Source organism: Acinetobacter sp. GG2, assembly GCF_000292385.1.
In the GTDB taxonomy this organism is placed as follows: domain Bacteria; phylum Pseudomonadota; class Gammaproteobacteria; order Pseudomonadales; family Moraxellaceae; genus Acinetobacter; species Acinetobacter seifertii.
The window spans coordinates 57672-142796 of the sequence record NZ_ALOW01000030.1 but is presented as its reverse complement, the minus strand read 5'-3'; the positions used below and the strand labels follow the sequence as shown (position 1 = coordinate 142796).

The 85125-nt window shown below is 38.9% G+C and carries 77 protein-coding genes, 3 tRNA genes and 1 riboswitch (1 of these 81 cut by a window edge); of the genes, 35 read left to right on the top strand and 45 right to left on the bottom strand.

What is annotated here, in order from left to right; genetic code table 11:
- The 5 genes from B554_RS0107420 to B554_RS0107400 all read right to left on the bottom strand — a co-directional run bounded on the left by B554_RS0107420 (position 1) and on the right by B554_RS0107400 (position 1531).
- Positions 1-77: transfer RNA gene (locus B554_RS0107420), tRNA-Asp, on the bottom strand.
- Between the two features lie 47 nt (positions 78-124).
- Positions 125-201 (bottom strand) — tRNA-Asp (locus B554_RS0107415).
- Positions 202-225: 24 nt separating this feature from the next.
- Positions 226-301: transfer RNA gene (locus B554_RS0107410), tRNA-Val, on the bottom strand.
- A 206-nt stretch (positions 302-507) separates the two neighbouring features.
- Positions 508-1011: a cell wall-recycling L,D-carboxypeptidase ElsL gene (gene elsL / locus B554_RS0107405; protein ID WP_019457559.1), complete on the bottom strand. Its 504-nt coding sequence runs from the start codon at positions 1009-1011 to the stop codon at positions 508-510.
- 151 nt (positions 1012-1162) lie between these two features.
- Positions 1163-1531 carry a YbaN family protein gene (locus B554_RS0107400; RefSeq protein WP_019457558.1) on the bottom strand — a complete coding sequence of 123 codons (369 nt, stop codon included), beginning with the start codon at positions 1529-1531 and terminating at the stop codon, positions 1163-1165.
- A gap of 104 nt (positions 1532-1635) precedes the next feature.
- On the opposite strand from B554_RS0107400, the gene B554_RS0107395 reads away from it, so the two are divergent.
- From B554_RS0107395 to dapE, 3 genes are all read left to right on the top strand, one after another.
- A complete protein-coding gene (locus B554_RS0107395; protein WP_019457557.1) occupies positions 1636-2529 on the top strand; it encodes a DUF1853 family protein in 894 nt (297 codons plus the stop codon).
- A gap of 112 nt (positions 2530-2641) precedes the next feature.
- Entirely contained in the window at positions 2642-2785 is a 144-nt protein-coding gene (locus tag B554_RS0107390; protein WP_081400322.1) for an entericidin A/B family lipoprotein, read from the top strand.
- A 125-nt stretch (positions 2786-2910) separates the two neighbouring features.
- Complete coding sequence (gene dapE / locus B554_RS0107385) at positions 2911-4044, top strand: succinyl-diaminopimelate desuccinylase (RefSeq protein ID WP_019457555.1); 1134 nt, start codon at positions 2911-2913, stop codon at positions 4042-4044.
- 128 nt (positions 4045-4172) lie between these two features.
- Here dapE and B554_RS0107380 read toward each other — a convergent pair whose 3' ends face one another.
- The 8 genes from B554_RS0107380 to pilG all read right to left on the bottom strand — a co-directional run bounded on the left by B554_RS0107380 (position 4173) and on the right by pilG (position 15288).
- Positions 4173-5063 (bottom strand): alpha/beta fold hydrolase, encoded by an 891-nt coding sequence (locus B554_RS0107380; protein ID WP_019457554.1) that lies wholly within the window; start codon positions 5061-5063, stop codon positions 4173-4175.
- A gap of 8 nt (positions 5064-5071) precedes the next feature.
- Positions 5072-6463, bottom strand: a complete 1392-nt coding sequence (locus B554_RS0107375; RefSeq protein ID WP_019457553.1) for a coproporphyrinogen-III oxidase family protein — start codon at positions 6461-6463, stop codon at positions 5072-5074.
- A gap of 201 nt (positions 6464-6664) precedes the next feature.
- Positions 6665-7132 carry a hypothetical protein gene (locus tag B554_RS0107370; RefSeq protein WP_004705778.1) on the bottom strand — a complete coding sequence of 156 codons (468 nt, stop codon included), beginning with the start codon at positions 7130-7132 and terminating at the stop codon, positions 6665-6667.
- The gene (locus B554_RS0107365; protein WP_019457552.1) at positions 7129-11649 is read right to left on the bottom strand and encodes a hybrid sensor histidine kinase/response regulator; all 4521 of its coding nucleotides are present in this window, start codon (positions 11647-11649) and stop codon (positions 7129-7131) included. The genes B554_RS0107370 and B554_RS0107365 overlap by 4 nt, the downstream gene beginning before the upstream one ends.
- Before the next feature lie 147 nt (positions 11650-11796).
- Positions 11797-13878, bottom strand: a complete 2082-nt coding sequence (locus B554_RS0107360) for a methyl-accepting chemotaxis protein (RefSeq protein ID WP_004705776.1) — start codon at positions 13876-13878, stop codon at positions 11797-11799.
- Positions 13879-13924: 46 nt separating this feature from the next.
- Positions 13925-14461: a chemotaxis protein CheW gene (locus tag B554_RS0107355; RefSeq protein WP_004705775.1), complete on the bottom strand. Its 537-nt coding sequence runs from the start codon at positions 14459-14461 to the stop codon at positions 13925-13927.
- 57 nt (positions 14462-14518) lie between these two features.
- Positions 14519-14881 carry a response regulator gene (locus B554_RS0107350; protein ID WP_004705774.1) on the bottom strand — a complete coding sequence of 121 codons (363 nt, stop codon included), beginning with the start codon at positions 14879-14881 and terminating at the stop codon, positions 14519-14521.
- Positions 14882-14904: 23 nt separating this feature from the next.
- The gene (pilG, locus tag B554_RS0107345) at positions 14905-15288 is read right to left on the bottom strand and encodes a twitching motility response regulator PilG (RefSeq protein ID WP_000389061.1); all 384 of its coding nucleotides are present in this window, start codon (positions 15286-15288) and stop codon (positions 14905-14907) included.
- Between the two features lie 283 nt (positions 15289-15571).
- Here pilG and B554_RS0107340 point away from each other — a divergent pair, with 283 nt between their 5' ends.
- From B554_RS0107340 to B554_RS0107325, 4 genes are read left to right on the top strand one after another with little or no spacing between them, the layout of a single operon-like run.
- Positions 15572-16210 (top strand): hypothetical protein, encoded by a 639-nt coding sequence (locus tag B554_RS0107340; RefSeq protein WP_019457551.1) that lies wholly within the window; start codon positions 15572-15574, stop codon positions 16208-16210.
- A gap of 59 nt (positions 16211-16269) precedes the next feature.
- Positions 16270-17388 (top strand): efflux RND transporter periplasmic adaptor subunit, encoded by a 1119-nt coding sequence (locus B554_RS0107335; protein WP_019457550.1) that lies wholly within the window; start codon positions 16270-16272, stop codon positions 17386-17388.
- A gap of 15 nt (positions 17389-17403) precedes the next feature.
- On the top strand, positions 17404-20502 hold the full coding sequence (locus B554_RS0107330) for an efflux RND transporter permease subunit (protein ID WP_019457549.1): 3099 nt from the start codon (positions 17404-17406) through the stop codon (positions 20500-20502).
- Between the two features lie 59 nt (positions 20503-20561).
- Positions 20562-22277, top strand: a complete 1716-nt coding sequence (locus tag B554_RS0107325) for a proline--tRNA ligase (RefSeq protein ID WP_019457548.1) — start codon at positions 20562-20564, stop codon at positions 22275-22277.
- Between the two features lie 56 nt (positions 22278-22333).
- On the opposite strand, the gene B554_RS0107320 is transcribed toward B554_RS0107325, so the two are convergent.
- The 4 genes from B554_RS0107320 to B554_RS0107305 form a co-directional block, all read right to left on the bottom strand.
- Positions 22334-22675 (bottom strand): YegP family protein, encoded by a 342-nt coding sequence (locus B554_RS0107320; RefSeq protein WP_019457547.1) that lies wholly within the window; start codon positions 22673-22675, stop codon positions 22334-22336.
- A gap of 211 nt (positions 22676-22886) precedes the next feature.
- A complete protein-coding gene (locus tag B554_RS0107315) occupies positions 22887-23231 on the bottom strand; it encodes a zinc ribbon domain-containing protein YjdM (protein ID WP_019457546.1) in 345 nt (114 codons plus the stop codon).
- Between the two features lie 90 nt (positions 23232-23321).
- On the bottom strand, positions 23322-23678 hold the full coding sequence (locus B554_RS0107310) for a DUF488 domain-containing protein (protein ID WP_019457545.1): 357 nt from the start codon (positions 23676-23678) through the stop codon (positions 23322-23324).
- A 144-nt stretch (positions 23679-23822) separates the two neighbouring features.
- Entirely contained in the window at positions 23823-24275 is a 453-nt protein-coding gene (locus B554_RS0107305) for an SRPBCC family protein (RefSeq protein ID WP_081400321.1), read from the bottom strand.
- A 212-nt stretch (positions 24276-24487) separates the two neighbouring features.
- Here B554_RS0107305 and B554_RS0107300 point away from each other — a divergent pair, with 212 nt between their 5' ends.
- The 3 genes from B554_RS0107300 (at position 24488) to B554_RS0107290 (ending at position 27072) form a co-directional block, all read left to right on the top strand.
- Complete coding sequence (locus tag B554_RS0107300; RefSeq protein ID WP_019457543.1) at positions 24488-25210, top strand: YgfZ/GcvT domain-containing protein; 723 nt, start codon at positions 24488-24490, stop codon at positions 25208-25210.
- A gap of 144 nt (positions 25211-25354) precedes the next feature.
- Positions 25355-26065: a DsbC family protein gene (locus B554_RS0107295; RefSeq protein WP_019457542.1), complete on the top strand. Its 711-nt coding sequence runs from the start codon at positions 25355-25357 to the stop codon at positions 26063-26065.
- A gap of 182 nt (positions 26066-26247) precedes the next feature.
- Positions 26248-27072, top strand: a complete 825-nt coding sequence (locus B554_RS0107290; RefSeq protein WP_019457541.1) for a tetratricopeptide repeat protein — start codon at positions 26248-26250, stop codon at positions 27070-27072.
- A gap of 34 nt (positions 27073-27106) precedes the next feature.
- Here the strand turns inward: B554_RS0107290 and B554_RS0107285 are convergent, their stop codons facing one another.
- The 4 genes from B554_RS0107285 to B554_RS0107270 form a co-directional block, all read right to left on the bottom strand.
- Positions 27107-28030 (bottom strand): AEC family transporter, encoded by a 924-nt coding sequence (locus tag B554_RS0107285; protein ID WP_019457540.1) that lies wholly within the window; start codon positions 28028-28030, stop codon positions 27107-27109.
- A gap of 62 nt (positions 28031-28092) precedes the next feature.
- Complete coding sequence (locus B554_RS0107280) at positions 28093-29202, bottom strand: NADH:flavin oxidoreductase/NADH oxidase (protein WP_019457539.1); 1110 nt, start codon at positions 29200-29202, stop codon at positions 28093-28095.
- A 9-nt stretch (positions 29203-29211) separates the two neighbouring features.
- The gene (locus B554_RS0107275) at positions 29212-31344 is read right to left on the bottom strand and encodes a TonB-dependent receptor family protein (RefSeq protein WP_019457538.1); all 2133 of its coding nucleotides are present in this window, start codon (positions 31342-31344) and stop codon (positions 29212-29214) included.
- Positions 31345-31478: 134 nt separating this feature from the next.
- Positions 31479-32045 (bottom strand): DNA-3-methyladenine glycosylase, encoded by a 567-nt coding sequence (locus tag B554_RS0107270; RefSeq protein ID WP_019457537.1) that lies wholly within the window; start codon positions 32043-32045, stop codon positions 31479-31481.
- 75 nt (positions 32046-32120) lie between these two features.
- On the opposite strand from B554_RS0107270, the gene mutM reads away from it, so the two are divergent.
- Positions 32121-32945, top strand: coding sequence for a bifunctional DNA-formamidopyrimidine glycosylase/DNA-(apurinic or apyrimidinic site) lyase (gene mutM, locus B554_RS0107265; protein WP_019457536.1), 825 nt, complete (start codon positions 32121-32123; stop codon positions 32943-32945).
- Between the two features lie 19 nt (positions 32946-32964).
- Positions 32965-33255: a peptidylprolyl isomerase gene (locus tag B554_RS0107260; RefSeq protein ID WP_002051379.1), complete on the top strand. Its 291-nt coding sequence runs from the start codon at positions 32965-32967 to the stop codon at positions 33253-33255.
- Between the two features lie 10 nt (positions 33256-33265).
- Here the strand turns inward: B554_RS0107260 and B554_RS0107255 are convergent, their stop codons facing one another.
- From B554_RS0107255 to typA, 3 genes are all read right to left on the bottom strand, one after another.
- On the bottom strand, positions 33266-33619 hold the full coding sequence (locus B554_RS0107255) for a gamma-glutamylcyclotransferase family protein (RefSeq protein WP_019457535.1): 354 nt from the start codon (positions 33617-33619) through the stop codon (positions 33266-33268).
- A 145-nt stretch (positions 33620-33764) separates the two neighbouring features.
- Positions 33765-34196 carry a large conductance mechanosensitive channel protein MscL gene (gene mscL / locus B554_RS0107250; protein WP_004705743.1) on the bottom strand — a complete coding sequence of 144 codons (432 nt, stop codon included), beginning with the start codon at positions 34194-34196 and terminating at the stop codon, positions 33765-33767.
- 257 nt (positions 34197-34453) lie between these two features.
- Positions 34454-36289, bottom strand: coding sequence for a translational GTPase TypA (gene typA / locus B554_RS0107245; protein ID WP_004705742.1), 1836 nt, complete (start codon positions 36287-36289; stop codon positions 34454-34456).
- A 178-nt stretch (positions 36290-36467) separates the two neighbouring features.
- Here typA and B554_RS0107240 point away from each other — a divergent pair, with 178 nt between their 5' ends.
- The 5 genes from B554_RS0107240 (at position 36468) to B554_RS18950 (ending at position 42032) form a co-directional block, all read left to right on the top strand.
- Positions 36468-37826, top strand: coding sequence for a uracil-xanthine permease family protein (locus B554_RS0107240; RefSeq protein WP_019457534.1), 1359 nt, complete (start codon positions 36468-36470; stop codon positions 37824-37826).
- Positions 37827-37891: 65 nt separating this feature from the next.
- Positions 37892-38905, top strand: a complete 1014-nt coding sequence (locus B554_RS0107235) for a class I SAM-dependent methyltransferase (RefSeq protein WP_019457533.1) — start codon at positions 37892-37894, stop codon at positions 38903-38905.
- Between the two features lie 21 nt (positions 38906-38926).
- The gene (locus B554_RS0107230; protein WP_019457532.1) at positions 38927-40387 is read left to right on the top strand and encodes an amino acid permease; all 1461 of its coding nucleotides are present in this window, start codon (positions 38927-38929) and stop codon (positions 40385-40387) included.
- Between the two features lie 277 nt (positions 40388-40664).
- A complete protein-coding gene (locus B554_RS0107225; protein ID WP_019457531.1) occupies positions 40665-41870 on the top strand; it encodes an RtcB family protein in 1206 nt (401 codons plus the stop codon).
- A gap of 18 nt (positions 41871-41888) precedes the next feature.
- A complete protein-coding gene (locus B554_RS18950; RefSeq protein WP_166739898.1) occupies positions 41889-42032 on the top strand; it encodes a hypothetical protein in 144 nt (47 codons plus the stop codon).
- 127 nt (positions 42033-42159) lie between these two features.
- Here the strand turns inward: B554_RS18950 and omp38 are convergent, their stop codons facing one another.
- Entirely contained in the window at positions 42160-43212 is a 1053-nt protein-coding gene (gene omp38 / locus B554_RS0107215; RefSeq protein ID WP_019457530.1) for an outer membrane protein Omp38, read from the bottom strand.
- A 379-nt stretch (positions 43213-43591) separates the two neighbouring features.
- On the opposite strand from omp38, the gene B554_RS0107210 reads away from it, so the two are divergent.
- From B554_RS0107210 to B554_RS0107200, 3 genes are all read left to right on the top strand, one after another.
- The gene (locus B554_RS0107210) at positions 43592-44107 is read left to right on the top strand and encodes a GspH/FimT family pseudopilin (protein ID WP_019457529.1); all 516 of its coding nucleotides are present in this window, start codon (positions 43592-43594) and stop codon (positions 44105-44107) included.
- A gap of 108 nt (positions 44108-44215) precedes the next feature.
- Positions 44216-45391 (top strand): thiolase family protein, encoded by a 1176-nt coding sequence (locus B554_RS0107205; protein ID WP_019457528.1) that lies wholly within the window; start codon positions 44216-44218, stop codon positions 45389-45391.
- Positions 45392-45520: 129 nt separating this feature from the next.
- Positions 45521-45964, top strand: coding sequence for a VOC family protein (locus tag B554_RS0107200; protein ID WP_019457527.1), 444 nt, complete (start codon positions 45521-45523; stop codon positions 45962-45964).
- Between the two features lie 52 nt (positions 45965-46016).
- On the opposite strand, the gene B554_RS0107195 is transcribed toward B554_RS0107200, so the two are convergent.
- From B554_RS0107195 to B554_RS0107170, 5 genes are all read right to left on the bottom strand, one after another.
- Positions 46017-46502, bottom strand: a complete 486-nt coding sequence (locus B554_RS0107195; RefSeq protein ID WP_019457526.1) for a DUF934 domain-containing protein — start codon at positions 46500-46502, stop codon at positions 46017-46019.
- Positions 46495-48138 carry a nitrite/sulfite reductase gene (locus B554_RS0107190; protein WP_004789205.1) on the bottom strand — a complete coding sequence of 548 codons (1644 nt, stop codon included), beginning with the start codon at positions 48136-48138 and terminating at the stop codon, positions 46495-46497. The genes B554_RS0107195 and B554_RS0107190 overlap by 8 nt, the downstream gene beginning before the upstream one ends.
- Before the next feature lie 166 nt (positions 48139-48304).
- Entirely contained in the window at positions 48305-50710 is a 2406-nt protein-coding gene (locus tag B554_RS0107185) for a glucose/quinate/shikimate family membrane-bound PQQ-dependent dehydrogenase (RefSeq protein ID WP_019457525.1), read from the bottom strand.
- Positions 50711-50884: 174 nt separating this feature from the next.
- Entirely contained in the window at positions 50885-52117 is a 1233-nt protein-coding gene (locus tag B554_RS0107175; protein ID WP_081400325.1) for a carbohydrate porin, read from the bottom strand.
- 155 nt (positions 52118-52272) lie between these two features.
- A complete protein-coding gene (locus B554_RS0107170; RefSeq protein ID WP_019457522.1) occupies positions 52273-53391 on the bottom strand; it encodes a CaiB/BaiF CoA transferase family protein in 1119 nt (372 codons plus the stop codon).
- 210 nt (positions 53392-53601) lie between these two features.
- Between B554_RS0107170 and B554_RS0107165 the strand changes: the two genes are divergently transcribed.
- The 5 genes from B554_RS0107165 (at position 53602) to B554_RS0107145 (ending at position 59448) form a co-directional block, all read left to right on the top strand.
- Positions 53602-54612, top strand: coding sequence for an AraC family transcriptional regulator (locus B554_RS0107165; RefSeq protein ID WP_002051267.1), 1011 nt, complete (start codon positions 53602-53604; stop codon positions 54610-54612).
- Positions 54613-54783: 171 nt separating this feature from the next.
- Entirely contained in the window at positions 54784-55989 is a 1206-nt protein-coding gene (locus B554_RS0107160; protein WP_019457521.1) for an acetyl-CoA C-acetyltransferase, read from the top strand.
- A 19-nt stretch (positions 55990-56008) separates the two neighbouring features.
- Entirely contained in the window at positions 56009-58144 is a 2136-nt protein-coding gene (locus tag B554_RS0107155) for a 3-hydroxyacyl-CoA dehydrogenase NAD-binding domain-containing protein (protein WP_019457520.1), read from the top strand.
- Positions 58145-58317: 173 nt separating this feature from the next.
- Positions 58318-58572: a hypothetical protein gene (locus B554_RS0107150; RefSeq protein WP_019457519.1), complete on the top strand. Its 255-nt coding sequence runs from the start codon at positions 58318-58320 to the stop codon at positions 58570-58572.
- Positions 58573-58587: 15 nt separating this feature from the next.
- The gene (locus B554_RS0107145; protein WP_004885324.1) at positions 58588-59448 is read left to right on the top strand and encodes a patatin family protein; all 861 of its coding nucleotides are present in this window, start codon (positions 58588-58590) and stop codon (positions 59446-59448) included.
- Positions 59449-59477: 29 nt separating this feature from the next.
- Here B554_RS0107145 and B554_RS0107140 read toward each other — a convergent pair whose 3' ends face one another.
- Positions 59478-59897: a GNAT family N-acetyltransferase gene (locus B554_RS0107140; protein WP_019457518.1), complete on the bottom strand. Its 420-nt coding sequence runs from the start codon at positions 59895-59897 to the stop codon at positions 59478-59480.
- Between the two features lie 12 nt (positions 59898-59909).
- Entirely contained in the window at positions 59910-61121 is a 1212-nt protein-coding gene (locus tag B554_RS0107135; protein ID WP_019457517.1) for a class I SAM-dependent methyltransferase, read from the bottom strand.
- Between the two features lie 127 nt (positions 61122-61248).
- Here B554_RS0107135 and trhA point away from each other — a divergent pair, with 127 nt between their 5' ends.
- Together trhA and B554_RS0107125 are read left to right on the top strand one after the other, a co-directional pair.
- Entirely contained in the window at positions 61249-61890 is a 642-nt protein-coding gene (gene trhA / locus B554_RS0107130; RefSeq protein ID WP_019457516.1) for a PAQR family membrane homeostasis protein TrhA, read from the top strand.
- A 133-nt stretch (positions 61891-62023) separates the two neighbouring features.
- Positions 62024-63334, top strand: a complete 1311-nt coding sequence (locus B554_RS0107125; RefSeq protein WP_019457515.1) for an MFS transporter — start codon at positions 62024-62026, stop codon at positions 63332-63334.
- A 67-nt stretch (positions 63335-63401) separates the two neighbouring features.
- Here B554_RS0107125 and B554_RS0107120 read toward each other — a convergent pair whose 3' ends face one another.
- Together B554_RS0107120 and secA are read right to left on the bottom strand one after the other, a co-directional pair.
- Positions 63402-63845, bottom strand: a complete 444-nt coding sequence (locus B554_RS0107120; protein WP_019457514.1) for a hypothetical protein — start codon at positions 63843-63845, stop codon at positions 63402-63404.
- A gap of 131 nt (positions 63846-63976) precedes the next feature.
- Positions 63977-66700 carry a preprotein translocase subunit SecA gene (secA, locus tag B554_RS0107115; RefSeq protein ID WP_019457513.1) on the bottom strand — a complete coding sequence of 908 codons (2724 nt, stop codon included), beginning with the start codon at positions 66698-66700 and terminating at the stop codon, positions 63977-63979.
- Positions 66701-67107: 407 nt separating this feature from the next.
- On the opposite strand from secA, the gene B554_RS0107110 reads away from it, so the two are divergent.
- From B554_RS0107110 to B554_RS0107100, 3 genes are all read left to right on the top strand, one after another.
- A complete protein-coding gene (locus B554_RS0107110; RefSeq protein ID WP_019457512.1) occupies positions 67108-67746 on the top strand; it encodes a peroxiredoxin in 639 nt (212 codons plus the stop codon).
- A 322-nt stretch (positions 67747-68068) separates the two neighbouring features.
- The gene (locus B554_RS0107105) at positions 68069-68881 is read left to right on the top strand and encodes an MBL fold metallo-hydrolase (protein WP_019457511.1); all 813 of its coding nucleotides are present in this window, start codon (positions 68069-68071) and stop codon (positions 68879-68881) included.
- A complete protein-coding gene (locus B554_RS0107100) occupies positions 68878-69456 on the top strand; it encodes a dual specificity protein phosphatase family protein (RefSeq protein WP_019457510.1) in 579 nt (192 codons plus the stop codon). Before B554_RS0107105 ends, B554_RS0107100 begins: the two co-directional genes overlap by 4 nt.
- A gap of 28 nt (positions 69457-69484) precedes the next feature.
- Here B554_RS0107100 and B554_RS0107095 read toward each other — a convergent pair whose 3' ends face one another.
- The 5 genes from B554_RS0107095 to B554_RS0107075 form a co-directional block, all read right to left on the bottom strand.
- Entirely contained in the window at positions 69485-70543 is a 1059-nt protein-coding gene (locus B554_RS0107095) for an SPOR domain-containing protein (protein WP_031944934.1), read from the bottom strand.
- Positions 70534-71820, bottom strand: a complete 1287-nt coding sequence (folC, locus tag B554_RS0107090; RefSeq protein WP_019457508.1) for a bifunctional tetrahydrofolate synthase/dihydrofolate synthase — start codon at positions 71818-71820, stop codon at positions 70534-70536. Before folC ends, B554_RS0107095 begins: the two co-directional genes overlap by 10 nt.
- A complete protein-coding gene (gene accD / locus B554_RS0107085) occupies positions 71817-72713 on the bottom strand; it encodes an acetyl-CoA carboxylase, carboxyltransferase subunit beta (RefSeq protein WP_004705709.1) in 897 nt (298 codons plus the stop codon). Before accD ends, folC begins: the two co-directional genes overlap by 4 nt.
- Positions 72710-73513 (bottom strand): tryptophan synthase subunit alpha, encoded by an 804-nt coding sequence (gene trpA / locus B554_RS0107080; RefSeq protein ID WP_004705707.1) that lies wholly within the window; start codon positions 73511-73513, stop codon positions 72710-72712. Before trpA ends, accD begins: the two co-directional genes overlap by 4 nt.
- A 248-nt stretch (positions 73514-73761) precedes the next feature.
- On the bottom strand, positions 73762-74808 hold the full coding sequence (locus B554_RS0107075; RefSeq protein ID WP_004705705.1) for an AraC family transcriptional regulator: 1047 nt from the start codon (positions 74806-74808) through the stop codon (positions 73762-73764).
- 121 nt (positions 74809-74929) lie between these two features.
- Between B554_RS0107075 and B554_RS0107070 the strand changes: the two genes are divergently transcribed.
- Positions 74930-75805: a metal-dependent hydrolase gene (locus tag B554_RS0107070; RefSeq protein ID WP_019457506.1), complete on the top strand. Its 876-nt coding sequence runs from the start codon at positions 74930-74932 to the stop codon at positions 75803-75805.
- A gap of 8 nt (positions 75806-75813) precedes the next feature.
- On the opposite strand, the gene B554_RS0107065 is transcribed toward B554_RS0107070, so the two are convergent.
- The 5 genes from B554_RS0107065 to B554_RS0107045 all read right to left on the bottom strand — a co-directional run bounded on the left by B554_RS0107065 (position 75814) and on the right by B554_RS0107045 (position 79834).
- Positions 75814-76809 (bottom strand): DUF2804 domain-containing protein, encoded by a 996-nt coding sequence (locus B554_RS0107065; protein WP_019457505.1) that lies wholly within the window; start codon positions 76807-76809, stop codon positions 75814-75816.
- A gap of 268 nt (positions 76810-77077) precedes the next feature.
- Positions 77078-77290 (bottom strand): hypothetical protein, encoded by a 213-nt coding sequence (locus B554_RS0107060; RefSeq protein ID WP_019457504.1) that lies wholly within the window; start codon positions 77288-77290, stop codon positions 77078-77080.
- A 152-nt stretch (positions 77291-77442) separates the two neighbouring features.
- Entirely contained in the window at positions 77443-77952 is a 510-nt protein-coding gene (locus B554_RS0107055) for a DUF1543 domain-containing protein (protein WP_019457503.1), read from the bottom strand.
- A gap of 9 nt (positions 77953-77961) precedes the next feature.
- Positions 77962-79191 (bottom strand): tryptophan synthase subunit beta, encoded by a 1230-nt coding sequence (gene trpB, locus B554_RS0107050; RefSeq protein WP_004705701.1) that lies wholly within the window; start codon positions 79189-79191, stop codon positions 77962-77964.
- The gene (locus B554_RS0107045; protein ID WP_025465134.1) at positions 79175-79834 is read right to left on the bottom strand and encodes a phosphoribosylanthranilate isomerase; all 660 of its coding nucleotides are present in this window, start codon (positions 79832-79834) and stop codon (positions 79175-79177) included. Before B554_RS0107045 ends, trpB begins: the two co-directional genes overlap by 17 nt.
- Positions 79835-79960: 126 nt before the next feature.
- A riboswitch (cobalamin riboswitch) is annotated at positions 79961-80168 on the top strand.
- Positions 80169-80191: 23 nt separating this feature from the next.
- Here B554_RS0107045 and B554_RS0107040 point away from each other — a divergent pair.
- The 3 genes from B554_RS0107040 (at position 80192) to B554_RS0107030 (ending at position 83502) form a co-directional block, all read left to right on the top strand.
- Positions 80192-82042 (top strand): TonB-dependent receptor plug domain-containing protein, encoded by a 1851-nt coding sequence (locus B554_RS0107040; RefSeq protein WP_019457502.1) that lies wholly within the window; start codon positions 80192-80194, stop codon positions 82040-82042.
- Between the two features lie 94 nt (positions 82043-82136).
- Positions 82137-82715 carry a cob(I)yrinic acid a,c-diamide adenosyltransferase gene (locus B554_RS0107035; protein ID WP_019457501.1) on the top strand — a complete coding sequence of 193 codons (579 nt, stop codon included), beginning with the start codon at positions 82137-82139 and terminating at the stop codon, positions 82713-82715.
- 73 nt (positions 82716-82788) lie between these two features.
- Entirely contained in the window at positions 82789-83502 is a 714-nt protein-coding gene (locus B554_RS0107030; protein ID WP_019457500.1) for a glycerophosphodiester phosphodiesterase, read from the top strand.
- Between the two features lie 28 nt (positions 83503-83530).
- Here the strand turns inward: B554_RS0107030 and B554_RS0107025 are convergent, their stop codons facing one another.
- Positions 83531-84061 carry an META domain-containing protein gene (locus tag B554_RS0107025; protein WP_019457499.1) on the bottom strand — a complete coding sequence of 177 codons (531 nt, stop codon included), beginning with the start codon at positions 84059-84061 and terminating at the stop codon, positions 83531-83533.
- Positions 84062-84269: 208 nt separating this feature from the next.
- Here B554_RS0107025 and B554_RS0107020 point away from each other — a divergent pair, with 208 nt between their 5' ends.
- Positions 84270-85125 carry the 5' portion of an acyl-CoA desaturase gene (locus tag B554_RS0107020; protein ID WP_019457498.1) on the top strand. It continues 317 nt past the right edge of the window, so the window shows 856 of its 1173 coding nt (coding positions 1-856); it begins with the start codon at positions 84270-84272; its stop codon lies beyond the right edge, outside the window.

Here is an 85125-nt window from a genome sequence, read left to right as displayed (position 1 = left end):
TGGCGCAGCGGACGGGGCTCGAACCCGCGACCCCCGGCGTGACAGGCCGGTATTCTAACCAACTGAACTACCGCTGCACTTTCACAATATCGCAATTGTGGGGTAAACGATGTTAAGTCTTAAGTGGCGCAGCGGACGGGGCTCGAACCCGCGACCCCCGGCGTGACAGGCCGGTATTCTAACCAACTGAACTACCGCTGCACTTGAGAGCTTAACGTAAAGGCTTGGTGGGCGCTGACGGGATCGAACCGCCGACATTCTGCTTGTAAGGCAGACGCTCTACCAACTGAGCTAAGCGCCCTTAACGTCTTCATCGTTTGTGAGGTGCATTATAGAGAATCTTTAACAGGTGTCAAACGCTTTTCGACAACTTTTCAAAAAAATGCGAATGAATGATTAAAAATAAGTCATTATTAAGTAAAAAACAATTTTTTGTATTTTATTTAAGCACTTATTTTAATATTTTGATCATTCGACGAATAAAACACGAATATTTAAAATCATAATTTAGATTAAAGATTGTTCAGACAAGTAAACAAGAGCGTCTTCAGGGACTAAATCAAACAATTCAATGATTTCTTCATTACGCATTCGAATACATCCATGCGACATTGGAATGCCCATTGGTTCTTTGTCCGGTGTCCCATGAATATAAATATAACGTTGCATGGTGTCGTGGCCTTCCCCTTTATTAAAGCCTTCTTCTAAACCATCTAACCAAAGAATACGTGACAGTATCCAATCTCGCTCTGGGAATTGTGCGGCAAGTTCACTGCTATAAACTTCACCAGTTGGGTTACGTGCAATAAAAACTGCATTCTTAGGCGCTTGCATACCAATTTTTTTGGCAACCCGATGCCATCCACGTGGAGTTTTCCCAGTATTTTCTTGTTCCCCTATTCCATTCTTACCTGTAGAAACTACATAAAACTTATTATGCTTAGGAAGGTCTAAAGTTTGGTTTGCTAAATCGATAAGAATATCTGCATCTTCAAGTTTAAATTGGGACATGGAATTTCTTCTCTTATGTGAACTCAACTCTATTTTGAGCTTTAATAAAAATTAATGGGAAACTTGTCTTACATCGCAAGTAAAAGATTATTAATCCTCTTTTATCTACGCGCAGTTTCACTGCTTGTCTTGAGCCAAAATTAAAAGATTATCAATCTTTTAATTTTGGCTCAGGGCGTAGCCATAGCCAAATTGCAACAACGAGCATGGTAGTATCGGTGAAAACTTTCACCCAAAATGGCGCAGAGGTAAAAAGCATTAAAATACCGCTTAAGGTCATCATAATGCTTGCGATCCATTTTGCCTTACGTGGTACTGTGCCATTTGCTCGCCAGTCACGTAGAGTTGGCCCATATTTCGGGTGATTTAACAACCATGCATCCATCTGAGGCCAACCTTTTGAGGCAGCCCAAGCAGCCAGAATAAGAAACACTGTTGTCGGCATGCCCGGTAAAATTGCTCCAATAATACCAAGCGTGATAAAAATCACGACCAGAGTTCGCCAAAACAATGTTCGCATATATAAACCTTAAGCTATTGTTGATCGTAGTATAAAGTGTTTTTCTGGTATTGTTTTGTTGATCAACCATGAAATTGGGATGAATTATTTCGAGTACTAAACGTATGAATATTGCCTCAGTTAAAACATCCTATTTTGAACCATGGTTACAGTTTAATCATCCAATGGTAAGACAATTAGCATTTACCATTGCTAGCCCTAATTTACTTTGCCATCTTCCTCAAAGTCTCGCTATTCAGCATAGCTTTCAACTACATTCTGATCCGACTTGGAGACAGCATTTTCAAAACTATCTACCACGTTTGCAACAACTAAATGAGTCTCCTGAACCTTTACTCCTGTTTATGTCTCGCCTTAAAAGCACGCGTTTAGGTTTACGTTTTGAGAACTTACTTTGGTTTTGGTTACAGGAAGACCAATATCATTCCTATCAATTATTAGGCCATAGTATTCAAAAAATTGAGGGGGCTAAGACGTTAGGTGAACTCGATTTTTTGGTTTTAAATAAAGAAACTCAACAAATTGAGCATTGGGAAGTTGCTCTAAAATATTATTTGGGCGAAGGACAATTAAATTTGGAACAATGGATTGGCCTAAATAGAGAAGATACTTTGAGTACAAAGCTTTATCACTTCACTGATAAGCAATTTCAATTTTCAGAAGCTTTAGATTTTAACATTCAACAACGTTTTGCTGTTCTTAAAGGTCAGCTTTATCTACCCCTAAATTTAGCTCAAGAGCAACCTATTCCGGACTGGATCAATTCAAACCGTCGTCTCGGATATTGGGGCACAAATATTCCTGACTCTAAATTTTATCGTCTAGAAAGGCATGAATGGCTTTGCCCTAATAAACAGGTAAGCTCAAATACGGCTTATTGGTGGACTGATGGCTTATATTGCAAAAATAACGAAGACACCCAGTTTTATATGTTCAGACATCCTTCACTATTAAGCCTAGGCCATGTTGGCAACGAAAAAATGCCACTTTACAAGTAGGTATAGACTTCTAGAAACAATTTATAACGTTTTTACTATTAAATAGTCATGTTTCTTTTTACGTTTGTTTTTTAATCTAAATTTACTTCATTATTAAATTTAAACGGAGAAAATGATGAAAAAAGTTTTAGTCGCGTCTGTAATGATTGCATTTGTATTAACTGGCTGTAATACGTTCAAGGGTTTTGGTAAAGATGTCTCTAAAGCTGGTGATGCCGTAACAAATACTGCTGAAAAAACACAAGATAAAATGTAAGTTATGCACAGCTTCGAAAAACCTTATCGCTTCGATAAGGTTTTTTTATTTTTAAATACCCAACCTTCAGAGATTCGCCTATTATATCGGACTATATTTCCCCTACTCAGCATGCAATTTCCGGTATGAACCACTCAGACACTCTCTCGCTTAGCTTAGAACTTTTACAACAGCCTTCTGTTACTCCTATTGACCATACTTGCCAAACCATTATGGCTGATCGCCTAGCGAAAGCTGGCTTTCATATTGAACCAATGCGTTTTGGGGATGTTGATAATTTATGGGCTCGTCGTGGAACTGAAGGTCCTGTGTTTTGTTTTGCTGGACATACCGATGTTGTTCCAACAGGTCGTTTAGAAGCATGGAATTCAGACCCATTTGCACCAGAAATTCGTGACGGCAAATTATATGGTCGTGGTTCAGCTGATATGAAAACTGCGTTAGCAGCAATGGTGGTCGCATCTGAACGCTTTGTAGCAAAGCATCCAAATCATAAAGGTTCAATTGCTTTTTTAATTACTTCAGATGAAGAAGGCCCTGCTGTTAACGGTACAGTTAAAGTTATTGAAACACTTGAAGAGCGTAATGAAAAAATTACATGGTGTTTGGTCGGTGAGCCATCAAGCACAAGTAAATTAGGTGATATTGTTAAGAATGGTCGCCGAGGTTCCTTAAATGGCGTATTGCATGTTCATGGTAAACAAGGTCATGTGGCGTATCCTCACCTAGCACGTAACCCAATTCATCAAGCTTCAGCGCCCTTAGCAGAGTTATGCCAAACTGTTTGGGACAATGGAAATGAATACTTTCCTGCAACTTCATTCCAAATTTCAAATATTCACTCAGGCACTGGTGCAACTAACGTTATTCCGGGTACTTTAGAAGTGACTTTCAATTTCCGTTACTCAACAGAAGTTACAGCTGAACAGCTTAAGCAACGTGTGCATGAAATTTTAGATAAGCATGGTTTGCAATATGAGATTGACTGGAATTTATCTGGCCTGCCATTTTTGACACCAGTAGGTGAATTAGTTAACGCTGCTCAAACTGCTATTTTAAATGTAACTGGTACTGAGACTGAGCTATCTACTAGTGGTGGTACATCTGATGGGCGTTTCATTGCTCCAACAGGCGCACAAGTTTTAGAACTGGGTGTACTTAACGCTACTATTCATCAAATTAATGAACATGTAGATGTACACGATCTTGATCCTTTGACAGATATTTATGAGCAAATTTTAGAAAATTTACTAGCTTAAAATATTAAAAAAGTGATCAATATAAAAAAGCACCTATATTAGGGTGCTTTTTATTATTTGCAGTTTTCATTATTCTGTTTTTAAGAACATGAAATAAGATTTTCATTCGTTAAATTAGATAGATGATTTTAGAATTGTTGTAGGACCTCTTCTGAATGCTTATCTATCCACTGCAATATAGTTGGCCAAACCTCCTTAGCCGCATTTTGACTCAGTGCGATTCGACTATGAGAATAATTTTCCAAGTTATTATTAGCATAGCCAAATTCACAGAATACATTGTTTTCATTTTCAAAGGCTTTTAAATATTTATAACAACCTTTAACAGGGGCAATAAATTTATCACCACTCCCAGAGATAGAGTATATTGGAACTCTAATAGAACTCATAAATTCTTTATAATCAATATTTTTAAATTCACTAATAAAATTTTGCTTTAAATTCCAATTAAACCAAGGCCGCATCGTATAATAGGTTTCATTTAAACGACCTAGCTTAAATTTATTAGCAGGAATCTGACCTAGACCTTTAGTTACTAGTTTTGCAGAAAATAACCTAATAAAATCAAATGAGTTATTTATAGCACCAAATGCTTGGCAAGCAACCAAAGTAATACTTTTAATATTTTTCAAATATTCTGGATAGTTAATCAAGAACATTGTTAAGCATAAACCTCCACCACTATGCGTTACGCAGTGTAAAGAAGTTATATTAAAATGATCATGAATATAGTGAAATGCTGCCTTGTATTCATATAATGCAACAGTTTCAAAATTAAAGGGAAGATCTGTTTTGGGACTAGTGCCATGCCCTCGCCATTCTAAAATAAAACAGATATAGCCTTCTCTTGCCAAATAATCTGCAATACCCATGCAAACAGTTTTATCTGAAAATGCCCCATGAGATAAAAAAATGGCTTGCTTCTTCACCATAGGATTATCTTTTTTATAAACTTCCCATAAGGCAAATTCACAATCATCATCCGTTTTTAAAATATGCAGCTCTTTATGAATTGACATTTATTTTTCTACTGTTGCAATGATTTTATTCTCGGTTGACTTAATAATGACTGAATAAGCGGAGTATAAAACTCTCCCTCATTAATCAGTTTAATATATTCATCACCGTACTCTACCCAGCCTTCTTCAACTAATGCATCCCAAATAAGCTTATAATCAAGTTTAATATCACTGTTAAAAATTTTCTCGTACTTTTTAGTGCTAATTTTCATTTCTTGCAATGCTTGAAATATCCAAATTAACTTTACGTCTTCAGTATCATGAATAAACATACGTTCAATAGGAAGTTTATTCAAAGATATTGTATTGTAGTATTCGGTTAGATTTCGATGGTTCATTGCTGAGACAGACTTAATGCTTGATGAGTTTGGTTGCAATCTCATATTAACGGCTGCATAACCTATTCCACTCATTGTGGTCATTTTGCTTTGGCCGTTTGCATCTAAACAATCTCTGAGATTATCTTCATAAAAGTATTTCTCTGAAATTAGCTGATTATTATCTTCTTTTTCCCAATCATATACAGTCTTTTGTTTATAGCCTCTGCTTATTAAGAACTGTTTAGCAATGTTATACATTTCAATTTTCTTCTCAATAGATGGCGTATTTTGCTTTTGTTTTGTCGCAAAGTCAGAACGGCCAGCGATATTAAGCTCATAATGAGTAATATGTTTTATTCCTGATTGAACAATACTCTCTAAGTCTCCTAACATTGCTTCAACTGTTTGATTTGGCCAGCCATAAATCAAATCGACGTTACAAGATAGAGAATATTTATGAAATAGCTCAATTGCATCAAAAACCTGTTTTCTTGTTTGTTTACGGCCACTTGTAGTAATTAGTTCATCATTAACCTGTTGCACTCCCATACTGACACGATTAAAACCAGCATCCTTAATTGCTCTTATTTTATCTTCATTGAAAAGTTGAGGAATACCTTCTAATGTCATTTCTATAGGTTTAGTTATTCCAACATCTGGAAAAAGAGAAGATACAACATTAGTCAGCTTCATATAATCATTAGGCTGAAGCAAATTAGGTGTACCTCCTCCTACATATAAACTTTCAAGCTTAGCTCCCTGATAAAACTCTTTATATAAATGCGCTTCCTTGCTTAAAAAATCCAGATAATAGTCCATCTCCCTCTTACCTTTATAATCTTGTGTAGGGAAAAGACAAAATCCACAATGGGGAGGATCAGTAGGAATACAATATGGAATACCTAAGTATAAGTTTATGGACTTATATTGAGCATCTGTATGCAGTAGTAAGTGATTATTTTCTTCTTCATTTAAATCTGTTTTCCACATTTTAGGTGAAGGATGAGTATGTAGAACCTTATTTGATAGATGTCGTACTTTATTTTTTTGTATGAAGTTTTTAATTGCAGCAATATCCATAGTCAATATATTTATCATTTTATATTAAAAAATATATTGTATTTAAATATAATATATCATGCAATTGATTTAGCTTATTTTTTACATTCATCACTTACTAGCAAAGTTAGTTAAAGTTTAAAATCTTTAGCTGTATTTTATGAACTTACAAAATAATTGAGTCATCATAAAAAAAGGAACTCATTTGAGTTCCTTTTTACTTTATAAACCTAAAGTTTTTTCAATATATTCTAGGTTCGGTATATGGTAGCGTCGATCTTGCATTCGTACATATTTAAATACTGTTGGATGCTGTTCAGCTTCTTGGTGTTCATCTATTTCATCGACAATTTCAGAAATACGTAAACGAACAGAAAGCGGCATAGTTTTACACATTAATGCAAACCGTTGGCTGATATCTTCCCCTTCAATTACCAAGGCTACAGCATATTGATCGGTTGTGTTATGAACCGAGTAGATAGGTAGCTTTACATCATGCCACTCAATGTGTTTTACGCCATTTCTTACGTCCATAGCCGATAAGACAATATTTTGTGGCAACAGCATAGGTACCTGATCATTACATTCAATGATATAGGCATCAATAAAACCAGTTGAAACCGTAATAAGATGCTGTAGCTCTTGCTGGTCCATATTACCGATCAAAGATGTATTTACACTACCTTTCATGATTTGACCTCGCTTTCAAATGCTACAAGTAAAGCATCGATATTCTCTAGTAACTCTTCCTCTTGGAAAGGTTTACCCATATATTGACTTACACCTAACGAGAATGCTCGTTCTCGATGTTTTTCACCTGTTCTGGATGTAATCATAATAATTGGCATGTATTGATGCATATCATGATGTCGTACAAGATTCAGTACTTCGAAACCATCCATACGTGGCATTTCAATATCAAGTAGCATTAGATCTGGCTTAATATTTTCTAGCTGCTCTATGGCATCCACACCATCTTTAGCCGTAACAACATCGTAGCCTTGGCGTTCAAGTAATCGAGACGTTACCTTACGTACAGTTACCGAGTCATCGACAATCATAACGAGACGGCGCTCGTCAGATTCTCGTTGTCTATATACTGCTTCACTAAGCTGTTTGTGACGCGGAGTAGACTGAATTTGTCGCGCAATATTTTGTCCGTCTAAAATTAAGCAAACTTGTCCATCACCTAAAATAGTCGCACCTGCAATTGCCCCAATGCTAGCGAACTGTTGGCCAATTGGTTTCACTACAATTTGTGCTCGAGAACCAATTAACTGGTCAACAAGTAAAGCCACAGTTTGACCATTGTTGGCTTTAATCATTAAGACAGGTAATGAATACATCATGCCATTTAGACGTGGTATTGGTTGATTACCCACAAATTCTGAAAGATAACGTAATGGATAACGTTTATTTTCATATTCGAATAGTTCTTTAGGGCTTTCAAAATACTGTTCTAAAGAAGCTGGTGAAACTCGAACAATTCGGTCGATTTGAGCAAGTGGAATCGCAAATTGCTGATCTGCCACTTTCACCATTAAGGCATCACTTACAGCTACTGTAGTTGGTACACGAATAGTAAATGTTGTTCCCTTACCATAAACAGAGTCTACGCTAACATGTCCACCTAGAGCCTTAATGTCGCTTTGTACAACATCGAGTCCAACACCACGCCCAGAGATTTGAGTAATCTGATCTGCGGTACTTAAACCCGGATGGAAAATCAGTTGTAAAATATCTTGGTGTTCCAAGTGCTGTTCCGGTTTGATCAGACCCGCAAGCAGTGCTTTTTGACGCACTTTTTCTACATCAATACCTTGTCCATCATCGCTAAAGACAACAACCACATCTGTACCTTGACGTTGAATATTAAGTTCAATACGCCCAGCTTCAGGTTTATTAGCTAGCTGACGTTGTGTTCTGTCTTCTAAGCCATGGTCAATTGCGTTTCTGAGCATATGCTCAAGCGGTGTTACTAAACGCTCTAAAATATTACGGTCTAGTTCACCTTCAGTATTATTTACAAAAAGCTCAGCAGGTCTTTTCAACGCAGTAGAGGTCTGACGAACAATTCGCTGTAAACGTGGTAGTAACCGTGAAAATGGAACTAGTCGTGTTCGCATCAAACCTTCTTGAATTTCTGCCTGAATTCGTGACTGTTGTAAAAGCAGACTTTCTGTATCTCTGATCTTATGAGACAACGTATTTTTAAAGTCGACTAAGTCCGATGCAGATTCAGCAAGAGATTTCGACAACTGATTTAAAGATGAATATTGGTCCATCTCTAAAGGGTCAAAGTCGGTATAACGAGAATGCTCAATACCGTGTTTGGCAATAATTTGTGTTTCTAACTCGCCTTCCATTCGACGTAACTGATCGGCAAGTCGTTGAATAGCCAATTCCATTTCAACCAATGTATGACCAAACTGACTTAAATCCATTTCAATTCGCGAGCGGTTAATCGAATTTTCACCTGACAAATCAATCATCTTCTCGATTAAGTCTGCTGAAACTCGGATCATTTCATTATTTTGATCCAGACGTTCTGTTTGCTCCCATACCCCCATCATTGGTGGTGGTTCGGTACCATCACCTTGTATAAAGGTCATCACAGGTTCTGAGCTAAACAAATCAGCTTTTGTTAACTTCGCTGGAATTTGGATATTGGTTTCAAAGAATTGAATATTTTCTAAACTTTGTTGTAGTCCATCGAAATGCTGGTAGTTGTGCTTGAAAATTGCATCTTTTAGCCATGCAATTGCACTTTCGAGCAGATGGTCATAAATATTCGAGTTGAAGTGATGCAGTGCAAACTGTTCAAAAGTATTTTCCAGTTGATAAGCAATTGCATACACGGCCTCTAAACCGACCATGCGTGCACCACCCTTCAAACTGTGCACGGCTCTTTGTAACTGAAGCAAGATACTACGGTTCGTACGCTGATCAAACCATTGTTTCAATAGCACATCAGCCATTTCTAACAATTCAGCAGCTTCTTCTAGGAATGTCTGCTCAACAACAACGGTAATATCTTCTTCGTCAACTACAGCTTCATTCTCTTGCGAGGATTCAACTGATGTTATTACTTCAACTGGCGTAGCCAATTCAGTAACAACGGTATAAAATACTTGATCGTGATGAGCTTCTAATTCGTCAACAACAACTTCTGTTTCCGCTGGTACCTCATTTATTAATACTTGAGACACCACCTCTTGTTCAGAGAATATCTCACTTTCAGTATCAAATACTTCAACCTCAGGCACAGGTTGGAAGTTAGAGTTTTTACCCGCTTGTTTTAACGCATTAATTGTGTAAGGAGCCGCATAATCTAGCTGTTTTTCACGCATGATTTGTAGACGATCAGCCAAGTCATCTTGAATCAAACGAATAAAATCAATTAGAGGTGAGGTTGCAATTAACTGCTTTTGAATTAAACGTTCATATATGCTTTCTAATTCATGGGTAATCGAACCGATATAAGTCGCCTGAACCATATTTGCTCCCCCTTTCAAGGTATGCAAATAGCGCATTAAGTTGTTCAGAGCTGCAAAGTTTTCTTGCTCACCTACCCATATATTGAGATCAGTATCAATCCCCTCAAGTAGCTCATCAGCTTCTTCAAGGAAAATGTCCAAAAGGTCAGGATCAAAGTTTCGATTTACCTGTACAGATGAAATATACTGACGATCTTGCTGTACACTCTGGCTTAATACGGTCCAATCGGCGGAATCTGATAAATTCTCTACCGTAATAACTTCTGGTTCTAGTTCAGTATTGAATAGTGGCTCATCAAAAGTAAAATTCTGATGAGGTAAATCGTTTTGAATACTCGGCGTATGTAACGTATAAAGTTTTAATTCTTCTAGAATACTTTGATGTTGCTTAACAATACCGACTCGCTGACCAGCAGCTAAAGCATCGAACAATTGAATAAGTTGTTGATGCGCTTTCTGATAAATTTCAAAAATATAGTCTGATTGCAACAAGACAGGTTTATCAAGCAATACATTATAGCTGTCTTTCAATTGGCTCGTATATTCATGCAAACCAAGCATTGCTTGAGAGTGAGTATGCTGTAGCAACAGATCAGCCTGTTCACTTAGACGTTCAAGATAACCAGGAAACTCGTTACGAATTCCTTTCTCAAAATCTAATTCTGCATCTAGTAACTCAGAAACATCTAGCAGCAATAATTGCGACACCAAACCATGTGAAGGCATTAATGGATCAGTTCGATCACCATGTTGCTCCACGTAGGCATCCCATGATTGATTAAACTGCGCCAATCTCGCTTCAAGCTGTTCACTTGAACTATTGCTAGATAGCAGTTCTAAGCTCTCGCCAATAAACTCACGATATTCTTGTAATAATAAAATCTCATCTGAATTAGAAGAAAGCTCCTCTTGCAATAAGATTTTAAATAAGTGCTCAACTTTAGTACTGGCTTCAAAAATTGTTTCGACCTGCGCCATTGCAGAACTGCCACGCAAAGTATGTAGAGCACGTATTAAAGCATTGTAGCTATCATACTGATGTAGTTCTTGATTTAAGAACTGGTTAATTGTCGATAAATGCTCTTCCGCCTCTTCCATAAACAAGGCTAAAGTTTCATTTAGATTTATTTCAATTTCAGTATGTACATCTTCAACAATTGGCTCAGCCAATAAATCTTGCTCAATATAGTCTAGCTCAAGCCCAGTGATTGTTTCGGCAGTAAGCGTATTTGAAAGTTGTAAAAGCTCTTCTAAAGCAGGTTCTAAACTTTGCTGTTGTTGTAGTTGTTGGCCTAATAAAATAAGCGGTCTAAAATCTACTGCATGTGCTCGTTTTTGCTTAAAGTTATCTACTAATTTAAGGAAATAGAACTTAAACACTAACTGAACATAGCCTTGAATAGCTGGAGTCAGCTTAAGGCTTTGATTGATTACTCGATTGAGCGTATCTTCAACTGTCCAAGCAAGCTCGGCCGAAGATTTAGCACCAATCATTCTCCCCGAACCTTTTAAGGTATGAAAATGGCGGCGAATTTCAGTGAGCGTAGCAGTATTTGCAGACTGCATCCATTCATTCAACAATGGCTGCAAATCAACAAAAATTTCATCAATTTCTTCGACAAAAATCTCAAGAAACTCAGCATCTTGTTCAGAATAGCTATCTTCAGGTAGAGTCATTGCTTCAGTTAAAGTTTTTAATATTTCTTTCATAGCAAAGGCTTCTTTTGCTTACCCCCTGAGTGGGGAAAACTACAGAGTCAACACCAGAAAAATAGCTATTTCCCCAATATTTGTCTGGCGCTGCTCATACTTTTAAAAGAATAGCTATTATAAGAATAGCTATTCTCATCCCCCAATTTAGTCAGGTAATTTAAAGTCCGTTACTGACTCACGTAATGACTCCGACATGTTCGCCAATTCAGATACAGAACGAGCAGTATCGAAGGTTGCTGTTGTTGTTTGTGAAGTAATTTCTTGTACGACTGTCATGGTTGCGGCAATATGACTCGCAGATGCTGACTGAAGTTTTGCAGCATCAGAAATGCTCGCAATTAAGTTTGCCAAGTCACCCGATACTTTTTGAATTTCATCAAGTGCAATACCCGCATCTTTCGCCAAGTTAGCACCACGAACAACCTCAGTTGTCGTTTGTTCCATCGAGATTACGGCTTCGTTGGTATCCGTTTGAATCGTTTTAACAAGCGTTTCAATCTGTTTAGTTGCTGAAGCAGAACGTTCTGCAAGACGTTGGACTTCATCGGCAACCACGGCGAAACCACGACCTGCTTCACCAGCCATAGATGCTTGAATTGCTGCATTTAATGCAAGAATGTTTGTTTGGTCTGCAATATCGTTAATAAGCGATACGATGTTACCAATTTCTTGTGAAGACTCACCCAAACGTTTAATACGTTTTGAAGTTTCCTGAATCTGTTCACGAATGGTATCCATACCCTCAATAGAACGGTTTACGACTTGTGCACCATTAGATGCAATAGATACCGAACGTTGTGCTACATTGGCAGATTCAGAAGCGTTGGCAGATACTTGGTCAATAGACAATGCCATTTCGTTCATTGCAGTTGATGCACCCGCAATTTCTTGTGCTTGGTGCTCAGATGCTTCTGCTAACTGGTTAGTAATGCTCTGAGTATCTTGTGTATAACGAGCAACTTCTTGAGAAGTTTCGTGAATTCGAGATACGAGGTCACGTAATTGGTCAATCGCAAAGTTAATCGAATCGGCAATCGCACCAGTAAAGTCTTCAGATACCGTTGCATATGAACGCAAGTCACCATCTGCAAGATCGGCAATTTCATCGAGTAAACGTAAAATCGCATTCTGGTTACGATCATATTCTTCTTGTAATGTCGCTACACGCTGCTTATCTGCTTTACTACGAAGTGATAAAAGTTTTAAGACAGAACCAATTAAGCCAAGAAGCGATAATGTAAGCAATGCAACTAATGCAAAAGCCTGCCAACCGTATTGTGTTTGATCTGAAAGATCACCTAATGCGTTTAACATTGCATCAGATTGAGAGAAGATCTCACTAGATGATTGACGAACGTTTACGATCTGGTTGGTATGTTTAAGAACTGATGTCGCGGCAGATTTTAAAACTTTATCGTACTCAGTTTTAATGCCTTCCAAAGATTCACGCACTTCAGGAGAATCAACTTTAGCTACGCCTAATTCAGCATTTCCGTTTAGCTGCGCATCTAAGTACACACCAAAAGTCTCGATATCGACACTAAAGTCATGCGCTGAGTTCTCAGAGTTCTCTGTACCAACGAAAACGGAGTTAATAGATCGTAGAATACGTTCCGCAATAAATACCTGGTTTTTAGCAACCACGACCTGATTACTTGATACTTTTTCACGAACCATCTTATCAACCATCAAGTTATATTCAGCTTGAATCTCAGGAATAGAGTCACTAATCGAGATATTCATATTATATAACTGGTTAATTACGTCCTGTTGTGACGAGATCAAATCAATGTCATAAGCCAAAGATTTCCACAAGCCAGCTACTTTTTTGTATTCTTTTGAAGATGTACCATAAATGTCTTCGACATTTTTTATATTTTTGGCAAAAAGTTGACGCGATGCAACCAACTCTTTCATCGCTTCAGGTGATCCAGAAGCTGTTGCTTCCGTAGCCTGTCTAGAAATGGTTTGTGATAATAAGCGCAGCTCACCCATACTACGTGTTAATTCGTTATGGCGAGGTACACTATAGAATAAATAAGCAAGCGAAGTTGAAGCTACTACTAAACATACAGATGCTACATAAAGGATAGGCTTGGACTTTTTACTTTCCCCAAATAAACTGGCATATTGCTCAATTTGTGACTGGATTTTCGCAACAAAGTTGACATTCGATTTTTCGTTTACACTACGATTGCCACTTTTCTTTTTAAGTTTAAAGCCCATACAGCTTCTCCCCAGAAAAATATACTGTTTATTAACAGCATAAAAATTAGTTTATAAATTTTGTCGATGCATTCATGTAATGTGGGTTTTGCAATAGTCGACTAAATAAAAAGACGTGCCAGTGCTGATTATGCTGGTGAAAATAACCTTGGCAATATTCTTTTAAATTTTCCTCCAAGTTTAAACTTTGAGAAAAAAAGCTTTTTTTATTAAAGTGTTGGATCCCCAAAACCTGATCAACAACCAGTCCCACATACTGATCTTGATGGCTAATACATAACACTTTTTGGGCAGCCGAAAATGCACTTCGTTGCCCTGAAATAAAATGTGCCAAGTCTGAAACCGAAAGTAACCTTCCCCGAATGTTTGCCAATCCTTTTACCCAACTTTGGGTATTTGGAACAGGTGTATATTTTGGTGGATAGATAACTTCTGACACTTCCCCAAGTGGTGCGACGAAGTATTGCCCTCTCATTTCAAAAGCAATTCCTGACCATCGCTCTGCTTCATTTTGGACTGAAGCGTAATTCTTATTACCTCGTTTAGATAAACGAAGTAACTCGATAAATCCGTTCGCGGCCATACTCGATCCTATAAGACGGGCTTAGACCCGCCGTTTATGTTTTTATGGATGGATGAGTTAATTTAGAAATTGTTTAATTACATCAATCAATTGCTTTTCTTCAATCGGCTTAATTAAGTAATCAAGCGCGCCTTGACGTTTGCCCCATACTCGGTCAGTTGCCTGATCTTTAGTACTCACAATAACCACAGGAATATGCTTAGTGTCTTCATCACGAGTAATCTGACGTGTTGCTTGAAAGCCATTTACACCAGGCATTACAACATCCATTAACACTAAATCAGGCTGTTCTGCTTTTGCCAAAGTTACACCATCCGCACCATTAGATGCTTCAAGTACATCATAACCATGTTTGGTTAAGATCTCTCTAAAACGATAAGTTTCTGTTGGTGAGTCATCAACAATAAGAATACGTGCCATTTCTTTGCCCTTAAATTACTTAATTATGAACTTACATGATTACGAATCGCATTTAGCAATTCATCTTTGCTAAAAGGTTTCGTCAAGTATTCATCTGAACCTACCACACGCCCTTTTGCCTGATCAAATAGACCATCTTTACTTGAGAGCATGATAACGGGAATGTTCTGATAATTTTGAGAGTTCTTAATCAGAGCACAAGTTTGATAACCGTCTAAACGAGGCATCATGATATCTACAAAAACGATATCTGGATTCGCTTCAGCAATTTTAGATAAAGCTTCAAATCCATCGACAGCAGTAATCACTTCACAACCTTCTCGTTGCAATAATGTTTCTGCTGTACGGCGAATAGTTTTTGAGTCATCAATAACCATTACTTTCAGATTTTGGAACGCATCTTCCATTTAATCTTCCATCCCCATAACATAAAATATAAATGCAATTTAACTTAAATTTGTTTTTACAGATTTATACGCATTTTTAACATATCTATACTTCTATTTTCAATGAAAGGTTTTTGTCTACTTTCTCATTTATAAACAATAACTTTTAACCTCATCACACTTTCGAAAAAATTATCATTTTTTTTATAATATTAATATTTTTATTCAGTTAAATAATAACTAATATATTTAAGATTAACTATTTAAAAATAAGTGGCTTAGCTTTCTTTTTTTGGGGAATTTTATGAATAAGCGGGTGAAATATGCCTTTTATAGGAACTGCTTGTCTGTATTTATAGGCATTGCTTCTTGTGGAGCACTGTTTTTCTCTTCCCCAACGTTTGCCGCAAATGATGCCCCTAAAGCTGTTTGGTATCGCTATTATGACCAACATGGGATTGCTAATATCAGTACATCCGTAACGCCTGCACATATCCGTCATGGTTATGAAGCACTCGACCAAAATATGCAGGTGATAAAAAGAAGTCATCCCTATAATTCAGAGACTGATCTAAATCAATCGTCACAACGCGCATTATCAGCCCGATACAGAGAAGAAGATAACAAATTAAAAAAGGCATATAGCAATAGTAAAACTGCTGTGATTAAAAGGGACCAAGCTCTATTAGCAATTAAAAAACAAATGAATTATCAGCAAGAACAACTCAACCACTTGCAACAAGATAAAATTTTATTTAAACGTCAGGAAATGGAATATTTTCGTAAAGGTGAAAAAGTTCCTGAGAGGCTTAAAGCATTGATTGAAAACAATCTAACCAATATTCTCAAGGTTAAACAAACACTTGAATTACTTTCAAAAAATTATAATCACACCAACAATGAGTATGAAAATATTATCGAACGTTTAAAAAAGCTTGAATAAGCGCACAGCTTTATCAAGAATAGGGGCAAAATAAAATTTGAACTACAGGATGATGCTGTATGCGCACAACGCATCTTACCCCTTCTACTTTTTTTAAATTAAGCTTAATTAGCCTGAGTTTGATTTTAGCTGCATGTCATCAGCAAGAAGCACCAAAAACAACAGCATCTGAACCTAAAAAAATTGAACTTATTCCTCAAGATTTAATTACTGTAAAAGAAGGCTCTGTAGCTACTCAGACGTCTTTTACAGGAACTATTCGTGCAGTACAACAAAGTTCTATTCAAGCTCAAGTCAGTGCGACAGCAACATCCGTTAATGCAAATGTAGGTCAAAAAGTACAAAAAGGCCAAGTATTAGTCAGATTAAATAATCAAGATAATGCTGCGCGTTTAGCTCAAGCAGAAGCTAATCTTGCTTCTGCTCAGGCACAAGCAGAGCTTTCACGTAATTTGATGAACCGAAAACAAAGATTACTCAATCAAGGCTTTATTGCCCGTGTAGAGTTTGAACAGAGTCAGGTGGATTATAAGGGTCAACTTGAAAGTGTTCGAGCTCAACAAGCCAATGTCGATATTGCTAAAAAAGCTAACCGAGATGGCATTATTACCAGCCCTATTTCAGGCGTGATTACTAAAAGACAAGTTGAACCAGGACAAACTGTATCGGTTGGGCAAACACTCTTTGAAATCGTTAATCCTGATCAATTAGAAATACAAGCAAAGTTGTCTATTGAGCAACAATCTGCACTAAAAGTCGGTAGCTCTATTCAATATCAGATTCAGGGTAATTCAAAACAATTACATGCCATACTGACTCGGGTCTCACCTGTAGCGGACCAAGATAGTCGACAAATTGAATTCTTTGCGAGCCCTAAAGAAGCAATTGATTCACTCAGTATCGGCGCATTTATTAATGGCATTATTTTGCAAAATGATCGCAATCAAGGACAAACCATTCCTTTAGATAGTATTCAAAACCTGCAACAAGATCCTTTCGTATGGGTAATACGCAGTCAGACTATTCAAAAGGTCAAGATTCGCGTAGTTGAGCAACGTTACAATGAAAACATCGCGTTGATACAAGGTTTACAAAGTACAGATCAGGTAAGTCGTATCCAGTTTGAAGACTCAGACATTAATAAAAAAGTAACGCTTACAGCCGAAAAAAATAAATAAGGTAGCAAATAGCTTATGTGGTTTACCCGAATCAGTGTGAAGTACCCCGTTTTTACCATTATGATGATGCTGTGCTTAATGGTACTCGGGTTAGCCTCTTGGAAACGCATGACGGTTGAAGAGTTTCCTAATGTAGATTTTCCATTTGTAGTCGTTACCACTCAATATGCTGGTGCCTCACCTGAAGCGGTTGAGTCAGATATTACCAAAAAACTCGAAGACCAAATCAACACGATTTCAGGCATTAAACAAATTACTTCACGTTCAAGTGAAGGGTCTTCGATGGTGATTGCCGAGTTTAATCTTGATACCTCTTCTGCAATTGCAGCACAAGATGTGCGCGACAAAATTGCTCCTGTTATCGCTCAATTTCGTGATGAAATTGATACGCCAATTGTGCAACGCTACGATCCTTCATCTAGCCCAATTATGTCGGTGGTATTTGAATCGAATACGATGAGTTTGGCTCAATTAAGTTCGTATGTAGATAAAAAAATTGTGCCTCAGCTTAAAACCGTTTCTGGTGTAGGTAATGTCAATCTACTTGGCGATGCTAAACGTCAAATTCGTATAAAAATCCACCCTGAACAATTGCAAAGCTACGGGATTGGCATTGATCAGGTTATTAACACGCTAAAAAATGAAAACATAGAAGTTCCTGCAGGAACTTTACAGCAAAAGAATTCTGAACTCGTGGTACAGATTCAATCAAAAGTTATTCATCCTTTTGGTTTTGGTGATTTGGTTATTGCCAATAAAAATGGTTCCCCTATTTTTCTAAAACAAGTAGCAACTGTTGAAGATACTCAAGCTGAACTGCAATCCAGTGCTTTTTATAATGGAAGAACGGCTGTCTCTATCGACATTTTAAAAAGTTCTGATGCTAATGTAATTCAAGTCGTCGATAAAACTTACCAAACTTTAGAGAAGCTAAAAGCTCAAATGCCTGCGGGTTTAAATTATAAAGTCGTGGCAGACAGCTCCAAAGGTATTCGCGCTTCAATTAAAGATGTAGTTCGTACCATTCTTGAAGGGGCAGGCTTAGCAGTTTTAATTGTTTTACTCTTTTTGGGTTCTTTCCGTTCTACCGTCATTACAGGTTTAACTTTACCGATTACCCTACTGGGAACATTAACCTTCATTTGGGCTTTTGGTTTCAGTATTAACATGATGACGCTGTTAGCCCTGTCACTGAGTATTGGTCTGTTAATTGATGACGCGATTGTAGTTCGAGAAAACATAGTTAGACATACTGAGCTTGGCAAAGACCATGTCACCGCGGCTTTAGATGGCACCAAAGAAATTGGTTTAGCCGTACTCGCAACCACACTTACCATTGTGGCAGTATTTTTACCTGTTGCTTTCATGGGGGGATTAATTGGCCGTTTCTTCTACCAGTTTGGGGTAACTGTAAGTACAGCTGTTCTTATTTCCATGTTTATCAGTTTTACACTCGACCCAATGCTTTCAGCACATTGGAAAGACCCAGTAAAGAAAAAAGAAAGTCGACTACAACGTTTCTTTAATCGTATTTCTAAATTATTAGATGGCCTTACCCATATTTATGAAAAGTTGTTGAAGCTTGCTCTGCGCTTTCGTTTTATTACAGTCATTATTGCGATTGCTTCACTATTCGCTGCCTTAGGTTTATCAAAGCTTATTGGAACCGAATTTGTACCAGTCCCAGATAAAGGCGAAATTCGTATTCAGTTCGAGACTCCTGTCGATTCCTCTTTGGAATATACCCAAGCCAAACTACATCAAGTCGATCAAATTATTAGGCAATTCCCTGATGTTGTTTCTACCTACGGGGTTGTAAATAGCACAATAAACTCTGGGAAAAACCATGCGGGTTTAGGAGTGACTTTAAAACCAAAACAAGAACGTAGTTCAGACTTAGCAACGCTCAACAATGAGTTCCGTGATCGTTTGCAAACCGTAGCGGGCATTCATGTTACTTCCGTTGCTGCTGCTCAAGATTCAGTTTCTGGTGGTCAAAAGCCAATCATGATTTCGATTAAAGGGACTGATCTGAATGAACTTCAAAAAATTTCAAATCGGTTTATGACTGAAATGGGCAAAATTAAAGGTGTAGTCGATTTAGAAAGCTCTTTAAAAGAGCCAAAACCAACTTTAGGTGTTCATATTAATCGTGTACTGGCAAGTGACTTAGGCTTGTCTGTTTCCCAAGTTGCCAATGCAATCCGTCCATTAATTGCAGGCGATAATGTCACAACGTGGGAAGATCGTGACGGCGAAACCTATGACGTTAATATTCGGTTAAATGAAGACAAACGCATGCTTCCTCAGGACGTTCAAAATCTATATCTCAACTCAAACAAAACTGGTGCAAATGGACAACCAATATTAGTTCCATTGAGTGCGGTAGCAACAACTGAGGAAAAACTCGGGGCGTCACAAATTAATCGACGCGATCTTGAACGTGAAGTACTCATTCAAGCTAATACATCTGGACGCCCAAGTGGAGATATCGGGAAAGATATTGATAAAATGCAAAAAGCATTTAAGTTGCCTGCTGGTTATACCTTCAATACCCAAGGGGCTAATGCCGACATGGCCGAGTCTGCAGGTTATGCATTAACTGCTATTACGCTTTCCATTGTATTTATTTATATTGTTTTGGGTTCTCAGTTTAATAGTTTTATTCACCCAGCTGCGATTATGGCATCTTTACCGCTGTCATTGATTGGGGTATTTCTTGCCCTCTTCTTGTTTAGAAGTACCCTAAATCTATTTTCGATTATTGGCATCATTATGCTCATGGGGCTGGTAACCAAAAACGCGATTTTACTTATCGACTTTATTAAAAAGTCCATGGAACATGGTGAAAGTCGTTATGATGCTATTTTACAAGCGGGTAAAACCCGTTTACGCCCAATCTTAATGACTACAAGTGCTATGGTCATGGGTATGGTTCCATTAGCTCTAGGCTTGGGTGAAGGTGGAGAGCAAAGTGCACCAATGGCTCATGCTGTTATTGGTGGAGTAATCACCTCTACCCTATTGACTCTTGTAGTAGTACCCGTCATTTTCACTTATCTGGATGACTTGAAAAACTTTCTGCTGCGTCAAACTCGACGATTCATGTCATAATGCAGCGACTATCGTATAATCTGCGTTTTTATAACGCTTAACTTTTTAGGACTTTTTCCATGCGCGCAAGCCGCTTTTTATTTGCAACGTTGAGAGAAACCCCAAACGATGCTGAAGTGATTTCACATCAGCTCATGTTACGTGCGGGGATGATTCGTAAATTGGCATCTGGTTTATATACATGGCTGCCGATGGGAACACGTGTGCTTAAAAAAGTTGATGCGATTGTTCGTGAAGAAATGAATCGTTCAGGTGCTATGGAAGTGTTCATGCCCGTGACCCAACCCGCAAGCTTGTGGGAAGAATCAGGTCGTTATGAACAATACGGCCCTGAATTATTACGCTTCAAAGATCGTCACGACAACCCGTTTGTGCTTGGTCCTACACATGAAGAAGTAATTACCGATTTAGCACGTAACGAGCTAAAAAGTTATAAACAACTTCCTGTAAATTTCTATCAAATTCAAACCAAATTCCGTGATGAAATTCGTCCACGTTTTGGTGTAATGCGTTCACGCGAGTTCATTATGAAAGATGCTTATTCTTTCCATGCAACTCAAGAATCATTACAAGAAACTTATGACGTGATGTACGACACTTATAGCCGTATCTTTACTCGCTTAGGTTTAGACTTCCGCCCAGTTCAAGCTGACACAGGCTCGATTGGTGGTTCAGCTTCACATGAATTCCATGTATTGGCTTCAAGTGGTGAAGATGACATCGCATTTTCAACTGAATCTGATTATGCAGCAAACGTTGAAATGGCTGAGGCAGTTTTAGTTGGTGAGCGTGCAGCACCTGCACAAGAATTTAAATTGGTTGAAACACCAAACCAAAAAACAATTGATGATGTTTGCCAGTTCTTAAATGCTGATCCTAAACAATCAGTAAAAGCATTATTGGTTCAAGGTATTGCTGATGAAAAAGGCAATGTTCCTGTGGTTGCCCTATTCTTACGTGGCGATCACGAACTGAATGAAATTAAAGCTGAGAAGCATCCTTTAGTTGCTGCCCCTCTTACATTTGCAACTGAAGAGCAACTTCAAGCATTTGGTTTAACGGCTGGCTTTACAGGTCCACAAGGTTTAGTTGAAAAAGGCTTAACTGTTATTGTTGATCGCGCTGCATCTGTTCTTTCTGACTTCGTTGCTGGTGCAAATGAAGCTGACAAACACGCTGTGGGCGTCAACTGGGAACGTGATGCGCAATTTACTGAAGTCTTTGATTTACGTAATGTGGTTGAAGGCGACCCATCTCCAGATGGTAAAGGCACAATCCAAATTAAACGCGGTATTGAAGTAGGTCATATTTTCCAGCTTGGTACTAAGTACTCTGAAGCTTTAGGCTGTAAAGTTTTAGGTGAAGATGGCAAACCATTTACTGTAACAATGGGTTGTTACGGTATTGGTGTAACACGTGTAGTTGCAGCTGCAATTGAACAAAACTACGATGACAAAGGTATTATTTGGCCACAAGCGATTGCACCTTTTGAAATTGCAATTGTTCCAATGAATGCACACAAATCACCTCGTACTCTTGAAGCAGCTGAAGCACTTTATGCAGAACTTCAAGCTCAAGGTTTTGATGTATTACTTGATGATCGTAACGAACGCCCAGGCGTTAAATTCTCTGACCTTGAGTTAATGGGTATTCCACACCGTATCGTGATTGGTGAAAAAGGTCTTGATGCTGGTACGTTTGAATATAAAGGTCGCCGCGATGCTGAAGCGAGCAATTTAACTAAAGAAGAACTTTTAGCTAAATTAGCACGTTAATAAATATATAAATAAAAAAAGCAGCTTTTAGAAGCTGCTTTTTTTACATTTAATTTTTACGCCTCAACCGTTAAGTCTTTAATGGTTGCCGAAGATCCATTGGTTTTTACCGACTCAATTCCTTTATCGCGTGATGCTTCACTGGCATAGAACTGACTCGTACCAATAATTTGATGATTGGCTGCTTTTAAATTGAAGTAAGGTTTCCCATTTTTTGCAGTTAAACGATCATATCGCCCATCGTCACCACTATTTTTTTGAACTGACTCAATACCATTGACTGCTGATGCTTTCGCTTTATATAGCTCACTATTTAAAATAATTTCGCCATTACCAGCCTTGAGTACAAAGCGATATTGTCCATCATTCGCTTGTGAAATCTCGTACCATCCTGCCATAAGAACCTCGTTTTTTTGTTGGTGTGGGTATGACTTTCGTTATTATTCTGGACGAAAGTTATTTGTTATTGATGACAATATAAATGAGCTGTGTAACTTTGGGTAGTCTACTTTTTATACATTATCGTAATAAAATTATAAGGATGTTGAAAGTTAAAAAAGGTAGAGGCTTGATGGGTACCTCTACCGAAATGTAATTAAAATTAACAAATTAAGCTTTTTTTACAAATTCAGATTTTAATTTCATCTGACCAATACCATCAATTTTGCAATCAATATTATGGCCATCACTTGCATCGGGAACTAAACGAATTGTTTTTACTTTTGTTCCCACTTTAACAACCGAAGATGAACCTTTAATTTTTAAGTCTTTAATCACAGTGACACTATCACCATCTGCCAAGACATTACCATTTGCATCTTTAATGACTTCTTGTTCATCAGCAATTGAAGCTTCCCCTTCCTTCCACTCATGTGAGCATTCAGGGCAAATTAATAAGTCGCCGTCTTGATAGGTATATTCTGATTGGCATTTTGGGCAATTTGGTAAAGACATAAAAAAATCTCAAAAAGTATATTATGCGAGATATGACTCATTTTTTAAAGTTTTAAATAAAAGACTTTTACCAAAAAAAAATTTATATATTCATTTCTTCTCTTTCTCTAATAAATAGTCTCTTAAAATAATCGCATGGTTATGCTCCACATCTTTTGCCGAATATAAAAGAGTGACTTTATGCTTGGACACAATGTCTTGTAACTCTTTAACTGCTGGGTTTGTTTCTAGTTCTTTTAAATAGCACTGTTTGAACTCACTCCAATGCTGTAAGGACTCTGCATGAAACCACTTACGCAGTTCAGTTGAGGGGGCTATTTCTTTTAACCATAAATCTAAATGGGCATTTTCTTTACTTATCCCTCGACTCCATAGCCGATCAACTAATATTCGTTTTCCATCATTGGCACTTACATGTTCATAAATTCTTTTAATGTGTATTTCCATCTCTTTTTCTCACTAGACAGCCTCATTGTTTGGGCCTCATCAACTTTAATATTTTGTTCTCTTTTAAGCATAATTAAAAAAGAAAAAAGTGAGTAGTTCTCTACTCACTTTTTTCTTTAGGATGTTTAAAATTTTAAAAGGCGATTACTGATCTGGGATCTCAGCTTCTACTAACAGTGTTAATAACGACAAAGACTCCTGCCATCCTAAATAACACGCCTCTACAGGAATAACTTCCGGTATTCCTTCTTGGGTAATATGCACCTCTGTACCTACTAATACGGTTTTTAATGTAATAGTCACCTGCATAGTGCCAGGTAAATTTGAATCATCAAATTGGTCGTTATAACGAATTAATTCATTTGGAATGAGTTCGACATAAGTTCCCCCAAATGAATGTGTTGATCCTGTCGAAAAGTTGGTAAAACTCATTTTGTATGAGCCACCTACATTTGAATCAAAACTATGAACTTTCGCAGTAAAACCGTGGGGCGCCATCCACTTCACTAAAGCATCTGGGTCTAGAAATGCGCGATAAACCCGTTCAGCGGGTGCTTTAAATACACGATGTAATTTTACTGTACCTGTTGCCATTATATTCTCCTTGTTTTAATTCCATTTAGGTTATAAAAATTGTGCTTAATAGCTTAAACCGTAGAATTTCTTTTAACGTATATTTTTGGTGTTTTTCCATTTATACAACCAGTTTCTGACAAAACTAAATTACGAAAACTAAGGCTGATTTTTTGATAAAAATGGAGCAAAATAGTCAACAATCATAAAGAAACATATTGAATTTGAGATTAATTATGAGTCTGCTCGCTTTCTCCTCATATGCATTAAACGGTGTAGATGCACAGAAGTTTTTACAAGGCCAAGTGACTGTCGATACTGAGCGTTTAACTGAAAATGAAACACGCTATACAGCCATTTGTGATCTTAAAGGCCGTATTCACTTTGGCCTGTGGCTGAAAAAGATTAACGCTGAAAGTTTTGAGATTGTTGTTACTCAAGATCAAGCTGAAGAGTTCGCTAAGCATATTAAAAAATATGGCGCATTTTCAAAAATGACTTTAAGTGAACAAGGCGCTGTGTTTCCAAAAGTTGTAAATGGACACACTGAGTTCAGTTCTACAGAAACTGATGTTTCCGAATGGCAAAAACAAGCCATCATGACGGGGCAAGCATGGATTGCTCAAGCGACCGAACATGAGTTCCAACCACAAGAATTACGTTTACATCAACGTGAAGGCGTAAATTACGATAAAGGCTGTTACTTAGGTCAAGAAATTGTGGCGCGCCTTTGGTTTAAAGCAAAACCAAAACACTGGTTGCATCTAGTTCAAGGTACAGGTGAAGCACCTGCTCCAGCTACTCAATTAAATAACGATATTGAAGTAGTAAATAGTACTCAAACCACTGACGGATATATTGCGTTGGTTGTTGCAAAACCAGCCGCTCTAGCTGAACTCGGTCTTCAAGTCCTCGATTTGCCAGAAGCATTAAGTGGTGATGTTGCTAGACCACAGTAATTATATTTAGTAAATAAAAAGCCCGTGGAGACTCTATGGGCTTTTTTATAGATACAAAATTCTAATAAATTCATTTAATTAGGGCATCAATTTTTTAATTTTTCTATGCCATCATAATCTAGGTTGAAATCTAAGAGAAAAAATATGAAAACTAAACTTGCTACACTCATGTTGAGTTTGGCTTTTTTCGGTTCTGCTCATGCTGATGTGAAAACACTTGAACAAAATCTGAAGACAAATTATCCAGACTTACCTGTAAAAGGTGTTTCTCAATCACCTGTGCAAGGTATTTATGAAGTGTATACAAGCGGTCGTATTGTTTATACCAATCAAGATGCTAAATACTTTTTTGTAGGCAATTTAGTTGATATCAAACAACAAAAAAATATGACAGAAGAACGAATTGCCGAATTGGGTAAAATTGATGTCAAAAGCCTACCCCTAAATCAGGCGATAAAATATGTAAAAGGTAAAGGTGAGCGTACTCTTTATATTTTCAGTGACCCAGATTGCCCTTACTGTCAGCGTTTAGAACAAAACATGGTTGGGGTGGATAACGTAACGGTATATGTATTCTTATATCCGCTGACCAGCTTGCACCCAAATGCTGAGAAAGTTGCAAATCAAATCTGGTGTTCAAAGAATCCGTCTGAAGCTTGGACTAACTATATGCTTAATCGCAAATTGCCGACTAATAGCAAAAGTTGCTCAAGTCCAATTCAAAAGAATATCGCTTTAGGCCAAAAATTAAATATCGATGGAACACCAACCCTATTCTTGCAAGATGGACAAAGAATCTCAGGTGTACCAAGTGATGCAAAACAAATTGAAGCATTACTTAAGTCAGTAAAATAAGTCTATATGCCACTCTCTTAGCTAGAGTGGCATATCATTTTTCTCCATAGTTTGCTTTATAGACATCGTTTTATATACAAATCGGCTGTTTACTTTCATGCATCACTATTTATGATGAGAAGTTGAGTTGATTCAATACATCGACGGAATGATGTAGCTACGAAGTAAAAGGTTAAAAAGAAATGAAAAAATTACTCATCGCCAGCCTAATCGCCATTTCAAGTTCGTCCATTTTTGCGGCAGACAATACAGCATCTGTGGCAAAAAATGATGTCTTTAAACAGGCAGAACAACTGTATGCAGCAAAAAATTATCCTGCTGCTTTCCAAGAAGTCCAGCGTCTTGCACAGACAGGAAATGCTCAAGCGATCTATAATTTAGGCTATATGACGCAAATGGGTCAAGGTACTGCCAAAGATAATGCTAAAGCTCTGAAATATTATGAAGATGCCTCGAATAAAGGCTATGCTCATGCCAGTTATAGACTTGCACAGATTTATGAAACTGGTGAGTTAGGCGTTGCAAAAGATAGTAATAAATTTAGCCAATATGTACAGAAAGCATCAGCTCAAGGTTCTGATGATGCAACGGTAAAAATTGCGACCATTTTATTTGCTCAGAAAAAGCCTCAATCTCATCAAATTGCTTTACAAAAGCTAGCGCCTTTGATTAGAAAAGGAAACTACCCTGCTATTCAAGTAAAGGCACTTTATGATATTAGCCAAGGGGTTGAAAATAAAAACCCGCTAATGAAACGCCAAGGCATTGAAGCATTACAAGCGATCGCCCAAAAAGGTTATGCGCCAGCATCTATGGCTTTAGCGACCATGATGGCAAATGGAAATATCATTCCTCAAAACTTGCCTCAAGCAAAACAGATTTTTACTGAACTTGCTAACCAAAATGTTCCTAACGCTAGAGAATCTTTAGCTTCAGTCGAAAAGATTATTGCTGAGAAGAATAAACAAGCTGCAGCTACCCCTACACAGCCAGCATCTAAAAAATAGTAAAGAAACAATAGCCCCGCATGGGGCTTTTCTTTTACCACCACAAAGCGATAAGCCCACTTACTCCAATAAAACCAATAATGGTGCTTATCATCAAAGGTGTTAATGCCCTTTCATTTAAACCGTATGCTTGCCCAAAAATACCAAAAGCAATTGGCATCGGCAGTGCTGCAATTAATGTTCCGGCATATAACATCTCTTGACTGACGTTTGGTAATAAAAGGAACAACCCAAAAATCACAGCTGGCATAAGAATGACATTAAACCCAGCTAACAATATACTTTGTAAATTTACTGCGGTAATACCAATCCCAACTAAACTTCCTCCAATGGCAAATAATGCTAATGGCGAGGCTGTCTTTCCTAACAGTTCTAAGGCTTGCCCAAGTTTTGAAGGTAGATGAATACCTAGCAAAATACAGCTCATTCCAACCAGAATTGCAATAATTACAGGGTTTTTAAGTAAGTTAATAAAAGTCTTTTTAAGAAGTGGTAAAAGTTGCTGTTGTTGATGCAACCCACCTTCAGCCAAAATGAGCATTAAAGCGACGATTAATAAGTTTTCAATAATTAAAGTTAAAGATATATAGATCGCAGCATGGCTACCAATAAGCATGGTCAAAATAGCCGTACCCATAAAGCCTGTATTTGACATAGAAGCCCCCATAGAAATGACGGCGCTATGGGTTAGGCTATTTTTAAAAAACTTTCGATAAATGATAAAAGCCAGAAAAAACAAGATTAAAGAGCCGCCACCATAAGCAATAAAATAAGCTGGATGCCAAATCTCTTGTAAGTTTTTATTGGCTAAAGACTGAATTAAAAATGCAGGAAGAGCAATTTTAATAACGAATGCACTCAGGGCTTTAATCTGCTCAGGTGTTACCAATTTAATAAGGACACTACAGTACCCCAGCAACAACAAAAGTAAGATTGGTAAAATTACCTGAAAAACCACAGAATGTTCCCTCACTCATCTCAAAATAAAAACGGGCAAATCTTAATTTGCCCGCTGATAAACTAAAAAGAATCAAAAAGCTGTTTTAAGCCATGTGGCTGACAACGCAAATATTGAGGTGCAATTTTAACTTTTGCTCCCAGTGTAGCGGCTGCATGCCACGGCCAACGCGGGTCATATAACATAGCACGAGCAAGGCCAATTGCATCCGCTTGCTGATTTTCTAAAATTTGTTCAGCATGTTCTGGCTCGGTAATCAGTCCTACTGCAATCACAGGAATAGACACATGCTTCTTAACCTGTTCTGCAAATGGAACTTGGTAGCCCGCTCCAATGGTAATATTTTGATGTTCATGTAAACCACCGCTAGACACATGAATATAAGCTGCCCCTAGCTGCTCTAAAGCTTTTGATAAACCAACCGTAGATTCAATATCCCACTGTTCGTTACCATCCATCCAGTCAGTTGCAGATAGACGTACTCCTACTGGATAGCCTTCAGGAACCGCGAGTTTAATTGCTTGAAGTACTTCAAGTGTCATACGCATACGGTTTTCTAAAGAACCGCCATATTCATCCGTTCTTTGGTTGGCAATTGGCGATAAAAATTGATGCAACAAGTAGCCATGTGCTGCATGTACTTCAATTAGCTCAAAGCCAGCTTCAACTGCACGTTTTGCCGCAGCGGCGAAGTCTTGTTGAACTTGTTTAATTTCATCGATTGTTAATGCATGTGGCGCTGCATCGTGAACTGAAAAGGTACTTGTACTTGGAGCAACTGTTTGCCAGCCATGTGGCTGATTTTTTGCAATTTGTCCTTTACCCAACCAAGGCTTTTCAGTCGATGCTTTACGTCCAGCATGCGCTAACTGAATTCCAAATGGCATAGGAGAAAGTGTTTTAACTTTCCCTAATAAAGTTTTGATCTGGTCACGTTGCTGATCATTCCAAAGTCCAAGATCTGCATAACTAATTCGACCTTCCGCTTGTACAGCAGTAGCTTCCACAATACATAGACCAGCCCCAGACAAAGCATAATTTGCCCATTGCTGCTCATGCCAATAGGTAATTTCGCCTTCATCCGTTGCCGAATATTGGCACATTGGGGCAATTACAATTCTATTGACCAGTTGTAGCGAATCAAAATTAACCGTTTCAAATAATTTTGCCATTTTAAATTCCTAGAATTGTTTAATTACACGTAAACCTGCGCTCCAGTTACGCCCATCAGCGGGTTCAAAGTAACGGTCATTACCGTCATTCACAATCACTGAACCTGCATAATTTTTATCAAACAAGTTATCTACACGAGCAAAGCTTTTGACTTTCCAGTCGCCAAGATCCCATGCATAACCAATATTTGCTGAAGTTACACTGTAGCTCGGCGCTGCGTCACTGTTGGTATCATTCACGTATACTTTGTCCATATACTGTACATCTACACCACCATATAGACCGTGGCTCGGTTGCCAAGCTAAAGAGACAAAAGCCTGATTTTTAGCAATACCCGGAATCGCATTTCCTGATGGGATCTGGGCAATATTTCCTAAAGCTGGAATATCAGCATCAAATGTCGCATCTAAATAGGCATAGCTTGCAGTCGCGGTTAAGTCTCGCCATAACTTTTTATTCCATGCAAACTCTACTCCTTCACGTAAGGTTTTATCTGCATTACGGAAGGTTGCACGTCCGTTTGAGCTTCCCGCTGCAACAATGTCATTCTTCGTTTTGGTTTGAAAAACCGCCAACGTAAAATCACCTAATTGGTTTTGTGACTTTAAGCCGGCCTCATAGGTATCACTCGTTGATGGTCTTAAATCAAAGTTAAAACCTGGCTTTGTCGTATCAGTTTGATATGCCATTTCAGTAAAGGTCGGTGTTTCAAACCCTTTGGCATAACTTACATAGGCCATGAGCTCAGGTAAAATTTGCCAGCTTAAAGCAGCAGAAGGTAGAACCTTACTGTAATCAGTCTTACCACTATCATCGCCATTACTTAAATAATTATCTTTAGATTTGTAATGGACATTGCTATAGCGTACGCCCGTGTCTAAACGCCATGTAGGTAAGAACTGCCATGAAGCTTGTAAATATGGATCGATATTCCACAAAGCATTGTCTTCATCACGACGTAATTTACCTTTAACACCGTAAGAAGGCTGACCATTTACTAAGTTAAAATTTTCATAACCTTTACGGTCTTCATCCATCGCATCGAGTGCAACCCCTAAACTTATTGTCGTATTTGGCAGCAGTTCTTTACCTGTCCAACGGAAATCAGCACCATAATAATTACGTTCAAAATCAATCACGCCACCAGCATGATTAATACTGGCATCTTGTGCTGACTTAGGAATAGATTGATATTGAGTAACTTGGCGATTGCCTAAATATGCCATGGCATAGAGTTCATTTTTATCATTAATTGGCTTAGACCATGTCACCCCTGTTTGGGTTTGCTCAATGTCTTTACGAACATTAAATTGCTTTAAAAACGGAACTTGTTGCTTTGGATTAGCATTCCATTGATCATGTGTTAAACCCTGTGGATCATCTGCATTGATTTTGACATAGTTAGTCACCCAGTTGATTTTGCTACCATCATCAAGATTCCAACTGAGTTTTGCATTATTTAATACTTTTTCTGCACCGCTATGTTCTCGGTAACCATCAGTATCGAAGTATGATGAACTAATAACATAACTCGGTTCATTCGCACCCTTCGCCCCACCTTGTAGCACGAGTCCAGCTCGACTTTTATCGTGGCTGCCTCCCGAATAGCTCAGCTCAATTGAATCTTTTCCTTGTCCTTCTTTAGTAGAAGTCAAAATTGTACCGCCCGATGAGTTTCCATATAGCGATGAAAAAGGTCCCGTTAGAACTTCAACATGATCCAAACTACTTAAATCGATATTAGACGTTTGACCCTGCCCATCTGGCATAGTAGCGGGAATACCATCCACATAAAGGCGAATGCCTCGGACACCAAAAGTAGAACGTGCACCAAAACCACGCATAGATAACTGTAAATCTTGTGCATAATTTTCACGATTGCGAAGCTGTAAACTCGGTATACCCTTCACAACTTCGGTTAAATTTACTTGTGAAGAAGTATCGACTTGAGGTGCATCTATTCGAAAAACCGAAGCCGGCGTCTGCAAATAGGTGGTATCGGTACGAGTTGCTTCCACATGTAGCGTTGGCAATACAGTCACGTCTTGGGTTAAGTCTTCTGCCCAAACAAGTGGGCTAGAAATGCAGCCCATACTCATCAAAATACAGTAATGAAGTCGGTCTAAGCGTAATAAGGACATGCTTATTTCCTTTATTTATATTGTAGTTATCATAACAAAAAGCGGTGTCTTGTCTGGATAATGAATTCGATCTGCATTGTTGTAAATCTAGAACACTCTTCATCGATATCTAAAAATTGATTTCCAAATTAGAATTATCGACTCAAAGATGGATGGTCTTTCCAGCAATAACGTTCAGGCCAATCTTTTGCTTCTTCGGCATAATCAATTCCAATCCGTGGCGTCAATACCACTTCTGGCTGCGTTGAAGCTGCTTCAATCCATAGTCCAGACTCCTCTCCCAAGGTTTGACCTTTTAAAGTCCGATCAATACCCAAATAGCGTGTCAGTTTGCCCGGTCCAGCTAGAAGCTTATATTCTTTTTTTGTTGAAGCACCATTTAAAAATGCAGAACGAATCATGACCCCTTCAGGGATGCCTTCTGTCTGAGTAATCAGATTGAGCATTTCATACATGCCATAAATTAAGTAGACATAAATCGTACCGCCAGAGCGATACATTACATCTGTTCGTGCTGTGCGCTTGTCATTGTAGCTGTGGCAAGCTTTATCACGAACACCCAAATAAGCTTCTGTTTCACTAATTGTGCAACGGATGACTTGACCATCAGGCTGTCGCTTACACAATACGCAGCCGATTAAATCATACGCTACTTCCGAAGTTTCTCGTTGAAACCAGCTTAATGGTAAAGTATCTGACATAGTATTCTCTGAAATATTACATACCACACGTTATACTTGATTAATCCAGTATATCTGTTAATTATGCGAGTTGGCATGCCTGAGTTACCCGAAGTCGAAACCACTAAAACCAGTCTATTCCCCTTATTGAATCAAAAAGTTCAAAGTGTAGAAGTCCGCAACTCTAGCTTACGCTGGCCTATACCAGACGACATTCAAAAACTTGTTGGGCAAAGTCTCATTGGGTTAAATCGACGTTCAAAATATATTCTGGCAGAGTTTGAACAAGATCAAATGCTTTGGCATTTGGGAATGTCAGGAAGCTTTCGTCTGACCGAGCCAAATGACGAACTAAGAAAACATGACCACCTGATTATTCAATTTGAAGATCAGCAATTACGTTACCATGACCCTCGTCGTTTCGGTTGCATCCTTTGGCTTAACCCTGAAACTCAAGGCAAACTCATAGATACTTTGGGACCAGAACCTTTAAGTACTGATTTTCATGCAGAATATTTAGCTTCTAAGCTCAAGAATAAATCTGTCGGCATAAAAATTGCACTTATGGATAATCATGTAGTGGTTGGTGTAGGCAATATTTATGCAACTGAAAGCTTATTTAATGTTGGCATTCACCCAGCTCAGCCTGCTGGCGATTTGACTATGCAACAAATTGAAAAACTCGTTGTCGAGATTAAACGCATTTTAAAATCGGCAATTGATTTAGGTGGCTCAACTTTACGTGATTACAGTAATGCCATGGGTGAAAATGGTTATTTCCAGCAAACACTTCTTGCTTATGGTCGTGCTGGAGAAATGTGTGTTAACTGTGAAACCACATTAGAAAACTTAAAACTCGGTCAGCGTGCCAGTGTATTTTGCCCACAGTGCCAACCACTTAAAAAGCTGAGAAAGCCTTAATTTTTTGGAGGAAGACAAAATGCAAACAGCAATTGTCCGACATATTTTAGTCAAAGATAAAGACTTAGCTGAACAGCTAAAAAAGAAGCTACAAAGTGGTGCAGACTTTGCCAAACTTGCCAAGCAATATTCCACCTGCAATTCAGCTAAACGTGGCGGTGAACTTGGCGAAGTTAAAAAAGGTCAATTAGTACCTGTTATCGACAAAGTTGTCTTTACAGCTGCTGAACGCGTGTTGCAAGGTCCTATTAAAAGCCAGTTTGGCTATCATCTTTTAGAAGTTAAATTCCGAATGGGCAGCTTACGCTGATTCCATTAATTTAATTATGGTTTTCAGTAGATTGAGCCTGTGCATTCATTTGATATGTCCAGGCTTTAATATATTCACCCGACTCTAGTTTTACATCTGCGATGACACGCTGGTATTGAAAACCTTCAAAATCATCCAGCATCTGCCAGTTTTCAGCAAGTTTTTCTGTACTAAACACATAACCTTCTATCCAATCGGCTTGCGAATCTAACTCAAGTGCTTTTAAACCCTTGTCTGGCCCCCAATCTAAAATATGAATCACGCCTCGTACGCTGGCTTTTGTCCAGTGACCACCGATTTGTTCTAAAATATGAGCATTAGCTTGATTCGGACATAAAGTACCATATACAAATAGCTGATTCATTAATTTTTTCCTCTTTAACCATATGCTCAGTCAAATTACTTGCTAACTATATAATTTTATCAATTTATAGAGCCATATTTACAATTAAAAAGATTCATTAATAAAAAACGGTACACTAGGTACCGTTTTTTTATTTTAAATCTGCTTAAGCTTTCTTTTTCAACTCATCACGAATTTCGCGCAGTAATTGCACGTCTTCAGGCGTTGCAGCTGGAGCTTCTGGCTCATTCTTATCACGGCGAAGTCTATTTAATAATTTCACCATTAAGAATACAACCCAAGCCAAAATAAGGAAGTTAATTAAAATGGTCAGGAAGTTACCATAAGTTAATACATTGACACCTGCCTTTTGTAAGGCATCCAAAGATTGTAAATTATTAGGGTTTGCACCTAACACAATGAATTTTTGTGTAAAATCAACGCCACCACCAGTAATTACACTGATAATTGGCATGATAATATCTTTCACCAAAGAGTCCACGATTTTGCCAAAAGCACCACCAATAATCACACCAATGGCTAAATCCATCATATTGCCTTTAATGGCAAATTCTTTAAATTCTTGAATAATACTCATCTAAACATCTCCAGATGTCGGGGGCCGAAACACGTCATATTTTTCTTTTTCATTGGCATCTTATCGAATTAGATAGTACTCGCCATGATATTGATAATTTAATATTTTTATCAAAAAAAAGAAAACTATCTCACACTTTAACAACATATTCGTTTATAAGAAAAATATGAATTTAAGGTTAATTTAATTTTAAATATAACAATTAAAAAAAACCGCTAAATTAATTTAGCGGTTTTTTCTTTTTCAATTAAGAAAAATTATTTATCACGGTTACGTTTACGTTCGTTTTCAGTCAAGTAACGTTTACGGATACGGATTGATTTAGGTGTTACTTCTACTAACTCGTCATCTTCAATGAATTCAAGCGCTTGTTCAAGCGTATATTCAATTGCAGGTACTAAAGTTAAAGCATCATCTGTACCAGATGCACGAACGTTAGTTAATTGTTTCGCTTTAGTTGGGTTTACAACCATATCGTCTGAACGAGAGTTAATACCCACGATCATACCTTCGTAAACTTCTAACTGTGGCTTAGCAAATAAACGACCACGGTCTTGTAAGCTGAACAATGCATAGCCCAAGCAAGTACCTTGAACCATAGAAATCAACACACCGTTTTGACGCTTCGCAACAGTACCTTGTTTAACAGGACCATAATGCGAGAAGCTTGAAGTCATGATCCCTGTACCAGAAGTCATGGTCAAGAATTCAGAACGGAAACCGATTAGACCACGTGAAGGCACAGTCGCTTCAATACGGATACGGCCTTTACCGTCAACTTCCATATTAGTCATTTCGCCTTTACGGTGACCCATTTGTTCCATTACAGCACCTTGATGCTGTTCTTCAACGTCAAACGTTACGTTTTCGTAAGGCTCTTGTCTTTCACCATCAATTTCTTTGATGATTACTTGTGGACGTGATACGCCCATTTCAAAGCCTTCACGACGCATGTTTTCAATTAAAACTGAAAGGTGAAGTTCACCACGACCAGATACTTTGAAGCGGTCTGGACTGTCAGTGTCTTCAACACGTAAAGCTACGTTATGGATTAATTCGCGATCAAGACGTTCACGGATATTACGTGAAGTTACGAATTTACCTTCTTTACCAGCAAACGGAGAGTTGTTTACTTGGAAAGTCATAGATACTGTAGGTTCATCTACAGATAAAGCTGGTAATGCTTCAACATTTTTCGGATCACAGATTGTGTCAGAAATGTTAAGTGCATCAATACCAGTAATACATACGATGTCACCAGCAGATGCTGAATCTACATCAATACGTTCTAAACCGTGGTAACCCATGATTTTTAAAATACGACCGTTACGTGTATTGCCATCTTTGTCAATTACAGTAACAGGAGTGTTTAATTTTACTGAACCACGTTGAATACGACCAACACCGATAACGCCTACAAAGCTGTTATAGTCAAGTGATGAAATCTGCATTTGGAATGGACCATCAACATCAACTGCTGGTGGCTCAACGATGTCTACAATCGTTTCGAACAACGGAGTCATGTCTTCTGCAAGTTCTTCAGGAGCTGGACCCGCTACACCACGTAAACCTGATGCATAAACGATTGGGAAATCTAATTGCTCATCAGTTGCACCAAGGTTATCAAACAAATCAAATACTTGATCGATTACCCAGTCTGGACGTGCACTTGGTTTATCAACTTTGTTGATAATAACGATTGGCTTCAAACCACGAGCAAAGGCTTTTTGCGTTACAAAACGAGTTTGTGGCATTGGACCTTCTTGAGAGTCAACAAGAAGTAATACGCAGTCAACCATCGACATAACACGTTCTACTTCACCACCGAAGTCGGCGTGTCCCGGGGTGTCCACGATGTTGATACGGTAAGTTGTATCAGTACGCTTATCCAACCAAGTAATAGAAGTGTTTTTCGCTAAGATGGTAATACCACGTTCACTTTCAAGCGCATTCGAGTCCATGACACGCTCAATCTCGCCTGCTCGGTCACCGAGAGCACCTGATTGCTGAAGTAGTTTATCGACAAGTGTGGTTTTCCCGTGGTCGACGTGCGCAATAATTGCGATATTACGGAGATTTTTGATATCTGACATGAAAATTAGAAACGCCTGAAATTTGAGGGCAAATTATACAGAAAAACACTACTCTTGAGTAGTGACAGTTTATTGACATTGACAAAAAAATTTCCCAATAGCCTGTATTTCGTTTTGTAAAGATAGGTATCTCGATTAGAATAGCGCCAATTTGCGAAATTGTGGCGTATCTACTCCCATGTCCAATCAACCATCACCAGACCATCTTGACCTTGTTTATGGACTAGATGACCGACCAAAACCTTTCGTGGCTTTTCTAGCTGCTTTTCAACATTTGCTTGCAATTATTGTCCCAATTATTACACCTGGGCTTCTTATTTGTTTAGCTTTGGGTGTTTCACGTACCGAAACCAACATGATTTTATCCATGTCTTTGGTCATTTCAGGAATTGCAACTTTCTTACAATGCAAAAAAGTTGGTCCTTTCGGTGCAGGTCTACTCATTGTTCAGGGTACTAGTTTTAACTTTATTGGCCCAATTATTGGTATTGGGAGTGCAATGGTTGCCGCAGGTACACCAGTAAATCAGGTTATGGCTGCTATTTTTGGAGTGGTAATCGCTGGTTCATTTATTGAAATGGGTGTGTCACAAATCCTGCCATGGGTAAAAAGACTGATTACTCCCCTTGTGACAGGTATAGTTGTACTGCTGATTGGTTTAACGCTTATTAAAGAAGGCCTCATTAGTATGGGGGGTGGTTACCAAGCTATGCAAGATCATACTTTTGCAAGTTCTGATAACCTTATAATGTCTTGTACAGTTCTAGCTATTATTATTGTTTTAAATCGCATACGCGTAGTGTGGATTAAAAGCTCAGCTATTTTAATTGCTTTGGTCATTGGCTACATTCTTGCTGGCTTCATGGGGTACCTAGATTTTTCTGGTCTAAATGACGCGCCAGTTATTCAAATTCCAACACCAATGCACTTTGGCTTAAGCTTCTCGTGGGGCTTATTTATTCCAATGGCATTCATTTATTTGGTGACTTCATTAGAAGCAATTGGTGATGTCACAGCAACTAGTAAGCTTTCAAACCAACCTGTAGATGGTCCTCAGTGGATGCAACGCATCAAAGGTGGTGTGTTAGTGAATGGTGCAAACTCTTTACTTGCAGGATTATTTAACACTTTCCCTAGTTCTGTTTTTGCTCAAAATAATGGTGTTATTCAACTCACTGGTGTGGCGAGTCGTTACGTAGGGATCTGGATTGCTGCTTTACTCATTCTATTAGGTCTATTCCCTGCTGTAGCGGGTGTAATACAAGCTGTACCACAGGCGGTATTAGGCGGAGCAGTTATGGTAATGTTTGGTGCGGTTGCTGCTTCAGGCATTAACATTCTTTCATCTATTCACTTAGACCGTCGTGCCCTTTTAATTATCGCGATTTCACTTGCACTAGGTTTAGGTGTTGCTCAAGTTCCTCAAATTTTGGAACACTTGCCAGAGTTATTTAAAAATATTTTTAGTTCTGGTGTAGCAACAGGCGGTATTGCGGCATTAATTTTAAATGTTGTACTTCCTGAAACACACAAATAACCCATTTTTAATTTTTTGATTACTGCCCAGTTTCCACTGGGCATTCTTCTTCATGAGAGATGTACATGGATCCTAGAAGTGAAGTGGTATTAAGACAAGAAGACTATTTAAAAGGTAGACTCTTGTTAATTAATGCACCCAATGATGCCTTAGTCAGTCAATTACCATCTGGGGTTGATGCATCAGTCTGGACATGGAGTTATTCAGATTACCAAGGTTTTATTAATACAGGCACGACAGCACATTTCTCGGTTGAGTTTCCATTACAAGAATTTGATCAGGCTATAATTTTTGTTCCAAAATCAAAAGAGCTTTTAAACTATATATTGCATGTGGTGATGAGCCATCTAAAAACTGACCAATCAGTTTTTTTAGTAGGTGAAAAAAAAGGTGGTGTTGAAAGAGCTGCTAAACAACTACAAAGTTTTGGCAAAATTCTTAAACTTGATAGCGCTCGACATTGTCAGTTATGGCATTTAAAAATTGAGAAAACTGAAAAGCTCAAACCTCTTGAAAGCTGGTTAAAAACCTATACTGTTCAAGCAAATGGACATGAACTTACCATTTGTGCTCTACCGGGGGTTTTCAGTCAAAATCATCTAGATGTGGGAACTGCTGTTTTACTCCCTTATCTTAATCAGGTGAAATCAGGTAGAATTGCCGACTTCGGGTGTGGTGCAGGAATTATCAGTTGTTATTTGGCAAAAATAAATTCAAGTAATATTATTCATGCCTTAGATATTGATGCTTTCGCTTTACGGTCAACGGAAATGACTTTTAGTCGAAATGGAATAGGTTCAAACCAGTTGAGATTGCAACCTGTTATAGGAATTGCAGACGCCCCAACAGAACTTGATGCCATTGTCAGTAACCCTCCCTTCCATCAAGGTATTCATACCAACTATGATGCAAGTGAAGGACTCTGCCAGAACGCTAAAAAACATTTAAAGGCATCGGGTGAGCTATGGATTGTAGCAAACCGTTTTTTAAACTATCCGATCTTAATTGAGAAGCACTTTGGTCAGTGTGAGATTAAAACTGATCTTCAAGGCTTTAAGGTGTTATATGCCTGTGCATAACAAACTATGTAAGGAATCTCCATGAGCGAAACACATGCTCCTGAAAAACTCCAGCGAAAGCTTGGAGCTCGTCATCTGAATATGATCGCCATTGGTGGTTCCATTGGTACAGGTCTCTTCCTTGCTTCTGGATCAACCATTGCAAACGCAGGCCCTGGTGGGGCTCTACTCGCTTACTCTCTTATTGGTATTATGATTTACTTCTTAATGACCAGTTTAGGTGAGCTTGCGACTCATACCCCAACATCTGGTGCATTTTTTACCTATGGCAGTCGCTATGTTGAAGATGGCTTTGGTTTCGCTCTAGGCTGGAATTATTGGTACAACTGGGCAATTACGGTTGCATTTGAACTTGTTGCTGTACAGTTTATTATGAAATTCTGGTTTCCAGATATTCCTGGATTTTACTGGAGTGCGCTCTTCCTCGTCATTATTTTCATGATTAATGCGATGAGTGTAAAAGGATTTGGCGAAAGCGAATTCTGGTTCTCAATGGTTAAGGTTATCGCTATTGTTGCCTTCATTATCATTGGTATTGCCATGATTATTAAAGTGATGTTGACACCTGGAGTGGCGACATTCGGCAACTGGACCTACAAAGATGCACCTTTTGTAGGTGGTTTACAGGCCATGATTGGGGTTGCCATGATTGCAGGATTCTCATTTCAAGGAACTGAAATGGTGGGTGTTGCTGCGGGCGAATCAAAAGATCCAAAGAAAACAATTCCACTGGCAATTAAACAGATTTTCTGGCGAATTTTATTATTCTATGTGTTGTGTATTTTCATTATCGGCACACTCATTGCCTATGATGATCCAAACCTATTGCAAGCCGCGACAACAGAAAATGTTGCCCTTTCTCCTTTTACCTTGCTTTATGAAAAGGTAGGCTTTGCTTTCGCTGCGAGCTTAATGAATGCAGTTATTTTGACTGCTATTTTGTCGGCAGGTAACTCAGGTATGTATTCTTCTACCCGTATGTTATTTGATATGGCTCAGCAAGGTCGTGCACCGAAATGGTTTGCCAAACTCGACAATCGTGGTGTTCCAATGAATGCCTTATATGCAACTACATTTATTGCTGCATTCTGCTTCTTAACGACTTTTATTGGGGAAAAACAAGTCTTTAACTGGCTACTCAATATGTCAGGGATGTGTGGCTTTATTGTCTGGTTAGGTATTGCAATTTCACATTATCGTTTCCGTAAAGGTTATATTGCTCAAGGCTATAAATTAGAAGATTTAGCTTACCGCGCTAAGTTTTTCCCATTTGCACCTTGGTTTGCCTTTATTCTCTGTTCTATCATTATTCTTGGACAAAACTATCAAGCTGTTTTGGGCGGAAAAATTGACTGGATGGGCTTACTTTCCACCTATATCAGCATACCGTTATTCTTAGTAATTTGGCTCGGATATAAATGGAAAAATAAAACTAAGTTAATCCCTTACGACCAAATGGATGTAAAGCCAGAGCAAGATTAATAGTAAGTTTAAAGAGTCAATTAAAACTATCTAAACGTCAAAAACTTGATCTTTAGTTAAAAACAGGTAAAATGCCGTTCAGATTTTCAACGGCACTTTTTAAAAAAGGAGGACATCATGCCAACACTACAAGGTAAAACACAGTAACGATTTGGCACGATGTCAGCTCACGGACAAGTGTACAAATTTAATTCACTTGTCCGAATGCTCGAATTTAAGACCTAGCATTCGCTAGGTTTTTTTATGCCTATTCGGACAGAAAAATAAGAGAAAAATTATGGGCATACAAAAAATATTAAACGAAGAGGCACTTTACGGTGTCCCCGTTAAAATTTTCACTCAAGATATAGATAGTGAAAGTATTGAACAATTGAAGAAAATGGCACAACTGCAATTTATATATTCACATATTGCTGTTATGCCAGATGTTCACGTAGGAAAAGGTGCAACTGTAGGAAGTGTTATTCCGACTAAACATGCCATTATTCCAGCTGCAGTCGGTGTAGACATTGGCTGTGGAATGAATGCAATTCGTTTAAGTCTAAAGGCTTCACAGCTACCTGATAACTTGAGTCGTTTACGTGATGCAATTGAACGTAAAGTACCAGTTGGATTTGCTTTACATAAGCAGGTCAAAGCTAAAGCATCGAGTATTATCCCACTCGAAAAGCGCTTACAACCGATTGTAAAAAAACATCCTGGTTTAATTCGAATGCTTCGGCAGTTTGATGCCACTTGGCAAAAACAATTAGGCACATTAGGTGGTGGCAATCACTTTATAGAGTTATGTATTGATGAAAATCAAGATGTATGGGTAATGCTACATTCAGGTAGCCGAGGACTTGGTAACGTCATTGGTACTTATTTTATTGAGCTCGCCAAGAAAGAAGCACAACATCGCTTTGGACACGTACCTGATAAAGACTTAAGTTATTTTGCTGAAGGTTCAAACAGTTTTAATGATTATGTAGAAGCTGTGGAGTGGGCCCAAGAATATGCTTTTGAAAATCGTAAAGAAATGATGCGATTAGTCTTAGAAGCAATCCGACCTATCCTCCCCTCATTTCAAATGACAAAAGAAGCAATTAATTGTCATCATAATTATGTAAGTCGAGAAACCCATTTTGGTGAAAATCTTTTAGTTACCAGAAAAGGTGCTATTAGAGCAGGTTTAGATGAGTTAGGAATTATTCCTGGATCTATGGGAGCATGCTCTTATATTGTTAGAGGAAAAGCTAATCCTGAGTCTTTTTGTTCATGTTCTCACGGCGCTGGGCGTAAAATGAGCCGCAGCAAGGCGAAAGTTCTTTTTAATCAACAAGACTTAATTGAGCAAACCAAAGGTATTGAGTGTCGTAAAGATAGTGGCATTGTCGATGAGATCCCAAGTGCTTACAAGGATATTGATGAAGTCATGGCAAACCAATCAGATCTTATTGAAGTGGTTCATACACTTAAACAAGTTTTATGCATTAAAGGTTAAAACATGAAAATTAAAGAAATGCCAAAAATTAAGGTCCGCAACCACGTAGCTCTGTCCCCTTTACTTCAAAAAGGTGGCATGCATGAGACAGAAAAACCTCGTGCACAGCATCGTCGAGATAGACAAGATACTAAACAGCAATTAAAAAAAGGTGTTTGGTAAAAACTTATTTATAAGCAATTAACTGAATAGATATTCTTTAGGAGATATAAAATGAAAAAATATTTGAAAAATCGTAATAAAAAAAGCGACTCTAACGAGTCGCTTTTTTACTGTTCAGAAACTCAAATTATTGAGCTTGTTGACCAGGTTGAACTACTACAGTACGGCTACCAGTGATTGTCGCGAATACACGACGGTTCATAGCACGACCTTCTTTAGTTTTGTTGTCAGCAATCGGTTGATCCCAAGCGAAACCTTGAGTAGACAAACGAGAAGCATCAACATTGTATTCGTTTACAAGAGCTGATTTAACAGAGTTAGCACGAGCTAAAGATAAACGTTCGTTCAACTTACGTGGACCAGTGTTATCTGTGTGACCTTCGATACGTGCAGTAGCGTTAGGGTATTCAGTTAACTTCTCAGCAACTTTAGCGATTTCTGGCTTGTATTGGTCTTTGATGTTTGACTTGTTAGTATCAAAGAACACACGAAGTTCCATGTTAAGGTCTTCAGTTAACTCTTGTGGTTGTGGAGCAACTGGAGTTGGTTCAACTGGAGCAACTTCTACTACAGGAGCAGCAGGCTTCAAGTGACCACCAAGAACTACGTTTAAACCAGCAAGAGCTGTATAGTTCCAGAATTCTTCATCAAAGTTATAAGTACCACGAGCTTCTGTACGAAGAGATAAAGCATCATTGATGCGATAGAACGCACCGATACCAGCATTACCTAAAGTACCTTCTTCAGAATTACCACGTGTACCACGATTTACACCATCAAAGTCGTATTTGTAGTGACCAGCACCCAATAATACATACGGCTTAAATTTGCTGTCATAGTTTTTAGTGATTAAATCAGAAGTAGCATAGAAGTTACCGTTGATTTGTTTTTGTTTGTATTCAGCACCAGCAGAAGCGCCGTTTACATCACCTTTAACTTGGTTATATTCAGCTTCGAAACCTAACCATGGTGTTAATTCAACGCCAAGAGCTGCACCAACGAATAAATCGTCTTGTAACTCAGGACCGTTAGTTAGGTTACCATCTTTACCGCCATTATTGTGTTGGCTGTCTTGGAAAGTGTAACCAAGCAATAATGGAGTAACTGTTACGCCAGCATTAGCAGCAGCTAATGGAGCAGCAACAAGCATAGTAGCAAGTGCAATACGACTCAATTTCATGGATATCCTCCAGAGATAACAATTGTTGTTCAAGCTCAGCCTAAATTTATTGGCCCCTGAGATATTTTTACCCCAGTATTATTTTTAAGCTATTCACATTTGAATCATACAAACACTTGATAAACTTTCCAAGTGCTTGATAATTTTAATCAAGTAAATTATTGACAAAATTACTTACAATTTCCGTTGTAATTCGGTAATTTTTTACTCAACTAGCAAATATGAACAACTTCTTTGTTTCGCTTGCGGTGATTTTACCAGTATTCTAGCCAACTGATAACCCTTATTTAATTTTGTGTTTCCTTATTATAAAAAATAATATAAATCATTGTCAGAAAACATAAAATTGCTCTATTTATACATATATTAAGGTTTTTTAATGTTTAAATCTCCCGGTTTTACTATAGTTGAACTCTCTATAACCCTCGTAATTATTGTAATTATGTCAGTTATAGCCATTCCTTTATACCATCAATTTATGGCATCTGCAGAATTAAAAAATACTCCGCGTGTACTCACAATTCATATACAAAAAGCCAAATATGACGCGATTGTTAGGCATACAAACATTGTTCTGTGTCCCAGTTCCGATCAATTCATTTGTAATACGAACTGGAATAGTCAACTCATTAGCTTTGTAGACAATAATCGTAATCTACAACATGACTTAAATGAAGAGTTATTAACCTCCATAGATCTTAATCATCATTATGGCTCTATGAAATTACAACGTTTTGGAAAAAAACAAAATAGTATTGTTTTTCAGGGCAATTCCGGACTTCCAATCGAGTCTAATGGTAGTTTTATTTATTGTTCTTATGATCAGCTTAAAAATTTTAAGTTAATTCTCAGCAAAATGGGGCACATCCGCTTAGAAGAATCTCAAAATTGTTAGAACTCTACAGTCTAATGCAGAACCCAATACTATCCCCATTTTGCAATATACTGCTTAAGTTTTAATGTTTTCTTAATTTGAGATAAAGAACAATCGGAGATTACAACAATGACTGACATCGTAATTGTTAATGGTGCTCGTACTGCTATGGGTGGTTTTCAAGGATCACTATCTGGTCTAACTGCTCCAGAATTAGGTGCAGTAACAATTAAAGAAGCAATCGCACGAGCAGGTTTACAGCCTACTGATGTCGAAGAAGTCATTATGGGTTGTGTACTGCCTGCTGGCCTAAAGCAAGGTCCAGCACGTCAAGCGATGCGTAAAGCTGGTTTACCAGACTCTACAGGTGCAGTGACGATTAATAAACTTTGTGGTTCAGGCATGAAAGCCGTAATGCAAGCAGCCGATATGATCAAAGCAGGCAGTGCTGAAATTGTGGTTGCAGGTGGTATGGAGTCGATGACAAATGCCCCTTATGTTTTACCTAAAGCACGTGCTGGTTACCGTATGGGTCATGGCGAAATTAAAGACCACATGTTTCTTGATGGACTTGAAGATGCTGAAACAGGTCGTTTAATGGGTTCTTTTGCTCAAGATATGGCAAATACTCGTGGCTATACACGTGAACAAATGGATGACTTTGCAATTCGCTCATTAAAACGTGCACAAACTGCAATTACTGAAGGCTATTTCAAAGATGAAATCGTTCCTGTTACCGTATCTAGCCGCAAAGGTGATGTCGTTGTTGATCAAGATGAACAACCTTTAAATGCAAAGATCGACAAAATTCCTTCACTTAAACCAGCTTTTGCAAAAGACGGTACAATTACCGCAGCAAACGCAAGCTCTATTTCAGATGGTGCATCTGCATTAGTATTAACTTCAAGTGAGGTTGCTACTCAACGTGGTTTACAGCCACTGGCAAAAATTATTGCAACGGCTTCAAACTCTCAGCATCCTTCAGAATTTACAATTGCTCCTGTTGGTGCCATTGAAAAAGTTCTTAAAAAAGCAGGATGGAATGCTCAAGATGTCGATCTTTGGGAAATTAATGAAGCCTTTGCTATGGTTACAATGTGTCCAATTGATGATTTCAAACTTGATGCAGAGAAAGTGAATATCAATGGCGGTGCTTGTGCACTAGGTCACCCAGTAGGCTCAACAGGTTCACGTATTATTCTTACGCTGATTCATGCACTTAAACGTACTGGCGGTAAAAAAGGTATTGCAGCACTCTGTATTGGTGGTGGCGAAGCAACAGCCGTTGCGATTGAACTTATTTAATTAAAATTAATTATTTTTAAATCCCACTTCGGTGGGATTTTTTATGAAAAAATTACAAAAAAAGACCCACAAAATCACTTTTAAGTTTTAACTTATTCCTCTAAATGAAAACAACAATGGACAATAACAATGCAACTCAATCACTATCTCAACTTTCAAGGTCAGGCAGAGCAAGCGTTTAACTTTTATAAATCAGTCTTTGGTGGAGAGTTTGCCATGCTGAGTCGCTATGGTGATATGCCCGCTCCCGAAGGTGTAACCTTATCAGAAGCCAATAAAAACCTGATTTTACATGTGTCTTTACCCATTAACGAATTCACGGTGCTTATGGCATCAGATACCAATGATCAGTTCTGTGCTCCTAACAGTGTTTTTACTCAAGGCACTAATCACTACATTGCAATAAACCTTGAAAAAGATGAGCAAGAGAAAGCAAAGCAGCTTTTTGATAAGCTATCTGTAAATGGCCAAATTGAAATGCCTCTAGAAAAGACTTTTTGGGGAGCATTGTATGGTGCTTTTACTGATCAGTTCGGCATAAAGTGGATGGTTAATTGCCAACTTGATACATAATTTTAAATATAAAAAATCCCGCAAATTGCGGGATTTTTTATGTCAGCATATCTTAAGCACCAGTTTGGTAGCTCGCTTTTGGCACAGCAGTTGAAGCTTGATACGGATTGGTAAAATCTTGCAAACCTGCCGCAGCTTCTTGTACGTCTTTGCCTTCTTTTACGACAAAGCTATCAAAACCAGAACGCTTTAAGTAGTTTAAAACATCCTTAAACACATCACCTGTTGCACGTAACTCACCTTGGAAACCTTGGCGGCGCAATAGTGCTGCAAATGAGTAACCTCGGCCATCGCCAAAACCTGCAAACTCAATGAAGATTGCATCAAGTTCATTTAATGGAAATGTATGATCTTCAGGTGAATCATTTACAGTCACATATAAAGCTTTTTTGCCTTGAACGTTAGCTAACTGGTCTAGTTGAGCTGTTGTTACAACTACATCACCTTGAGGAACAACACCATCTTCAGCAATGATTTGATAAGTATTATCTGCAATCGTGCCATCTTTATAAAGCACTGGTAGAGCTATATTAAGCATATGCACGCTCCTTAAATGGTTGAATTCCTACACGGCGATATGTATCAACAAAACGCTCACCTTCAGTACGCAAATCAAGATAAGTATTTAGTACTTCTTCAATTACGTCAGGCACAGCATCTGCTGCAAATGATGGCCCTAAGATGTCACCGATTGAGGCATCATGGTCCGAATTACCACCTAATGTAATTTGGTAGAACTCAGCACCTTTTTTATCTACACCTAAAATACCAATATTACCTACGTGGTGGTGACCACAAGCATTCATACAACCAGAAATATTTAGATCTAAATGACCAAGATCATAAACTTTGTCTAAGTCATCGAAACGACGTGTAATCGCTTCAGCAATTGGAATTGATTTCGCATTTGCTAGTGAACAGAAATCACCGCCCGGGCAACTAATGATATCGGTAATAAAACCAATATGTGCACGTGCCATATTTTGTTGTTCAAGCGCTTGCCATACATCAAACAAGTCTTTTTGAGGCACATCTGCCAAAGCAATGTTTTGTTCGTGAGTCGTGCGAAGTTCACCGAAAGTATATTTATCAGCAAGATCTGCAATAAAGTTCATTTCTTCGGTGGTCATATCGCCCGGTGCAATACCTGCACGTTTTAGAGAAATCGTAACAATACGATAGCCTTTCACTTTATGTGCATGCGTGTTGATATTGAACCATTGCTTGAATTTTGGATGCTCAGCAAACAAAGCGGTAAAGTCTTCATCTGCTAAATCTTGATAATCAAACGGGGTGAATTCTTCATCCAGTTTTTTCAAGATTTCTGGCTGAATTTTCAATGCTTCGCGTGTATGTTCGAATTCAGCTTCAACTTTCTGTGCAAACACTTCAGGCGTTAATGCTTTAACCAAGATTTTGATACGCGCTTTGTATTTGTTATCACGACGGCCATGCAAGTTATAAACACGTAGAACTGCTTCTAAGTAAGCAATTAAATCTTCACGTGGTAAAAACTCGCGAATAACGCTACCAATAATTGGGGTACGGCCTAAACCACCACCAGCCATAATTTTATAGCCAATTTCACCCGCTTCATTACGCACGATGTAAACACCAATATCGTGGAATGCCGTTGCTGCACGATCTTTTTCTTCAAGTGCAGAAACAGCAATTTTGAACTTACGTGGCAAGAATGCAAATTCAGGGTGGAATGTACTCCACTGACGAATCAATTCACATGTTGGACGTGGGTCTGCAATTTCACCAGCAACCACACCAGCATATTGGTCAGTTGTTGTGTTACGAATACAGTTACCACTCGTTTGAATGGCATGCATTTGTACAGTTGCAAGTTCAGCCAAAATATCTGGCACGTCTTCAAGTGCAGGCCAGTTTAACTGAATGTTTTGACGTGTAGATACATGTGCATAACCACGGTCATAAGCAGTTGAAACTTCAGCAACTTTACGTAATTGTTTAGAATTCATTAAGCCATACGGCACAGCAATACGCAGCATAGGCGCATAACGTTGCACATATAAACCATTTTGCAAACGTAATGGACGATATTCATCTTCAGAAAGTTTGCCAGCTAAATAGCGTTCAGTCTGATCACGGAACTGAGCAACTCGTTCATTAACCAGCTGCTGGTCGAAATCGGTATATAAATACATGGCGTATGGCTAGTAGATTCATTATTAAGGCGGATAGCATAGCGAGCTTTTATTCATCAATAAAATGCTTTTTTTGCATATTTAATAACGGTTTTATTGATAAGCTTTAATATAAATCAATATAAAAAAAGCCCAGATCAATCTGGGCTTTTTTTATAGCAAAGGTTTATTTGTTATCTGGCAATGCATAAGCCACTAAATAGTCGCCCATTTTTGTACCAAATGAACCATGACCACCGGCCATGATCACAACATATTGCTTACCATTAATTTCGTAAGTCATTGGTGTTGCTTGTCCACCGGCTGGTAAACGCGCTTCCCAAAGTTTCTTACCATTCGTAACGTTAAAGGCACGGATGTAGTTATCTTGAGTTGCACCAACGAACATGACATTACCTGCGGTAGAAATTGAACCACCTAAACCAGGAACACCAATTTTCACAGCTGGTAATTGGAATAGTTTTGGCAAGCTATCACGGATAGTACCAATACGTTTTTTCCATACAACCTGATGCGTTTTCAAATCTACACCAGCTACATAACCCCAAGCTGGTTGTTTACAAGGTAAACCAAGTGGAGATAAGAATGCGCTGATTTCGACACCATAAGGTACGCCATACATTGGCTGAATACCCTGCTCAGTTCCTGCACCTTTTGCAGTTTGTGCACGGTTTGGATCTTCAGGAATTAAACGGCTTACGAATGGCAGACCAATCGGGTTCATCACAGCAACTTGACGATCAGGGTTAACTGACATACCGCCCCATTCAAACACGCCTAGGTTACCAGGGAAAACTAAAGTCCCGTTTTCTGATGGTGGTGTATAAATACCATCGTAATTTAGACGTTTGAAAGATACACGACACATGAGCTGATCAAGCATTGTGGCACCCCACATATCTTTATCAGTCAATTTATCTTGTGGCGCCAAGTTCAAGTCAGAGAATGGCTGAGTTTTTGAATAGTGCTCGCCTTTGGTTTGTGGACCGCGCTTAACTGTTTGTGGAACTGGTTTTTCAGTTACAGGAACAATCGGCTGTCCATTACGACGGTCAAGAACAAAAGCATTACCTGTTTTAGTCAATACATAGATTGCTGGAACAGTTTTACCTGCTTTGTCTTTAATATCTGCCAAAGATGGCTGAGATGGCACGTCCATATCCCACAAGTCATGATGAGTGGTCTGGAAGTTCCATATCAATTTACCAGTTGAAGCATTAATCGCTAACATTGAGTTCGCATAACGTTCTTTCAACTCAGTACGGTCACCACCCCAGATATCTGGAGTACCTACGCCTGTTGGAACATAAACGATATCAAGTTTGGCATCGTATGCTAAAGGTGCCCAAGCATTTGGAGAGTTATGAACAAATGTTGTACCTTGTCCAGGCATAGCATTTGGATCTGCTGCACCAGTGTCAAATACCCAAAGAAGCTTACCAGTATTTACGTCATAACCACGAATAACACCTGATGGCTCTTTATTTGAGTAGTTATCTGTTACAGAACCCGCAATTACGACAGTTGAACCTGTCACAACACCCGGAGAGGTTGGGTTATAACCACCCGGATAAGCATATGGCATAAACTCTTGTAAGTTCACTTCACCATTTTGACCAAAGTCAGTACATGCTTTACCTGTGTCAGCATTTACAGCAACTAAACGTCCATCATTGACTGGAACAAAGACTTTACGAGGACATTGAGTTGAAGTCGACTTCTTAGTTTGCAAGCTTGTCGCAAACTCAGTTGTGTTGTTTGCATCGTAGTACATTACACCACGGCAAGTTAAATGCTGGAATGATTTATCCGTTTTAAGCTTCGGATCAAAACGCCATTTTTCTTTACCAGTCGCTGGATCAATCGCAATTAACTGTTGGTGAGCTGTACAGATAAACATGTTATTGCCAATTTTAATTGGCGTAACCTGATTGGTTGTTTCACCCGAATCATTATCTGTCTTGAAATCGCCAGTACGTAGTGTCCAAGCCACTTTCAAATCTTTGACGTTTTGGTCATTAATCTGTTTAAGTGGAGAATAACGTTCGCCTGCTTGAGTACGACCATAAGCTGGCCAGTCACTCTCAGCTACACCTGGAACGGCTTGAGCAGTTTCTGGTTGTGGTGTTTTAATCTCACCATTAATTTCTTGCGGATCGTTAAAGATAGAATAAACCATCAATACGATTGCAATCGCTAAAGTTGAAGATAAGGCAACTTTACTTGATCCAAGGTTGTTGATTCCACGAGTCACAGCCGGAACCAATAACCATAAACCAAGAATACCTAAAATATCTAAACGTGGTGCAAGCGCCCAAAAGTCTGTTCCAACTTCCCAGACACTCCAGATAATGGTACCTAGCATTAATGCGGCATAAACCCACAAAGCTGTTGAAGCACGCTTGTAGAGTTGCCATGTAACAATGAGAAGTAAGACTCCAGCTACAATGTAGTAAATTGAACCGCCTAGTGTAGCGAGCCAAATACCTCCAATTAGCAGGAATAACGCCAATAACCCAATAATAATTACGGTAAAAGTCGTTAAACCTGATCTTGAAGAAGGTTGATTCATAAACCACCTCTTATTAATCATCATTTTTATCGGAAAGATGTGTCAAAAATCTTAGAGAGAAATGACATCATCAATACATCTAAAACAAAATTCAGGCATAAAGAAAAAAACGGAAGGTCTGGATACTTCAATTAATGATTTAGCCATCGACAATCCGTTTTTCGGAATAGTTACTTAGAATACGGTTGAGAATTTAATACCGCCTACCCAAGTGTTATCACCATTTTTTAATGCACCAACATGACGAACATATTGCACATTTGGACGAATAGTTAGCCAATTAGTGGCATGAATACCGTAGTAAAGCTCGGTATTGTATTCAGTGTCATATTCTTTGGCTTGAACATCACTCCAGTCATCATTGATATGAATACGAGCAACACCAAGTGCTAATTCATCTTGAGGACGTTGATTGAGCAAACCTTTGTAGACCAAGCCTACATTTTGCATATTGTCGACTTTATTGGTATCTGAGTCATGGAAAGTCAGATTCACAAAACCTGTTAAACCACGATCAGTTTGGTCAGCTGGTTGGAATAATTTTTGTTTCGCAGTTACCCAAACACCTTGCTTATGAGATGTTTTGGTTGGATTGGTAATTTCCTCTGCATCAGCAGTGCTGTAGTAATAACCTAAACGGTATTCACCAGGCATGCTTTGTGCACCTAATTTAGGTGACCAAACGACTTCTGCCGGAATAATTGCACCGTGAGAACCGTCTGTGCTCAGGTTAAAGCCTTTGCCTCGTTCCAAGTTCTCTGGGTTATATTCATATACACCGACTTGCGTATATAGATCAGGTTGCACGTTATATTTAACACGCATTGCCCATTGGCTCACTGGCCAGTTATACCATTGGTCGCCAACCCAGTTACCCACTTGTGAACCACAAAGTGCCAAGTTCTGGAAATCACAGTCAAAACTATTAAAGTCTTCACCTTCACCAAAACGACCAACTTTCACATCTAACTTTTGATCAAGGAATTTTTTCTTAATCCATAAATCAGTTAAACGCCAAGTTTGCTCACGACCCCACACTTCTTGTGCAGAACTAATGTGTCCAGCTAAAGCTGGAGAATGTTCAGAAAGCGATTGCCCATCACGATAAGTTAACGTGATTTGAGCTTCTGTATCTTGCCACCCTAAAATTTTACCTAGGTCCAAATGCGAACCTAAAGCGAGTTGCCCTGTATAAGCACTGCCATGCGAAGAAGTATTCTTTGAATCTAAAATACCGGCATATTCACCGGTATATCCAAAAGAAAAATCATAACCTTGTGCTTGTAACGCTGTGCGTTGCCCGTTCCAATCACCCAACATCCAAGAACTATTTGGGTCAAATGCAGCAGCAGCTTGTGCATGCTGAACAAAAAGAGTAATTGATAAAACGGATAAACAGGAAACCATCAAAGATTTATGCGTTTTCATGTTTACGTACCTTTTATGTCTTTGTTTATAAAGGTTACGCTAATTTTATGTAAAGAAATTATTCAAAATGTTAATCAATTGATTAATCAGATAATAATCTTAATACACCCTGTATAAGAAATAGCCCTAAGACATTACCACTGTCCCTCGCCAAGCTTTTGACCTACAAAGGAATATCGCATTTGTGAACGTGAAAACTTTATTGGGCATGCGATCTGTGGTTCTGTATCTGTCGTATTATTTTGCAAAGGAACATCCACAATCCATCCACGTTGTTGTGCTAATGGCGAGTTTAAAGCCTCACTCAAACTCAATACTGGCTCTACACAAACATCCAAATTTGCAAAAATTTCATGCCATTCTTTAAATGTTTTGGCTTTAATTTTTTCTTGAATAGCTTGCTTCACTTCTTGTCGATCTTGGACATCTAATGAAGCGCCTTTTTGTAACAGCACGGGTAAATCTAATGCAGCAGACAACCCAGCCATAAATTGTGGCTCAAGACTACCAATAGAAAGATAACGGCCATCTTGAGTTATATAATAGTCATAGAAAATGCCACCGTTGAGCATGCCCTGCTCTGGCGCCTGCTCAACTTGACCTGCAAGTACGGCTGATGCTGCCATGCTATTTAGACTCGCCACACAGTCGGTCATGGAAATATCAATATATTGTCCCATACCGCTACGACTGCGTTCGACGACCGCAGCCAAAATAGCAATAACTGCATGTAATGATCCGCCTGCAATATCGGCAACCTGAATGCCAAGCGGTGGCGGGCCGCTATCTTGTCGACCGCTATAACCTGCAATACCCGCTAAAGCTAAATAATTAATGTCGTGCCCAGCTCGATCTTTATAGTTTCCAGTTTGTCCATAACCTGTAATTGAGCAATAAATTAAACGCGGGTTAATTTCTGCAAGTGTTGCATAGTCTAGCCCTAAACGGCGCATAACCTCTGGCCGAAACTGTTCTATGACAATATCAAACTCGGAAATCTTGGCTTTTATCAGATCAATACTGGCAGCATCTTTTAAATCAAGAACAATCGACTGTTTATTTCGATTTAAATAACTATGTGCAGTCGCTTGTCCATTGGCATAGGGCGGCATAATCCGGATGAGATCTGGACGTGATGGAGATTCGATATGGATGACTTCTGCGCCCATATCGGCTAAGTACATTGTGGCAAAAGGTCCAGGTAAGAGCGTAGAGAAATCGAGAACTTTAAGTCCGTTTAATGCTGTCGTCATCGTATTTTTAACCACTATTATTCGAATTTTCTTTTATATTAGTTAAGCAAATATTCTAAAACAATGTCATGTTCAGCCATTTACCTTGATCATTTCGGCAATTTAACATGTAAAAAGTGCTTTTACACTGTTGTAAATCGCCAATTTATTTTTTTAGACGGTCATTTAGGTCAATTTAAAGTGAACATCAAAGAGACTGAAGGATTCAATATGAGTCGCGATACGATTAGCATCCACTTCGTGAATGCGGCTTTGACAGGCGTAAAACGCCTTGGCATGGATGTCGAGACGTTACTTTCACATGTGGGTATCGAAGCGGAACTATTACGTCAACCTAAAGCTCGAATCTCACCAGAACAATATACCCGTTTTATAAAAATGCTATGGATGGTCACACAAGACGAACACGTCGGTTTTGATGTACAACCGCGTCGTTTGGGCACTTTTGCCATTATGTGTCAGTTGATTATTCATGCAAAAACTTTGGGACAAGCTCTCGAACTTTCATCTCAATTTTACAAGTTATTTGGTGATGAATGGTCGGTAACACTAGAGCGTGACAAACACGAAGCGCGTTTAGTACCTCTCATTCCAAAAACATTAGATCCAGATCATTTCATTACTGAAAGTATGCTCATGATTTGGCACGGTTTAGCGTCGTGGCTCATTGAACGTCGCTTACCTTTAGAGCGTGTTCATTTTAGCTATCCACGTCCTGCACATGCAGATGAATATGATGCGTTATTCTTTGCGCCAGTCATGCAGTTTGATGCACCTCGCACCGAAATAACTTTTGCAGCTGATTATCTTGACTTACCAATCCGCCAAGATGAAAAAACGCTAGAAGAGTTCTTGAAAGCAGCCCCTGCTCAGCTTTTAGTAAAATTCAAAAACACCAACTCGTTGACTTCTCGTATTCGTGACGTACTTAAGAGCCAAATTGGTGAAGAAATGCCAACGCTTAATGATGTTGCATCTATGCTGTATTTATCTCCACAAACCTTACGCCGCCGCTTGGCTGCTGAAGGTAAAAGCTACCAAGGCGTAAAAGACGCTTTACGTCGAGATGCTGCTATTCACTTGTTACTCAACCCTGAGTTAACACTTGAAGATGTTGCTCAACAGGTAGGCTTTAGTGAAACCAGTACATTCCACCGTGCATTTAAAAAGTGGACTGGTGTAACTCCTGGCTTATATCGCCAACTACACGGTTACCACTAATTTTTAAATCTCTTTATATTCACATCTCGCCCAAGTTCAACTTGGGCTTTTTTTATATCTCTATTGGCAAAAATCATCACCTGACTGGTGCGCTTATCGTCATTGCACTCGCTATTAAAACCAGTACACTCAAAACACAAATAAATTTTAAGCAATAAAAAAGGAACTGTTATGAGCGAGGCTTATATTATTGATGCCATTCGCACACCACGCGGAAAAGGAAAAAAAGACGGCTCTCTTTACGAAGTAAAACCAATCACATTACTCACCACTCTATTAAATGAATTACAGCAACGCCATCAGCTTGATACATCAAAAGTGGACGACATTGTTCTGGGCTGCGTAACACCAATTGGCGATCAAGGTGGGGACATTGCCAAAACCGCAGCAATTGCCGCAGGTTGGAATGATGATGTTGCTGGTGTACAAATCAACCGTTTTTGTGCTTCAGGTTTAGAAGCCGTCAACATGGCAGCAATGAAAGTTCGTTCGGGTTGGGAGGATTTGGTTGTTGCTGGTGGCGTTGAATCAATGTCACGCATTCCAATGGGTTCTGATGGCGGACCGTGGGCTTTAGACCCAGAAACAAATCTTAAGTCATCATTTGTTCCACAAGGTATCGGGGCTGACCTGATTGCAACTTTAGATGGCTATAACCGTGAAGATGTCGATAACTTTGCAGTGAAGTCACAACAAAAAGCAGCGGCAGCTCAAGCAAATGGTTATTTCAATCACTCAGTCGTACCAGTAAAAGATCACGCAGGCGTGGTGATTTTAGAGAAAGATGAATTCATCAAAGGCAATACCACACTAGAAGGTCTTGCAAAGCTCAACCCAAGTTTTGAAATGATGGGGCAAATGGGCTTTGATGCAGTTGCTTTACAAAAATATCCAGAAGCACAAAAAATCAATCATGTTCATCACGCAGGTAACTCATCAGGTATTGTCGATGGAGCAGCTGTCGTTTTATTAGCTTCAGAAAAAGCAGTAAAAGAACAAAATTTAAAACCACGCGCTAAAGTTTTGGCAACTGCATTAGTTGGTACTGACCCAACCATTATGCTGACTGGCCCTGCGCCAGCCGCACGTAAAGCCTTGGAAAAAGCTGGCCTAACAATTGATGATATTGACCTATTTGAAGTCAATGAAGCATTCGCGGCAGTTGTTATGCGTTTTATTAATGAGCTCAACGTTCCTGCTGAAAAAGTCAATGTAAATGGCGGTGCGATTGCTTTAGGCCATCCTTTAGGAGCAACAGGTGCCATGATTTTAGGCACACTACTTGATGAGCTTGAACGACAAGATAAAAAGCGCGGTTTAGCGACGCTCTGTATTGGCGGTGGGATGGGTATTGCCACCATTATTGAACGCGTATAAAAATTTAGGGATATAAAAAATGAGTGCAATTCAATACGAAAAAAATGCCGACAATATTGTCATTTTAACGCTTGATTCAACTGGACAATCTGCAAACACCATGAATGCCGAGTTCCGTGACTCACTCGATGAAGTCACACAAAAACTCAAAGCAGAAACAGAACTTTCAGGTGTTATTTTCCGTTCAGCTAAAAAAACTTTCTTTGCAGGCGGTGATCTAGATGAACTAATTCAAGTTCAGCCTGAACATGCAACTGAGTTTTTCAATATGGTTGAAAAGCTAAAAGGTCATTTACGTACAATTGAAACGCTTGGTGTTCCAGTTGTTGCAGCATTGAATCGAACGGCACTGGGCGGTGGATGGGAAATTGCATTAAGTTGCCATCACCGTATTGCAATCAATGACTCGAAAAGTAAATTTGGCCTACCAGAAGTTACTTTAGGTTTATTACCGGGCGGCGGTGGAATTGTACGTATGGTACGTATGCTTGGCCTTCAAAATGCATTTCCATTTTTAATGGAAGGCAAACAGTTCGGTGTCGATAAAGCCAAATCTTTAGGCTTAATTCACGATACTGCTGAAAATGAACAAGAGCTTTTAGATAAAGCAATTGCTTGGATAAAGGCAAATCCGAAATCTCAACAACCTTTTGATGTGAAGGGTTATAAAATTCCGGGCGGTGATCCCAAAACTCCAGCAGTTGCACAAGTTCTTGCAATTGCTCCAGCCATGTTAAGAGACAAAACCAAAGGTTGCTACCCTGCTCCTGAAGCGATTATGGCTGCCGCAGTTGAAGGCGCTCAAGTCGATGTAGATACTGCTTTACGTATTGAGTCTCGCTACTTTACTCAGCTTACAACAGGCCAAATTTCTAAAAATATGATCGGCACTTTCTGGCATGGCCTAAATGCAATTAAGTCTGGTGCAAGCCGCCCTGCTGACGTTGCAAAATGGCAAGCTACTAAAGTTGGTGTATTGGGTGCTGGCATGATGGGTGCTGGTATTGCATATTCAACAGCCATTAAAGGCATTCCAGTTGTACTTAAAGATGTATCTGTTGAAAATGCTGAGAAAGGCAAAGCATATTCTCAGAAATTGCTAGACAAGCGTGTTTCACAAGGCCGCATGACGGCAGAAAAACGTGATCAAGTTTTGTCGCTCATTACAGCTACAGCTTCAGCTGAAGACCTTCAAGGCTGTGATTTAATTATTGAAGCGGTATTTGAAAATCAAGAACTCAAAGCGAAAGTCACTCAAGAAGCCGAGCAATATTTAGCATCTAATGGCGTAATGGCATCGAATACATCGACCCTGCCAATTACAGGCTTAGCTCAAGCAAGTAAAGATGATAAAGCGTTTATTGGTCTGCATTTCTTTAGCCCTGTCGACAAAATGCAGTTGGTTGAAATTATCAAAGGTAAAAATACCTCCGCAGAGACACTTGCTAAAGCCTACGATTTCGTACAGCAAATTGGAAAAACACCGATAGTTGTTAATGATAGCCGTGGCTTCTTTACCAGTCGTGTATTTGGTACATTCATTCAAGAAGGTATGCGCTTGCTTGCCGAAGGCGTCCACCCAGCACGTATTGAAATGGCAGCACTGAAAGCTGGCATGCCTGTGGGACCACTTGCGATTCAAGATGAAGTGTCTTTAACTTTAACCGAGCATGTTGCTAGCGAAGCACGTAAAGCCCTACTAGCCGAAGGCAAAGAGCTACCGAAAACACCAGTAGATGAAGTGATTCATACCATGATTCATGAATTAAACCGTAAAGGTAAAGCTGCTGGCGCAGGTTTCTATGACTATCCTGAAAATGGTAAAAAACACCTATGGGAAGGCTTAAACCGCTGGCAGAAAGATCACGATATTTCCGAGCAAGATATGATTGATCGTATTTTGTTTGTACAAGCCTTAGATACCTTACGTTGTTACGAAGAAGGTGTATTGGAATCGGTTATTGATGCCAATGTCGGTTCTATTTTTGGAATTGGTTATGCCCCTTGGACTGGTGGAGCGATTCAATTCCTCAATCAATATGGTATTGAGAAAGCAGAAAAACGCGCCGAAGAGTTAGCTACCAAATATGGTGAGAGATTCACACCACCAGCATTACTAAAAACCAAAGCTGAGCAGAAGCAAAATATTCAATAACTTAGACGTAATGAATATTTAAAAACTGCATAAACCTTACCCATATAAATATATTTTATTTATATGGGTTTTTCTTTATGTTCTTTATGCCCTTTAAGATTTCTGCCTACAGCCTAAATATGCTATAAATAGACTTCATTTTTGTGCTTCTACAGCACATTCGAGAAATCCTTATGTCCGATAAAAATTCTTCCGAATCAGCAGTTTTAGGCTGGAAATTTGTTCTGATCGTTGGTGTTTTAAGTGCGATTTTCCTTGGCTTTTTCTATTTAGCAATGAGTAATGAACCTGACTATATGCCAGGTGCTCAGCGCAAAGCTCAACAGCACGAAATGCAACAAAAAGCTGAAAAATCGACAGATCAACAAAGTCAGCATGACAACATGCCTGGAATGGACATGCAAGAACATCAGCATTCACATCAGTAATCAGATATTTTTCAAATGACAGATTTTTCCCGCAATGCACTAGTTGTAGAAGGTGGAGGCATGCGTGGTGCCTTTACCAGTGGTGTACTTGATGCTTTTCTACAACAACAGTTCAATCCTTTTGACTTATATGTTGGTGTATCTTCCGGTTCGACCAATGTGGCTAACTACTTAGCAGGTCAGCAAGGCCGAACTTTAACATTTTATGTTGACCATTCACTGCGTCCTGAATTTATCGATTATAAGCGCTTCTTTAAAGGTGGCGATTTACTTGATTTAAAATGGATGTGGGAAATTGGTGAAAAAGAACATCCTCTTGATCAACAGAGCCTTTTTGCCAAAAATCCAGATTTTTATATGGTGTTGACGCATGCTAAAACAGGTCATGCTGAGTATCTTCGTGCTGGTAAAGATAATCTGTTAAATGCACTGCGTGCTTCTAGCTCAATTCCGGTTTTAACGCGTCATCCCGTCGATATTATGGGTGAACCATACTTTGATGGCGGCGTTGCAGATGCCTTACCCGTTCGCTGGACGGCTCAGCAAAGTGGTGTCAAAAAGCTATTAGTTTTACGTACTCGCCCGAAGAACTACTTTAAAGCAAGTAGTCGAGGCGACCAATTCCTTGCAAAATATGCTTTTAAACACCATTACGGTTTTGCAAATAGCTTGCGTAACCGCTGTGCCCGTTATAATGCTTCAGTTGAATTTGTTCGTAGCAGTAACCCTGAACAGCAAATTTTAGAGGTATGTCCACCGCCTCTTAAAAATATGGCTGGACGTTTAACCACAAATCCGAAAAAGCTTCGTTATAGTTACGAAGTTGGTTTAGAGACTGGCTTACAAGCCATCGAAAACTGGAATGCGATGAAGTAATTCAAAGTTGAGATTTCTACAAAGGAATCTCAACTTAACGCTAAAATCATATCAATATGTGAAATACCACAATCTTGGTAAACTTCACCCTGCACGTTAAAACCTAGAGCTTCATAAAAAGCTGTCACATAAGTTTGCGCGGAAAGCTTTAAATAAGGCAGTTTCTGGTTACGCGCATAGTCAATAATATGCTGCATTAAAATTTTACCAATACCCTGCTTTCGATAAGGCATTAAAACGGCAACACGCCCTACACTATGCTGTGGCAACAAACGTGCTGTAGCGATAGGCTGCTCTTTGTCATACACCATAAAGTGCACAGCAGTGGCGTCAAAATCATCCCATTCATCTTCAGGCGCAATGCCTTGCTCTTGAATGAAGACTTGCTCACGGATGTATTTTGCATCTTTCTCAAGCTGCTCCCAATCATCCGCTATAACTTTATACATTCACTCATCTTCCTAGCATTTGCAGCCAATATTTTCGATCGGCAATTGATCTTGTAATAACAGTTCCAAGGTATGTTTTTTAATCCCGTACATTTCTTTTAATGCTTGGATTTGAGCCATAATCTTCGCATCAGGTTGTGAAACATTCTTGCGTTTTGTTGCCAAAATCATTTTGTTTTTGCTGGTATGCTCAAGTGATACAAACTCAAAAACTTTAGTTTCATAACCATACGCTTTTAAAAGTAACGCACGTAATGTATCGGTCAACATCTCAGCTTGTTGCCCAGCATGAATACCAAACTGTAGCATCGGTTGTAGAACTTCAGGACTATGTAGTTGTGGACGCAACTCTTTGTGACAGCACGGTGCGCACATAATCATTGAAGCGTTCAAACGAACTCCGGTATGAATGGCAAAATCAGTCGCGATATCACACGCATGCAAAGCAATCATAACGTCCAGTTTTTCTGGCTGATAACTACGAACATCGCCTTCAAAAAAGTCCAAATGATTAAAATGCACTTTGTCTGCCACATTCTGGCAGAACTCCACCAAGTTACGGCGCAGCTCTACACCCGTAATTAAAGGAATCTTTTGTTGTTCCTGTAAATAATCATACAAAGCAAAAGTTAAATAACCTTTCCCTGAACCAAAATCGACGATGCGTAATTCTTTTTGCTCTGCATCAATTTGTTCATACGCGCTCGCAAAAATTTCGATAAATTTATTAATCTGCTTCCATTTTCGAGCCATACTTGGAATGATTTGAGCTTTTTCATCGGTAATACCAAGCTCTTTTAGAAATGCACTACTCTGCTGTACATAACGCTGTTTCTCACGATCATGCGCTTGTACAGTTGGAGACATATTCGTACTTTGTTTTTTCCCAATGTTAAGCATGGCTTTTTTCTTATTTTTTTTAAGCTGAATTTCTTGCAGAGTTGAAAATAAATTTGCTTGTTTACATTGCACAATCAACGTTGCGATCTGTTCTAAACCCTCTTCAAAGGTATAGTTTTTAGTCACATCTTGAGTACTATGGTGATATAAAGCTGAAAGCTGCTTTTGCCCATTTAACTCTACAATACGAAAAGTGATTTTTTCTAGTTGTGCCAACTCTCCTTTATATTGACTCAAAATCAAACGCTCAAAACTCTGCTCATCAAGCATTTGTTTGATTTCATGAAAGAATTGCTGTTCTTGCTCAAAGGAGAAAACCGACACAGATATACCTAAAGAATGGTGACTCATATAAACTGAAAGTTTAAAGGGTATAGGATTAAAAATAAAATAACTTTACGACTGTTTTGTATTTCTATACATTTGTATTTTTAATCAAAAAAATAAACTTATGAGTAAATCGGTGTTAGAAACTTACGACCCCAAAGAAGAACTTTTTAATGCCTATAGCCATGGTGCTGGCGTTATTATGGCCGTGGTTGCCGCTATCCTTTTAATTATAAAAGGATCTTATCTTCCAACTGCTCAGTGGGTAGGTTTGTGGGTATACGCTTTTAGCCTAATTCTCGTTTTTACCAGTTCGACTCTTTATCACTTTGCGCAAACCCAAAACTTACGTTACTGGTATAAAAAACTCGATCACACTGCTATTTATTACTTAATTGCAGGAACATATACCCCGTTTTTAAGTATTGCGATACCTACATCCAAAGCCCATATATTACTTATTGCACTTTGGGCCATTGCTGCAATTGGTACACTTTTCAAGTTAGTTTTCATTCACCGTTTTCAGAAAATCTCTTTACTTGCCTATGTTCTAATGGGATGGCTTGCCGTTTTTGTAATGGATGATATGCGTACTTATTTAAGTAAAGATGCTTTGATATTCTTAATTACTGGGGGCTTAGCTTATACGGTTGGAGCATTGTTTTACGCATTAAAAAAGGTAAGATATACCCATGCAATCTGGCATATTTTTGTGCTTTTAGGTGCAGGAGCACACTTTCTTGCAATCTATTGGTACGTTATTTAGTCCATTTTTCACTCATATTCAGTGATCCTGAAAGAGTCATGGATGATGTTCTTTCACGCTATTCTTTAAGAAAATTATCTTTTAAAAAAGGATAGCAAACTAAAAATAAATTTTAATTGATATAAGGACTTATATGGAGTCAACCTCTGCGACTGCTGCTCCTGTAGTAGCCACTAATTCAAAAGCACGAGTTTTATTTGCAAGCTTAGTCGGTACAACCATTGAGTTCTTCGACTTTTATATCTATGCAACTGCTGCCGTGATTATCTTTCCACACCTGTTTTTCCCTGCTAGCAGTGGCAGTGCCGCAGTCTTACAGTCTCTGGCAACCTTTGCGATTGCCTTTATTGCTCGTCCTATCGGTGCAGCCTTATTTGGCCACTTAGGGGATCGTATTGGCCGTAAAGCAACACTAGTGGCAGCTTTGCTGACCATGGGTATATCAACGGTATGTATTGGCCTACTTCCAACTTATGCTCAAATCGGGATTGTGGCTCCCTTACTACTAGCGGCTTGCCGTCTAGGACAAGGTTTAGGTTTAGGGGGCGAATGGAGTGGTGCTGTACTACTTGCAACTGAAAATGCACCAGAAGGTAAGCGTGCTTGGTATGGCATGTTCCCACAGCTTGGCGCCCCTATTGGTTTTATTTTAGCAACGGGATCATTCTTACTTTTAAGTGCTGCTATTCCTGAACAGGCATTCATGCAATGGGGCTGGCGTATTCCATTTATTGCGAGTGCAATTTTGGTCATTGTTGGTTTATATATCCGTTTAAAACTCCATGAAACTCCAGCTTTCCAGAAAGTTTTAGATAAACAAAAAGAAGTTAATATTCCATTTAAAGAAGTCGTTACCAAACATACAGGTAAGCTTATTCTCGGCACGATTGCAGCGATCTGTACATTCGTTGTATTTTATCTCACTACAGTGTTCGCGCTTAACTGGGGAACGACGAAACTGGGGTATGCACGTGGTGAGTTTTTAGAACTTCAACTTTTTGCGACACTTTGTTTTGCAGCATTCATTCCTTTATCTGCTATTTTTGCAGAAAAATTTGGACGTAAAGCCACTTCAGTTGGCGTATGTATTGCTGCTGCGATCTTCGGATTATTCTTCTCTAGCATGTTAGAGTCTGGCAATACTCTTATCGTTTTTCTTTTCTTATGTACTGGCCTATCAATTATGGGTTTAACCTATGGCCCAATTGGTACAGTTCTTTCTGAGATTTTCCCAATTTCAGTTCGTTATACTGGCTCAGCATTAACCTTTAACTTAGCTGGTATTTTTGGCGCATCGTTTGCTCCACTCATTGCCACAAAACTTGCTGAAACTTACGGTTTATATGCTGTAGGTTATTATCTGACAGCAGCATCACTTTTATCATTGGTCGCGTTCTTATTAATACGTGAAACAAAAAATGACGATGTAAATAATCAGATTTAAATATTTTCAAACACCCTAATATAAAAAAGCCGGTTCAAAATTGACCGGCTTTTTTTATATATGAAAATTAATTCATTGATGCAGGGTTTGCTGGCGCAACACCATTTGTAGCGGCTGGAGCAGTTACATTATTTGCTGCTACAGCTGCTGCACCCGCAACTGCGGCTTCACCAATTAAAGCAATTTTTGCTTTTTCTTGGCTTTTCGCAGACAACGCTGGGTTAGTTGCAACAATACGATTAATGTTTGCAGAGTTTGCTGGAGCAATCGCAGCAGTTTGTAAAATGATTGGGCGATTACCTGTATTACCCAATGTATAACGAATACCTGTACGAGGGCTAATTACCGTCGTATTTTCTTGCTTCACTACAGCCTGAGCCGAAGTTGGACCAGTTGCTGCACGAACTTTAGCAACCGTTGTTGTTTGAGGGGCTGAAGTTGTTTCTGCTGCGAAAACAAAACTTGGCACAGCAAGAACAGCTAAAAATAAGGGTTGTAATACTTTTTTCATTGTCTTTCCAACATACACTCTGGATGAGAAGTAAATAGCATTTAATGCTTAAAACTGCAAACATTATTCACAGGCTTACTACAAACCAAAAAAAAGCAGAACAATTGTTCTGCTTTTTTTTATCAAGCAAATTAAATTTTGCCGTGACACTGCTTATATTTTAAACCAGAACCACATGGACATGGTGCATTGCGACTTTCAGGAACAGGGAACATTTGTTGGTTATCAACCGACTCATTGAGTGTTTCCTGAGAAGCAGTCACTTCACCAGTTAAGCCATCAACATCATCATGCTCAAAAGAAAGCTTCATTGCTTCTGCTTGCTGTTGTTGTTGAGCTTCCATTTCTGCAAGTTCTTCTGGTGTTGGGATATGTACACGAGACAAATCAGTCACAACATCAGTTTTAATAACGCCTAACATGTTTACAAACAAGTTAAATGCTTCTTTTTTGTATTCCTGCTCTGGGTTCTTTTGCGCGTAGCCACGTAAGTGGATACCTTGGCGCAAATAATCCATTGCAGCCAAATGGTCTTTCCAATGACGGTCAAGAGAATTTAAAACGAAATGACGCTCAAGCATTGCTGCTGATTCATCACCCATTTGTGCACGACGTTGACGATAACGTGTAAGCACTTCATCGCTAATACGTTCAACTAGACCTTCTTCATCAAGACGACGATCTTGCTCTAACCATTCCTGAACTGGTAACTCAATGCCTAAATCAATACGTAGAGCATTTTCCAAGCCTTCCACATCCCATTGGTCGTGAATGGACTCTGGTGGAATAAAGTTAGCAATCATGGCTTGCATGACTTCATGATGCATTTCTTCAACGTATTCTTGTAGAGTGTTTTCAGCTAACACTTCATCACGTTGTGAATAAATGATCTTCCGTTGTTCATTATTCACGTCATCGTATTTCAATAGGTTCTTACGAATATCGAAGTTACGTGCTTCAACTTTACGTTGTGCATTTTCGATAGAACGGCTTACCATTTTGTGTTCAATCGCTTCGTTTTCCTGTAAGCCCATTGCACGCATCATGGCAACAACACGGTCACCTGCGAAAATACGCATAAGGTCATCTTCAAGAGATAAATAGAAGCGAGAAACACCAGGGTCACCTTGACGCCCCGCACGACCACGTAACTGATTGTCAATACGGCGTGATTCATGGCGCTCAGAACCAATAATATGCAAACCACCTGCTTGCAATACATCTTCGTGGTCTTGTTCCCATTGTGCTTTCAGATGAGCTTCATCTTCTGCTGTCGGGTTTTCAAGCTTGGCAAGTTTCGCCTTCCAGTTACCACCTAAGATAATATCTGTACCACGACCAGCCATGTTGGTTGCAATTGTTACTGCATTTGGGCTACCCGCCTGAGCAATAATGTCTGCTTCACGCTCGTGCTGTTTAGCGTTCAACACTTCGTGGTGAATACCAGCTTGCATCAACTTAGAAGATAGAATTTCACTGGCTTCAATGGTTGCTGTACCAATTAGAATCGGTGCAACACCTTGTTCGCGAATATTCATAATTTCTTGAATAATCGCATTATATTTACCATTACGGTTTAAATAAATTAAATCGTTTTGGTCATTACGAATCATTGGTCGGTGAGTCGGAATAATGACAACATCAAGACCGTAAATCTCTTTCATTTCCGCAGCTTCAGTATCAGCAGTACCTGTCATACCTGAAAGCTTTTTATAAAGACGGAAATAGTTCTGGAATGTAGTTGTTGCTAAAGTTTGGTTTTCAGGCTGAATTTCCAAGCGTTCTTTTGCTTCAACTGCTTGGTGCAAACCTTCTGACCAACGACGACCCGGCATTGTACGACCAGTGTGCTCATCAACAATGATCACTTCACCATCATGAATAATATAGTGAACATCACGTTGGAATAAGAAGTGCGCACGAATAGCAGCAGACACGTGGTGAACAAGGTTTAAGTTTGTTGCTGAATATAAGCTTTCGCCTTCAGCCAACAAGCCCATTTGAATGAGTTCTTGTTCTACAGTTTCATAACCGATTTCAGTCATTTCAACTGAACGCTGCTTTTCATCAATCCAGAAATGTCCACCATCGGCAACTTTTTCTTCTTTTTGCGGATGTAATTTTGGTGGAATCGTATTGATTGCAGTATAGAGGTGTGAAGAGTCTTCACTTTGACCAGAAATAATTAATGGGGTACGCGCCTCATCAATTAAGATTGAGTCAACTTCATCGATAATGGCATAGTGCAAACCACGTTGTTTCTTTTCTGCTAAAGAAAACACCATGTTGTCACGTAAGTAGTCAAAACCAAATTCGTTGTTGGTACCATAGGTAATGTCAGCAAGGTAAGCCGCTGCTTTTTCTGACGGTTCTTGCATTGAATAAATTGTACCAATGCTTAAACCTAGAAATTCAAATAATGGACGGTTTAACTCAGCATCACGTTGTGCCAAGTAATCGTTCACAGTAATCACATGAACGCCTTGACCACTTAATGCGTTTAAGTAACACGCTAAAGTACCCATAAGGGTTTTACCTTCACCGGTACGCATTTCGGCAATTTTGCCTTCGTGTAGAGTAATACCACCAATCAATTGCACATCATAGTGACGCATGCCCATTACACGTTTTGCTGCCTCACGACAAACTGCAAACGCTTCAGGGAGTAACTTATCTAAACTTTCGCCATTGTTATAACGTTGTTTGAATTCTGGAGTTTTTGCAGATAAGTCTGCATCGCTTAAAGCTGATATCGTCGGCTCGAGCGCATTGATTTGCTCAACAATTTTGCGCATGCGTTTGAGTTCACGCTCATTTTTTGTACCGAAGATACCTCCGATCAGACTTGCCAACATGGATAAACTCTCTAAATCTTGCTTGGTCAAATGAATAAATTTTTTCTCAGTCGTTTATTATGGTGCCAGAAATTTGAAGTACAAGGGTTTTGCACAAAACCCATAAAAAAAATCTGATAGTTAGACAAACGGTTTCAACCTTTCTCTAAGGCCGCTGAATATGTCCGGCACCTAAAAACTCAATATTAACGCTCATCTATTGAACACAACTTCCGAGAAATCTAATTTAGCAAATTTATCTTAAAGTTACATTGATTCAGTTCTTAAATTAGTGAGTTTTAGTCATACATATTTACACTTATATAAAAAATTCATAATAAAATAAAAAAACAATAATTTTAATAATAAATAAATTGCGTCATATTCATTTCAACACATAACAAATTTTAAGCAACTGAGGAAAGATCATGACATTACGATTAGGAGACACTGCCCCTGATTTTCAACAAGAATCAAGTGAAGGCACAATTCATTTTTATGATTTTTTAGGCGATAGTTGGGGCATTTTATTTTCACATCCCGCTGACTATACACCTGTATGTACAACAGAGTTAGGTTATACAGCAAAATTAAAAGACGAATTTGAAAAACGTAATGTTAAAGCGATTGCCCTATCTGTAGATGATGTTGAATCGCATAAAGGCTGGATTAACGACATTAACGAAACTCAAAATACTACGGTTAATTTTCCAATTATTGCTGACAAAGACCGTAAAGTGTCTGAACTTTACGATTTCATTCATCCAAATGCGAGTGAAACACTTACAGTTCGTTCTTTAGTCATTATTGATCCAAACAAGAAAGTTCGTTTAATTATTACCTACCCTGCTTCAACTGGTCGTAACTTCAACGAAGTCTTACGTGTCGTGGATTCATTACAATTAACAGATAAGCATAAAGTGGCTACGCCTGCGAACTGGAAACAAGGTGAAGATGTTGTGATTGTTCCTTCTTTAAAAGATGAAGAAGAAATTAAACAGCGCTTCCCTAAAGGCTATACCGCAGTAAAACCTTATTTGCGCCTCACACCCCAACCTGATGAGTGAGGATAAAGCGAGCATCGCTCGCTCTGAACGCAAGACGAACAGCTATGCTGTGAGTTAGATTAAAGCCTTTAAAAAGGCTTTAATCGAAGCGCAGGACAAACGTAGTGCGTAGGCAAGCATCTGAAATGCTTATTTTCAAGACAAGCAAACTGCGTAACCAATAATAAAAAAAGCATAAAGAAAACTAGCCCAAACATAGAACCAAATGTTTCCATCTCCAAGCCATCTCACCCGATGGCTTTTTTTCATTATTGAATACACATGGTTTTTAGTGTCGAGATCAGTTATAACTTCCAAGGAGTTTGTTCAAAAAACAATAATCATGATCCATAAAATTCATCATTTAAAATGCGGCAGTATGTGTCCTGTCTGCGCACCTTTATTTGGGCAGAAAGGCTGGAAAGCTGAAGTGGTATGCCATTGTCTTTTAATAGAGACGGACCGCGGGCTTGTACTCATTGATACAGGATTTGGTCTGCAAGACTATTTACACATGCAACAACGCCTTGGCTCTTTAGTTAAACGTTTGGGGAAAATTGAGACGAATCTTGAATTCAGTGCAATCCAGCAAATACAAAAACTAGGTTTTCATCCTAAAGATGTACAGCACATCTTTGTGACTCACCTCGACTTTGACCATGCAGGTGGCATTTCTGACTTTCCTCATGCCACAGTTCATGTCTTAGCCACTGAATATAATGCTGCACAATTACCTAATTTTAAAGGTAAACTTCGCTATAGAACCAATCAATATAATCAGCATCGATACTGGAATTTCGTTGAATATCAGCAAGGTGAAAAATGGTTTAATCTTGAAAAAGTAAAAGGTTTTCCGTTATTCCAAGATGAAATTTTAATGGTGCCATTATTAGGCCATTCCGCTGGACATTGTGGTATTGCCATCAAACAACAAAATCAGTGGCTGTTGTTCTGCGGAGATGCTTACTACTCACATCTAGAGTTAAATCCTGCAAATAAATTAAGATCGCTGACCCTTCTGGAAAAAACGTTTGCAGAAGATAATGAAAAGCGTCTTATTAACCTTAAAAAATTACAGCATTTGGCTCAACATGAGCCAACGATTGAAATTATTTGTGCCCATGACCCTCATGAGCTTCGACGGTATCAAACATGAAAAAAATCTCCCTCATCGCCCTTGTTCTGTGTCTAAACCTACAGGGATGTATGCAACATGAAAGCATTGCACATGAGCATAGACCCAAAGATTGGGGAACTTTAGTTTCTCAAACACATAATTTCTATCAAGTGAGCAATGATGTTTTTCGTAGCGAACAACCAAATGCTGCAATGATTCCCGAATTAAAACGTCATGAAATCGGAACTATCATTAATTTAAGAGCTAAAGACTCAGATGAATTAGTATTTAAAAATGAGAATTTTAATCTTGTTCACATTCCTATCGATACATGGGCAATTAACAGACAAGACCTGTTAGAAGTCATGCAGCAAATTAAAATTGCTAAACAAAATAATCAACGTGTTTTATTACACTGCTACCACGGTTCAGACCGTACTGGTGCTAGCGTAGCGATGTATCGAATTATTTTTGAACATTGGGCAATTGATGATGCAGTTAAAGAAATGAAGCAAGGCGGATACGGTTATCATATTATTTGGAAAAATATTGACCGTTTATTTACCCCTGAAAATGTAAAATGGATTCAACAACAATTGTCGAATCCATCTTAATTAGATCTTGAATCAACCTTAGATCAGATTAGCGCTGATCTAATGGCACCCAATCAATGACCCAAGCTGACTTCATGTTTAAACTGGAGTCAGAGGTAATTTTCTTACGAGCTGCATCTGCGGTATCACGGTCTTTCGCAGGTCCAACCATAATACGGATACCTTTACTGGTCGGACTTGTCGTGACCTTATAACCTTTAGCACGTAGTTTAGAGACAACAGCATCTGCATTTGCCTGATTGGCAGCCAATGCAACTTGTACCATCCACTTTTTATCGCCATTTTCAAGCAGCTCACGCGCTTTCTCAGCTTCAGCTTTTTTCTCAGCGTCAGCTTTGTGCTTAGCTTCTGCTGTTTTCTTTTCTGCTTCAGCATGCTTCTTAGCTTCAGCTTTTTTGTCTGCCTCGGCTTGATGTTTAGCTTCTGCCGCTTTTTTCTCGGCTTCAGCTTTATGTTTAGCTTCAGCAGCTTTCTTATCAGCTTCTGCTTGCTTCTTGGCTTCTGCTGCTTTTTTATCAACTTCAGCCTGACGTTTTGCCTCAGCGGCTTTTTTATCGGCTTCTGCTTGTTTCTTTGCTTCAGCAGCTTTTTTATCGGCTTCTGCTTTAGCTGTATCTACTGACTTTTTTGTATCAGTTTGCTGTCCTTTTGTCTTTCCATCAGAACCTGCAACTTCAGGAGGAATGTTATCTGAGCTTTCTTGAGCAGCAGCTCGGCGAGCATTAATGGCAGCATATTCGGCAGCAGCTTTACGGGCTGCATCTGCTTCTGCCTGTTGTTGCATTGCCAAGAATTCGGCAGCACGAGCCTCTTGCTCAGCAACCGCTTTTTCACGAGAACGGCGTTGTTCTTCAAGAAGACGTTTTTCTGTTTCTACATCCACTGCAAGCGGTTGTAGCTGTACCATCTGCCCTTCTTGTGCTGATGGCTTTGATTTAGCGTGTAATTTCGGTGATGTAGAGGTTTGTGGTTCAGCGCCCACATGTTTTATTTCTTCATTTCCTTTTAGAAGTAATGCTGCCAATAAAACACCACCACCTAATAAAACAACGCCACCCATCCAGCGTTGTTTGTTATTCATTGACATTCTTCCAAATACTCCCAAATCGCTTCTAAAGTATGAAACGAACCACAGGCTAAAATCAGCTGATTGTTATTTGTTTGCTCAAGCGCTGATTTAAAAGCCTCTTTGATATTGCCAAATTGTTGTATTGTCTGGCCTTGTAGGGCGTCATTCAACTGCTGAATCGGTGCAGCACGCGGCACATTCAACTCAGCAATTTTCCAATGTAAAACAGTAGGTTTCAATAAATCCACTACTGATTTTATATCTTTATCTGCCAGCATTGAAAATACTGCGACAACTTCTGTGTACTGTTTATTGTATTCTAAGAAATTTCGCAATTGCTTTAACAAAAATTCAACACCATGTGGATTATGTCCGGCATCAAAAATTATGGTTTTTCCATTAACTTGGCGCACTTCAAAACGGCCTGCTAAGCGTGCATTTTCAATACCCTGCTCTAGCGCGCGTTGCGAGATTTCAAGTCCGCTATTTAATACAGCAGCAACTGCCCCTGCAATATTTTCAATTGCAAGCGACCCTAGTGGTAATTTTAAAGTAGTTCCTTCACTTGCAAAATACCAGTGTTTTCCATCATTTGCGAGTTTATAAAAATAATCTCTATTGATCGCGTATAGTTTCGCTTGTGAAGTATTGGCTTTATCTTGAATAGCTTGAGGTAAAGATTGTTCACCTGCAAAAATCACTGGAATATCAGGGCGAATAATACCTGCTTTTTCAAAAGCAATTTTCTCAATGGTATCGCCTAACCAGTCAGTATGATCAAGACCAATATTGGTGATTACAGCAATATTAGGATCAATGACGTTGACGACATCTAGACGCCCGCCTAAACCGACTTCAAGCACCCATACATCGCATTGTTGTTGCTTAAAAATGACAAAAGCAGCCAAAGTGGTTGCTTCAAAAAAAGATAAGCTTAAATCGCAATCACGACGAGCCTGATCAACTTGCACAAAAGCGTCAATCAGGCTTTGATCATCAACCTCGACTCCACCTAACTTGACTCGTTCGTTAAAACGATAGATATGCGGTGATTGATACAACCCAACTTTGTAACCTTGCGCTTTTAATATAGATGCAAGTGTTGTTGTAGTTGAACCTTTCCCGTTCGTTCCAGCAACAGTAAAAACTTTAGCAGTGGGTTTAGTCACTCCTAATTTTTCTGCTACCGGAATAACACGTTCCAGACCAAGATCGATCCCTGTAACGTGAACATGGCTCCAATAATTGAGCCATGTATCTAAAGAGTCTGTTGAAAGTGGAGCTTGTTGTTTCAAGGTAAGTTCATCAATTTCGATACAAGTCGAGATACAGTATCACGTAAAGCATGACGATGAACAATCTGATCGATTACACCATGATCAAGCAAATATTCAGCACGTTGGAACGGTTCTTCCAATGTTTCACGTACAGTTTGCTCAATTACACGTTTACCAGCAAAGCCAATCATTGCTTTAGGTTCTGCAATATGGATGTCACCCAACATTGCTAAAGAAGCTGTTACACCACCATATACTGGATGTGTTAACACCACGATATAAGGTAAACCAGCATCTTTTAATTTTTGAATCGCAGCAGAAGTACGCGCCATTTGCATAAGCGACAACATACCTTCTTGCATACGCGCACCACCAGAAGCTGCAAAGCAGATTAATGGTTGGCGTTTTTCAATTGCAAGCTCAGCCGCCTGAACGAAACGGTCACCTACTACAGTACCCATTGAGCCACCCATAAAGTCGAACTCAAAAGCACATGCAATCATGTCTACGCCATTTAAGTTACCTTGCATGGCAATTAACGCTTCCGTTTCACCAGTTTTAGTTTGCGCTTCACGCATACGTTCTGGATACGGTTTGCTATCAACAAACTTTAATGGATCTTTCGCACTAAACTCTTGACCTAATTCAGTCACAACATTGTCGAAGAACCAGTTTAAGCGATCGCGAGCTTTCATTTTTAAGTGTTCGTCACACTGTGGACATACATACGCGTTAAAAGATATAGCTGTACGTGTCACTAAAGCATGACATTCAGGGCACTCAATAGTCGGCTCAGTAAATGTTGCTTTGAGAGTCTGTTGCTCATCTGCAACTTCAATACCTGGAACTGGTCGTTGTGTCCATGGTGTCGAAGGGCTAAGAACTTTCCCTGATTTCACTTCTTGATTCATACTAACTCATCGAGCGCTGCTCGAAGCTCCTTGACTTTATTCACCGTCTGTTCAACAGCTTCTTCAGCTGTCAACGTTGCAAAAGATTTAACGAAAGCACTACCTACAATCACAGCATCTGCAGCACTACCCATCGCTTTCGCGGAAGCAGCATCACTAATACCAAAACCAACGCCAACTGGAACGTTAGTCATACTCTTGATTTTCTCAATACGTGCAGCAGCTTCAGAAGTATCTAAAGTCGCTGCACCAGTAACACCTTTAAGTGAAACATAGTAGATAAACCCACTTGCCTGATTCGCTACGTGTTGAATACGTTGATCGGTTGAAGTTGGTGCAAGTAAGAAAATTTGATCCATATCATGCTGTTTTAAGATTGCACCAAATTCTTTTGACTCTTCTGGTGGTAAATCCACAAGTAATAAGCCATCTACACCACATTGTTTCGCATAAGAAACAAATTTTTCATAACCAATTACTTCAACAGGATTGAGATAACCCATCAAAACTACAGGTGTTTCCTGATCCTGTTCACGAAACTCTTTTACCATGTTCAATGCATCTAAGGTATTAGTCCCTGCTGCAAGTGCACGTTCAGCCGCAAGCGCAATTACTGGCCCATCAGCCATTGGATCTGAAAATGGTAAGCCAAGCTCAATGACGTCTACTCCTGCCTCAACCATTTTATGAAGTAACGGTACCGTTACTTGTGGCTGTGGATCACCCGCCATGACGTAAGATACAAGTGCTTTACGCTGTTGGGACTGCAACTTTTCAAAACGGGTGGCAAGACGTGACATAGGGTTGTGCTTTCCTTGAATTATTTAAAATTGAGGAGTTGTTTGTAGAAATACAAGAACATCGCATTTTAACGCTATTTTTTGCTCATTGAACAGGTCTAACGTTATGGCGATATTCGATTGTATGATTCATACAACCCATGGCGTACATTTATCAATATTTTGAAACTTTTCTCAATGATCAAAGCTTCCTATTTTTGAGTCATTATTTATTTGCAATTTGAGCAAAAAAAACATCAAAAACTCTATTACTCTGTATTTTTATGGGCGAGTTGCAATTGCTTTTTACGAGTGAGTAACGTTTGTCCTGTTAAGTTTTTATGTGCTCTTGCAAGTGCAGACTGATCGGAATAACCCAACTGGTCAGCAATTGCTGTAAGACTTTCATTTTGACTTAACAATATCTCGCAGCGCTTCATACGCTCAGCATCTAAAATTAATTTAAATGAAGTGTTTAATGCCTGTAGTTGGCGTTGCAAACTCCTCACTGAAACATTGAGCTCGATGGCAATATCTTCTATTTTGGGTGCTTGCTGTTTATGCTTGAAATATTCTTGTACGATCCAATGTATTTGCTGAACTAAATCGGTATGTACTTTTCTTTGAACCAAAGCTTCTTCGGCTTGTTTTACTAAAAGCTGTACTAAAGTTGGGTCTGCATGCTGGGGACGAACATTTAAACTTTCACTTGCAAAAGTTAATGCATAGTAAGGTCGGTCAAATGACAATTTACACTGAAAGAACCGTTGATAATGAACCAGGGCACCTCGAGGTCGATGTACAAACTCAATATGCTGTAAAAGAAAATCATGTAAGGGAGCAATCTCTTTAGCGAGCTGTACCATTGCTGCTAAAGTTAACTCACTAAGTACAATATTACTGGCATCAACCAAAGGCCAATACAATCGAATTTTGGAAGCATCTTGCTCAATTTGTATGGGTACAACTTGCTCGCCATCTATGACTAAGCGGTGAAACTTAGCAATATACTGAACCACTTGACCCAAAGTATCACTTCTAGATGCCATGTAACCCAGCACCCCAAAGTTTGCAGGTGTAATACAGGCCGCCATTTCTAAAGCCAAATTGGTCACTTGTAATCGAGATTCAGTCAATTCTAAAAGCTCAATGAAAAGATGCAAAGAAGATTGAGCATCAATAGAGGCAGACAAAATATTTTGAACTTGGCGAGTTTGAGTGTCATTTAAATTAAGTGTCTGCCAAGCGACTCCCTTTTCTTTTAAATACGTATTCCAAAGATAAAAGTACCCGTTAGAGATCGTAAATTCTTGCATGGCGTTTCCTTTTTTTACTGCCATCTTGTCGCAAACTGTATAAAAATTGGCGATAACTGTCAAAACAAAGCCGACCATTCACGACATACTAAGAAAAAGCTTAGTTGCGAGAAATACAAAGATGAACGCACATGTTTCTTATCAGGTCGAGCCAGTGGTTCGCAAAGATCTAGATTTTCATTTAAACGAAGCACCACGATTTTGGTTTAATAACGATCCCTTTTTGACTCGTATGTTTGATGCACTCAGCTTAACATTTCCAGACGGAGAGCGTTACTTCATAGAATGTGTACGAATGTTCCGTGACAAAATTGATGACCCGGAACTACAAAAGCGAGTTGCCGATTTTATTAAACAAGAAGCTCAACATGGTATTGCCCATGACAAAATGAATCAGCTCATGAAAGAGCAAGGTATGCCTGTAGATGAGTTCACAAGCACACTTAAAAGAATTTTCCGTTTTGAGCTTACCCAACGTTCACCACAATACAATATTGCCATGACAGCAGCAGCTGAACATTTAACAGCATTAATGGCGGAAACTTTTTATAGCAATAAAAAAACTTTAGAAAATGCACATCCTTATGTTCGTGCATTATTTGCATGGCATGCCATTGAAGAAATGGAACATCGAGATGTTGCATTTGATGTCATGAGACAAGTAGGTGACGTTCCAGAGTCAACACGTTGTTTTGTATTGGTTCTGACAACAGTACTCATGTTTGGTTTCACACTCTATAGAACCAACATTATGTTGAAATGTGATGGCTTCAGCCCTAAAGAAAGGTTGTCGATGACACTCAAAGGTTTACCTTGGTTCTTTGGAAAAAACGGCACATTAACCGCCATGAAAAAACAATATCTGGACTGGTTTAAAAAAGATTTTCACCCAAGCCAACATCCAGTTATTCGTCAGTATCCTGTTTGGATTGAAACTTTAGAAAAAACAAATGACCCAATCGCAGCGGGTGAAGCATTTTGGCAAGCAGGTTTATAACCTGCTTGTTACCATTTTGCATAATGTTGTTCTAATAGTCCGTATTGCTCATTGCAAGTGATTGTATCAATTGCCTCATGTTCAATACTGCCGCTTATTTTAGCTTGCCACTGATTGAACTGACTTCCAATCATCCTTAGATTAATGTTTTCGTATCGACACCAACCAATATGGACTTGTAGATTAAGCTTTTGATCTAAAGAGCTAATTTTCCATGTCTCATCATTTATTTTTTCAAATAAAACATCTGTAAGTGGAAATAAAACGCCATTCACCCATAAACAGTTTTCATTACCAAAACTTTCATTAACCCCAGAAGCCAAATTCAACCCAATACGTCGCCCCTGCTCATCCCAAAAATTACATGAAAGCCAAAACCACGCTGTTTCAGGACGTAAAAAACCACAGGTATCATCTAAGGATGCAAATGTCTTTTCATCAAATTGCACAAGTTGTTTTTGTTTACTCATGAACATACCTTCAACAGCCAAAGTGGTCTGCTTTTGGGTATACGTCCAACCATTAATACCTGTTGGGGTACACAAACTTAAGATATCTGTCCCCGCACAAAAAATACGGGCACTCAAACAAATTTCACCATATTTAGTCACCCGAATGTATCGCACACCATTGGCATGCTGAATATCGATCTGATAAGGCGATTTAGAAAAATAGCTTTGATTAAATAACGGCTGTTCATCAAGATGAGTTTTATGACCTAAGGGCTGAATCGCATTCCACTCAATGACTTGCTTTGTTTCATGATCATAGATATAGAGAAACCCATGTCCAACCCAACCAATATCTGCAATTGCTAAACCAATACTGTAGTGCTTATGCTGAATGCCGCAGAATTTAAATTTTTTATACTTTAATTGCTTCCGCCAGCCCTTTAAGGCTTTACCATAAGGTGTTTTATAAATATAACGTTGTACATGAATGGTCGACGGTACAGATTCAAAACGCCCATAACGAGGCTGTCCATTTTCTTGAATTAAATCCATTATTTATTATCCGTTGATTTCCTGCTCATCTATTAACTAATAATAGACTGATCACTGACCAGTTGGCTACTCATCTGTTTTGATCTTCAAATGACTTTTGTTGAGCCATAAAAAAAAGAGCATATTGATATGCTCTTTTTTCTATTATTCACTTAAATCGATATACGATAACTTAAACTCTTTGAGAGTCTATTGCAGTAGCTATGACCCAATCCATCAACAAAATCAAATTCAACTCATGATTTAAGTGCAATTCAATTTCTAAAAGTTAAGCGTCATCATCACTTGCTTGTTCTGGTTCTGACTCTTGCCCGTTACTGTCCTGATTTTCCAATTTTTTCTCAGCGATTTTTGCTGCTTCATAACCAGCAAAGGCACCTGCTGCTTTTTCTAGAAAACCTGCATCTGGATCTAATTTATCGACGCCTTGTTCTGCGATAATTGCACCGGCAATTTTACCTACTTCATCTAGAAGACCCATTTTGATTACTCCAAAGAGTTTATGTTGAGCTTTTAGTCTAAGGAGATGAATTGTAAATAGTGCTAGAAAAAAGTTGCGATTTGAGAGAGCTATACATGAGATCAGCAATTTTTTATATTTTATTTTTGCCTTTAAGCTTTTTTTAAGTACAATTAAAGAACTAAATAAGTATTTTCCCAACTTGTTGGATTGAACTCTCCTTGTACTAGTTGGATATAACGACCTGCAATATGGTCAATCGGAATGCAATCATCAATATCCACTACACGGTCGGTATGTGGTTTATGCCATTCCTGATCAATAAACTGTTTACCTAATTGTTTGGCACTTACCGCACTAGGTGCAACTACCAAATGATAACTATGTAACTCACCAAAAGCATTAGGTGTATAGCCACCCAGATTAATCAAATACAACTTTAGATCTGAGGCTGACGGCGCTGCATCAGAAAACTGGATTTGATAGTTCTGCCCTTGAGAGTTAACACCAGAGAGCTTGGCCCAAGCATCGATATGTAACCCTTGAGCCTCACCAAACCAAGCTTGTTTAAGTTGAGGGTAAATTTCTTCCAAAGTATCCCCTACAGCCATCACAACATCATGGACTTCTGTATTGGCACGTGCATGACGGCCACCTAACATCACCATAAACAAGCTTGGCATTTTTTCCTCTTACATCTCAACCATTTCTACGCCATCAATGCGTGCAACTGTCATTAAATCTTTATCACCACGGCCTGAAACAGTCGCAATAATAATCTGATCTTTAGACATGGTTGGTGCAAGCTTAGAGACATACGCCATTGCATGTGAGCTTTCAAGCGCAGGAATAATCCCTTCAATCTTGGTTAAGTCACGGAAACCTTGAAGAGCTTCTGTATCGTTAATTGGCACGTATTCTACGCGCTTCATATCTTTCAAGAAGCTATGTTCAGGACCAACACCCGGATAGTCCAAACCTGCCGAGATACTATGTGTCTCGATAATTTGGCCTTGTGCATCACTCATGAGGTAAGTACGGTTACCATGCAACACACCAACATGCCCTGCATTTAATGGTGCAGAGTGTTTTCCAGTTTCAATACCAAAACCAGCAGCTTCAACGCCATACATTTTCACGTTGGCATCATTTAAGAATGGATAGAACAAGCCCATTGCATTTGAACCGCCACCCACACATGCAACTAACGCATCTGGTAAGCGACCGGCTTGCTCCAGGATCTGTTTACGTGCTTCACGGCCAATAATAGATTGGAAGTCACGAACCAATTGAGGATATGGATGCGGACCTGCAACTGTACCAATCACATAGTAAGTACTATCAACATTGGTTACCCAGTCACGCATTGCTTCGTTCATGGCATCTTTTAATGTTTTTGAACCGCTTTGCACAGGTACAACTGTAGCACCCAACAAACGCATACGATAAACGTTCATAGCTTGACGCTTAACGTCTTCAGCACCCATATACACAACACATTCAAGACCTAAACGTGCTGCAATTGTTGCTGTTGCTACACCATGTTGGCCTGCACCAGTCTCAGCAATAATACGTTTTTTGCCAGAAAGCTTTGCCAATAATGCCTGACCAATCGTGTTATTTACCTTGTGTGAGCCTGTATGGTTCAAATCTTCACGTTTAAGATAAATTTGCGCACCACCTAACTCTTTTGACCATCGCTCAGCATAATAAAGTGGACTAGGACGACCTACATAGTAGGCGAGGTCACGGTCGAATTCTGCCAGAAACTGTTCATCATTTTTCATGCGGGAATAGAGATTTTCTAAATCTTCTAATGCCGCCATTAATGTTTCTGACACAAAACGTCCGCCATGGATACCGAAATGCCCATTTGCATCTGGGAATTGGGTATAGTCAATCACATTATTTTGCTGATCCACGTTGGACTCCTTGCATAAATCGTTCAATGAGTTGTTGGTCTTTTATACCTTTTGCGGACTCTACGCCTCCGCTCACATCTACTGCAAAAGCACCGGTAGTATGAATAGCGTCAATGACATTGTCAGGGGTTAAACCACCTGCCAAAATTAATGGAATATCAAGTTTCGGGAATTTAGACCAGTCAAACTGATGACCTGTGCCCCCTTTGAGCTCAGGATGCCATGCATCGAGCAATACAGCACTGGCACCAGCTGCCTGATATTTTTGAATTTCAGCAACTACATCCAGATCAGGTTTTACCTGAATCGCCTTATACCAGCGACGCTTACAATGGCGAGCAATATCTTGACATTGTTCTGGAGTTTCATCGCCATGTAGTTGTAATACATCTAGGGGAACACAATCAAGTACATCCTGAATTTCAGTGGCACTCGCATTTACAAACAAACCCACCATTTGTACATAAGGCGGAATAAGTTTTGCTAATTCTTGTGCTTGTTCAACTGTTACATTTCTTGGACTTGGCGGGAAAAAAACAAAACCTATCGCATCTGCTCCAGCTGTAACTACTGCTTGAACATCTTGCTTACGAGTAATTCCACAGATTTTTGCTCGTGTACGTTTTTGGTTTGATGGGCTCATGATCTGCCTAAACTACAACCATTTTTTAAAATAAACGCCATTGTAATGCAATTTTTGTCCCTTGCGTAAAAGTTCTCTGGGAATTGGTCGAAATGACATTGTCGGAAGTAATTCAGCACTTTATACTGCGTTCAAATGGAAGCAAGTGCAAGCAATTGATGCTTTAGGGAAGCTGGTGAAAGTCCGGCACTGCCCCCGCAACGGTAACAATGTAAAGCATATTTTTTAAGTCGAAATCGACTTACACCACTGCAGTGATGTGGGAAGGTGAATATGTCCATAAATGATTTATGGCGCTGAAGTCCGGAGACCTGCTTGTTTCATCTATCTACCCGATCATTCACGTGGGGTGAATGTATGGAGCATGTTATGTCTAAGTCTTTTCAACCTACCCGTCTGGTGGGGGCTATCGCTATTGCGATGGGGTGTTCACCTGTTATTTTTGCTGAAGATACAACTACCACAACTCAGCTTGATCCAATTGTAGTGACTGCTTCAAAAAGCGCAGAAAAAGCGAGTGAAGTTCCGGCGCGTATTTCAGTGATTGATGAAAAAACCATTGAGCAGAATCCTATTGCAGATTTACCTTCTTTATTAAGAAAAGAAGCGGGTTTAACTGTTCATCAAACAGGCGGTTATGGCCAAACAGCTTCTGTATTTATTCGAGGAGCAAGTGCTGGACACACTCTATTTTTACAAGATGGCATGCGTTCAAATACAGCAACTGTAGCAGGTCAAAATATCCAATTATTTGATACAAGCGATATTAAACAAATTGAAATATTACGAGGTCCTGCATCAGTTCAATACGGTACTGATGCTATTGGTGGCGTAATTCAATTAATATCGAAAACTCCTACAGAAAATAAAGTCTTTACTACTATCGAAGCTGGTGAAAAAGATACTTATAAATCTATTTTAGGTATAGATATAGCCCAAGACGGTTATTATGCTCAAATTCGTGGTCAACGTTTTGAAACAGATGGTGATCAAATCATTAGCAATGACGAACGTAAAGCTGGCTTTGATCAAAAAGGTTATTCAGCTAAAGTTGGTGTTGATAAAGAGCAATATGGTTTATCAGCTGAAATCAAAGAAAATAAAGGTACTGGCGACTTTTTTTCTTATGGTGCACCGCAAGCCTATGATTTTACTAACCGCTTATACAATGTTAATGCCCGTCTTAATTTAACTAACAATATTATTTGGAACACACGTCTTTCTCAATTTGAAGACCAATATAATTTAATAAAAGCAGCGTACCCCTCAATTGTAAATACAAAGCAGCAAGAAATAGATTCAAATATTAAATGGCAATTTACACCAAGCCAAAATCTTTTATTTGGCGTAGAACATAATAAAACAACTGCTGAAAAAGTAGTTGCTTATAGTGGCGATACAGGATTTGATAATTCTAATAAAACTACTGGCTATTATCTGCAACACCAATATCAACATAATGGTATCAATACTCAAGCAGGTATTCGTGTAGAAGATAATGATCAATTTGGTACACATACTGTCGGACAGCTTGCTGGACGTCTTCTTATCACTCCCACAACTAGTATATATGCAAATATTGGCACAGCTTTTCGTGCGCCAGTTGTAGGACAAATTATTGCAGAACCAGCTTGGTGGGGTGGAAATCCAGATTTAAAACCTGAAGAAAGTGTGTCATATGAACTTGGATTTGATCAAAAACTAAATCATGGTTTTAATATATATGGTTCGGTTTATCAAACTAAAGTTGATAACTTAATGGTATCTTCTATCGCAACAAATTACGTATTTTATAATATTGATAAAGCTACCTTAACTGGTGCTGAGTTAGGTTTAAAGTGGTCATTAGATAATTGGTTTATTAATGCTGAATATGCTTATGTCCAACCTAAAAATGATAAAACTGATCAAGATGCTCCAAATCGTCCACGTCAAAACTTCAATATGAATATTGGCTGGGATAATGGTGTATATGGTTTCAACACAGCTTTTGTTGCAAAAGGCAAAGCAAAAGATACACAAGATGTCCCTGGCTATACTACTCTTGACTTTAACGCTTATTGGCAAATGAACCCAAATGTCAAAATCTTTACTAATATTCAAAATTTATATGATACGAAATATAAGACAGCATGGAATACAGAGGTTAGCTCATACTATATTGCCACTGGCCGCCTTGCATCAGCTGGTGTGACATTAAGCTACTAAGCAAATCTTTATTATAAAAATATTTTCTTAACTCCAGTTTCGGGGTAATGTTTTGACCGACATTATCCCCTTTTTTATGTTCAGGATATCCATCATGGGACACCGTTTAAGTAAAATCTATACACGCACAGGCGACTCAGGTACAACAGGTTTAGGCGATGGCTCTCGTGTTGCCAAAGATGATTTACGAATTGCGGCGCTTGGTGATGTCGATGAACTCAATGCAATTATTGGTGTACTACGCGCACAAATCACAGCCAGCCAAGTGACCAATAAAGCAGATTGGGACAAAAGCCTGAGCTTGATCCAACATTGGCTTTTCGACTTAGGTGGCGAAGTTTGTATTCCAAACTACAATTTACTTCAGCCCGTTTGTATTGAGTTTCTGGAAAAAGAAATTGACCGTATGAATGAAGATTTGCCTATGCTGAAAGAGTTTATTCTGCCATCTGGTTCTTTATCTTGCAGTTATGCACAACAAGCACGAGCTGTTTGCCGTCGTGCAGAACGGTCACTGTTGTCGGTACAAACGCGTGATCAAAATATTCAAGCCACGGCGCTTCAACTTTTGAACCGTCTATCAGACTGGTTATTTGTCGCATCTCGTGCTTTGCAACGTGCCGAAGGTGGACAAGAAGTCCTTTGGCAAAAAAATATTAATGAGATTATTTAAAAATAGACTAATTTAAGTATGGTCTCTACTTTTGAAGAGACCATAATCAACAATAACTGAATAGAAGAAAATTATGCGCATTATTGGTCATCGTGGTGCACGCCGAGAAGCTCCTGAAAATACATTAGGTGGTTTTCAGCACATAAAAGACTTAGGTATTCGTGGTGTCGAATTCGATATTCGCCAGCTTCAGGACCAAGAGTTGGTCGTTATTCATGACGATAATTTTTTACGTACAGCTGGAGTCGACCAAATTGTTGAGCAATCCACTTTGGCTCAAGCTTTAACATTTGATCATCGCCAAAACTGGCCCAACTGGCCAAATCCAGAGCCTACACCAACTCTTACAGGCGTTTTAAACTTACTTAATAACTTCGAGCATATTGAGGTTGAAGTTAAAGCAGTAAGAGATATGGCATTTGCAGAAAAGTTAGTCCAAAAGCTTGAAACTGAATTACAGGGTTATGAAAAAGTCGTGACTATCACAAGTTTCGATCTTCAAATTTTAACTGCCTTACGTGACATAGACTCACAATTTAAACGCGGCTTGTTAGTTGAAATTCCAGTGGGAGCCGCAGCAATTGAACTCGCTCATCAATATGGTTGCGGTCATATTGGTTGGCATGACCAACTTGCTACAGATGAAATGATTCAACTGTCTCATCAAGCAGGTTTAAACATTAGTGTATGGACAGTAAATGATGTAGAAAGAGCGAAAAGGCTCCGTGATTTAGATATTCAAGGTTTAATTACGGATATTCCTACAACAATGCTCGAAGCGCTTTAAATAGAAAAAAGGTGGTATTAACCACCTTTTATTTTTTCTCTGCCTGAATCAGGCGTTGTCCGTTCTGATCAAGTAAATACAAGGTATTACCTACCAACTGGAAGCGTTGAATACGTTGTAAGGAATCAACTAATTCTGCTTCTTGAGCCAAAGCGCCATCACAACTCGAATGACCGGCATTAACTTCCATATCTAGTTTCTTTTGGTTGAAGTCGAAAGTATATCGACCAAAAATACGGTTACATCCTGTATGACCAGACACAGTTTTGACCGCTGAGTTCAATGAAAGAGTCGGCCATTGGTTAAAGAATTTTGCCTTATGCCCATTGATCTGAGTAATTTGCCAATCAATGTCTTGAACACCTTCTGGGCTCACTTTCTTCTTGACTACTTGGGTTTGTATATGGTGTGTAGACTTTACATGGCCTTTTTGAATATTTTGTTGCGGCGTGCTTTGACATGCTGCCAATACAAGGCTGATTGTGATGAAAAGACATTTCAATGGCAATTTCTTTGCAATATCAATGCTATTCATTTTTCTCAATCGCTGTATTTTCATTACACAACTTCTCCTATCTGAAATGTTGCCAAGCATGGTTTAATTCTGTTACGGTTCTTTCAGTACATCTGTACAATAATATTAGTGATTCTCACTAAGCACATGCTAATATAATGTTCAAAATAGCAATAAATCTTGATGATTGGTTTTGCTATGTCGTTTTGTCTTTTTACCTTGTTTAACAAGGTTTCTAGGAGCGCTGCCGGATATGACTTCCGCCCCACTCAAGGCCCCAATTAACTGGACCGCTAGCATTACCTTAATTGGTTTACCAATTCTTGCTGCAATCATAATCCCGATTTATGCGTATTATTATGATTTTAGTGTAAGCGCATGGGTAAGCTTATTTTTTCTTTTAGCTTTAAGTAGCATGGGGATTACTGCTGGTTACCATCGTCTTTGGGCACACCGTGCTTATGAAGCGTCATTACCACTTAAAATTCTTTTAATGATTGCAGGCACATTTGCTGTACAAAACAGTATTCTGTTTTGGGCATCTGGTCATCGTACTCATCACCGCCATGTTGACCATGTGGATGAAGATCCATACTCGATTGAACGTGGTTTCTGGTATGCCCATATGGGTTGGATGATCCGCGATCATTCTCCATCTAAACCTGACTTTAAAAACGCACCTGATTTGCTCAATGACAAACTGGTGATGTTCCAACATAAATACTACGGTCTAATGGTTGTAGCAGTTCATGTCGGTATTTTAGGTTTAGTTGGCTGGGCAACTGGCGACTTATGGGGAGTTGTACTTCTCGGTGGTTTATTGCGTTTAATCATTAGCCATCAAGTAACATTCTTCATTAACTCACTTTGCCATATGTTTGGTAAACGCCCTTATACCGATGAAAACTCAGCACGCGATAACTTCTGGTTAGCGATTGCAACATGGGGCGAGGGTTATCATAACTATCACCATATTTTCCAATACGATTATCGTAATGGTGTGAAGTGGTGGCAATATGATCCAACTAAATGGTTAATCTGGACATGTTCTAAAGTTGGTTTAGCAAAGAACTTACGTCGTATTCCAAGCTTTAATATTAAAAAAGCAG

Bases quoted from the DNA above. Each gene is read 5' to 3' on its own strand.
- elsL (WP_019457559.1), bottom strand. From the start codon at position 1,011: ATGTCCCAATTTAAACTTGAAGATGCAGATATTCTTATCGATTTAGCA.
- B554_RS0107400 (WP_019457558.1), bottom strand. From the start codon at position 1,531: ATGCGAACATTGTTTTGGCGAACTCTGGTCGTGATTTTTATCACGCTT.
- B554_RS0107395 (WP_019457557.1), top strand. From the start codon at position 1,636: ATGAATATTGCCTCAGTTAAAACATCCTATTTTGAACCATGGTTACAG.
- B554_RS0107390 (WP_081400322.1), top strand. From the start codon at position 2,642: ATGATGAAAAAAGTTTTAGTCGCGTCTGTAATGATTGCATTTGTATTA.
- dapE (WP_019457555.1), top strand. From the start codon at position 2,911: ATGAACCACTCAGACACTCTCTCGCTTAGCTTAGAACTTTTACAACAG.
- B554_RS0107380 (WP_019457554.1), bottom strand. From the start codon at position 5,063: ATGTCAATTCATAAAGAGCTGCATATTTTAAAAACGGATGATGATTGT.
- B554_RS0107375 (WP_019457553.1), bottom strand. From the start codon at position 6,463: ATGGATATTGCTGCAATTAAAAACTTCATACAAAAAAATAAAGTACGA.
- B554_RS0107370 (WP_004705778.1), bottom strand. From the start codon at position 7,132: ATGAAAGGTAGTGTAAATACATCTTTGATCGGTAATATGGACCAGCAA.
- B554_RS0107365 (WP_019457552.1), bottom strand. From the start codon at position 11,649: ATGAAAGAAATATTAAAAACTTTAACTGAAGCAATGACTCTACCTGAA.
- B554_RS0107360 (WP_004705776.1), bottom strand. From the start codon at position 13,878: ATGGGCTTTAAACTTAAAAAGAAAAGTGGCAATCGTAGTGTAAACGAA.
- B554_RS0107355 (WP_004705775.1), bottom strand. From the start codon at position 14,461: ATGGCCGCGAACGGATTTATCGAGTTACTTCGTTTATCTAAACGAGGT.
- B554_RS0107350 (WP_004705774.1), bottom strand. From the start codon at position 14,881: ATGGCACGTATTCTTATTGTTGATGACTCACCAACAGAAACTTATCGT.
- pilG (WP_000389061.1), bottom strand. From the start codon at position 15,288: ATGGAAGATGCGTTCCAAAATCTGAAAGTAATGGTTATTGATGACTCA.
- B554_RS0107340 (WP_019457551.1), top strand. From the start codon at position 15,572: ATGAATAAGCGGGTGAAATATGCCTTTTATAGGAACTGCTTGTCTGTA.
- B554_RS0107335 (WP_019457550.1), top strand. From the start codon at position 16,270: ATGCGCACAACGCATCTTACCCCTTCTACTTTTTTTAAATTAAGCTTA.
- B554_RS0107330 (WP_019457549.1), top strand. From the start codon at position 17,404: ATGTGGTTTACCCGAATCAGTGTGAAGTACCCCGTTTTTACCATTATG.
- B554_RS0107325 (WP_019457548.1), top strand. From the start codon at position 20,562: ATGCGCGCAAGCCGCTTTTTATTTGCAACGTTGAGAGAAACCCCAAAC.
- B554_RS0107320 (WP_019457547.1), bottom strand. From the start codon at position 22,675: ATGGCAGGATGGTACGAGATTTCACAAGCGAATGATGGACAATATCGC.
- B554_RS0107315 (WP_019457546.1), bottom strand. From the start codon at position 23,231: ATGTCTTTACCAAATTGCCCAAAATGCCAATCAGAATATACCTATCAA.
- B554_RS0107310 (WP_019457545.1), bottom strand. From the start codon at position 23,678: ATGGAAATACACATTAAAAGAATTTATGAACATGTAAGTGCCAATGAT.
- B554_RS0107300 (WP_019457543.1), top strand. From the start codon at position 24,488: ATGAGTCTGCTCGCTTTCTCCTCATATGCATTAAACGGTGTAGATGCA.
- B554_RS0107295 (WP_019457542.1), top strand. From the start codon at position 25,355: ATGAAAACTAAACTTGCTACACTCATGTTGAGTTTGGCTTTTTTCGGT.
- B554_RS0107290 (WP_019457541.1), top strand. From the start codon at position 26,248: ATGAAAAAATTACTCATCGCCAGCCTAATCGCCATTTCAAGTTCGTCC.
- B554_RS0107280 (WP_019457539.1), bottom strand. From the start codon at position 29,202: ATGGCAAAATTATTTGAAACGGTTAATTTTGATTCGCTACAACTGGTC.
- B554_RS0107275 (WP_019457538.1), bottom strand. From the start codon at position 31,344: ATGTCCTTATTACGCTTAGACCGACTTCATTACTGTATTTTGATGAGT.
- B554_RS0107270 (WP_019457537.1), bottom strand. From the start codon at position 32,045: ATGTCAGATACTTTACCATTAAGCTGGTTTCAACGAGAAACTTCGGAA.
- mutM (WP_019457536.1), top strand. From the start codon at position 32,121: ATGCCTGAGTTACCCGAAGTCGAAACCACTAAAACCAGTCTATTCCCC.
- B554_RS0107260 (WP_002051379.1), top strand. From the start codon at position 32,965: ATGCAAACAGCAATTGTCCGACATATTTTAGTCAAAGATAAAGACTTA.
- B554_RS0107255 (WP_019457535.1), bottom strand. From the start codon at position 33,619: ATGAATCAGCTATTTGTATATGGTACTTTATGTCCGAATCAAGCTAAT.
- mscL (WP_004705743.1), bottom strand. From the start codon at position 34,196: ATGAGTATTATTCAAGAATTTAAAGAATTTGCCATTAAAGGCAATATG.
- typA (WP_004705742.1), bottom strand. From the start codon at position 36,289: ATGTCAGATATCAAAAATCTCCGTAATATCGCAATTATTGCGCACGTC.
- B554_RS0107240 (WP_019457534.1), top strand. From the start codon at position 36,468: ATGTCCAATCAACCATCACCAGACCATCTTGACCTTGTTTATGGACTA.
- B554_RS0107235 (WP_019457533.1), top strand. From the start codon at position 37,892: ATGGATCCTAGAAGTGAAGTGGTATTAAGACAAGAAGACTATTTAAAA.
- B554_RS0107230 (WP_019457532.1), top strand. From the start codon at position 38,927: ATGAGCGAAACACATGCTCCTGAAAAACTCCAGCGAAAGCTTGGAGCT.
- B554_RS0107225 (WP_019457531.1), top strand. From the start codon at position 40,665: ATGGGCATACAAAAAATATTAAACGAAGAGGCACTTTACGGTGTCCCC.
- B554_RS18950 (WP_166739898.1), top strand. From the start codon at position 41,889: ATGCCAAAAATTAAGGTCCGCAACCACGTAGCTCTGTCCCCTTTACTT.
- omp38 (WP_019457530.1), bottom strand. From the start codon at position 43,212: ATGAAATTGAGTCGTATTGCACTTGCTACTATGCTTGTTGCTGCTCCA.
- B554_RS0107210 (WP_019457529.1), top strand. From the start codon at position 43,592: ATGTTTAAATCTCCCGGTTTTACTATAGTTGAACTCTCTATAACCCTC.
- B554_RS0107205 (WP_019457528.1), top strand. From the start codon at position 44,216: ATGACTGACATCGTAATTGTTAATGGTGCTCGTACTGCTATGGGTGGT.
- B554_RS0107200 (WP_019457527.1), top strand. From the start codon at position 45,521: ATGCAACTCAATCACTATCTCAACTTTCAAGGTCAGGCAGAGCAAGCG.
- B554_RS0107195 (WP_019457526.1), bottom strand. From the start codon at position 46,502: ATGCTTAATATAGCTCTACCAGTGCTTTATAAAGATGGCACGATTGCA.
- B554_RS0107190 (WP_004789205.1), bottom strand. From the start codon at position 48,138: ATGTATTTATATACCGATTTCGACCAGCAGCTGGTTAATGAACGAGTT.
- B554_RS0107185 (WP_019457525.1), bottom strand. From the start codon at position 50,710: ATGAATCAACCTTCTTCAAGATCAGGTTTAACGACTTTTACCGTAATT.
- B554_RS0107175 (WP_081400325.1), bottom strand. From the start codon at position 52,117: ATGGTTTCCTGTTTATCCGTTTTATCAATTACTCTTTTTGTTCAGCAT.
- B554_RS0107170 (WP_019457522.1), bottom strand. From the start codon at position 53,391: ATGACGACAGCATTAAACGGACTTAAAGTTCTCGATTTCTCTACGCTC.
- B554_RS0107165 (WP_002051267.1), top strand. From the start codon at position 53,602: ATGAGTCGCGATACGATTAGCATCCACTTCGTGAATGCGGCTTTGACA.
- B554_RS0107160 (WP_019457521.1), top strand. From the start codon at position 54,784: ATGAGCGAGGCTTATATTATTGATGCCATTCGCACACCACGCGGAAAA.
- B554_RS0107155 (WP_019457520.1), top strand. From the start codon at position 56,009: ATGAGTGCAATTCAATACGAAAAAAATGCCGACAATATTGTCATTTTA.
- B554_RS0107150 (WP_019457519.1), top strand. From the start codon at position 58,318: ATGTCCGATAAAAATTCTTCCGAATCAGCAGTTTTAGGCTGGAAATTT.
- B554_RS0107145 (WP_004885324.1), top strand. From the start codon at position 58,588: ATGACAGATTTTTCCCGCAATGCACTAGTTGTAGAAGGTGGAGGCATG.
- B554_RS0107140 (WP_019457518.1), bottom strand. From the start codon at position 59,897: ATGTATAAAGTTATAGCGGATGATTGGGAGCAGCTTGAGAAAGATGCA.
- trhA (WP_019457516.1), top strand. From the start codon at position 61,249: ATGAGTAAATCGGTGTTAGAAACTTACGACCCCAAAGAAGAACTTTTT.
- B554_RS0107125 (WP_019457515.1), top strand. From the start codon at position 62,024: ATGGAGTCAACCTCTGCGACTGCTGCTCCTGTAGTAGCCACTAATTCA.
- B554_RS0107120 (WP_019457514.1), bottom strand. From the start codon at position 63,845: ATGAAAAAAGTATTACAACCCTTATTTTTAGCTGTTCTTGCTGTGCCA.
- secA (WP_019457513.1), bottom strand. From the start codon at position 66,700: ATGTTGGCAAGTCTGATCGGAGGTATCTTCGGTACAAAAAATGAGCGT.
- B554_RS0107110 (WP_019457512.1), top strand. From the start codon at position 67,108: ATGACATTACGATTAGGAGACACTGCCCCTGATTTTCAACAAGAATCA.
- B554_RS0107105 (WP_019457511.1), top strand. From the start codon at position 68,069: ATGATCCATAAAATTCATCATTTAAAATGCGGCAGTATGTGTCCTGTC.
- B554_RS0107100 (WP_019457510.1), top strand. From the start codon at position 68,878: ATGAAAAAAATCTCCCTCATCGCCCTTGTTCTGTGTCTAAACCTACAG.
- B554_RS0107095 (WP_031944934.1), bottom strand. From the start codon at position 70,543: ATGTCAATGAATAACAAACAACGCTGGATGGGTGGCGTTGTTTTATTA.
- accD (WP_004705709.1), bottom strand. From the start codon at position 72,713: ATGAATCAAGAAGTGAAATCAGGGAAAGTTCTTAGCCCTTCGACACCA.
- trpA (WP_004705707.1), bottom strand. From the start codon at position 73,513: ATGTCACGTCTTGCCACCCGTTTTGAAAAGTTGCAGTCCCAACAGCGT.
- B554_RS0107075 (WP_004705705.1), bottom strand. From the start codon at position 74,808: ATGCAAGAATTTACGATCTCTAACGGGTACTTTTATCTTTGGAATACG.
- B554_RS0107070 (WP_019457506.1), top strand. From the start codon at position 74,930: ATGAACGCACATGTTTCTTATCAGGTCGAGCCAGTGGTTCGCAAAGAT.
- B554_RS0107065 (WP_019457505.1), bottom strand. From the start codon at position 76,809: ATGGATTTAATTCAAGAAAATGGACAGCCTCGTTATGGGCGTTTTGAA.
- B554_RS0107060 (WP_019457504.1), bottom strand. From the start codon at position 77,290: ATGGGTCTTCTAGATGAAGTAGGTAAAATTGCCGGTGCAATTATCGCA.
- B554_RS0107055 (WP_019457503.1), bottom strand. From the start codon at position 77,952: ATGCCAAGCTTGTTTATGGTGATGTTAGGTGGCCGTCATGCACGTGCC.
- B554_RS0107045 (WP_025465134.1), bottom strand. From the start codon at position 79,834: ATGAGCCCATCAAACCAAAAACGTACACGAGCAAAAATCTGTGGAATT.
- B554_RS0107040 (WP_019457502.1), top strand. From the start codon at position 80,192: ATGGAGCATGTTATGTCTAAGTCTTTTCAACCTACCCGTCTGGTGGGG.
- B554_RS0107035 (WP_019457501.1), top strand. From the start codon at position 82,137: ATGGGACACCGTTTAAGTAAAATCTATACACGCACAGGCGACTCAGGT.
- B554_RS0107030 (WP_019457500.1), top strand. From the start codon at position 82,789: ATGCGCATTATTGGTCATCGTGGTGCACGCCGAGAAGCTCCTGAAAAT.
- B554_RS0107025 (WP_019457499.1), bottom strand. From the start codon at position 84,061: ATGAAAATACAGCGATTGAGAAAAATGAATAGCATTGATATTGCAAAG.